This is a genomic window from Bradyrhizobium sp. 147, assembly GCF_023073935.1.
GTDB lineage: Bacteria > Pseudomonadota > Alphaproteobacteria > Rhizobiales > Xanthobacteraceae > Bradyrhizobium.
The window spans coordinates 54413-162314 of sequence record NZ_JADPKL010000140.1; the positions used below are offsets into that span (position 1 = coordinate 54413).

The window sequence follows — 107902 nt, forward strand, 5'->3', positions numbered from 1 at the left end:
CATCACCCACAGACTGGATGGTTATGTGGTCAATCGCGAAGGCGAGATGCCTCGTGCTGTCGCCGATGCGATGTTCGACGCAGCCTTGGGCTGCCACGGCGAAGTTGAGCGCATTCGCCGCCGCATGCTCCTGCGCCAGCATGAATATGAATTCGCCAAGAGGGTCATGAAGGCGCGCGAGCGGCGCTTCAAGCTCGCGCGGAAAGCTTAGATGAATATCATTCCTGATCCGCTGCTCCGGCTGGATGGCCGCGCTTGTCGTCTGCGCGGTTCTGGTTCGGACGTCGATGCGGCCCGCGCCATTGGGTTGGATGGCGCGGGCCGCGAGGCTTTGTCATGATTGATCAATCAGAGGAGGAGAACGCCGAGTACGACGATCTGCTCAAGCAGCTCGGCCGGACGGAGGAGCAGGATCAACGGATCGCCATCCACGAAGCTGGGCACGCCATTTGTGCGCGGGTGCTCGGTCACCCTGTTGGGGGCGTGACCGTCAATCCTGATCCCGTCCGTGGGTCTGAAGGCATGTGCTGGGGCGTTGGTCATGCCGAGGCATACGCAGCAGCTCGCGGCGATGCTTCAGACGTGCGGAAGGCAATCGCTCCCATGATGCCCGAGCCGGGCGAGGACCGCCGTTCGGTGGGGATGTGTTTGCCAGCGTATACGACCATTGCACCGAGCTACTGGCCGGGCGGGCCGCCGAGCTCGTGCTGTTGGGTGATGTTGACGGTCGGTCCGCTGTTGATGATCTGCGGCAAGCCCGTGAGCTGGCTCTTTTGATCTGCAAAAGCGACGAAGCAATTCAGACCTTCATCGCGCACTGCGAGATTGCTGCACGTGACTTGCTGATGCCCTACGGCGACATTCTGATGGTTGTTTCCACCGTCTTGAGGATCAAGCGCACGCTCAGCGGTACCGAGATCGACAAGATTATCCGCGACGTTGTGGCCGGCAACCCGACCTACATTGAGCGCCGCCGCCGTGAGGATTGGCGCAAGCGCGAGTTGTCTGCTGCGAGTTTCACCAAATGAAGAACGGACGCCAAGAGCTGTGAGGCGAGGCGTAGAAGAAAAGAAGCCCGCCGAGACCGGCGGGCGTAAGTCTTTCTACCACTTCTGACGACCAAACCAGTCGTTGAGTTCCTTTTTGGCTTGATCTTTCTGGTAGCCGTAACGCTGCTGGAGTTTACCTTCGAGCTGATCTTGCTTTCCATCGATGGTATCTAAGTCATCGTCGGTGAGTTTGCCCCACTGCTCCTTCACCTTGCCTTTGACCTGCTTCCAATTTCCTTCCACGCGGTTCCAGTCCATGTGGGCCTCCTTCTGTTCAGGGCTTCGCTCTAACGCGCAATCAAAGAAGGAGTTCGCCTGTTGTCGGTGCGGCGAAACATCCGACGACCCCGTCGCACAGTCGATGTGCTGGTCGAGCGTGAGACTGACTGACATGTTCCAGCGCATATTCGGACCAGCACTTTCTGAGCCATTGAAAGGCCGGAAAGCTGTCCGGGCGGTGCTATCGGGCGCAAGCTGTCCTAGTCCCGGTAGCGGCATAATTCATCGCCGTTTTCATATTCAAAGCAGACCTTGACCCGGCGACGCGGGCGATCATCGTCGCGGTATCGCCAGCGACGGTCCATATCCTCATCGTCGCGCTGCATTCTTGTGTTGCCGCCTGTGGTGCGATGATCCGTGTCTTCCATCATGCGTCCCATGTGCCGCTGACGCATGCGATCTACGTCCATGCGATCGTCATCCCGCTGCTGCGTCCTCCAGTCTCGCCTGATACGAGTGTCTTCGGCGCTTTTACGATCCTGCTCCCGCGCTTGTTCAGACTGCTGTGGTGTACGTTCTGGCTGGACAGGTGTAGTTTGCTGGAGAGGAGTAGTTTGGACTTCGTTCGATCCCGGCGCGGATTCCGGCTGTTGGGCAAAGGCGAAGCCGGAAACAAAACCAGAAGAAAGGAACATAAGGGTCGCTATTGCTGACACACGCATGGCTCATCCTCCGAGAGATTTCGGCTCAACTATGCGGCTGACGCTTTGTTGCTAATCAGATCAGGCGGACTTTCTCAGGTTGAGGTCTTCGCATTTTTTGGATGCAGCGGCCCGCCGGATAATGTCTGCTCAGCGAGGCAGGGCGGACCAGATTTGCTCATCTCGAGTTCTTCGCGGTTTGACCCACAACAGACCTCGTGGACCTTGCCTTGGTGCTGCCTCGGGCTCACAATGGGTACATTTACAACGGAGAGATTGCGATGAAGGGGCTTCTTGTCATCGTTGCGCTTGGCTTCGTTCTGTCGGGGACCGCTTTTGGGCAGCAGAAATCGCCTAAAAATGCGATTGTCGGGGCATGGTCCCTGGTGTCTGTCACGAGTGAAATGGATAATGGCGAAAAAGAAAAAGGAGAGCCGTTCGGCCCGACCCCAAAAGGCATGGTTATCTTCTCGAATGACGGCCACTTCTCTCTGTTCCAATCACGCGCTGAACTCCCAAAGATTGCCGCGAACGACCGCACCAAGGCTACGCCCGAAGAAGCTCAGAGCATCGTGGCGTCAAGCATTGCTTATTACGGCACTTACTCGATTGATGAGCAGAGCAAGGTGATGATCGTTAACCTTGCCGCCAGTACTTACGCGAACGTTGCAGCTATTCCTGATCAAAAGAGAACGATTACGCTGTTGTCATCTGACGAACTGAAGTTCGATAATCCCCGCACACCAAACGGCATGACGCTCCGGACCGCATGGAAACGCGCCGCAGCGCCTTAGCGGGCGATTTCCGGTGGCCAACGTCAGGTCGGCTCTTCGGGTAGGACCAGAAGCGGCAATTCTGAGCGATGACGGCAGAGGTTGACCCATCTGAGACATTAGGCGTTGGACCTGGAACAGTGTAGCGTTCCACGTGCGATCAAACGCTCAGTTCATATTAACCTGTGGGGGCACATGAGGACGTTTTCTTTCGCGGCAGTGGGCATCTTCGCCGGTATGATGCTCTCATCGGCTGCGACCGCAGCTGAGTTGAGGGTTCTGGGCGGCGGCGCCATGGCAGCGGTGTGGGTGGGTCTCAAGCCGAAGTTCGAGCACACCTCAGGCCACAAGCTTGATATCTTCTTCGGCACCACCCCAAACCTGATCAAGGAAGCGACCTCCGGCAAGCCGTTCGATGTCGGCGTCGTACCGGTCAGGTGATGAGGGACGCCGCCGCGCGATCACACTTCGCAGCCGGGCCAACGCTGGACATAGCTCGTGTCGGCCTCGGTGTCGCGGTTCGCGCCGGTGCGCCGAAGCCGGACATCTCCACGCCCGACGCGTTAAAGGCTGCCTTGCTCAAGGCGGAATCGGTCGCCTCAATTCCGGAAAGCGCAACTGGCTATTCAATCGCGAAGGTATTCGATCGCCTCGGCATCGCCGAGCGGATGAAAGCCAAGATGAAAGCGCAGCCGACGCCGGCACAGGTCGTCGCTGTGGTCGCCAAGGGCGAGGCTGAACTCGCGCTCTTCCTGATGAACGTCTTGACGGTGCCCGATCTCGACGTGGTTGGGCGGTTCCCTACTGACTTGCAGCAGGATGTGGTATTCACGGCCGCGCTCGGTGCGAGCACGAAGGAAGCCGCAGCCGCGAAGGCGTTCATCGACTACCTGAAAACGCCGGACGCCATATCGGTGATCAAGAGCAAAGGTATGACGCCGGGGTAAACGATCAGCTGCTGTTCGTGGAGGGCAACGACGTTCAATTGAGCTGCCACAGCGGATTGCTTAAGAAGAAGCGAACGGTGTCGCAGGTCGGCTGTTGGCCCGAAGAGCGCCTAGCTAAAGAAGCAAAGGAGCTGCGCATGGTGGCCGCATCGCTTCCGCCTGGTCCCACACGGGACGCGGTGCTGCGGAAGGCCCGGCAGGATGAAACTGCCATGCATATGACCGAGTGGCTTAATTCGCCCGGCCTCAAACCGCCGACTTAAGAATTGTTTTGTGCGAAAAAAGTTGGTGGAGAGATGCCGCAAGAGAGCGGAACAATGCCGCTTGAATGCGAGGTACGCACGAAGCGACTTCGATGAAGCTGCGTGGCTGGACCTATCTGACGACTGGACGAAGTTGGCTGAAGCCCTCGAACACGAGGACGATCCCAAGTGGACGCACTAAAGGGCCAACTGAGGCCGCCTCGCTGGATGTCGCCTGGTAGCCCGAAGGCGAAGTGGTTCAATCGGCCGTTGAGATCAGCTGTTAGTGGCAGATCGGACCTGCCGCTCCGCCTCCCGCTCCATCGCTGGATGGCTACGGTTTTTTACCTTTACCCAATGCTTGCTCCGCCCTGCTTGATAAGGGCGATCTCTTCTCTTTGACACCAGTCCAGCCCCTCAAGACCCATGTTGCCCGGCCCGAAACAGATCAGGCCCCAAGTCACCGCGCTCGAAGGGATTGACGAACACACCTTCAGGACGGCGCGCCAGCAGGCGCTCCAAGTTCGCCTTCCTCATCGACATAGGGAGTATGCGGAGGTCGTCGCCGCGATCGGCGAGAATATCAAGGCGCAGAAATGGACTTCATGATCGTGCTTGTGCGAGTGAAGTGCGTTGAAATCAGAGACGCCATGGGTGCCGAGAACGACCGCTTCGCCGTCGAGGACGAAGTGCTTCTGGCGGACCTTACGAGCGGCTTCCAAGGATCCATGGATAACGGCTGGCCCAATTGTAGCCTCCGCGCGTGATCAGGCGCACGCGGTCTCTATCGCGCTCCAAGCGGAGGCGGTAGCCATCGTATTTTACTTCATGAAGCCAATCGAGGCCGTTCGGGACCGCAATGCCCTTCGTCGGCAGGCAGAACTCAAAGGTATGAGGCATAGGGCGCAGATAAGCATCCGCCGACGAACTTCCATGGAGCAGCCTCAGTCGTCATTTCGGTCGTAGGCATCGTGATGATGGTAATGCTCGTGCACTTCGTCACCATGACGAAGTCACAACCAAGCGCATCCCCCGGAGGTGCCCGGCGGACCTCGCCGCTCGCAGTCGCAGTCGGGGATTTCGAGAGGAGATGTTCCAACAGAACTAGTTCCCTGGTCCTCACCTCCAGTTGGGCAAGCGCAGGGGCTGCATTCTTTCCTTCACAGATCAGTGCGGCGACTAGCTCAATCTGCTGGGCTGCTCGATGCGTGTGTCCCGGCTCACCCAATGGCCCAAAAAGAATGAATCAGTAGCTTAACATACAATGAAGGGGGCGGGGGACCTTCTAACCGCGACCCTAAGCCCGTTGCTGGACATTGGAACTCGTCTGAAATGGCGATGTTGTTCCATCATCATCGCCCGGGGGCATTCCGGTAGGCGTCGGTGGCTGAGAGACCAATCGCGCTCCCGCCTGCAAAAGGGGAAAGCAGCGTGCCATGAAGCAACCTGCCCACATTACGACCGCTGAAGAGCGCTTTGCCGACGAGGCGAAGCGATTGCGAGCACAAGCCGAAAAGCTACCGCCAGGGCATGAACGCGACGTCATCCTGCGAAAGGCCAGTTTGGACGAAGCAGCCTCCCACATGTTCGAGTGGCTGAATTCGACGGGCCCAAGACCGCCGACCTGAAACCGAGGACGCGAACGGGAGTTGAGCCATATGGATGACAAAGAGCTGCAAGCCCGCAGTGAACAGGCTCTCGTGGTTGTGACGTTCAGTACAGCAACACTGATCGCGTGCGTTACCTTGTTGGTTTCTCAATTGTAAGGCCGCCTCAGTTGGCGGTCTCTTTCTTGATTAGCCGCACATAGGTGCCGCTCTCGTGCAGTTCGAGCCAGCCGCCGCTCGACCGCCATCTTGATGCCGGCGCCGAACTCCGGGCCGCTGCTGCCGTGTTGGTACATGAAGGGCGCGTTGATCTTTTCGATAGGGATGCGGCCATCTTGGACGGGGTCGATGGTGGCGGCGAGTTCGACGAGCTTGCGGGCGGCAGTTTCAGGGGTTTCAGGGTCTGCGTAAGGACGCTTGTCGACATACTTCATGGGACTGTCGATATGCTGAGTCGCCCCAGTTGACTATGCCCAGCACGTTGCCGCCCAAGATGGTCGTCCACCACATGCCCTTCTATCCACACCCACGACACGCAGTGTGCCGCTCCGGGAGCCTCCCCAACAGATTGACAATTGGCGTTTCAGCCGCCGCCGCTCTTTCATAAGCGCATGGGTAGCAAGTCCCGAGAGAGGATCTATGGCGGTTCAGTCCGGGCATCGGCTGAGCGGGCGGCGGAGGCGCGCAAGGTAGCCGACCGGCTCGCCTGCGAAGCCTGGAACAAACGCGTGCTTGCCTTCCAGGGACCGGCCCAGCCATCCCCAGCGCTCGGTGACGCTCTCAACGCAGGCTTCACGTATCTGGAAGTGAAGTGCCTCGGCTGCGACACCCATCAGACCGTCGCGCTCGATGTCGTGCGGCGGCCGAAGACGACGCCGATCCACGATCTGGAGCGGTATATGCGATGTAAGGACTGTTCGGAGGTGCGCGGTTATCCGTACAAGCGGAGCCATCTGGTTGCGCTGCGGCCGACAAAGATTTCGGCGAGTGATCCGCCGTCGCATCGGTGGCCGGGGGAGCGGTAGGCGCTGCTGGAACCATCGGAGGTGCAGCACATTGAGCGGTTATATTAGAGGACCGCTCAATGAACGAAATCGCCGTCATCTTGATCTTACTCGTTGGCGGCTCTTCGCTCGCCTTGGCGCAGAGTGCGGGTGGATCGAGCAGCGGCGGCTCGGCGGCGAGTGGAACTGCGGCTGCCGGCTCTAAAGGCTATGCGGGCAGCACCTTATCAACCGGGCACACCATAAGCGGCACTGGAGGCTCCTCCGGTCCCAACCTCGGCAACGCGCTCAGCCACGCAGCGACCGGCGACGCGGATGCTTCGTCGGTTAGTCCGGCTCCAACTTCCCACGACAACGCGGTGGATACGCCCGCCGCCGAACGCGCCATAGAGAACTTGGGCAACACCGATATTGGCATTCTAAAGAAGAAGTAAGACCCATGCTGCAGGTCGGCCTCGGTGAGGACGTGGCCTTCCGGAACTCTTGCAGTCCGCAATTAGTTACAGAGCCGCCGACACGATGGAGCATGAGCGGTCGCGTGCGGGGTAGCACGTGACGGTTTCTTGATCGCGCCGGTCGGCAGCACTTGAACAGAGAGAGGCGACAATGAAGGCACCACTTCTTCTTGCTGGCGCATTGATCATCGGATGCGCCGCCCCAGCACTGGCCGATGAGTACTATGTCGTGCAAGGTCCGAGCCGCCAATGCACAGTTACCACCACACGCCCGGCGGACAAGGAGGTCGTAACTCAGATCGGTCCGATGGCGTTCAAGAGCCGCGTGGAAGCCGAAGACCGCATCAAGCAGACCAAAGTCTGCGAGGAAGGGACAGTTGGCAGTAGCAGCAGTACGACTGTCATCAAAGAGAAGTAAGTAAACGCTCGTTCCCGATCGAGTTTGGTGTCGAGAAAAGTCGCGCCCATTTTCTGTCGGCGCGACTTTTTGTGTTTTCCAGACAACTGACCCTTGGGTTCATTCCGGCGGCCTTTACCGAATTCCGCCACACCTACGTGAACAAAACCACTGCTTTGATCGAGCGCTCTCGGCCCGCACGTTCGATACCGGCGCATGTTCTTTTTGTTGGAGGCAAGAACAGCCCTGCTTCCGGTGTTCTCCCGAATTACCCGGTTGCTGTAGAAGCCAAGGTCCGCTTTGCCGGGGCGGCCATTTTATCCCGAACCCGATTTCGAACCGGCAAGGGGTCGCTGCGAGGCGGCCCCTTTCGTTTTACGCGCGCGGCGCCGTGTCACACATGGGTCCGGTATTCTTCCGGATGGGCGTGCCCCTCAAAAAGAATATCTTGTTAACCACTAGATATGACGCTGAAGCCGAATTGTTTCGCGTGGGCGTTGCAGCTATGTCCGCTGACTGGAAAGAGCAGCTTCAACAAATCATCGAACTGTCCCGTGACCGCATCCGGCGCTTAGAAGCCGGAGCGCCCGACGATGCGCCATCACTGCGCATTGACGCGACCCGCCAGATCGAAGCCGAAGAGAAGACCATCGCCCGGCTGCAACGAACGATTGATGCTCTGAACTGACGCGCCACCACGTCAGATGAATCGCGGCATGGCGGACGACATCCGCCGATCGGACATTGAAGGCCGGTGTGTGGGGCGCGCGGCAGGCGTGGCGCGGAGGTGCGGCCGGATTTTTCGACGATCAAGCGGCGGTGATGATCGGGCCAACGTGATGGGCCGGCCGCGCTCGGCCCCCAGAAGCAAGTCCTCCATCGACGCCTGCCACTCCGGAGCGCCGTGCACCACCTTGGGCAGCGTCATGATGTAGAGCGCAGCCAGTCCGGCCCTCCTCAGCCATGCGGACTCACTGGCACGGGTTCGGCAGAAGCCCCCGCAATTTCCGGGGATCAATCTTCCTGTCGCAACTTTCTTCGGTTGATATTTCGGTTTCCCATTGTGTCGAGCGATATTCCTGTATTACATCGCCTTTATCGATTAAGCGGGCGATCCCGGACTGAAGACCGTGCGCCCGATTGATCCGACAGGCGCCACGGAATGGCTTTGCTTGAGTGCCGTCGTTGTTCGCGCGAAGTACGGCGGCGACATCAACGGTTGGGTGCGCTCAATACTTTCGACGGCGGGCGTTCAGAACCCCACCGACCTTTACTGGCGTAATCTTCCCGACTATCGGAAGCGCATCGTTGTGAATGAACTCGTGCAGCATCCGATCCGTGGGTTTGTCCAAACTGCCAGCTGTCGCCCAAATCCGCAGGGTCTGGCCTTCCTCTTTCCCTCACGGTTGTGAGAGCTGGCGAACGCTCGCTTTGTTCGAGATCTGTTCCGAACCTCGGAGAACTACGGTAACCGACGTTGAATACAGGCGCGGCTAGTGAACGAGGCAAGAACGACCTAAGATGCCGCTCATTCCTGTTGATTTTTTTCGAGACGGCGGATCGGGACACAACGGGGGACACTTCAACCGTGGCGCATTGATTTATCTGTTGTTTTTGGCACCTGCGAAGCCCTGCGCAGTGGTTTTACGGCTTATGCCGCGCTCTCCTGGGAGCCGAATTCGTTCTGGCCTCCCTCGCCCTCGTGGAAGTCACCGACACCGCGCCGGTTGACGCCAATGCCGCATCCGCAAGAGCTTGACCGTAGCAACGACGGCCAGGACCACACGGTTTTGCCGTACGCGCGACTCGCCTGCGCCGCAGGGTTCGACGGCGTTGTGCACCTTGCCATCGACATGCTGGCGCGACGAACCTGACAGCGCCGTGGCGAAGCTCAAGGGCTCACGGAGAGCAATCCGCCCTGCCCTTGGCCTCTCGCGCCCGACGCTGCCGCGTCCACCGCAAGCCCGGCTCCGCGATCATCACGACACATGATCGCCCCTCTCGGATGAGCCGGGATGGGCGATACATACGTCATTTCCGAATTTCGGGTAAAGCGGAATATTTTTGCGCGAGGGGATTGACAGGCAGGCGACACATGAGACGGCCGGGAGAGCCGAGACCCGAAACAACAAAGGGGCGGTGCAAAGCACCGCCCCTTCTTCGCGCGTTCCAGAAGCTTGCCGCAGATTTGACCGATGGACGTGCCGATCGCACCCGCGGCCTATGGCGAAAACGATCGCTTAATATGGCTGGGAATAGTAGCGCGGACCGTAATAAGGACCGCCGCCGTAATAACCCGGGCCGCCGTAGTAAGGACCAGGGCCATAATAATAGCGGTTCTCATAGTATTCGCGGCGCTGGCTCTCGGCGATTGCTCCTCCGATCAGGCCTGCCGCCGCGCCCATGAAGGCGAGGCCCGCTGCGTTCGGGCCGCGCCGGTAATAGCGATGACGGCGAGCGGCGCTGAAATCGGTGGCGCCCGACACGGCCTGGCCAGCGACGTCTGCCCTGGCGGGCGGTGCCCCGGCCGAAGCGGCCACGGATGGCGAGGCGGAGACTGCGATCAGGGCGAGACTTGCGAACGCGGCGACGAGCGCGCTGCGGCCGGCTGCGGGAATCATGGGTCTAATGCTCATTTTGACCTTCCTCTGTTCTCGCCCAAAGAGCCATAAGCAAACGACACGTAACGCGCAAACCACTGAAATGGTTTCCTGATCGCGGCGATCTGCCACGCTTTGAACGATTGTAAACCGAACGACTACGTCCAGCTTGAACCATCCAACCTGAGCGGATAATGAACAGCCGCGCCGTTTTTCGGTCGCCGTAAGCGTTTGACGTGAACCAACGCATCAACCGACGCCGTCGGGATCGATGCCATCTAAGGGTTCAACGTGATCGACGCGTCCTTTTCCTCGAAAGAAATCAGATGATTGCGGTTCGCAAACTGCCGGCGCGCTATGCGCCGATCGTAATGCCCTTTGTGCTGTCCGTCCTCATGACGGCGGTGGTGTCGGTCATTTCGACGCTGCGGAGCCTCGGCGCAACGCCGGCGTTCCTGGCAACCTGGCCCGGCGCCTGGGCGCTGTCATGGCTCGTCGCGTTTCCGACGCTGCTCGTGGTGCTGCCACTGGTCCGCCGGATCGTAGCCTGCCTCGTCGCCTCGCCACCTCGACAAGGCCAATAGACTACGACAGCGCCCCCAAAACCCCGCGCGTCGCCTTGTCGATTTCCTCGACATAGCGGCGGCGGGCAAAGGTCTCGGTGAGGAAGCCGACCACCTTGCGGCTGTCGGTGGAATCAACCACCGCCAGCATCTCGGCTTCCGCCTCGTCGAACACCGCCATCGCCGACTTCACGTTCATTTCCGGGATCAGCACGATATCGGTCAGGCGCGCCAGCTCGACCACCTGGATGTCGTCGGCGATGGTGTCGAGGTCGTTGGAGAACAAGTCGGGCAGCATGACGAGGCCGACATATTCGTCGGCATTGTTGACGACGACGATTCCGGGCCGTGACCCCAGCGCGAATTCGCGGCGCACGGCCGCGATCGTCGTGGTCGACGGCACCTTGCCGACGTCGGAACGCATCAAGCGCTCGACGGTGAGGTTGCGCAGCCAGCCGACGTCGTTGGCGCTGCGGATGGTCTCGCCACGCAGATGCAGGCGCCAGGTCGAGAAAGAATGGCCGAACATGAAGCGGACGCAGATCGAGGTGACGATGCAGCCGGCCAGCACCACGGCGGTGACGTCGACATTGCGGGTCATCTCCAGCACCAGGAACGACATCGTCAAGGGACCGCCGACGATGGCGACGCCAAGCGTCGCCATGCCGGTCAGCATCGCGACCAGCGGATCGATCACGAAGTTCGGACTGATCAAGAGGAGCACCGCGGCAAAGAACTTGCCGATCAGGCTGCCGACGAACAGCGAGGCGAAGAACAGGCCGCCCCGGAAGCCCGAGGCGAGCGAGATCAGGCAGGCTGTCACCTTCAGGGCGATGATCAGTGCGATCAGGCCGATCGTCATGTCATGAAAGAGATCGAGCACCATGGCGCCGTGGCCGGCTGCGAGCACCTGCGGCGTGACAATCGCGAAGCCGCCGACGATGAGGCCGCCGATCACCGGACGCAGCCAGACCGGCATCCACGCGAACAGGCGCTCGAACGTCGGCGAGGAGCGCATCACGGCGATGCCGACGCCGCTGGTGACGAGCGCAAGTCCGATCAGGGCGAGGTACTGCTCGACGCCGACGGCGCTGACCTTCGGTATCTCCAGCGAGTACGGCGCGCCCCCCAGCCATTGCGCGGTCAGGGCGCCGGCGAGCGAGGCCGCCAGGATCGGAGCAGCGCTACCGACCGAATAGACGCCGACGATCAGCTCGCAGGCGTAGAAGGCGCCGGTGATCGGCGCGCCGAACGCCGCCGCGATTGCGGCGGCAGCGCCGCAACCGACCATCAGGCGCAGATCGTTGCGGCGGAGATTGAAGAACTTGCCGAGCAGCGAGGCGATGCCGGAGCCGATCTGGGTATAGCCGGCTTCGAGGCCGACCGAGGCGCCGCAGCCGTTGGAGATCAGAGTCTGGCTCGACACCACCAAGCTGTCCCGCATCGACAGATTACCGCCGCGCAGTGCGTTTGCCTCGATCGGGTCGACCGCATTCGAGATCTTCATGCGCCGCCGCGACCATTCCATAATGCCGAGCGCGAGCCCGCCGAGTGCAGGCGCGATCAGCGCCGCCCAGGGACTGACGCTCGCATTGGACGAGAGGCGGACATCGACGGGGATGCCGTAGATCACGACGTGCGCGATCTGGGCGATCTCGGCCATCAGCGTCACGATCGCGCCCGCGAGCGTGCCGATCACCAGCGCGAGCGGGATCAGGTAGAACTCGTTGCTGCGCAGCAGGGCACGCAGCCGAACCATGGTGCGGTTCGTCCCCTTGCGATCGACGAGATGTCTGATCCGCACGAACACTTTCTGCCCGCCCTATTCTTCCGACAGGCCGTAGCCTGCCATGCGCTGGCGGACCCGTTCGATCTCGGCGCTCGGCAGCAGCGGCGGTTGTCCGATCTGGAGACAGCCGTGATATTGCCGCGCAAGTGTCTCGACCTCGACGGCGAGCCACATCGCCTTGTCCAGCGTCTTGCCGATCGCGATCATGCCGTGATGGTCGAGCAGGCAGGCAAGCCGGCCCTCCAGCGCCCGCACCGCATGTTCGGACAGCTCCACGGTGCCGAAAGTGGCATAGGGCGCGCAGCGGATGCTGTCGCCACCGGCGGCCGCGATCATGTAGTGCACCGGCGGGATCTCCATGCCCATGATCGCCAGGATGGTGCAATAGGTCGGATGGGCGTGCACGACGGCGTTGACGTCGGGCCGGGACTTCAGGATGTCGCGATGGAAGCGCCACTCGCTGGACGGCTTCTGCCCAGGAGCATGCGAGCCGTCCATCGCCATGAACACGATCTGGTCCGGCGTCATAGCGTCATAGGGCACGCTGGTCGGGGTGACCAGAAGCCCGTCCACATGCCGGATGCTGATATTACCCGAGGTGCCCTGGTTGATACCGAGCGCATTCATGCGGCGGCAGGCGTCGATGATGGCCTGTCTCTTGGCGAGCTCGTCCGCTGTCATCGACATCTCGATTTCTTCTCGGCTTCTTGGCGGTTTGTCGGCGCTGGGCGTTTGCTAGACCGGAAGTACGTCAAAGCAATAAGGCAGCGCAAGAGAAAGCGACCCGGACCGGCCCATGTCTTGCCGGCACGGCCGCAACGTCTGGAAATACATCGCAAAATCAAAGAATTACCAGATTGTCGCAGCCTCGCCGAAAGCCCGGCTGGACTGCCGCAATCCCGTTGTCGCGAATGGAGCCGAGCGGCCTGCGAGCAGCATGCCGAGCATGCGCGAGCGCACGGCATCTCCGGTGCGCTCGAGGATGCGGGGGATCAGATGAGCGGAGGCGAAGCACAGCAGCAGAAGCAGGCCCGAGAGCACGACCACGATGATGATCGCGAGCTTCGCAGCATCACGAAGGCGGACAGGGAGATGTCAATCGCTGCCGTTTCTTCCGGCCTGGCTTCTTCAAGTGCCGCGCCATAACAAAAGTTAACCCGCGTGCTTTGTAAAACGATCGGGCAGCTCGATCGGACAGCAACCATTCTGCACGATTGCCGTTTCACTCAGCATCGACACACGAATAGAAGCAGCCGCGACAATTGCACGAGCACCGTTCCACAATTGACCCGCACGATCCCGTTGCCTGCAGTCACTGGGCGCTTCGATTAGGGACAAACGTCAGAGAGCTCAAGGCTGCCATTCATCAATTCGGTAGCGCTGCGGATGCGGTGGCCTATGGTCTTCAGCAATGGAGGCACAGCGCATCGCGTGGCCATTGGCAAGCCCGCAGCGGCGCGCCGCAGGTCGGTATTCTCTCCGATTCCATGGTCACGCGCGGCGAGCAACTCGCCTCGGTCGCCTTGATCTGCGTCAACGCCGTCGGGCTCGTCGCGGGCGCGGTGCCACGGATCCTTCCGGCAGCGCCTGAAGCAGACATCGATGCTTACCTCGACGGCCTCGACGGCATTTTCATCGGCGGCGGACAGACAAACGTCCATCCCTCCCGGTATGGGCAAATGGCCGACGAGGCGCGCGACGGTCCGTTCGATGAATTCCGCGACGAGATTGCGCTTCGCCTGATCCCGCGTGCATTGGCGCGGGGCATCCCCGCTCTTTTCATCTGCCGCGGAATGCAGGAGCTGAACGTTGCTCTCGGCGGCACGCTGGCAAAGGAGCCGGACGATATGCCCGAGGACCAGCGTCATGGCACGCCCGAGGCGGACAATGAGGATGCGCGCTATCGGTTGCGGCAGAAGGTGACGCTGCGTAAGGGTGGCGTCCTGCAGCAGATCTGTAGCGCAGAGGCCATTCCGGTGAATTCGCTGCATAGTTTCTTGATCGCCGATCTGGCCCCGGGCCTCGTCGCGGAAGCGGTGGCCGAGGACGGCTCGATCGAGGCCGTCAGCGTCAAGGGCGCGAGCGCGTTTGCGCTCGGCACACTCTTTCATCCGGACTATTGGGCCAGCACGGATCATGCCTCGGCCCGCATCCTCTCGGCGTTCGGAGACGCGGTTCGCAAGCATGCCAAGCCGCAAGGGGCAGCGTAGGCCATGCACCGTTACCGCTTCGGCATCGAGGAAGAGTATTTTCTGGTCAATCGGCAATCGGCGGCGCCTAGATCCGAGCTGCCCAAGCCCTATATGGCGGCGGCCCAGAAGCGCCTCGGCGAACGGCTGACCACCGAAATCCTGCAATCGCAGATCGAGGTGGCGACGCCGCCGCTGGCGTCTTCGGCCGATGCGATCGCCGAGCTCACGCGCTACCGCTCGGTTCTCGCCGAGGTCGGCAAGGACCACGGGGTCGGCATCATTGCCGCGGGGACGCATCCACTGGCTCAACCGCAGCAGCAGCGCATGACGCGCAAGCGCCGCTACAGCAAGGTCATCAGCGATCTCGGAATGGTCGGCCTCGGCAATCCTATCAGCGGCCTGCACGTTCACGTCGAGGTGCCTGAGCCGGACCAGCGCGTCGAGATCATGCACCGCCTGGTGCCGTTCCTGCCGCTGCTGCTGGCGCTCTCGACCTCGTCGCCGTTCTGGTGCGGCTGTCCAACGGGACTGCTGGGCTACCGCAATGCCGCAAACGACGCCCTGCCCCGGACCGGTTTCCCGGAGATGTTTCGCAACCTCGCCGAATACGAGACCTATGTGAAGACATTGGTCGACGCGGGCATCGTCCCCAATGCCACCTATGTCTGGTGGGCGCTGCGGCCGTCGCTTCAGCATCCGACCCTGGAGCTGCGCATCACCGACTGTTGCACGGCAATTGCAGACTCGGTAGCAATCGCAGCCCTGTTTCGCGCGCTGGTCCGGCGTGTCGTGCACCATCCCGATCTGAATGCCACCTATTCGCCTGTGCACCGCGCGCTGATCGAGGAAAACCGCTGGCGAGCCCAGCGCTATGGAACCGACGGCACATATATCGATCTGGCGTCCTTTGAGCCGATCTCATTCAGGAGCTGGCTCGAGGCGGTGATTGCCATGCTGGCGCCCGACATCGCGCATCTCGGCATCGAAAGCGATATCCAGCATTTGAAGATGATCCCGAAGCGCGGCACTTCGGCGCATCTTCAGCTCGAATACTTCCGTAGTTTGCGGAAATTCGGTCGCTCGCCGCGGGAGGCCATTGCCGACGTGACGAAATGGCTGCGGACTTCGACCGAGGCCGGCGACTTCACGGCGCGCGGCAGTGAGCCGAAGGGCACGCCGGTGCGGCAGCCTCTGGCGCATCTCGTCTGACATCCCCCGAGCGCGGCCGCATGGAACGACGTTTCGGCAGCCGACTTAGCTCAGCATGCCCGTAATGGAATGCCCGTAATGGACATCGGTGGAGACCAACTATGAGCGACAGCGGAGTTAGCATGCTGCTGGGTCACGCCTCGGCCCAGATGCTTTGGCTCTGGTTCATCGGCGCGTTCGTGCTCGGCGGCGTCCTCGTCTACGGAGTGATGAAGGCCGGCCGCCTGCGCCGCAGCGAGCGTGCGCGGCTCGATCGCGCGACCGAAGAGCGACAGCGCCAGGAAGACCCCTATAAGCGCCCGACCTGAGCGATCGCCACGAACCCCGGTTGCCAGTTTGGAACTTTCGTTCTCGAAAGGGTTTTGATCGCCTGAGGATTGAGGAAGGCGACGCCTTCCCGTGTCACCTCAAGAGGAGGACGTATGGCTAAACGAGCGAAGAAACGCACAACCAAGAAGACCGCGGCGCGGCGACCGCGTCAGGCGCCGAAGATGCTCAGCGACCTGTTCCTGGAGACGCTGAAGGACATCTATTTCGCCGAGAACAAGATCATCAAGACGCTGCCCAAAATGGCAAAGGCCGCAAACTCGAAGGAGCTTGCGGCGGCGTTCAACAAGCATCTGCGCGAGACCCAGGGCCAGGTCAAACGTCTCGACCAAGTCTTCAAAATGCTGGGCAAGCCGGCGCGCGGCAAGCCCTGCGAGGCCATCAACGGCATCGCGGACGAGGGCGCCGAAATCATGAAAGAGTTCAAGAACGCCCCCGCCCTCGATGCGGGCCTGCTCGCCTCGGCACAGGCGGTCGAACATTACGAAATCTCCCGCTACGGCACGCTGCGGACCTGGGCCGAGGAGCTCGGCATGCAGGATGCGGCAAGGCTGCTTCAGGAGACGTTGGACGAGGAAGAGGCGACCGACCGCGCGCTGACCGAGCTCGCCACCTCCGTGATCAACCTCGAAGCGGAAGAGGAGTACCGCGCAGCGGCCTGACGCTGTGCGTGGCCGATAACGGAACGCCGCGGTGCGAGCCGCGGCGTTTTCCTTTTCTGGATCGCAGGATCCGCATGGCACGTCCGCGCCGGCGGGCTGGAATTCTCGGGAACCAGCCCCATATGCAGCCTTTCCCATCGCCGAGTCCGCATCATGCAACCCAAAAATCCCCTCGACTGGATGCTGTCCGAAGCCCTGGACTCGTTGACCCGCGCCGAACGGCTGCGCCAGCAGTTCGGCCGCCAGGAAGCCTGCTGGGAGCCACCGATCGACGTGCTCGAAACCGAGCATGAGCTCCTGATCCTGGTCGCGCTTCCCGGCGTCAATCCGAGCAATGTCGAGACGGTGATCCATGAGGGCGTGCTCGTGATCTCCGGCCAGCGCACCCTTCCCCCGGAGCTTCGTAACGCCCGCATCCACCGGCTCGAGCTGCCGCAGGGCCGCTTCGAGCGGCGCATCGCGCTTCCCCTTGGCCGCTACGCCATCAGCCGCTTCGTGATGGACGGCTGCGTCGCGCTGCGCCTCGCCAAATCCTGAGATCGATCATGGCCCCCGAACAGATGAATACCCAGCAAAACGGTCCCGACGTGAAGATCCCCGAGGACGCACTGATCGTCATCCCCGTGCGCGAGATGGTGCTGTTTCCCGGCGCCATCGCGCCGGTTTCGATCGGCCGCGCAAAGTCCATCGCCGCCGCGCAGCAGGCGCTGCGCGAGCAGCGGCCGGTCGGCATCGTCCTGCAACGCAGCCCCGAGATCGACGAGCCCGGACCGGACGACCTCTACCGGGTTGCGACCATCGCCAATATCGTGCGCTACATCACCGCGCCCGACGGCAGCCACCACATCGTCTGCCAGGGCGTGCAGCGCGCCCGCATCCTCGACTTCTTGCCGGGCACACCTTTCCTGGCTGCTCGCATCCAGCAGATCCCGGAGCCGACCACGACCTCACCCGAGATCGAGGCGCGCGCGCTGAACCTGCAGCGCCAGGCCATCGAGGCGATCGAGCTGCTGCCGCAGGCGCCGCCCGAGCTGGCCGCGATGTTCCAGGGCACCAGCGCGCCCGGCGCGCTGGCGGACCTCGCGACCTCGTTCATGGACATCAAGCCGCAGGACAAGCAGGAGGTGCTGGAGACCATCGACCTCGCCTTGCGGGTCGAGAAGGTGTCGAAGCACCTCGCCGAGCGGCTGGAGGTGCTGCGCATCAGCAACGAGATCGGCCAGAAGACCCGGGCCAGCTTCGACGAGCGGCAGCGCGAGGCGATCCTGCGCGAGCAGATGGCGACCATCCAGCGCCAGCTCGGCGAAGGCGACGGCAAGCAGGCTGAGGTCGCCGAGCTGACGGCTGCCATCGCCAAGGCCAACATGCCGCCCGAGGCGGACGCGCACGCCAAGAAGGAGCTGCGTCGCTATGAGCGCATGCCGGAGGCCGCCGGCGAAGCCGGCATGGTCCGCACCTATCTTGACTGGCTGATCGAGCTGCCCTGGGCCCTGCCCTCGGAGAAGCCGATCGACATCAAGGAGGCCCGCCGCATCCTCGATGCCGATCATTTCGGCCTGGAGAAGATCAAGAGCCGGATCATCGAATATCTGGCGGTGCGCAAGCTCGCCCCGCAGGGCAAGGCGCCGATCCTGTGCTTCGTCGGCCCGCCTGGCGTCGGCAAGACCTCGCTCGGCCAATCCATCGCACGCGCGATGGATCGCCCCTTCGTGCGCGTCAGCTTAGGCGGCGTGCATGACGAGGCGGAGATCCGTGGCCACCGGCGCACCTATATCGGCGCGCTGCCCGGCAACATCATCCAGGGCATCAAGAAGGCGGGCGCCCGCAACTGCGTGATGATGCTCGACGAGATCGACAAGATGGGCCGCGGTGTGCAGGGCGATCCTTCCGCCGCCATGCTGGAGGTGCTCGACCCCGAGCAGAACGGGACGTTCCGGGACAATTACCTGGGCGTGCCCTTCGACCTGTCGCGCGTGGTGTTCATCGCGACCGCCAATATGCTGGATCAGATCCCGGGTCCGCTCCTGGACCGCATGGAGTTGATCAGCCTCGCCGGCTACACCGAGGACGAGAAGCTGGAAATCGCGCGGCGCTACCTGGTGCGGCGCCAGCTGGAGGCCAACGGCCTCTCGGCCGAACAGGCCGAGATCGAGCCGGAGGCGCTGAAGCTGATCGTCAAGGGCTACACCCGCGAGGCCGGCGTCCGTAACCTCGAGCGTGAGATCGGCAAGGTGTTCCGGCATGCCGCGGTGCAGATCGCCGATGGCACGGCCGCAAAGGTCGTGGTGGGCCCGAAGGACATCGCCATCGTGCTCGGCCAGCCGCGCTTCGAAGGCGAGATCGCGCTGCGCACCAGCGTTCCGGGCGTTGCCACCGGCCTTGCGTGGACGCCGGTCGGCGGCGACATCCTGTTCATCGAGGCGACGCGCGTGCCCGGAAAGGGCGGGCTGATCCTGACCGGTCAGCTCGGCGACGTCATGCGCGAGAGCGTGCAGGCTGCGCTGACGCTGGTGAAGAGCAAAGCCGCCCAGCTCAGCATCGATCCGCAGCTGTTCGAGAAGAGCGACATCCACGTTCACGTTCCCGCGGGCGCGACCCCGAAGGACGGACCGAGCGCGGGCGTTGCGATGTTCACGGCACTGACGTCCCTGCTCACCAATCGCACGGTGCGCAGCGACACCGCGATGACCGGCGAGATCTCGCTGCGCGGCCTGGTGCTGCCTGTCGGCGGCATCAAGGAGAAGGTGGTGGCGGCCGCCGCTGCCGGATTGAAGCGCGTGATGCTGCCAGCGCGCAACAAACGGGACTACGACGAGATCCCGAAGAGCGCGCGGGACAACCTCGAATTCATCTGGCTGGAGCGCGTGGACGAAGCCATCGCCGCGGCGCTCGAGCCGGCTGACGCCAAGGTCGAAGCTGCGGAGTAACGGTGATGAGCGGATTGCTGGAAAGAGCGAAGCGATCGCGGACAACGCAGCGGCTGCGCCAGCTGCTCGATCGCGCCATCGACCGGGTGCGCGATGCGCTTGCGGCGCCAGGACCGCGGCTCGAGCCGGTCCCGGTCCGGGTGAAGCGCCGCAAGGGTTGAGCCCTCCGTCTCAAGCCCTCGCGGCAGCCCCAAATAAAAGGCCCCCTCGGACTGAGGGGGCCTTTGCGTTGTCAGGCCACGGCGTCCTTGGCAGCCTTGACCGGGCGGGCGCGGACGATCTTCCGGGCCGGCTTGGCCTTGAACATCATCTCTTCACCCGTGAACGGGTTGGTACCCTTGCGCGCCTTGGTCGCGGGCTTCTTGATGACCACGAACTTGGCGAAGCCCGGCACCAGGAACAGGCCGTTCTTCTTGAGCTCCTTGTGACCGACGTCGGTCAGCGTCTCCATAACGCTCTTGACGTCACGCTTGGAAAGCTCGGTGGCGGTCGCAATCTTTTCGATCAGCTGCGATTTCGACATTTGGGTTGGCATCGTGTCTCCTCTGATTCGTTGCCGGTTGCATATTAGACCAACCGGCGAAGGCCTATAGCCTTCTGCACAGTTTTGTCGCGGTTTTTACGGGCTTTTTTGGCCCTCTGTGACAAAAAACCCTGCATTTTAGCTGCTTCCGGAGCGAAAGGAGCCTCAGGCAGCGGTTTTTGCCTTGTTTCAAAGGCCCGCAAGCCACCTTGCTAAAGCTGATTCGATGCTTTCGACAAGCGACGACCGGCCTCTTTGCCGGAGGCCGGTCGCGATTCACCCTGAAATATAAGGGCTAGACGCGCTCGATGATGACCGCCGGCGCCATGCCGCCGGCGGCGCACATAGTGACGAGACCGCGCTTGAGGTCGCGCCGTTCGAGCTCGTCGAGTACGGTGCCGATCAGGATCGAGCCGGTCGCGCCGATGGGATGGCCGAGCGCGATCGAGCCGCCATTGACGTTGACCTTGGCGCGATCGAGCCTGAGATCGCGGATGTATTTTTCCGCAACCACCGCAAAGGCCTCGTTGATCTCGAACAGGTCAATGTCATCGACGGTCAGCCCCGCCTTCGCCAGCACCTTGCGCGTCGCCGGGACCGGCGCGTTCAGCATCAGGGTCGGCGAGTCCCCCATGTTGGCCATCGCCACGACGCGGGCGCGCGGTTTGAGGCCATGTGCCTTGGCGTAGGCCGGCGAGGCCAGCAGGATTGCGGCGGCGCCGTCGACAACGCCGGACGAGTTGCCGGCGTGGTGCACGAAGTCGATTTCGAGCTCGGGATACTTTTGCAGGATCAAGCCGCGATAGGTCGTGCCCTTATCGTCGAGCGCATAGTCGGCGACGGCGGAGAACGCCGGTTTCAGGCTGCTCAGCCCCTCCATCGTGGTCTGCGGGCGCGGATATTCTTCATGGTCGAGCGCAAGGCTGCCGTCCTCGCGCTGGACGGGCACGAGGCTCTTCTTGAAGTGGCCGTTCGCGATCGCATGCGCTGCCCGTTTCTGGCTCTCCAGCCCGAGCGCGTCGACGTCCTGCCGCGTGATACCTTCCAGCGTCGCGATGGCATCGGCGCAGACGCCCTGATGCGACTGCGGGTGCCGCGCCCGCAGGCGAAGATTGCCGCTGTCCATCATCATCGGACCAGAGCCGCGCCGCCCCTCCATCGACATCATCTCGCAGCCGCCGGCGATGACGAGGTCTTCGGCGCCCGCCATGATCGAGCTGGCGGCCATGTTGACGCTGGTGATGCCGGAGCCGCAGAAGCGGTCGAGCGTCACCGCGCTCGCGCGCACGTCATAGCCGGCATCCAGCGCCGACATCCGCCCGAGATCACCGCCTTGCGTCGCGACCTGCGCGCTGCAGCCCCAGACGATGTCGTCGACATCGGCGGTATCGATGCCGGTGCGGTCGGCAAGCGCGCGCAGCACGGTTGCACCCAGTTGCTGCGGATGAATGCCCGAGAGTGCTCCCTTGCCGGCCTTGCCGATGCCCCGCGGGGTGCGGCAGGCATCGATGATGAGCGCGTCAACCATTGGCGTTGTCCTCTTGTTTATGGGTGTTGAGAGGCGTTGTGAATTAGGGGGCCAGGTGAGTCAATGCGTGGCGTGTGCACCCCTCCCCCGGATTTTCCGCTACGCGTAAAATCGGGCTAGGGGCATGCGATCTGAGCGATGGCGCGCGAAAGCCTCAGCGACGTCATGGACCTACACGGGAAGAAGGCGCTCACACACCCGCCGCGTTGTTCGCGATCACGTTGCGGTAGAAGCTGGCGCTGAGCTTTGGGGTGCGGACCTGGGTGTCGAAATTGACGTGATAGAGGCCGAAGCGCTTGTTCAACCCGTACACCCATTCGAAGTTGTCCATCAGGCTCCAGAGGAAGTAGCCGCGCACCGGCACACCCTCAGTGGTGGCGCGCTGGAGCTGGGCGAGATAGTTGCGCAGATACATGATGCGATCGGTGTCGTAGATCTTGCCGTCCGCCGTGACGACGTCATCGCTGGAGGTGCCGTTCTCGCTGATATAGATTGCGTCGGTCTTCCAGATCTTCGCAGCCAGCTTCGGGACCCAGTAGATCGTCTCGGGACCGACGCGCAGCCAGTCCGAGTTCATGTGCGGGAACGATTTCGGCATCGGCAGCGGCATGAAGCCGGCACCCTGGTCGGAAGCCACCACATAGTTCTGCGGGGCGTAGATGTTGAGGCCGAGGAAATCGACCGGCGAGGAGATGATCTTCAGCTCCGCATCGGTGTATTTCGGCGCGTTGGGCCCGGCGAATTTCAGGAAGGCGTCGGTATATTTGCCCGTCATGATGACGTTGAGATAGCCGGCATTCATCTCGCGCAGAGCGATTCCCGCGGCGCGGACGTTCTCCGGCGTGTCGATCGCGGGCGCGCAGGCGTCGATGTTCTCGGCCGGCCCTACGCGGGTGCCGCGGCGGCCATGGGCGCGCACGGCCTGCACGGCGAGCCCGTGCGCGAGCGCGCTGTTGTGCCTGATCTGGTTGACCTCGGCCTGCGGCAGCGTCAAGCCCGGCGCGTCGATGCCGATGCCGTAGCCAAAATAGACGAAGCGGCCGCTCTCGTTCAGCGTGAACACGTTCTTGACCCGGTCGGTCAGATGCTTGGCGACATAGGCCGCATAGTCGCCGAAGATCTTGCAGGTCTCGGTCGAGCGCCAGCCGCCAAAACGGTCCTGGAGCGATTGCGGCAGGTCCCAATGATAGAGTGTCAGCCACGGCTCGATGCCGTTCTTGAGGAGCTCGTCGATCAGGCGGTTGTAGAAGTCGAGCCCCTTCGGATTGGGCTTGCCGTCGCCGTCCGGAAACACCCGCGGCCAGGCCACCGAGAAACGATAGGCCTTGCAGCCGAGCTCCTTGATCAGCGCGACATCCTCCTTGTAGCGTTGATAATGCTCGTTGGCGCGGTCGCCATTGGTGCCGTCCTCAATCTTGCCGGGGATGCGGACAAACTTGTCCCAGATCGAGGCCCCTCGCCCATCCTCGTTGACCGCACCCTCGACCTGATAGGACGACGTCGCCGTGCCCCAGAGGAAGCCTGCGGGGAAGCCGTTTCCGCGCGGCGGCGATGCCGGCTTGACCTCGAGAGCTTCAAGGGGACTCGCAACTCCGGCTGCGGACAATCCCGCCAGCTTGGCAAACTGGCGACGCGAGACCTTGTCCGACATTGATGCTGCTCCGCTTCTTCGTTTCGGCCCGGCACAATGAACAGTTCCGGGCCGTTTGAGAAGCGCATGCGGGAGGACCCAGATCCGGCAAGCGTTGGTGACGCAGCAGGCACGATGCCGTCCATTTTCCTGCGTCGGATGAACACCTCTCGTGTTCAGGGCCGGCGATTTTAGGGCCTGGCTGTTCCGACTGAACCGACCACAATCTGCATCAGCCAGGCGATGCCGGCGTCTCTCATCGCTGCCTTGGTTGCGATGGCCCGGATCGTATCCGGTTTGCGCGCGAAAGGCAGCTCGACAAATACCAAGCCGAAGCGGCCGGCATGGTGCTCCACCAGTCGGCGCGGCAACGCTGCGATCAGATCAGACCCAGAAAGCTGGACAAGCGCCATCATGAAATTCGGGACCGTCAGGGCGATGCGGCGTTCGAGGCCACGCTTGGCCAACATCTCGTCGACGAAACCACGCGGTTCACCGCTGAGAGACACCAGCAGGTGCTGTGATTGCGAGAATGCAACACGGGGTGAAGCTCTTTCCAAAGGATGTCCCCTGCGCATGGCCAGCACGAACTCCTCGTCATAGAGCCTGCGCGCCTCGAAACGCGGTGATACCGCCGGCAGCGGCAGCATTGCGATATCGAGCTCGCGTGTTTCGAGCATGTCGAGACTTTGGTGCCAGGGCTCTCCGATCGCGCCGCCGCGCGGCGCAGGCATCAAGTGGATCAGCCCGATGTCAATGTGAGGTGCCGCAGTCGCGATCGAACGCAAGATCGGAACGGTTGTGGAGACCAGGACGGCGTCGGGGGCGCCAATCGTGAACCGACGGCTGCTTTTCACAGGGTCGAACGGCGCAGCCGACCCGATCAGCTGTTCGACGCGCGCGATGATCTCGGCCACCGGCTCCCCAAGCTCCAACGCCCGCGCCGTTGGAACGACGCCCTTCGGTGTCCGCAGGAACAGCGGATCGTTCAGCAGAAGACGGAGCCGGCCAAGCGCATGACTGACGGCCGACGGCGTCAGGCTCAGCCGAGCGGCTGCGCGCGCGACATGACGTTCTTCCAGAACGACGCGGAAGAGCACGAGCAGATTCAGATCAATCCTGGATAGATCAATTTTCTTCAGCATATTGCTGAAATCATATCGCTGGATTCATCAAGATCAAGGCCGCATGGATTGGGCTCGCTCGTCGTTCGATCAGGAGTCCTGAAATGACCAAGAGACCGCCCGGGCTGAACAAATCGCCAGGCTCGCCGGAGACGATGTCGCGGCGCTCGATGATGACCGCTACGGCTGCGCTTCCTCTGTCCGTTCAGCTTTCGGCCGATGCCGCCGGGAACGACGCGATAGCCAGCCTCATCGAACGCGCCCGCGAGAAGAATGCCGCCTTCATGCGTGGCGACATGGATCGCTGGTTCCAGCTTGTCCGCATTGCGCCGGATTTCACGCTGATGCAGCCCTTCGGCGGTCCTGCAAGTCGCGGATTCGACGCCAGCCCCAAGCGCTTGGCTGACCTATCGCGATACTTCAGGGAAGGCGAAACCGAACTCGAGGTTTTGCAAACCTATGCATCGAACGAGCTCGTCGTTCTCGTCATGGTCGAACACCAGCGGGCCGAGGTGGGCGGGTTGGCGGCTCAAGACTGGTCGCTGCGCGTGACTGAAGTCTACCGCAAGGATGGCACGGATTGGCAACTCGTGCATCGTCATGCGGATCCGCTGGTCCGAAGCATCACCTTGCAACAAGCGGCGATACTCGCCCGGGGTTGGAGGGAGGAAAAATGATTTTGCCTCGCCTCGCTGGAGCAGCCAACTGACTCAGGACGTCGCCGCATTCAGCGCGAAACGTCTCCCCCTGGTTGGTGAGCGCGGGGGATTCTGCGTCGCCATTCCCGAAGTTTGCAGGGCGTTAGGTGGCAAGGCTTCGACGAGCGGTTTCGTCGCGATGGCGCATGCGCTCAGCGCGAGCGCTTCGGCAACTTCGGCAGCTTGTCGGGATTGAACTCCGGCATCTGCCCGGCTCGTTCTCGTTCAGGTGCCGGTGGCTGCTGTTCGGTCAGGATGAGCGTGCCCTGGAGGATCATTCCCGGGACTTGTACGGCCGTCGCCGTGTAGCTCGCGATCTTGCCAGGGCAGCTTCCTTCGATGTGCAGCGTGAGCTCATCGTCGTTGCCGAAGACCGTTACACGGCCGTCGGTATGGCGCTTGGTCGATACGGTAGCGGTGAAGCGATCGCCATCGACGTGACAGGAGCCATGATACGTCATCAGGCTGTCGCGGCCCCAGATTTGTCCGTCTGCGACATGGACGATGCCGGTGCCCTGGTCCAGCGGCGTCTTGTACCAAGCCGCGTAGGTGCCGTCCTTCAGCATGGGAGCCATTTCCCCCTGGTATTCCCGAGGGGATAGTCCGCAGCATTAGTGCTAAGAAAGGGTTAATCGCGCGGCCCGTGCAAATCCGGTTGGTCCCTCCGCAGCTCGGCCTCGAGCTCCTCGATGATGCTGTGAAGCAGACATGCGGCGAGCGGATCTGTCACTTCCCGCTCCAGGCGCCGATAGCGCGCGATCTGGAACTCCTGCTCTCGCAACTGGTGCTCTGTCATCGGACGGGCCCTCCGACGAAACGACGCAGAACCGGCCGGGGAGTTTCGTTAAAATTTTCGGATCATTCGCGATGGTTTCTGCTTGGTTAAACATCAATACGGCGGCGATGAATTCAGGGTGGCGATCTTGTGCCGTCCGGCCGAAACCGGCGGCCGCTCTCGATTTCCAATCAAGCGATGTCACTTGGGAAGAGCAGACATGGAACGCCGACGCGCCGTCCGCTATGGACGAACAGGCGACATCAGAAGTTGCGAGTTAATTAGGAGAGTCAATCGGGCGGCGCCTCGAGCGCTCGCCCGTTCGCCTCGTTTCTCGCTACTTCTTTTTCACCGTCCCGAAATCCGGCTGCCAAGCGGCTTCCTTGCGGTTCGGCGCCGCAGCGATCACCTTGGCCTTTTCCTTCTTCGGCTTCTTGGCTTCGCGATTGCCGCGTTGCTGGCCCTTCGCCATGTCGCTCTCCTTTGGTGGTTTGAGTTCGTCGAGTTCGTTCGACTGCAGCACCCGTCCACGCGGAGTGCAGACCCTGACGTCCATGTAGCCTTCGCGCAGCAGTTTTCGCGCGAGCCGCAGCGCGACCGTTGCACTACCGCGGCCGAGATTGGAGCTGCCGTATTCGTTGGTTCCGCTGACCAGATATGGCACGCGGGTTGTCCTAGCCATTGAGGACGGCGGCTCCGCATACGAGAAGCAGCAAAAACAACGGAACGACCACCGGCGGCACGATCCATTCCGAGATGCGAACGCGCGACATCGAATGCTCCTGCGAGGCCTTCGGCGGGAGCACACGTGACCCTCAGTCACCGGTCGAAGCCGTTGAGATGTGCGGTGATGGTGGCGAGGCTACGCCCGCGCCGAGCCAATAGCGAGCGTTAAATGCCACGCGGGCGACGGCTCCGCCGCGACATCTTCATTTGCCGGCTGGTCACGATAGTGCTGGCTATTGCCATGCGAAGGGCGCATGGTCGCGACAGCCAGCATCGGTTGGGGCTTCACTTGCGAAAGGCAGGCGTGCATGACCATCCGCTCGCGGCGAGAAACCGTCAAGTTCAAGCATCCGTTCCGCATCCGCGGCATCGAGCGCACCTTACCGGCCGGCGCCTATGAGGTCGTCACAGACGAGGAGACGATCGAGGGCCTGACCTTCTCGGCCTATCGCCGCATTGCCACGATGATCACGGTGCCCGCCGAAGGCGCTTGCGGCGCCACGGAGATGCTGTCGATCGGCTCGATCGATCTTGCGAACGCACAAGCCGCGGACGCGAGCATCACCAATGACTGACCGGCCGGTCGATCTCGATAAGCATCGCGGCATGGCCGCGCAGAAGGCAACCGACCTGCGCCGTGCGTTGGCTGACGTCGAGGCGCATCTCCGCGAGCTGCGCGAGCGTGAAGCCGATCTCGAAAACCGCATGATGACGGTGCCAGCCGCGTCCTGGCCAGAGGCGGCAGTGAAGGCGCGCCATCTGCTCAACCTCTATGCTGCAAGTCTGCCTTCCGAGGATACGCGCCATCGCGCGCTAGTGGCAGCACTGTTCGACGATTTCGCCCGGCTGTCGGGCGAGGTCTGAGGCGAACGACGGCCGCCCCGCATTCTCGACATGCCGCAATCAGGTAACGGAGCAAGCCATGACATTGACCAGCGGCCGCTTTATTAGCCACGAATACGACCGAATGATCGTCCGGTTCTCGATGCATGACGGTGCCCGGGAGATTCCTTGCGCGATCTCGACTTCTGCGATGGACGACCTCGAGCGCGGCCCGCAAGTCAAACCCGAGCAGCGGGAGGCCCAGTTCAGCCGATTGCGGGATCGCATCGAAGCATGCGCGGCGAGCAAATATCGCGCGACGGAGTTCGAGGGCACGCCGCCAGGCATTGTGCTGCGAGGCATCGATTTCAGGTCATAAGCAACGACAGCACCGCGACCGGCCTTCTTGCGACGTCACAGGTGACGCCGCCATTATGTTATGAGACCGGACATGCCGTTGCTGCGGAATCTCCGGAACGAGGATTCTTTCTACTCCGCGCGCGCTTTGATCTCCGGCAGTGGCGCCTTGCGCTCGAACGGCTTCTTCTTGGGCGGCGCGGGCAGCAAGCCCTCCCTGATCGCCTGCTTGCGAGCGAGCTTGCGGGCCCGGCGGATGGCCTCGGATTTCTCGCGGGTCTTTCGCTCCGACGGCTTTTCGTAGGAACGCCGCTGTTTCATTTCCCGGAAGACGCCCTCGCGTTGCATCTTCTTCTTGAGAACGCGGAGCGCCTGGTCGACGTTGTTGTCTCTGACAAGTACGTGCAATTGATCATCCTCGCGGGGGCTGCGAATGCGACACGTCCTGCAGGGCAGCCAATTGCGCAGGAGCTTCATTGCGATTTTTGAGGATAGCGGCGGCGACATTCGTCGCGGCTTCGGACGAGCCGATCTGCTTGTCACGGCGATGCAGCTTGGTGACACCAACGTGACCACTGTCGTGCTGTGCTGTCAATCGCTAACGTCTTGCTTGCAGGCCGGCAGACACACACGAAGTGCTGCGATCGGAACACCCGAGGAGCCTCGCAGAAACAAATTGGCTTGCGTCCTTGCGAAATCGCGAATGTGATGTATATTGACCTTGTTCGATTAGCCGCTGTGCCTTGTTGAATGCGCCCGCGGGCTCCTTTTCCAAAGACATCGACGAAGTTGAAGATAACCGCGTGATTGTCGCGCGGAACGCGTTCGCGCGCTTTGGAGAAGAAAATGACGACAGGTACTGTGAAGTGGTTCAACGGCCAAAAGGGCTTCGGTTTCATTCAGCCGAACGATGGTAGCAACGATGTGTTCGTTCACATCAGCGCCGTCGAGCGCGCCGGTCTGGCGGGCCTCGGAGAAGGCCAAAAGGTCAATTTCGAGGTCAAGACCGACAAGATGCGAGGCAAAGTCAGCGCTGAGAACCTCTCGCTGGCTTGATATCGTGGCGCCGTTTCACGGATGTACTGAAACGGCCCCCCTGCCCGCTCGATCTTCGGATTGAGCGGGTTTTGTCGTTTGCCAGGCCGGGTGAGCAATGAGCGCCAAGAAATCGGCAGACCTGTCACCCGAAGGCATCGCGCGCCTAAATCGTAAGCAGCTGGCCGCCGAAGAGGGAGCGCGCGCATTGGCGGACGCCGAAAGACAGGCTATCGAAATTCGCAAGAACATGGCGCGGCTCCGCGAGGTGCGCGAGGCCAAGGAAGCGGCCGATGAAGCTGTTCGAATAGCTTTGCCGGCACCCAAGAAGCGTTCGAGGAAGCCGGCGCGATAGTCGCCTTCAACGCCATCGCCGAAACTTAAAGACGATCGCATGCCGGAAGTGCAGGTCGTGGCCTAGAATCACGCCAGAATCATCACTTTCCTTCTCGCTTCCGGCGCAAATCGGCAGATGTGCCGGCTCGCGACGGCATTCAACACGCGGAAGCAGGCCTTCAGCTATCTTCAGAAGCATCGAACGGAGTTCGAGCGCATGGCGCCGGGCGCGACATCGTTCTGTCAGGGCTTCGAGGGCTTTTGATCCCACGGGCGCTTGCCGTCCGCGTCACGATCCCAGGGCCGCGTTGTGGGTGCACTCTTTTCGGCCTCGGCCGCTTTCGCGCGGTCATGCTTAACCTGTTCGCGGTCGGTAAAGGGCGGGTTTTGAGTGGAGCTGACTTGAGCGAGGACCGGAACTGTGGTGACCAGCGCAATCATAAGGAATTTCATCATCCCCGTATCTAGCACCGATCTCGGAACGCGTCCGATTTAGTTTGTCCGCTCGCCGTTTTCAGGCTGCAGAGCTTGGCCTCTCTTCTCTTGGCTGTCGGCACAGCGCCGATATTCCTCCGCCAATTCCCGGAGAGCCGCAGTGCCGGTGCGAGTCCGCCTCAGGCCGTAGCGGAAAGCAGTGCATCGAGCACGCCTAGAACGTCACCCGCATGCCCGCATAGAACGCCCGCGGCCTTGCCGGGCTGAGCGAGCGCGGGTCAGTGAATTCTGCGCCGCCATTGGTGAAATTGGGCACGGCCTCGCGGTCGAAGAACTGTCCGTAGGTGGCGTAACGCTTGTCGAACACGTTGTCGATGCGCCCGTAGAGCTGGACGTTCTTTGCGACCTGATAGGAGGTGTGGAGGTTAAAGACCGTGTAGGACGGCAGCTTCGCGTATTGGTTGGACTCATCGCCGACCAGATACTGGCTGGAGACGAACAGCGCGTTGCCGCCGACCTTCCAGACGTCGGTCACGGCGTAATCGACGCCGACCTTGACGCGATGGCGCGGGACCGCGGGGATCTGGTTGCCGGGCAAGACCCGGATGGTCTCGGTGGCCGGATCGGCAAACGGGCTTTCCGAGCCGAGTTCGAGCGGGTCAAGGAAGCGCGCGTCGACGAAGGCGTAGCTCGCCTGGAACTGGAGCGTCGGAGACTTGATGTTGACTTCGGCTTCGAGCCCCTGCCGCCGCGTCCGGCCGACATTGGAAAAATAACCGAAGCCTGTGCGCCCGACGGCGGGTACCGCAAGGATGTCGTCATGATTGGTGGCGCGGAAGCCGCCGATCTTCCATCCGAGCGTGCCGATGTTCAGCTCCCTGGTGCCGCGCAGGCCCGCTTCCACGGTCTTCGACACAACCTGCTTCAGCGGCGGATCGGAGACGAGAAACGCTGCAATCAGGCAGGGACGGGCTGGATCGGAGCAGCCGAGCTCGAGCGGCGTCGGCACGCGGTTGGCCTCGGAATAGCCGGCATAGGCGGTCAGCTCGGGCGTGATCTTGTAGGTGCCGCCGATCACCGGGTTGAAGCGGGTGAAGGTGTGATCGCCGTTGAGCGCAGTGCCGAGCTGATCTTCCAGCGTGATGCGCGCCACGTTGAAGCGACCGCCGCCGGTGATGGCGAAGGCATCCGTGACGTTGACCGTGTCCATCGCGTAAAGGCCGTTATATTGGTTGACGGTCCGCAGCGAGACAGGACCGGCAACGGGATTTGGTAAGCCGGTCGGCCCCAGGAAGACACCGCTGCCGCTGACGGCGTAATTTTCTGCAATCGAGCCGATCTCGGCGGTGGCGTTGTAGCGCGTGACACCGGCGTCATAGGTTGCGCCCATCACGAAGCGATTGTCGTGCCCGAACAGCTGATCGGTGTTGGTGGCCTGTCCCGAAATGCCGAAGCTGCTCGAACGGATCGTGCCCCGGTCGATCTCGCCGAGGATCGTTCCCGGCGCAAACGGATTGGCAAGCTGCACGCCGTTCACGCCGTTTGCGGGCGTGGTGTCATCGCCGAAGCACAGCAGCGTCGGATCTGCACCGCACTCCTGCGCATCGGTCGGGTTTCCGTCGACGATCTTCTGCTCGTAGCGGCGCACATGCGCGGTGCCTTCGAGCGTCCAGGTCGGCGTCGCATCGACCTTTCCGGTCAAGTTGAGATAGCCAACGCGGTTCGAGGTGGTCTGCGGTGTGGTGTAGGTCGCGCCCCAATATTTTTCGAGCAGCTCGGCGGGAACAGTGGCGCTGGCGCCGAAATCGTTTTTGGCCACTCCCATGTTGGCGTGAAATTCGCTGTCGCCCGCCTTGTAGCCGACATCGCCGTAGAAGCGCCGCACGTCCGATCGGGAGAAGTTGCGGAAGCCGTTGTCGTGCAGGCCTTCGAGCGCGCCGAAGACGGCGTAATTCTTGTCGACCTGCTTGCCCCATTGCGCCGAGCCCTGGATGCGGCCGAACGAGCCCCCCATGACATCGAGCTCCGCACCCTGATAGGTGAAGCCGTCCTTCATTTGCAGGTTGATGGCACCGCCCAGCGCATTGAGACCGAAGGCGGGATTGTTGGTTACCAGCGTCACGGACCTGATCGCGGCGGTGGGGATCAGGTCCCAATTGACGGCGTCGGAGAAGGCTTCGTTGATGCGGACGCCGTTCTGGTACGCCGCAAGGCCTTGCGGCGTGCCGGTCACGGGCGAAGCGACGAAGCCGCGGAATTCGACGTCGGGCTGAAACGGATTGCCGGTGACTTCGCTGATGTTGACGCCGGCGATGTTGTCGCGCAGTGCGTCGGTCACGTTCAGCGAGCCGGTGCGCTTGATCTGGCTGGCATCAACAGCGTTGATCGCCGACGGGACCTTGTCGACATCAAGACCTCTGCCGGTGCCCGGCGCGGTCGGATAGACGTAAATGCGCGTCCTGGGGCTGGCGGACCCCGGCGTCCCGATGCGTGCGACCGGTCGCGACGGCGTCGTGCGCCTCGTCGCCGACGGTGGCGCGGTCACCTCGACCGGTGGCAGGTTCTGAACGTTGGTCTCCTCGTCCTGCGCGGCCGCGGCAGGGTGCGCGAACAACCCGGACACCAGCCCCGTCGAGATCGACGCCATCAATAAACGACGCTTGAACCAGAGACCCTTGCCCATCCCCGCCTTCCCATCCGTGACGACCGGCTGTTGTGATTTTCCGCCGTTCGGTCGAGATGAGTGTATTCGGCCGCAATGAGTGCGCCAGCCACAAAAGATCGGACGATATCCGCTCTCGTTTTCCCGATGAAATCGGGAATTTTTCCCGATCGTTTCGGGCGCGATCAGGCAGCCGCCATCGGAACCAGCGCCTCCACGGTCAAACCGTTCTCGCCAGAGACGACATTAAGGGTGCCGCCCAGCGCCAGGATCCGCTCGCGCATGCCGACGAGACCGAAGCCGAGCTTCTGACCCGGCTCCATGCCGCGGCCATTGTCGCTGACGCGTACCCGGGCGCAGACGCGGCCGTCGCGCCCCTGCTGCCCGGCCGGCTCGATGACGACGTTGACCGCGGTCGCGCCGGCATGGCGGAACACGTTGGTGAGCGCCTCTTGCACGATGCGGTAAATGGTGAGGTCGGCAGTCTCGCCGGTCGCGCCCAGCGCCGGCGAGATCGAGGTCTCGATGCTGACCTCGGGATGCGACTCCCGCCATAGCCGCGATAGCGATTCGAGCGCCTGGCGCAGGCCAAGCTCGGCGAGGCCGACGGGCCGGAGGCGCTCCAGCACGCGGCGGGTGAACTGCTGGAGCGCGTTGATCTGCTCCAGCAAGGCGCTGCCGTGCTTTCGCACCGCCTCTGCACTCGGCGCCCGCCCGTCCGCCAGCTTCGCCAGCGCGCTGGCATGCGCGCGCAGCGAGAACAGATACGGTCCGAACTCGTCATGCAGCTCGCGCGCGATCTCCTTGCGCTCGACGTCCTGGAGCGACACCGCACGCTCGGCAAGGCGCCGCTTGTCCTCGACCGCCTCACCCAGCGCTGCTGCGAGATGATTGAGCTTGCCGCAGATCGCGGCGAGTTCGGGCGCACCGCCTGGGGTGACCCGCGCGTCATAATGCCCTCCCTCGATCTCGGCCATCGTCTCGGCCAACGACTGGAGGGGCGCCAGAGCCCGGCCGACCACATTCATCATCACCAGGAACAGCACCACCGCGATGACCGAGCCGACCTCGAGCTGGGTCACGATGCTGTCCCAGATCTCGGCAATCTCGTCGTTCGGATGCGAGGTGATCACGAGCGAGCCGGGCTTGCCATGGATCGAGACGGGCACGCTGACCGCGGTCTGCTCGGGATGAACCAGGCTGACGAACCAAGCCGGCGGCCCGCGCGTATCGGCGTCGGCATCGGCGTGGGGCGGCGTCAGCGGATTTCCGCCGGCGTCATGGAGCGCGATGCTGACATGGCGCAGACGACTGAGATCGCGCGCAATCTGGTTCAGCCGGGCGTCCGGATCGGGCGCCTCGTTCAGGTCCGCCACAATCATCTCGATGAACTCGCGTGCGAGCCGGATCACGCTCTGGTCCTCGGCCTGCACGCGCGGCCCCGCCTCCGCGACCTGGCGGCCGATATTGACGGCCAGCCCTAGCGCCAGCAGCAGCGCCAGCAACAGGTTGATGCGCCCGCGCAAGGAAAGATTTTGCCACATTGGTATCGCTCGTGCCCCGCGAAGGTTCTGCCCCGCCTCTCCGATGACGTTGACAGAGGCGAAGCGGCGGATATCTAATCGGAAGCGTACAGCAATCCCGGCCGGGTTGCATGAGGCGACATGAGACGCGCGCGTCTTGCCTGGTCGGCCTCATGCGGCGCAGAACAGGCAGTTTCTATCAGGGAGAACGCGCTGTCGCGGGGAACGCCTATGCGCATTCTGATCGTCGACGATCATCCCATCGTCGCCTCCGGCTGCCGTGCCGTGCTGGCCGACGAGGGCGAGATCGAGATTTTGGAGGCTGCCGACGCCGAAGACGGCGAGTGCGTCTTCATCGTCGAACGCCCCGACCTCTGCATCATCGACATCAACCTGCCGACCGTGTCCGGCTTCGAGCTCGCGCGCCGCATCCTCGAGCGCGCGCCCCAGGCCCGCATCATCATGTTCAGCATGAACGACGATCCCGCCTTTGCCGCGCGCGCGATCGAATGCGGCGCCAAGGGCTACGTCTCCAAGACCGGCGACCCCGACGACCTCGTCGAGGCGATCCGCGCCGTCGGCGGCGGCGGCACGTACCTCCCGAGCGCGATCGCGCGCAGCATTGCCTTTGCGGGACCGGCGCTGGCGCAAAGCCCGCTGTCGAAGCTGAACGCACGCGAGATGGAGATCCTGCGGCTGCTCAGCGCCGGAAAAAGTCTGTCCGAGATCGCCTGGCTGGTGCAATCGTCCTACAAGACGGTGGCCAATACGTCCTCGATCATGCGCCAGAAGCTGGGCGTGAAGACCTCGGTCGAGCTGGTGCGGCTGGCGATCGACAGCGGCGTTGCCTGACATCGCCACAAATTTCGGTCACACAAGCGTTGCAATCTTGATGTGGCGAGATGCCACGGAGCTTTGGGCATGACGATTCAGACTGTCTCGACGAACAAATCCTATGGCGGCGTGCAGGGTGTCTATCGCCACGCGAGCCAGACGACCGAAACGGACATGACGTTCTCGGTCTATATTCCACCGCACGCGGACGGCGCCAAGCTGCCCGTGGTCTGGTATCTTTCCGGGCTCACCTGCACGCATGCCAATGTCACCGAAAAGGGCGAATTCCGCAAAGCCTGCGCCGAGCTCGGCCTGATCTTCGTCGCGCCCGATACCAGCCCGCGCGGGCCCGACGTGCCGGGTGATGCCAACAACGCCTATGATTTCGGCCTGGGCGCCGGCTTCTACGTCGACGCGACGCAAGAGCCGTTCTCCCGCAACTATCGCATGTGGAGCTACGTGACCGACGAGCTGCCGAAGCTGGTGGCGGCGAATTTTCCGGTCGACGCCAAGCGGCAATCGGTGATGGGCCATTCGATGGGCGGCCACGGTGCGCTGACGGTAGCCCTGCGCAATCCGCACCGATTTCGCGCGGCAAGCGCTTTCGCCCCGATCGTGGCGCCCTCGCTCGTGCCCTGGGGCATCAAGGCGCTGACCGGCTATCTCGGGCCGAACAAGGACGCCTGGCGCAGCCACGACACGGTGGCGCTGATCGAGGACGGCGCCAAGTTTTCGGGCTTCCTGGTCGATATCGGTGAAGCCGACAATTTCCTGAAAGAGCAGCTCAAGCCGGAGTTGTTCGAGGCCGCTTGCACCAAGGCGGGCATCCCGCTGACGCTGCGGCGCCAGGCGGGGTACGACCACAGCTATTATTTCATCTCGACCTTCATGAGCGATCATTTGCACTGGCACGCGGAGAGATTGACGGCGTGATCCTACTTACCCTCCCCTGGAGGGGCCCTGGAGGGGAGGGTAAGAGCCCCTACTCCGGTCTGCCGTAATTCGGCGCCAGCAGGCGGTTGCGGATCAGATAGCTCATCGTGCGCGTCCAGGCTTCGTCGCTGTTACCGCGCATGTCGGCGCTGGCGACCGCGATCGTGTTGCCGGTCTTCACGTCGCGCAGATAGATGTTCAGGTTGATGATCAGGTTCGAGACCTTCTGCACCAGGCCGGTGATCTCGAGATCGGCACCGAGCTGGCCGGCGAGCTTGAGGTCGCAGCCGCCGCAGGCCTGCAAGTTCGCGTGACGGGCGGCATCCCTGATTGGCCCGATGTCGAGCAGCTGGAACTTGCCTGAATCGGCCAGTTCCTTGCGCAGTTGCTCGCTGATGCGCTCCAGCCGCGCCTCTTCAAGCCGCGAGCCGTAGAACTCGCCAGGCAGGCTGGTGTCGATCAGCTCGAAATCGAACACCGCCAGTTTCGGCGCGTCGGCGAGCGCGACCGATCCCATCAACAACAATGCAGCGAGACATAGCAGCGCTCGCAGGATCGTGATTCCAGTCCCCGCGCGTGCGAGGACGAAATGCGGGGTTGCATGCCCTGACAAATTGGTCATGCTTTAGCAGAGACAATTCTCCACCGGCGGTCAAGCCGGAGAGATCGTCTGGAGGAAACATGATCCGATGGTTGGTCGGCCTGATCGGCTTGGGTGTCAGCGCGACGAGTGCGCTCGCCGCTGACCCTATTACGATCGGCGTCGGCTATCTCGGCGTCGCCGGCACCAGATCGACACTGTCGCTGGTCGAGCAGCCCGCGGAGAATGACGGCGTCGCCGGCGCCCGCCTCGCCATCGAGGACAACAACACCACCGGGAAATTTCTCAACCAGCGTTTTATGCTGGAGGAGCGCCGCATCAAGGAAGGTGAGGATCCGGTGCAGGCCGCTACCGCGCTCGCCGACAAGAACGGTTTGATCATCGCCGACCTGCCGGCCGATACGCTGCTGAAAGTCTCGGACGCCCTGCGCGCTCGGGGCACGCTGCTGTTCAACGTCGGCGCAGTCGACGAGCGGCTGCGCGAGGCCGATTGCCGCGCCAACGTCGTCCACACCGCGCCGACGCGCGCGATGCTGGCGGATGCGCTCGGCCAGTACCTGGTGTGGAAGCAGTGGAAGCGCTGGCTGCTCGTGGTCGGCTCGCATGACGAGGACAAGCTATTCGCCGACGCACTGCGTCGCACCGCGACCCGGTTCGGCGCCAAGATCGTGCAGGAGCGCACGTTTGAAGACAAAGGCGGCGCACGCCGGACCGACTCCGGCGTGACGCTGATCCAGCGCCAGATGCCGGTGTTCACGCAACAGGCGCCGACCTATGACGTGCTTGTTGTCGCCGACGAGAGCGAGGTGTTCGGCGCGTACCTGCCCTATCGCACCTGGGATCCGCGGCCCGTCGCGGGCTCGGCCGGTCTCGTGCCGCGCAGCTGGGACGCGGCGCAGGATCAATGGGGCGCAATCCAGATGCAGAACCGCTTCGTCAAGCTGAACTCGCGGCGCATGACCGCGCTCGACATGCAGGCCTGGACCGCGGTGCGCATGATCGGCGAAGCCACCTCGCGCACCAATTCCGGCGAGGTCAAGAAAGTCGCCGATTTCATCAAGGGCCCGGATTTCTCGGTCGCCGCCTTCAAGGGGACGCGGCTCACCCTGCGCGACTGGAATCTCCAGCTTCGCCAGCCGATCCTACTGGTCGACGGCCGCATGGTGGTGTCGGTCTCGCCGCAGGAGGGATTCCTGCACCAGTTCTCCGAACTCGACACGCTCGGCTACGACCGTCCGGAGAGCAAATGCAAGCTGAAGTGAGCAATTTGAGATGAGTTCGAGCCTCCACCGCGACGACGCTGCGCCCCCTCCCCCGCTTGCGGGGGAGGGTTGGGGAGAGGGTGTCTCAGTAAGGAAGACTCCCCAAGAGGAGCGCGCCATCTCCCGCATCGCATCTGTCGATGCGATACGACCTCCTCCGCAAGCGGGGGAGGTGAAGGCAGCCCGCGCACAACCTCAGCGCATCGAAGAGCAACGTCCCTTGCATACGCTGATGTTGCCCCTCTCGCTGTTTGCCGGACTAGCGCTTGCCACCGCACCCGCGCATGCGTTCCTCGCGTATGTCTCGAACGAGAAAAGCAACACGGTATCTGTGATCGACACCGACAGCTGGACCGTGACCAAGACCATCAAGGTCGGCCAGCGTCCGCGCGGCATCGATTTCACCCGTGACGGCAAGTTCGTGATGGTCGCGGTCGGCGACGACGACACCATCCAGGTGATCGACGCCAAGACGCAAAGCGTGGTGGACAGCCTGCCCTCCGGGCCCGACCCGGAATTGTTCGCTCAGGATGCCGCCGGGAAAATCCTCTACGTCGCCAACGAGAACGACAACACGGTGACCGTGATCGACCTCGAGAAGCGCGCCCGGCTCGGCGACATCCAGGTCGGCGTCGAGCCCGAGGGCATGACCATCAGCCCCGATGGCAAGACGCTGATCAACACGTCCGAGACGACCAACATGGCGCATTTCATCGACACATCGTCGCGCCAGATCGTCGCCAATGTGCTGGTCGATGCGCGGCCGCGCTTTGCCGAATTCAAGCATGACAGCTCGGAAGTGTGGGTCTCCTCCGAGATCGGCGGCACCGTCTCGATCATCGATCCCAACAAGCATGAGGTGATCGGCAAGGTCACCTTCGACATCCCGGGCTTGCGGAAAGAGGCGATCCAGCCGGTCGGCATCGGCATGACCAAGGACGACAAGACCGCCTTCATCGCGCTCGGCCCCGCCAACCGCATCGCTGTGGTCGACGTCGCGACCCGCAAGGTGCTGAAATATTTGCTGGTGGGGCAGCGGGTCTGGCACATGGCGTTCACGCCTGATGAAAAATACCTGCTCACCACCAACGGCGTGTCGAATGACGTCTCCGTCATCGACGTCGCCGCGCAAAAGGTGATCAAGACCATTCAGGTGGGCGAACTGCCCTGGGGCATCACGATCGCGCCATGACCAGCCCTGCCCCCATCGCCGAACCGCGTGAGACACCGAGGCTGGAATTGGCCGCAGTGCCGGCGCTATCGATCGACAGCGTCAGTCATTCTTACGGGCCGCGGCGGGCGCTGACCGACGTCTCCTTCAACGTACAGCCCGCGAGCTTCACGGCGCTGCTCGGCCTCAACGGTGCCGGCAAGAGCACGCTGTTCTCGCTGATCACGCGCCTGTTCGGCATCCAGGCTGGCCGTGTCGCCATCTTCGGTCACGACATCAGCAAAACTCCAGGCGAGGCGCTGCGGCTGCTTGGTGTCGTGTTCCAGCCGCGTACGCTCGATCTCGACCTTTCGCTGACGCAGAACCTGCTCTATCACGCCGCGCTCCACGGCATCAGCCGGCGTGAGGCGGCTTCACGCAGCGCCGAGCTGCTCGGGCGCATCGGGCTCTCCGAGCGCGCCGGCAGCAAGGTGCGCGATCTCTCGGGCGGGCAGATGCGGCGACTGGAGATCGCACGGGCATTGCTGCACCGGCCGCGGCTGCTGTTGCTGGACGAGCCGACCGTCGGCCTCGATGTCAAGGCGCGCGCCGACATCATCGGCCATGTCCGCCAGCTCGTGACCGAACAAGGCATCGGCGTGCTCTGGGCGACGCATCTGTTCGACGAGATCATGCCCAATGACGATCTCGTGGTGCTGCACCAGGGCAAGGTGCTGGCGCAGGGGCCGATGAGCCGCGTCGTCACGGAAGTCGGTGCGCAGGACGTCAACACCGCCTTCATGCGCCTGACCGGCGCGCAAACCATGCCGGGAGCCGGCGCATGAGCAGCATCACGACGGGCGAGGCGCCGCGCGGCTTCTCGTTCGCGGAGTACATGACCTGCCTCACCGGCATCGTCTGGCGCGAAGGCCTGCGCTTCCTGCATCAGCGCGAGCGCTTCGTCTCGGCGCTGGTGCGGCCATTGGTGTGGCTGTTCATCTTCGCCGCCGGCTTCCGTCAGGTGCTCGGCATCTCCATCATACCACCCTACGAGACCTACATCCTCTACGAGGTCTATATCGCGCCCGGCTTGATGGCGATGATCCAGCTCTTCAACGGCATGCAGTCCTCGCTGTCGATGGTCTATGACCGCGAGATGGGCAACATGCGCACGCTGCTGGTCAGCCCGCTGCCGCGCGGCTTCCTCTTGTTCTGCAAGCTGCTGGCAGGCACCGCGGTGTCGCTGCTCCAGGTCTATGCGTTCCTCTTGATCGCCTGGTTTTGGGACATCACGCCGCCACCCGCGGGCTATCTCACCGTGCTGCCGGCGCTGATCCTGTCCGGCCTGATGCTGGGCTCACTCGGCATGCTTATCTCCTCCGGCATCAAGCAGCTGGAAAACTTCGCCGGCGTAATGAATTTTGTTATCTTCCCGATGTTCTTCGCCTCTTCCGCGCTCTACCCGCTCTGGCGGGTCCAGGAGGGCAGCCCTTATCTGTATTACCTCTGCGAGGCCAATCCGTTCACTCATGCGGTCGAGCTGATACGATTTGCGCTATACGGGCAGCTCAACTGGATCTCGCTGGCGGTGGTCGCAATCTGCACAATCGTGTTCATGATCGGTGCGATTTTCGCCTATGATCCGTCGCGCGGGCTGGCGCGACGCGGGCCTGCAGGAGGCGAAGGATGAGGGTTCTGGTCCTGGCTGTCATGGCAATTGTGCTGTCGGGCACGGCCGCGCGCGCGGCCGATCCGCGCTATCCCGACTGGCCCTGCACCCAAGCCAAGGTGCCGGAGATTTCGCTCGCGGCCGTCTGGGCCGGCCCGCCGCTCGACGACGTGCAGAACAAATGGAAGGACGACGCCAAGATCAGCGCGCTGGTCGCAAAGCTGTCGGCGCGCAAGACGCCACTCGACGAGGCCGAGAAGTTGGTGAAGGAGTTTCTGGCCGCCTCCGCGTCGGACAAGACGGCGAACGCCAAGCTGCTGTTCGCCGGCCTGTTCGACACGCTTAACGCCCAGCGCTCCCAGGTGATGAACGGCCTCGAACGCGTCAGCCGCAAGCAGCGCGAGGCCGCCGACAAGATCCGCGAGGAAACGCTGGCGCTCCAGGCGCTCCAGGGCGTGACGCCCCGCGACGATGCCAAGATCGAGGCGCTCAGCAACGAACTGATCTGGAAGACCCGTATCTTCGAGGATCGTCACAAAGTGGTGCGATTCGTCTGCGAGGTTCCGACCACGATCGACCAGCGCCTGTTCGCGCTCGGGCGCGTGATCCAGCAGGAAATGGAATAGCGTCAGGCTGGCTGACAGCTCACCAAAGTTCCAGCGACATCACCGCGATCGTTAACCCTTCCGCCGCGCTATCTGGCGGAACCAAATCGCTCTAGGATGTCTTGGTCAATCCAGGACATCCAATCCAGGACATCGGGAGGCCTCGATGGGAACAACGAAATTCATCTTCGCGAGCGTTGCGGTCATCACCATGTTCGCATCCAGCGCCTTTGCCGACGATCTGACCGGAATGATCACGCGGATCGATCGGCTCAACGGCACGATCTCGATCCAGCAGACGCAGAAGGGCACGGTCGGCGCCAGCTCAGGCAGCGCCGGCGCGCTCCAGGAGTACAAGGCAAAGGACGCCGCGATGCTGGATGCCGTTCATGCCGGCGACCGGGTGACCTATACCGCCACCGAGACCAACGGCACGGGCACGCTGACGAAGTTGCAGAAGCAGTAGGTGCGATCTTCGCCTTCACTTCTCCAAGGTGCGACACAGGGTCATGGCCGGGCTTGTCCCGGCCATCCACGTCTAGCCACGCGGAACGAAGAACGTGGATGCCGCGGCGCCGCGCAGAAGCGGCTTCGCTTGGGCCGCGCAGGCGGGACAAGCGCCGGCATAATTGTCTTGCGTTACTGCTCCGGGCGCGGCTCCGGGTGCGCTTCCTCGGTGGGGAGTTTTGCGCCCTCCCAACCGTCGGTGCCGTCAGGGTACCAGGCGATGTTGGAGTAGCCATACGCCAGCGCGCGCTTGGCGGCGTTCCACGACATCCAGCAATCGGCCAGGCAATAGATCACGAGCAGCGCGGCCTTGTCGCCGCGCGAGGCACGCGCGAGGCCGCGCTGCAGGTAATCGTCCACGGCCGGCGGCAACGCGCCGTAGCCGGTGTCCGGCAGCCACAGGCTGCCCGGAATGTTCCTGCGCGGTGCATCTCGCCACACGGTGCCTGCGGGAAGGTTCTTCGGCTTCGGCGGCCGCGGCATCACGTCGACGAAGGCACCGCTTTTCGCCCGCCAGATCGCCTCGGCTTGCGCCGTCGTCAGCACGCGGGCGCCGGCGAGCGTCGCCGGCACAGGCGCGCGGTAATTGTCGATGCGGTAGCCTTCAGGCTCGAACGGCTCCTGCTGCTGCGCCAATGCCGGCCCTGTCAAAACAGTGGCGAGCAGCGCAACGGCAAGATGCCGTTTCATGGCGTCTTCTTGGCCGTCTCCGCGCCGAGCGGCCGATTGTTCTCGTCCAAAAGAGGTACGCCGAAGTCGAGCAGGATCTTGTTGATCTCGCCCTGGTTCTCCTGGATTAGCTTGTTGAGTTGGCGCTTCCAGTTCTGATCGGCCGGGCGCACGCCCATGCCGATGCGATAGACCAGCTTCGGCCCGGTGGTTTCTTTGACCAACGGCGTAACGTGAAGCGAAGCGCCGGCCTTTTTTGCATAATAGCCGGCCATCGGGCCCCACAGCACGCCGGCGTCGATCTTGCCGGCAGCGAGGTCGTCGATCATGGCCTGTGCCGAATTGTCAAAGCGGGTGTCGATCATCAGCGGATAGGACTTTGCATCGCCCATCAGACCGGCTATCGCCATGTTGGTCGCCGGCGGCGTGCCAGCGACGATGCCGACATGCTTGCCCTTCAGCCGCGCGTCCTCCAGGGTATCGACGTCCTCGAGTCCGCTACCGGCCTTGGCGACCAGCGCATAGGTCGTGCGGTAATAGGGATTGGTGCCCTGAACGAGGTCGTCGCCCTGCGGAAAGCCCATGATAACGTCGCAGCGATGCGCACCCAGCGTCATGCGCACGAAGCCGGTGGCCTGCGGGAAGAAGACGTAGTCGAGCTTCTTCTGGAGCTTGTCCGCCAAGAACTCGGCGAGCTTGTTCTCGAACCCTTCACCCTTCTCGTTCGAGAACGGCAAATTGCGCGGGTCGGCGCAGACGCGCAGCACCTTTGGATCGACCAATTCGAAGGAGAGGTCGCCGGTCTCGTTGGTCTGCGCGATCGCAGCATTGCCGAACGCGCAGGACGCCACCAGGATCCACAGTGAAAACAACCAGCGACGATGTCGTCCGGCCTCCGTCATCGCGCTTCCTCCTCGTCTTGTTTGAATGTTATCCATGCAACGCATGATGCGCCATGTTTTGCCAGCTTTGTGTTTGGTTTTGCCTTGCTGCAGCGCAACGCAGCAAACACTCTGAACTGAGGCGGAAAAGTGTCTCACATCGCTTCAACGATCGCAGTCCTGTTCCTGCTGGGGTCCGTCACGCTAGCACGCGCCGGGGCATCCGAATTGCCTGTGAGCGAAGTCGCGCCGGGAATCTTCGTACACTCCGGGACCATCGCCCTCATGACCCGCGAAAACGAGGGCGACATCGCCAACGTCGGCTTCATCGTGGGCGGTGATGCGGTGGCTGTGATCGATACCGGCGGGAGCTACCGCGAAGGCAAGGCGCTGCTGGCGGCCGTGCGGGCGAAGACGCCCAAGCCGATCCGCTACGTCATCAACACCCACGGCCATCCCGATCATGTTTTCGGCAATGCGGCCTTCGCCGATGGAAACACCATCTTCGTCGGCCATCACAAGCTTCCCCAGGCGCTCGCGACGCGCGGGCCTTTCTATCTCGACAATTTTCGCCGCATCATGGGCAATGAGCTGATCGATCCCGTGAACATCATTGCCCCTACCCTGCTCGTTTCGGACACGACGACGCTCGATCTCGGGTCGCGCCGGCTGACCCTGCGGGCCTGGCCGGCCGGGCACAGCGACAATGATCTGACTGTGTTCGATGAGACGACCAAAACCTTGTTCGCGGGCGATCTCGTCTTTCTCCGCCACATTCCGGTCGTGGACGGCAGCATCCGCGGCTGGCTAGACACTTTGAAGGAATTGCAGGCCATTGCGGCGCTGCGCGTCGTTCCTGGTCACGGCCCGGTGAGCGACTGGCCTGCCGCGCTGACCGATGAGCGACGCTACCTGTCAACGCTGCTGTCCGACGTCCGCGCACTGAACAAGAAGGGCGAGCCGATCCGAACCGCCGCCGACAAGGCCGCCGGGTCGGAACGGCCGCGCTGGGCGTTGTTCGAGGACTACAATGCCCGCAACGCAACCGCAGCATTTTCAGAAATTGAATGGGAGTAGCGGGCGCGCTACGATGGGCGAAACGCCCGCAGGACCATGACCATGTTGGGATGCACACGCCGCCTGACGTTGACCGCCGTACTGCTCGGCATCGCGTTCGCGATGCCGGTGCAGGCGGAAGAGGCCGACGACCCCTGGCCGGGCTTGGTGCAGGACATCTTCAGCAACCGTCCGATGAACGACGGCAGCACCGTCATCGGCATCGAAATGCCCTATCGCGCCGAGGATGCGGCCATCGTGCCGGTCACGCTGCGCAGCAAGCTGTCGCCCGGCGATGCGCGGCGCATCCGTTCGATCACGCTGGTGATTGACCGCAATCCCGCTCCGATGGCAGCGAAGTTCGAACTCGGACCGGATGCCAATGTGACGGAGATCTCGACGCGCGTGCGCGTCAACAATTACACCGACGTGCATGCGGTCGCCGAGCTCAGCGATGGCCAGCTCTATGTCTCCAAGGTCTATGTCAAGGCTTCTGGCGGTTGCTCTGCGCCGGCGGCAAAGAACGTCGAGGAGGCCAAGAACCGCCTCGGCCAGATGCGCTATCGGCAATTCGCGCGCGAGGACGCGCCGGCGAGCCGCGTCCGCGAGGCGCAGATCATGATCGGCCATCCCAACAATTCCGGCCTGCAAATGGACCAGGTCACGCAGCTCTATATCCCGGCCTTCTTCATCAACCAGCTCAAGCTGACGCAGGACGACAGCCCGGTGCTGTCGATGGAAGGCGGCATCTCGATCTCGGAAGATCCCAATCTGCGCTTCACCTACGTCTCCAACGGCGCCAAGCGCTTTCGCGCGGAGGCGAAGGACACGGATGGGCACGTGTTCCGCAATGAGTGGGACGTGGAGAAGCCGGGGACGTAAGGCGAGGAGCACCCTCCGCTGGAGGGGGCCGGAACGAGCGTAGCTCGCCCGTGGGTCGGCTCACATGGAGCGCAGCGGAATGTGAGACGGGGTGGGGGTGACGGTCTCTCCGCACCCAACAGTGCCCGAATGGAGAGATCACCCCCCGTTCGCGCTGCGCGCGATCGACCCTCCGCTTCCATCGCCGCACAACTCAAAAGCACCTCACCTCGGCTTCGGCCTGCGCGCGCCGGAGATCATTCACCGCCGAGTTCGCCTGCTCCGAGGTGCGGAACTGGACGCCGAGATTGCCGCGGACCTGGGACATGCTGAGCGCGGTTTCCGCGGTGACGTAGCGCTCATAGGGCACGATCGAGGCGACCACGTCGATCGAGCACGAACATTGCTCGATCGCAGACCGCGTCTCGCCATTGGCTTTCATGCAGCCGTAGACGTACTCCGCGCGCGCCGATGTCGGATAATCATTGGCGTCCTCGGCCTGCGCCGCGCACGCGGTCACTGCCAATACGGTCAATGCGGCGACAATCGGTCGTAGCTGTCCCGCCAGTTTCATACGCATCCTCCCGCTGGTTGCGACCAAAGCTATGCTATGCGTATTGTCCTGAAAAGCACTCCGTCAGAGGAAACGGCTCACAAGGTGATGAGAGCACGTGGTGTGATAAGAGCACTCGGTCGAACATTGGTGCTCGCAGTGACGCTGGCGTCGACGCTGGCCGTACCCGGCCGCGCCGCCGAGACCATCCGCCTTGCGGTGCAGAAAACCGGAACATTCTCCTGGGAGCTGGCCGCGATCCGCGCGAACGGTCTGGACAAGGAGGCCGACCTCTCGCTCGAGGTCACCGAGCTCGCGAGCACGGAAGCGGGCAAGATCGCGATGCGCGCAGGTGGCGCCGATATCATCCTGTCGGACTGGCTATGGGTGTCGCGCGAGCGCGCGCTCGGCGCCAAGCTCACTTTCTATCCCTATTCCAGCGCGCTTGGCGCGGTGATGGTGCCGGCGGCTTCTCCGATCAAGACGCTCGCCGACCTCAGGGGACGCAAGCTCGCGATCGCCGGCGGAGCGATCGACAAGAGCTGGCTGCTGCTCCAGGCCCGCATGAGGCAGGATGGCATCGACCTGAAGTCTGCGGCGACCATCGTCTATGGCGCACCACCCCTGATCGCGGCCAAGGCGCTCGACGGCGAGATGGATGCGAGCCTCAATTTCTGGAATTTCTGCGCGCAGCTCGAGGCCAAGGGCTTTCGCCGCCTCGCCGGCATCGAGGACATCCTGCCAAAACTCGGTGCCAAGGGCCCGGTCGCCGCGGTCGGCTATGTCTTCGACGAGAGCTGGGCGGCAAGCCATCGTGACGCCATCGCGCGCTTCATCGCAATGACCCGAAAGGCCAAAGAGCTGCTGGTGACCTCGGACGCGGCCTGGGACAAGGTCGCGCCGCTCACCGGCACTGCCGATCCGGTCCTGCTCAAGACCTATCGCGACCGCTATCGCGACGGCATCCCGCGCCGGAGCATTGCCGACGAGGAGGCGGATGCGCGCGTGCTCTACCGCGTGCTCGCCGAGATCGGTGGCCGCGATCTCGTCGGGCCGGCGGCCGAGCTCGATCCCGGCACCTTCTATCACGCAGTCCCCGGAGACTGAGGTGCTGCGTCTTGTCTCGTCTGTCCTGTTCCTCGCAATCTGGTGGATCGCCGCGCTGTTCGTCGGCGGCGCAAAGCTGCCCTCCCCGCCTGCCGTGCTCGAGGTGATGATCGCGGAAGCCGCGAGCGGCGCGTTGTTCCTGCATCTCGGCGTCACGCTGGCCCGCGTCACACTCGCCTTCGTGCTGGCAATGTCGCTCGGCAGCGCCATCGGCTATCTGATGGGACGAGTGAAGCTTGCCGACCGGCTCGGCGATCCCTGGCTGATCCTGCTACTCAATTTGCCGGCCTTGGTCGTGATTGTGCTGGCCTATATCTGGGCTGGCCTGACTGAAGCCGCCGCGATCGCAGCGATCGCCATCAACAAGCTGCCGACCGCCATCGTCACCTTGCGCGAGGGCACCCGCGCGCTCGACCGCTCGCTCGACGAGATGGCGAGCGTGTTCGCGATGCCGCGCTGGCGCGCCTTCCGCCACGTCGTGCTGCCGCAACTCGCGCCCTATATCGCAGCCTCCGCGCGCTCCGGATTGTCTCTGGTATGGAAGATCGTGCTGGTCGCCGAGCTTTTGGGCCGCCCGAACGGCGTCGGCTTCGAGATCGGCGTCGCTTTCCAGCTATTCGACACGCCGCGGCTGCTCGCCTATTCGCTGACCTTCGCCGCCGTCGTACTCGTCATCGAAACCTTGCTGGTGCAGCCGTTCGAAGCCCGCGCAACACGGTGGCGGCCCCGTGCGGCTTGAGGTCGAGATCACAGGCAAGACGTTCAGGAGTGCCGCGGGCGGGACGCACGAGGTGCTGGCGCCCGTCAAATTCGCGCTTCAATCCGGCGAGGTCGGCGTGCTGATCGGCCCCTCCGGCTGCGGCAAGAGCACGATGCTGCGCATCATCCTCGGGCTCGATCATGAATTTCAGGGGCGCATCGCGCGGCCGCCGAAGGCGCGGATCGGCATGGTGTTCCAGGAGCCGCGGCTGCTGCCGTGGCGCTCGGTCGAGCAGAACGTGCGCTTGGCTGCGCCCGGTGTGACCGAGGCCAAACTATCTGAGCTTTTCAGGATCCTGGAGCTTCAGGCGCATCGCGACCATTTCCCCGGCGAGTTGTCGCTGGGCCTTGCCCGGCGCGTGGCGCTGGCCCGCGCCTTCGCGGTCGAGCCCGATCTGCTGGTGCTCGACGAGCCACTCGCCTCGCTCGACGACGCGCTCGCCGGCCGCCTGCGCGACGAGATCGCAACGCTGGTGGCGAGCCGTCCGGTGATGACGCTGCTCGTCACCCATAGCATCGACGATGCGATCCGGCTCGGCGACCGACTGCTCTTCCTGTCGCCCAGGCCGGCGCGCATCGTGCAGGAGGTGCCGATCGCGATCCCGCGAGCGGAGCGCAGCGAAACCGATCTCGGCAGGATCAAGGCCGAGCTCGCGGCGCTGCAGCTTGAATCGAAATGAACACTCGTGGTCAACTGGGGCCAAACAAGACCGTCGAGGGAGGTTTCACGGTGCGACGTCAGCTGATTGCGATCGGCATCCTGTTGGTCGCGATGCCGGGCGCGGCGCTCGCGCAGACCAAAGGCAAGGGCATCCGGCTCTGGAATCTCACAACGGAGACGATCTCCGGCTTCCAGCTCGCTCCGGCCGGCAGGACCGACTGGGGTCCGAACCAATGCTTGAACGACAAGGACAAGGAGGTCGACCACGACGAGCGGCTGCGCATTACCGGCGTCGAGCCGGGCCGCTATGATGCCAAGGTCAGCTATGCCAATTCACGGCAGTGCATCGTCCGCGACATCGAGATCAGGGCGGATGCGGTGTTCTCGATCGCCGACAAGGACCTGAAGGACTGCACCAAATAGCGAGGCCGGCTTACGCCTTGTCGTTCGGGTGCGGATATTCGCAGCGCCATCGCACCGCATGCCACTTCGGATGCTCGCCGACCCATTGCGCGATATAGGGCGGCGCGGCCATCGCGCATTGCCGTGGCGACCCGGAATAGTTGAACACCAGATGCTGCTCCTCGCAGGTCGCGGGCGAGAGCACCGCACAGACAGTCACCACCAGGTCAATCGGGTTCATGCCGGGATCCTCTCGCAAAGGGGCGATGGAGACTAGCACGAAAGGTTACGTGCAAAGGAGCGGGAAGTTTCAATCCGGCGTGAGAGAAAATGGAGCTCTTTTCCCGTCTCCGGGCGGGCAGAGGGGAACATGGGTGCGTTAAAAGTTAACCCCGAACACAACCCTCGCCTGGTGACGCTCGAAATTGACGAGGTCGAGATTGGCGGATGATCCAGCCGGACGTCCCCAGGCCTGCATGCTCCAGCTCAAGGTCAGCCGCGTGCGCTCGGAGAGCTGAAAATAGGCGGTGGGGCCGACGAACAGGGCGTGGCCCGAAAACTCGCCGAGGCCGATGCCGTCGTATTGCCGGAAATAACGCATCTCCCCGCCGAGCAGCACATTGGGCCGCACGCGCACCATGCCGGCAACCGCCGCCCCGATCGTCGAGCTCTTCTCGGACAGTCCCGCCATCTCGAAGCGCGCCCATTCCGGCTGATAGATCAGATTGAGCGCGGCGATGGCGAAGTTCGGAACGAGCTCGCGGTCGAACGCAAGCGTGAAATCGGTGCCGTACGTCCGTCCCTTCGCGCCGCTGGTCTCGTCGATGCGGTCGCCATGGAGCTCGGCGGCGACAGTCAGGCCGAACGGCGCGTGCGCGCGGTCGAGCAGACGATAACGCAGATCGAGCGAGGCGCCCTGGAAGTTGAACTGGCGGCGATCGTCGATGTCGGGGGCGCCGGTGATGTCGTGCAAGCTGGCGGTACCGCCGACCTCGATACGCAAGTTCGGCAGCGGCACCACCTCGATCTCGACCTCCTGCGCGAGCGCGCGATAGGTCCCACCGCCCTTACCAAATCGTCCCGTCGTCTCGCTCTGGAATTCGCGCTCGCCGACGCTGCCGACATCGGTGCCGATCATGAAGCCGAAGATATGCTCGGTATCAAAGCCTTCTTCGGCGCTGACGCATACAGGTAGAAGCGCGACTGTGCAGGCAGCTATGGTCCAGAAGGGATTGGCTCTCGCGCGCATTCCTGACACTACCACGGCTTCGACGGCGTTTACCATCGAAGCCGCGGCAGGTCGTCAGTCTTACTTGCGCGAAGCGCAGGCGTACATGTTGATTTCCATGCCGACCGGCACTTCCACGATCTTCGGAGCTTTCCAAGCCATTCGGGGTCTCCCAAGGTATTGAGCGCGACATCGCGCGGGGCAAAACCTAGGGCTGGGTCCCCTGTAGTTCAAGCGCCGATTCGAAGGCCGCACGCGTCTGTGTCGATTCTTCGCGGCGGCATTTCGCTCTCGGGCAAAGCCAGTTCTCTCTTGGTCAATTACAGATCTTGGGGACATCGCCCTGCCCGAGAAACCGCGCCTCGAATCGACACCGCGTCGTCAGCAGTCCTTACCTGCCGTTTGCGTGTTAGGCTTAGCACCTTCCGCCTGCTCCGCCGCAGTTGGTTGGCTCTGCATCTGCCGCTGCGCATCTTCGGACGAAGCAGCTGCGCCGCTGCTGGCACGATTCATCGTGCTGGTCGGCGGATGCTGCCCCGTTTCGCTGGACGAACTCTGCGACTGCGTCGAGCCCACGGTGACTGGACCGGAACCGGCATCCTTGTCAGTGCTGGCGCTGCCGGTGTTGCACGGGCCGGCCATGGCGACGCCGGCGCTCAACGCCAGGATCGCGCACGCAGCAAAAACGGAATGTTTCGTGTTCATCTGCTTCTCCTCTTCTCCCGCCGCGCTTCCCCGGCGCGGAGCAGGACATCGCGAAGAGAACAGGCCGAATAGCCCGATGTTCCGGGCTTCCGATCGGAATTAAGCTCCTGCCGGGGCGGACCTCAGCGCAGCAGCCGCAGCAGCGCGCGGCCGGCCCGCGTGTTCAGCTCTTTTGCATCGAGCGTCCCGTCCTTGTCCGGATTGGCCGCATTGAAGCGCTGCTCCACCACGGACAGGTATTCGTCGAGCGTAAGCGTCCCATCGCGATCAGGATCGGCGGCGGCGAGCTCTTTCGCCGACAACCGTCCCCGCAACTCGCGAGCGTCGAGCGTGCCGTCGTGGTCGGGGTCGAGCTTGGCGAACAATGCGCTGGCCGCCTTCTTCACCTCGGCGAGATCGAGCGTTCCGTCATTATCGGTATCGAACATCTTGACCGCGTTGCCGGATGCCGCGAGGGCCGGACCGGACAGCAATGCAATCGTGAGCGCAAGCGCGACTGAGCGACGTGACATCATCGAAACCTCCTGAGAACCTCGATTCGGGCGGGACCGAAATGAGATAAGTCCACAAATGTGACCCGGTTCAAGCCGGAAATTGCAACCTGCGCGCGCCACGAGTCGCGGAAGCGGGCCGCGCCGACCCGGCCCACTTGCGGTCCAGCGCTTCGCGTCGCGGAATTTTTCCAGCGCCTGCGCACAAGTGGGTGCTGGGCTGTCAGGTCTCCGTCAGGTCACCGGCATCCGGCGCCAGCATATCGGCGCCGGACTTGCGACTTTCGTATTGACGCGTTTTGTATTCGGGCGGAGTGTTGCTCCTGCAGCGTCAAAAGGCGCGCACATTGGGAGGAACGGATGAAACGCTTTGCGATGGCCGCGAGCCTCGTCATGCTTGCATCGACTTGTGCAAGCGCACAGACCACCGAGCAACTGGTCAAGGGCGCGACCGATACATCGAATGTTCTCAATTACGGGATGGGCTACAATCTGCAGCGTTTCTCGACGCTGAACCAGATCAATAAGGACACCGTCAAGAACCTCGTCCCGGTCTGGAACTACTCTTTCAACGATGATCGCAGCGAGGAATCGCAGCCGCTGGTGTACCAGGGCGTGATCTACGTGACCTCGCACAACGCGACCATGGCGGTGGACGCCAAGACCGGCAAGCAGATCTGGAAAACCAAGGTCGAGTATCCCGCCGAGACGCCGCGCATCGTCTGCTGCGGCATCATCAATCGCGGCGCCGCGCTCTACGACGGCAAAGTATACCGCACCACCCTCGACGCCAACGTGATCGCGCTGGACGCCAAGACCGGCAAGGAGTTGTGGCGGCAGAAGGCCGCCGACATCAAGGAAGGCTATTCGATGACGGTGGCTCCGCTGGTCGCCGACGGCGTCGTCATCACCGGCATCTCGGGCGCCGAATTCGGCACGCGCGGCTTCATCGACGGCTGGGATCCGGCGACAGGCAAGCATCTCTGGCGCACCCATTCGATCCCTTCCCCTGACGAGCCCGGCGGCGACACTTGGAAGGGCGACACCTGGAAGCTCGGCGGCGGCTCGACCTGGATCACCGGGTCCTACGATCCCGAGCTGAACACCGTCTATTGGGGCATCGGCAATCCCGGCCCGTTCAATTCGGCGGTCCGCCCCGGCGACAATCTCTACACCTGCTCCGTGCTGGCGATGGATCCCAAGACCGGCAAGATCAAGTGGCACTACCAGTTCTCGCCGAACAATCCGTTCGACTATGACAGCGTGGCCGAGATGGTGCTCGCCGACATGAACGTCGAGGGCAAGCCGACCAAGGTGCTGATGGACGCCAACCGCAACGGCTTCTTCTACGTGCTCGACCGCACCAACGGCAAGCTGCTCGCGGCCAACCCCTACGTGAAGGTCAATTGGGCCACCGGAATCGACATGAAGACCGGACGTCCGATCGAGACCGACATTTCGAAGGACGCGCGCGAGGGCAAGAAGGTCACCGTCTATCCATCGATCCTCGGCGGCAAGAACTGGGAGCCGATGTCGTTCAATCCGCAGACCGGCCTGGCTTATGCCAACACGCTCGCCTTCGGCGGCAGGTACAAGACCGAGCCCGTCACCTTCAAGCAGGGTGAATGGTATCTCGGCATGGATCTGACCGATCTCTGGGAGTACGGAGACGGCCCGCGCGGCCATCTCAAGGCGATCGATCCCCTGACCGGCAAGGCGAAGTGGGAGGCACCTGTCGACATCCCGCGCTTCTCCGGCGTGCTATCGACCGCAGGCGGCGTCGTGTTCACGGGCGCGCTGACCGGCGAGTTCGAGGCCTTCGACGCCGACACCGGCAAGAAGCTCTGGCAGTTCCAGACCGGCTCCGGCATCGAGGGGCAGCCGGTGACCTGGCAGCAGGATGGGGTGCAGTATGTCGCAGTGACAAGCGGCTATGGCGGCGTCTACTCGCTGTTTTCCGGCGACGAACGACTGGCGCAAATTCCGCCGGGCGGCTCGCTGTGGGTTTTTGCGGTCAAGCAATAACCACGACACGATGCTGAAGCAGATATCTCACAAGACGGCGGCGATGTTCGCCGCCGTCGCGGTGTTGACGGTCGCGCTTGCGGCGACCGTTCGCGCCGCGGACGATGCAACCGGCAATCCGCTGCAGGCGCAGATCGACCATGGCAAGTCGACGTATGCCGAAAAATGCTCGCACTGCCACGGCCCGAACTTGATGAACTCCGGCACCATTACGCCGGACCTGCGCGCCATTCCCGACGACAAGACGCGCTTCGTCACCACGGTGAAGAATGGCAAGAACAACAAGATGCCGCCCTGGGGCGACATCCTCAGCGACGACCAGATCGGCGACCTCTGGGCCTTCATTTCGAGCCGGAGGAAGCCATGAGGCGTAGGCTCGCCGCGTGGAGCGTTGCCGCGATCCTCGCCGCGGCGCCTACGGTCGCGCGCGCGGCGGAGGATCCGCTGAAGGTCTGTCTCGACGAAGACCGGCCGCCGCTCTCGGTGCATCAAAAGGGCAAGCCCGATGCGGGCTTCGACGTGCTGCTGGCGCAGGCGATCGCGGAACGGCTGGGACGGCCACTGACGATCCAATGGTTCGAGAGCAAGCTCGATGAGGATTCCAGCCCACAGCTCGAGGCCAATGCGCTGCTCTCGGACGGGCGCTGCGCACTGGTCGGCGGCTACGCACTGACGCAGGACTCGCTCGTCAAGCCCGGTATGAAGACGGCGCGTCTGCCGGATTTCGCCGGCGCCACGCGTGACGACCGGCGCCGCCGCGTCGCGATCGGCGTGCTCGCGCCGAGCCGGCCCTACCTCTATTCGCCGATGACGGTGGTGCTCGGGCCGAAGGCGAAGGGCCGCAAGATCGGCGACATTGGCGATCTTGCCGGCCTTCGCCTCGTGATCGAAAGCGGCTCGCTCGGCGATGCCATCCTGATGACCTTCGACAAGGGGCGCCTGATCGACAACATCACCCATCTCGTGCCCGGCCGCGACGACCTGCTCGGCGCGCTCCAGCGTGGCGATCATGATGCGACGCTGATCGACCTTGCGCGCTTCGACGCCCATCGGGCCGCGCACCCCGATACGGCGCTCACCGCATCCGGCTACTATTATCCGATCGGCGTCAATCGCGGCTATGTCGGGCTTGCCGGCAATCCCGCGCTGATCGAGGCCGTCAACACGGCGCTTGGCCAGCTTGCTGCCGAAGGCAAGATCGCCGAATTCGGCAAGCAGGCCGGCCTCACCTATCTGCCGCCGCGCGAGCCTGCGATCCTCGGCGATGTCTGGATGAAGATCATTCAGCGGTGATTGCCCGTCATTCCGGGCGTCCGAACGGCGGGCCCGCAATCCATCTCTCGGCAGTGCAGCCCGATGGATGCCAGGCCGGCGAGCCGCGCTCGCATCCAGGAACGACTGGTGATGCGACCAATGCGCCAATCTGTCTCGGCTGTCGCGGATGGCAGAGACGACCCGATGCAGTACCCTCGATGAAAATGCTGGAGGGAATCATGTCCGCAAAGCTCGATCGCCGCCACTTCGTCGCCGCCGGCGCCAGCGCATTCGCGATGCCTTTCGTCTCGCGCGGCGCCTCGGCGCAAGCTGCATGGCCGTCGCGGCAGATTCGCATGATTTGCAGCTATCCCGCCGGCGGACAGACCGACCTGCTGGCGCGCGCCTACGGCGAATTCATCGCCAAGCAGATCGGCAAGACCGTCGTCATCGAGAACAAGCCCGGCGCCTCCGGCGCAATCGGCACGGCGGAGGTCGCCCGCGCCGAGCCCGACGGCCACACCGTGCTATGCTCGATCTCGACCACCTACATCATGAACCGGGTGGTGATGAAGAATCCCGGCTACGACATGGACAGGGATCTGACCCTCGTCAGCGTGATTCCCGGCGCCGGCCTGTTGCTGGTCGCGAACCCCAAAACCGGCGTCAAGACGCTGGAGGATTTCGTCGCCTTCGCGCGCAAGAGCGGCAAGGTGAATTTCGGCACCTACAGCGCGGGATCGGCCCCGCACATGACCATCAACGAGCTCAACAAGCAATACGGTCTCTCCATCGAGCCGGTGCACTACCGCGGCGAAGCCCCGATGTGGACCGGCATGCTGGAAGGCACGCTCGATGCCGCGATGGGCAGCTATACGGCGGCGCAATCGGTCCTGCAAAGCGACCGCGGCACCGTGTTCGCTGTGCATTCGAAGAAGGTCGACGCGATCCCGACCGTGAAGACGCTCCCCGAACAAGGCGCGACGTCGAAATTCTTTACCGTGAGCGGCTTCACCGGCTGGGCGGTGCCGAAGGCGACACCGCAGCCGGTCGTCGACCGGCTAGCCGAGCTCTGCGTCGCGGCCAACAACGATCCGAAGGTGAAGGAGGTTCTCGCGACCTTCGTGCTCGAACCGGCCCTCGGATTCAAGGAAACCAATGCGCTGTATCAGCGCGAATTGCCGGTCTGGATCGAGAGCGCAACGTCGCTCGGCCTCGAGCCGGCCTGAATCGGAGGCAAGGCGCGGTCGCGCTCACGGCGCTGGCGTCCGACCAAAGCCTAGCTAGTGTCGGAAATGCACTTTCGCGTATGATTGTGCGGCGCCAGCTCGCCGGCGCCAACGAGAAGGGCCGATCCCATGACACCGGATGGCGTCGCCGTAGCTGTCATGATCATCCTGCTCTTTCCGATGGGCTATTTCACGTTGGCTTCGCCCGCCTTCCTGCTGGTGAAGCTGGATATTGCGCCCGTCGCCCAGCTGCTGCGCGGAATGTTCAATGCCCACTTTCTGGTGATGCGTGTTGCCGGAATCATCGGAACGATAGCTGTCCTGCTCGACGGTCGCCTGATCGCCGCGGCGGGCGTTGGTCTGCTTGCAGCCTTGGCGATGTGGGGACGTCGCTGGTTCCTGCAACGCATGGACGACCAGCTCAGCGCGACGGAAGCCGGCGATACCGAGGCCCCGCGTCGGCTGCGCCAACTGCATTGGAGCGGAATGCTGGCGAACGCGGTGCTGCTTACCGTTCTCTTGGCCAGCATTCCTATATCGCCGTGTCGGCTTGACAGACGTCGCATCACGGCCGGCACAACATTGCCGGCGACGGGGCCGCAGCGCGCCTAATGCTCGCCCGAACTCGCGGTGCCCTGCTGCGCCTTGTGGATGGAGGACGGCACCACTCCAAAGTATTTCCGGAACACGCGGCTGAAATGCGATGAGCTGGAGAAGCCCCAGGAGAACGCAACGTCTGTGATGGTCTTGCCGGCGTGGGCCTCGAGTTCCTGACGGCAGTTCTGCAGGCGGGCCTGCCAGATGTAGTCGCTCACCGTGGTGCCGCGCTCGGAGAACAGCATGTGCAGATAGCGCTTGGAGCAGCCGAGCTCGGCCGAGATCTGGTCGATGCACAGATCCGGATCGCGCAAGTGCTCGCGGATGAAGAACTGAGCGCGCACATACATCGCCTCGGGCCCGACACGGTCCAACATCGTGTCGGCCTCGCGCAGCGGTAGCAGCAGGAGGTCGATCAGTGAATCTGCAACGCCGACCGCGCTGTTCGCCGACAGCTTTGCCGCCTCGTCGAAAGTCGCGTGAACGAAATCATGGGCGATCCGCCCCGTCCCGGTCTTCGCCGACAATTTGCACGCCGGCATCCGCTGCGAGGGAAAGCCGCGGTCGCGCAGCAGTGCCTTGGGCACAATCACCACGTCGTGGCGCGTGAAGGCCGGGCTGATGATCGAATGCGGGCAGGAGACGTCGTAGGCGATGATGTCGCCCGGGTTGATTTCGATGTGGCGGCCTTCTTGCTCGAAATAAGACACGCCGTAGGTCTGGAAGTGGATCTTGATGTAGGGGTGTTCATTGGCCTTGGCACGCGCCAGCGTGTGCGCGATGCGATGCTGGCTCACCTCGATCTGACAGAGCTTCAGGCGCGAGACGGTGGTGTAGTCGATGCGACCTTCAAGCGAGGACGCCTCCAGCGGATCGACGTCGAAATGGCCGCACAGGCTCGTCAGACCATCGATCCAGCTCTGGATCTGCCGCTTCGGCGTGAGCCCGGTCGTCGAGAGCGTGTGAATGGTGTCGGACATTGATCCAGCCACTGGTTTGATCCGGAGATTCGACGCGAATCGCGACCAGCGCTGCGGAGCCCTCAGCCGTGATTGCGTAACGTTTACCTCAAACTTGGGCGGTCTATTGGAACTGCACCTCCGTTCCATTGCCACCTTTGAAACTTAATCCTCCGCCTTAGTTGCAGCGCCGTCAAGGGGAACCTAGGCGCAGACCGCGGCGCGGGCCCGCGCGGAAACCGCTGAATTCGCTACTGCAAAATCAAAATCTTCGCGCCCGTGCGCTGTCGAGCAAACCGGCTTCTCTCTTGGGCAAGTTTCCCGTTGATGAAGTCGTTAGGGATTGCGGCAGGAACAACAAGAACGGGCCGCTCCTGCACGCGGACCCGTGGCTCTCATCAGGAGGAGGAAACAGCACAGCATCGTTTCTGGTCTCGATCGTGACCGCCCTGCACGAGCGGACGCCGGACGAAAAGCCCGGTGATTGAGCAATGCTTCGGAAACAATAAACGACCAACGGAGGAATTAACTATGCGCAAGGTGCTACTGGCGACCTATCTTGGCTCCGCGGCGGCTCTCGCCGTCGGCAGCGCCTCAGCCAATGACGAGCTGATCAAGATGTCGCAGAACCCGAAAGACTGGGTGATGCCCGCGGGCGACTATGCCAATACCCGCTATTCCAAGCTGAACCAGATCAACGCACAGAACGTCGGCAAGCTCCAGGTGGCCTGGACCTTCTCGACGGGCGTGCTGCGTGGCCACGAAGGCGGGCCGCTGATCATCGGCAACATGATGTACGTCCACACCCCGTTCCCGAACAAGGTCTACGCCATTGACCTTTCAAACGAGAACAAGATCGTCTGGAAGTACGAGCCGAAGCAGGATCCGAACGTCATCCCGGTGATGTGCTGCGACACCGTCAATCGCGGCCTGTCTTACGGCGACGGCAAGATCATCCTGCATCAGGCCGACACCAATCTCGTCGCGCTCGACGCCAAGACCGGCCAGGTGGCTTGGTCGGCGACCAACGGCAATCCTGCGAAGGGCGAGACCGGCACATCGGCCGCGCTGGTGGTCAAGGACAAGGTCCTGGTCGGCATCTCCGGCGGCGAGTTCGGCGTGCAGTGCCACGTCACCGCCTACGATCTCAAGAGCGGCAAGCAGGTCTGGCGCGCCTATTCCGAAGGTCCGGATGACCAGATCAAGTTCGATCCGGCCAAGACGACATCGCTGGGCAAGCCGGTCGGACCGGACTCCAGCTTGAAGACCTGGCAAGGCGATCAGTGGAAGATCGGCGGCGGCTGCACCTGGGGCTGGATCTCCTACGATCCCGCTCTGAACATGGTCTATTACGGGTCGGGCAACCCCTCGACCTGGAATCCGAAGCAGCGTCCGGGCGACAACAAATGGTCCATGACCATTTTCGCGCGCGACGCGGACACCGGAATGGCCAAGTGGGTCTATCAGATGACGCCCCACGACGAGTGGGACTATGACGGCGTCAACGAGATGATCCTCACGGATCAGCAGATCAATGGCCAGCCTCGCAAGCTCCTGACCCATTTCGACCGCAACGGTCTCGCCTACACCATGGACCGAGAGAACGGCGAACTGCTGGTCGCCGAAAAGTACGATCCGAAGGTGAACTGGACCTCCGGCGTCGACATGAACAAGAGCTCGCCGACCTATGGCCGCCCGAAGGTGCTCGACGCAGCTTCGACCGACAAGGCGGGCGAGGACGTCAACGTGAAGGGCATCTGCCCGGCCGCGCTCGGCACCAAGGACGAGCAGCCGGCAGCTTACTCGCCCGACACGCAGCTGTTCTACGTTCCGACCAACCACGTCTGCATGGATTACGAACCGTTCAAGGTGAGCTACACCGCGGGCCAGCCCTATGTGGGTGCGACGCTCTCGATGTATCCGCCGCAGGGTGAAAGCCACATGGGCAACTTCATCGCCTGGGACGGCAAGACCGGCAAGATCGTCTGGTCGAACAAGGAGCAGTTCTCGGTCTGGTCGGGCGCACTCGCAACCGCCGGCGGCGTGGTGTTCTACGGCACGCTCGAAGGCTACCTGAAGGCGGTCGATGCCAAGACCGGCAAGGAGCTCTACAAGTTCAAGACTCCCTCCGGCATCATCGGCAACGTCACCACCTATGAGAACAATGGCAAGCAGTACGTTGCCGTGCTCTCCGGCGTGGGTGGCTGGGCCGGCATCGGCCTGGCGGCAGGTCTGACCGATCCGACCGCCGGTCTCGGCGCCGTCGGTGGCTACGCGGCTCTCAGCAACTACACGGCGCTCGGCGGCACGCTGACCGTGTTCGCGCTGCCGAACTAGGCCCGCTCAGCATCGCTCCGGCGCGTGGATCGACTCCACGCGCCGGCTCGTCTCCACCGAACGCCTCGAGGACAATCTCTTGCGTAAAATCTGCTCTGTCATTGCTGTGATGATCTTCGTTGCGTCCGGAGGAGCTGCGGTCGCGGAAGGTCCGGGCGACCCGACCGCGGTGAAGAAGGAAGACGACGGGAAGTGGCTCGATAAAGAAGGAAACCCCACCTACAAGATTTCAGCCGACGGCACCGTGGACTGGTTCACCTATTCCGGATACCGCCGCTATCATTCAGACTGCCACGTGTGCCACGGGCCGGACGGGATGGGATCCACCTACGCACCGGCGCTGAAGGATTCCGTCAAGTCGATGAGCTATGGCGACTTTCTCGGCGTGATCGCCTCCGGCCGCAAGAACATCTCGACGGCGCAGGAGAACGTCATGCCGGCCTTCGGCGACAACCCGAACGTCGCTTGCTACATGGACGATCTCTACGTCTATCTGCGCGCCCGCTCCACCGAAGCATGGGGCCGCCAGCGTCCCGCCAAGAAGGAAGAGAAAACGGACGCCTACACCAAGGCGGAAGATGCCTGCATGGGCAAGAAATGAACGTTGCCAGGATTGCCAAGACCACTTCCTGGCGTCCTACGAGGATTTGAGGAGTTTACGATGAAGACACGTGCCGCCGTCGCTTTCGAAGCCAAGAAGCCGCTCGAGATCGTCGAGGTCGACCTGGAGGGACCAAAGGCCGGCGAAGTCCTGGTCGAGATCAAGGCCACCGGCATCTGCCATACCGACGCCTACACACTCGACGGCTTCGACAGCGAAGGAATCTTCCCGTCGATCCTGGGCCATGAGGGCGCCGGCATCATCCGCGAGATCGGTCCCGGCGTGACCTCGGTGAAGCCGGGCGACCACGTCATCCCGCTCTACACGCCGGAATGCCGGCAGTGCAAAAGCTGCCTCAGCCAGAAGACCAATCTCTGCACCGCGATCCGCGCGACGCAGGGCAAGGGCGTGATGCCCGACGGCACCAGCCGCTTCTCCTACAAGGGCAAGCCGATCTACCATTACATGGGCTGCTCGACCTTCTCAAACTTCACCGTGCTGCCCGAGATCGCCGTCGCCAAGATTCGCGAGGACGCGCCGTTCGACAAGAGCTGCTACATCGGCTGCGGTGTGACGACCGGCGTCGGTGCCGTCGTCAACACTGCGAAGGTCGAGCCGGGCGCCAACGTGGTCGTGTTCGGCCTCGGCGGTATCGGCCTCAACGTGATCCAGGGCGCCAAGATGGCCGGCGCCGACAAGATCATCGGTGTCGACATCAACGATTCCAAGGAAGATTGGGGCCGCCGCTTCGGCATGACCCACTTCGTCAACCCGAAGAAGGTCACCGGCGACATCGTCCAGCACCTCGTCGGTCTCACCGACGGCGGCGCCGACTACACCTTCGACTGCACCGGCAACACCACGGTGATGCGCCAGGCACTGGAAGCCTGCCATCGCGGCTGGGGTACCTCGATCATCATCGGCGTCGCCGAAGCGGGCAAGGAGATTGCCACCCGCCCGTTCCAGCTCGTCACGGGGCGCAACTGGCGCGGCACCGCTTTCGGCGGCGCGCGCGGCCGCACCGACGTGCCGAAGATCGTCGACTGGTACATGAACGGAAAAATCCAGATCGACCCAATGATCACCCACACGCTCAAGCTCGAAGAGATCAACAAAGGTTTTGACCTCATGCATGAGGGCAAATCCATCCGTTCCGTCGTCGTGTTCTAGCTCACAGCCATCACCCAGGAGGATCGACCCATGACTGTTGCACTCCATCCATTGATCGACAACGGCATCAAGCAAGGCAGCGGCAACTTCGCCGGCGGCACGCTGGTCTGCAAATGCAAGGACCAGCCGGTGAAGGTCGGCATCAAGGGCGACGTCGCGCACAACCACGCCTGTGGCTGCACCAAGTGCTGGAAGCCGCAGGGCGCGACCTTCTCGGTCGTCGCCGTGGTGCCGCGCCAGAACGTCACCGTGCTCGAGAACGGCGACAAGCTCCAGATCGTCGATCCCTCCGCGGTGATCCAGCGCTATGCCTGCAAGGCCTGCGGCACCCACATGTACGGCCGGATCGAGAACAAGGGCCATCCGTTCTACGGCCTGGACTTCATCCATCCCGAGCTGTTCCAGGAGGAGGGCGCACAGGCGCCGCAATTCGCCGCCTTCGTCTCCTCGGTGATCGAATCGGGCGTGAAGCCGGAGCAGATGGCGGGCATCCGTTCGCGGCTGAAGGAGATCGGACTGGAGCCCTATGACTGCCTGTCGCCGGCACTGATGGACGCGATCGCGACCCACGTGGCGAAAGCCAAAGCCGCCTAAGCAAGGCGCCTGAGCAGGGCCGCCGCGCCTTCGCCCAGACTTCTGTCGGTTCGCTGGCGTCCACCAACGCCAGCGGGCCGGCCGGTCCCGTTCCGGGACCATCACGGCGATCCCGCCGCTTTTCTGCACCACGCGTATGTGAGGGCCATCAGCTCCTCAGTCCTGGTCTCTGAATGACTGCGCAGGGCCGCCGGCTTCTGTTTGAAGTTCGCGGTACTTGCGTTTCTCCCTCCCTCGACTGAGGCACCCTGCTTCGTCCGTACAGTCTTCTGGCGGACGAAGCTTTTTTTGGTTGCGCCCGTTTCGCAAGCGCGCGGCATCAAGCCGCGCCCTGCTTTTGACAAACCGTCGATGCAATCTTTTCCCGGTGAGAACACTCGGCTGTGAACGCCGAGCCGGCGCGACCTCTGCTACGATCGCGTCGTCACGATGCCGCGCGAAATGCAAGCAATTAAGAACAAAACGGGAGGTATCGAGCACATCCGGAACATTGCGATTCGTATTCCTGCCGCCCGCTGGGATCTGCCCGTGCGGGATGACGGGCCGGGATGCGGCGCCACGACGCAACCGGCATTGCGCTCCGGCGGCGTCAATGGGTTTTGAATTGAACATGCTTATGAAGAGCGAGGGACGATCATGATCAAGGTGAAGATCAACGGGCAGGAACAGAGCTGGGACGGCGACCCGGATCTCCCGCTACTCTGGTTCCTGCGTGACGAAGCCGGACTGACCGGCACCAAATACGGCTGCGGCCAGGCCCTGTGCGGCGCGTGCACCGTCATCGTCGACAAGGAGGCCGTCCGCGCCTGCATCACGTCGATCAACGACGTCGCCGGACGCGAGGTCACGACGATCGAGGGACTGCACACTAACGGCGATCACCCGGTGCAGAAGGCCTGGCGCCAGCTCAACGTGCCCCAATGCGGCTTCTGCCAGGCCGGCCAGATTATGCAGGCCGCGGCACTGTTGATGGACAACCCAAAACCCTCGCACGACCAGATCCGCGAGGCGATGTCCGGCAACATCTGCCGCTGCGGCTGCTACCAGCGCATCGAGAACGCCGTCCATCTCGCATCGACGGGAGTGTGACATGAATTTCATCGACAATCCCCGCAAGCTTCGCGGCTTCGAAAAGCACGTCAGGGTCGAAAAAGTCTCGCGCCGCAGCATTCTGAAGGGCCTCGGCGTCACCGGCGGCTTCGTGCTTGCCGCCCCCGTGATGTCGCGCCAGGCCTTCGCCTATGAAACCGGTGCCGGAAAGATGCCGCATGGCGTCGTGGTCGATCCGCGCGTGTTCGTTTCGGTCGCGCCGGACGGCATCGTCACCATCGTCGGGCACCGTTCGGAAATGGGCACTGGCGTGCGCACCAGCCTGCCGCTGATCGTGGCCGAGGAGATGGAAGCCGATTGGACCAGGGTCAAGGTGCAGCAGGCCCATGGCGACGAGGTCAAGTACGGCAACCAGGACACCGACGGCTCGCGCAGCACGCGGCATTATTTGATCCCGATGCGTCAGATCGGCGCCTCCGCCCGCACCATGCTGGAGCAGGCCGCGGCGAAGCGCTGGGGCGTACCGGCGACCGAGGTGAAGGCCGTCAATCACGAGATTGTCCACAGCGCCAGCGGCCGCAAGCTCGGCTTCGGCGAGCTCGCCGCCGATGCCGCCAAGGAGTCGGTGCCGAGCATCGAAGGCCTCAAGCTGAAGGACCCCAAGGATTTCCGCTATCTCGGCAAGGGTCAGATCGGCATCGTCGATCTCCACGACATCACCACCGGCAAGGCAGTTTATGGTGCCGACGTGCGGCTGCCCGGCATGAAATATGCCGTGATCGCCCGCCCGCCGGTGACCGGCGGCAAGCTGGTCTCGTTCGATCCCGACGCGGCGCTGAAGGTCCCCGGCGTCGAAAAGGTGATGCAGGTGCGCGGCTGGCCGTGGCCGTCGAAGTTCCAGCCGCTCGGCGGCGTCGCCGTGATCGCGCGCAACACCGGCGCCGCGATCAAGGGCCGCGACGCGCTCAAGCTCGTGTGGGACGACGGTCCCAACGGCAAATACGACTCCGTCGCCTACCGCAAGGAGCTCGAGGAGGCGTCGCGCAAGCCCGGCCTCGTCCTGCGCAAGGAGGGCGATGCGGACGCCGCCTTGAAGAGCGCCGACAAGGTCATTGTCGGCGAGTACTACATCCCCCATCTCGCCCATGTGGCCATGGAGCCGCCGGTGGCGGTCGCCGACGTCAAGGGCGACAAGGCGGAGATCTGGGCGCCGGTGCAGAGCCCCGGCGGCACCCGCGAGGACGTCGCCAAGACGCTCGAGATTCCCGAGCAGAACGTGACGGTCAATGTCACGCTGCTCGGCGGCGGGTTCGGACGCAAGTCGAAATGCGACTTTGCGCTCGAGGCCGCGCTGCTCTCCAAGGAGCTCGGTGCACCGGTCAAGGTGCAGTGGACGCGCGAGGATGACATCCATAACGGCTTCCTGCACACCGTCTCGGTCGAGCGGATCGAGGCCGGCCTCGACAAGAGTGGCAAGGTGATCGCCTGGCGCCATCGCAGCGTGGCACCCAGCATCGCCTCGACCTTTGCCGCCGGCACCGTGCACCAGGCGCCGTTCGAAATCGGCATGGGCCTTGTCGACATGCCATTCGAGATCGCCAACATCTCCTGCGAAAACCCGGAGGCGGCCGCGCATACCCGCATCGGCTGGTTCCGCTCGGTCTCGAACATCCCGCGTGCCTTCGCGGTGCAATCGATGGTCGGCGAGATCGCGCAGGCGACCGGCCGCGACCAGAAGGAGACCCTTCTCGCGCTGATTGGCAGCCCGCGCATCGTAAAGCCCGAGGTGAAAGACCTTTGGAACTATGGCGAGCCCCAGGACAGCTACCCGATCGACACTGCGCGCCTGCGCAAGGTGGTCGAGCTGGTCGCCGAGAAGGGCGAATGGGGCCGTCAGGTCCCGAAGGGCCACGGCCTGGGCATCGCCGCGCACCGCAGCTTCGTCAGCTACATCGCGACGATCGTCGAGGTCGCGGTCGACGACAAGGGCAAGCTGACGGTGCCAAGGGTGGACACGGCGATCGATTGCGGCACCTATGTCAACCCCGAGCGCATCGCCTCGCAGATCGAGGGCGCAGCGATCATGGGGCTGAGCCTTGCCAAATATGGCGAGATCACCTTCAAGGACGGCAAGGTCCAGCAGAAGAACTTTGACGACTTCCAACTCGTCAGGATCGACGAAGCTCCCGCAGTGACCAACGTCCACATCGTGCCGCCCGGACCCGACACGCCGCCCAGCGGCGTCGGCGAACCCGGCGTTCCGCCGTTCGCGCCGGCGCTGATCAATGCGATTTTCGCCGCGACGGGAAAACGTATCCGCTCGCTTCCGATCGGCAAGCAATTGGAGGCCTAGCGGGGAACGCAATACGGCTCACACCGTTGCCATCGATCTGACAGGAGCAGATCGATGACCAATATCTCAAAGGCGCTCGCAGTCTCGCTGTCGGGCGCCTTTCTTTTGACGAGCGCCGGCGCATTCGCCCAGAGCAGCACCAGCCCGCCGACAACAGCGACGCGCCCCACCACACCGGACCAGAACTCGCTTCCCAACGCCAACGCCCCGCCCGCCTCGACCACCCAGACCACGGGGCAACACAATCCTGATCCGAAGGTTCGGGAGATGAACCAGAAGGAGAAGGACAAGGTCGAGCGCGAGGGGAAGTAGTTATCTGACGGCTGCGCATGGATCCCTTTGCGGAGAGGGCAGCGACGCTGGCCATCACGATCTCGCTTGGATGAGCGGTTTGTCTCCACGCCAATCTCACGATGAGTGCGCGTGAATAGAACCCCTCATCCGGCGCGCGCAATGCGCGCGCCACCTTTTCCCACAAGGGGAGAAGGAAGATGCAAAAATGCGGCGGACGTTGCCGTCCGCCGCATTCGCCACCCCCCTGCTGCTCCGCTTTTTCGATCCGCCCGCGGAGCTATTTCTTGAGCGCGAACACCCAGATCACGCCGCCCTGCGGCACGTTGGCTTCGATGCCGATGTTGTTGGTCGCAAGCGCATCCTGGATGCGCTGAGCGTCCACGCCCCATCCGGACTGGATCGCGATGTACTGCGTGCCGTCGATCTCATAGGAGACCGGCATGCCCATGATGCCGGAGTTGGTCTTCTGCTCCCACAACAATTCGCCGGTTTTGGCGTGGAAGGCGCGGAAGTTACGGTCGTTTGTGCCGCCGACGAAGACGAGATCGCCTGCGGTCGCCGTCACCGAGCCGAACAGCTGCGACTTCGGGAAGTTGTGCTGCCACACCTTCTTGCCCGTCGCGGGATCCCAGGCCTGGAGCTCGCCGAAATGATCCGCGCCGGGCTTCGTCTTGAGGCCGATATCCTCCGGCTTGGTGCCGAGCCAGAGCTCGCCAGGCTTCAGCGCGACCTTCTCGCCGGTGAACCCGCCGCAGAAATTCTCGTTGGCAGGCACATAGACGAGGCCGGTCTTCTGGCTATAGGCCGCGGACGGCCAATCCTTGCCGCCCCACAGTGAGGGGCAGAACTCCACGCGCTTGCCGATCACCGGCTTGTGCGCGGGATCTACGATCGGCTTGCCGCTCTCGGGTTCGATGCCCTTCCAGACATCGGTGGAGACGAACGGCCAGCCGGCGACGTAGTTGATCTTGGTCGGCGTGCGCTCGAGCACCCAGAAGATCGCGTCGCGTCCCGGATGGACCAGGCTCTTGATGTTGCGGCCATCGCGCTGCAGGTCGATCAGCATTGGCGCCTCGACCTCGTCCCAATCCCAGGAATCGTTCTGGTGGTACTGGTGATAGGTTTTGATCTTGCCGGTGTTGGGATCGAGCGCGAGCACCGAGGAGGTGTAGAGATTGTCGCCGGGATGGGTTTCGCCAGGCCATGGCGCGGCATTGCCCACACCCCAGTAGATCGTCTTGGTCTCCTTGTCGTAATTGCCGGTCATCCAGGCCGAGCCGCCGCCGTTTTTCCAGTCGTCGCCCTGCCAAGTGTCGTGACCGGGCTCGCCTTCGCCGGGAATGGTGTAGGTCCGCCACAGCTCCTTGCCGTCCTTGGCATCGTAGGCAGCGACATAGCCGCGCACACCGAACTCGCCGCCGGAGCCGCCGACGATGACCTTGCCTTCGACGATCAGCGGCATCAGGGTCATGTACTGGCCCTTCTTGTAATCCTGCACCTTGGTGTCCCACACCACCTTGCCGGTCTTGGCGTCGAGCGCGACGACGTGGTCGTCGGTGGTGGCGAGATAGAGCTTGTCCTCCCATAGGCCGACGCCGCGGCTGGTCGGATGCAGCTGGAATAAATCGTCGGGGAGTTGCCGCTTGTAGCGCCAATATTCATCGCCGGTCTTCGCGTTCAGCGCGATCACCTGGCCCATCGGGGTCGCCACGAACATCACGCCGTTGTTGACGATCGGCGGCGCCTCGTGGCCTTCGACCACGCCCGTAGCGAAGGTCCAGACCGGCGTGAGGTTTTTCACATTCGAGGCGTTGATCTGGTCAAGCGGGCTGTAGCCGTGCCCGTCATAGGTGCGCCGGTAGAGCATCCAGTTGCCGGGTTCAGGATTTTCCAGCCGTTGCGCGGTGACTGGAGAATAATTCTCGATCGGGCCTGATACAGCGGCGGTCGAGGCAAGACACGTGAAGGCGACGAAGCCGGACAGTAACCATTGCTTCCTGGTCATGGACGTTCCCCTTTTCAGCCATTTGAATTCTTGTTGTGAATTCTTGTCGTTCGTCCCGTCGTCCGCCCATCGGCGGATGCGGCCTCTCCTGACGCGGGCACGGCCCGCACTGTCCGTCATCCCGGCTGCGCGCCTCCTACCTTTCCGATGAAATTCCCGGAGACACTGAGCGAACCGTCAACGAGCGCCAGCGGCAGCGCCGCAAGCCGTCGCGGTGCCGGCCCGAACACGACCTGCGCGCCCTCGCGGGGATCGAATTCGGAGTTGTGACACATGCACTTGAACACCTCCTTGTCGCCGGCATCGCTCTTCACCCAGGCGGTGACGGGACAGCCCGCATGCGAGCAGATGGCCGAATAGGCGATGATGCCGTCGACGGCACGCGCACGAGTCTTCTCGTCGAACTCGGCGGGATCGAGCTTGATGATCAGGATCTCGTTGAGGCGCGAGGCGCTCCGCACCACCGACGTGTTGGGATCCTTCGGCCAGGCATGGACCGGGGGCCCGCCGGCCGGCACATCGGCCGCAGTGATGAGTTTTCCCTCCTTGTCGCCTTCGGAGAAAACGAGCACATCGCCCTTCTGGGGCCGCTCGTCCGAGCCAGGTGGATCTTCACCTGCGCGCGCCGCTTGGGAACAGCCGAGACACGCGGTGGTCGCGAGCGCGGCAAGCAGCAGCGTTCGCCGCGTTTGCTCGATGCCCGCGTCGGCTTCAGGTTCCGCAATGGGTTTGGAGGGTGAGGAATGGGCGGTGGACGGTGCGCGCGACATGTCTATTAGCAGGCGCTGGAACTCTGCCAAAAACAAGGCAAAGAATTGGCACTGCAGTGCATCAATATGGCTTTACTCGCTTTGATTGCGCGATCATCAGCCCATTCAAAGGGATTTTCGCGATTTCAACGTCACACCGCGCGATCTGCATGATGATTTTGCAGATCAGACCAATGATGCTGGAATTGGTGCACCGCGCTCTTCGTTGCGGAGCGCAAACGCGGAGCAGATCGCTCTAGGACCGGAGCACGTGGCGCGGCGATGCGATACGCCCTGCGACCGTCGCCGACGCAATTTCGAAACTGTCGGCGATGCGCCGCGCCTTGTCTATGAAGAGCGCGGCCGCCGCCGGCGGGCAGATCTCGCGCGCAGTCTGTTCGAACAGGTCGAGCCAACGGTCGAAGTGGTCGCCACTCAGGCTCAGCGGCAGATGCGCCCGCATCGGCGAACCACGATAGCGGCCGCTCATCAGAACGACCGATGACCAGAAATCGGTGAGCTTGGCGAGATGCTCGTCCCAGTTCTGGACGATCGCAAAAACCGGACCGAGCAGTGCGTCCTCGCGCACCCGTCCATAGAAACGGGTGACGAGTTCCCCAATCATCTCCTCGGTGATCCCGGTGCGCTCGATCGCATCCTCGGTCAGCAGGTTCCGCCGCGCAGCCGCCGCGTCGCGCTCGGCCTTCAGTCGATCCGACATGTCCTTCGTTGTCCGTTCCGTTGTTCCCGCGAGCCCCCGTTCGACATTGTCGGGCCAATTGCGCGGCGTCTTTGTCGCAGCGCAAATTGCGGGATCTAGCGGCGGACGCTGAACGCCCGCCGCTGATGCCTTCATCAGGCGCTATAGGTGTAGAAGCCCTGCCCGGTCTTGCGGCCGAGATGACCGGCATCGACCATCTCTTTCAGCAGCGGGGCTGGCCGATATTTAGGGTCGTTGAAGCCTTTGTAAAAGACCTCCATCACCGAAAGCATGGTGTCGAGGCCGACGAGATCGGCCAGCGCTAGCGGCCCGATCGGATGGTTGCAGCCAAGCTTCATGCCGGCGTCGATCTCTTCCGCCGTCGCGATCCCTTCCTGAAGCGCGAAGATCGCCTCGTTGATCATCGGACAGAGGATGCGGTTGACGGCGAAGCCCGGGCTGTTCTTCGCCGTGATCGCCACCTTGCCGACCCGCCTGGCGAAATCGAGCGCCTTGGCGTGGGTGTCGTCGGAAGTCTGCAAGCCGCGGATCAGCTCCAGCAGGGCCATCACCGGCACCGGGTTGAAGAAGTGCATGCCGATGAAGCGGTCAGGGCGGTCGGTCGCGGCGGCGAGCTTGGTGATCGAGATCGAGGAGGTGTTGGTCGCAACCAGCGTGCGCGGCGACAGCGTCGCGCAGAGATCCTTCAGTATCTTGACCTTGAGCTCCTCGTTCTCGGTCGCCGCCTCGATGACGAGGTCGCAATCCGACAGCTTCGACCGGTCCGTGGTGCCGGTGATGCGCTTGAGCGTCGCCTCGCGATCGGCCGCCGACATCTTCTCCTTCTTGACCAGCCGCTCGAGGCTGCCCCCGACGGTCGAAAGTCCGCGGTTCACCGCAGCATCAGAAATATCGACCATCACGACCGAGAGCCCGGCCGCCGCGCAGACCTGCGCGATGCCGTTCCCCATGGTGCCTGCCCCGATGATGCCAACGGTTTGGATCATTGCGTCGTGTCCTTCATGCTTGGGCGGCGCCAGGACGGCTCAGCCCCGTTGTTTCTGCATCAGGGTCTAGCACCCCCACCGGGCGCGTGCGACCTGATCGTGCCACTCCTTAAAGCATCCATCGCCGGAATAAAGTCGCCTACCGCTGAATGCTGCGACCGACCGTCAATTCGAGACTGGGTAGACCCCCTACGCTCTCGATTGACAGCCGTCCATTATTTCCATAATCGTTGAAATATGGAAACGAACGATGCCGTCGCGGCGCTCGCCGCGCTTGCACAGGACAACCGTCTCGAGGTCTTCCGCCTGCTGGTGCAAGCCGGGCCCGACGGCATGACTGCCGGCGCTGTCGCCGAAACTTTGGATCTCGCCCCCAACACACTGACTTTCCATTTCGACCGGCTGCGGACGGCCGGACTCGTGACCGTCCGGCGCGAGGGACGCTCGATGATCTACGCGGCGCGCTTTGAGACCATGAACGCGCTCCTCGGTTTTCTGACCGATAACTGCTGCGGCGGCGTGTCGTGCGCTCCGGCCACGCCTTCGAAATCCGCGCGAAAGCACAGCAGAGTGCCAGCCTGAAAGGACCGACCATGAAGCGCCTGCATGTTCACGTGTCCGTCGAAAATCTCTCTCACTCGATCGGATTCTACTCCGCCTTGTTCGCTAGCGAGCCCTCGGTCGTGAAATCCGACTATGCCAAATGGATGCTGGACGATCCCCGGGTGAATTTTGCGATCTCGACGCGCGGACGCGCGGCCGGCCTTGACCATCTCGGCATCCAGGTCGAGACCAGTGAGGAACTCCAGGAAGTCTATACGCGGCTGCGCCAGGCCAGCGGCAACGTGGTCGAGCAAGGACAGACCACCTGCTGCTATGCCAAGTCGGAAAAATCCTGGATTGACGATCCGGCCGGCATCGCCTGGGAAACCTTCTACACCAGGGGCGAGAGCACCGATTACGGCGACGGCAGCGGCGAGAACCGGGCGCGGGTCGCTCACAAGAAGCGGGAGCAGCAATCGGCCTGCTGCGCGCCGCAGGCAGCGCCCACAGCCTCGCAGGCGTGCTGCTGAGCACGAGGACTCCCCATGGATGCGATCATCTATCACAATCCCGATTGTGGCACCTCGCGCAACACGCTGGCGATGATCCGGTACGCCGGCATCGAGCCGCACGTGATCGAATATCTGAAGACGCCGCCATCGCGCGCGCTGTTGCAGCAGCTCATCGCGCGCATGGGGATTTCGGTGCGCGAGGCCGTTCGCGAGAAGGCGGCGCCCTATGCGGAGCTCGAGCTCGATAACGCGGCGCTGACTGACGACGAGCTGCTCGACGCGATGATGGCGCATCCAATCCTGATCAACAGGCCGATCGTGGTGACGCCGAACGGCGTCAGGCTCTGCCGTCCCTCCGAACGGGTGGTCGATCTGTTGCCGGCGCAACAGGGCGAATTCGTCAAGGAAGACGGCGAGCGCGTCAGGCTCGATCGCGGCGCCTGATGTCGGGCCTGCGACAGCGCGCCTTCGCCGAAACGCTTGGGACAGCGTTCCTGCTTGCCGCCGTCGTCGGCTCGGGGATCATGGCGCAAAAGCTCGCCGCCGGAAACGTCGCGCTGGCACTGCTGTGCAATACGATTGCCACGGGCGCAATCCTCGTCGTGCTGATCCTGATGCTCGCTCCGATCTCGGGTGCGCATTTCAATCCAGCGGTGACGCTGGCACTAGCTTGGCGCGGCGAAACGTCATGGAGGGACGCCGCGATCTATCTTGTCGCTCAGATCACCGGTGGCATCGCCGGGGTTGAGATCGCACACCTTATGTTCGAGCTTGCAGTCCTCCAGCATTCGCTCACGGAACGCGCCGGCGCCGGACAATGGCTGGCCGAGGCCGTGGCGACCTTCGGTCTGCTGTCGACGATCCTTGGCGTCCGGTATCGGACACCCGCCGCGGTTCCTTATGCCGTCGGCCTTTATATTACTTCGGCTTACTGGTTCACGTCATCCACGTCGTTCGCTAATCCCGCGGTCACCATCGCCCGCGCGCTGTCTCATACGTTCGCGGGTATTGCCCCGCGGGACGTGCCAGCTTTCATCGCCGCTCAATTCGTAGGGGCAGTTCTTGCCGTTGTGGTGGCGCGCTGGCTTTGGAGCCCAGCCTCTGTAAAGCCGAACGCCGCCGAGATCACATCGGGAACGCCTGCATAACGCGGCATTTGACGGTTATTTTGCGCTAAATCGCCTGTCCAAATCATCTCGCCCGAGTATTCTGTCGGACTCGCAGAGACCAATCCCGTGATTCGATTGCGCGATATCGACGATCCCGAGGCATCCTCCCCGGCGCAACAGCGTCCGGCCGGATGAACGAGTTCGCGCAATCCATTGTTGCCGCCTTCACGCTGATCGGCGAAGTGGACGCCGAACTGCTCGGCATCGTCGCCTTGTCGATTCGTGTCAGCCTGACCGCCAGCATCGTCGCGTTGCTGATCGGTGCCCCATTCGGGGCCCTGCTTGCGATCACGCGCTTCCGCGGACGTCAGGTCATCATCATTCTGACCAATGCCTTGCTCGGTCTTCCGCCGGTCGTGGTCGGGCTCGCGCTCTACCTCCTGCTGTCGCGGTCCGGCCCGTTTGGGCCCGCCGGCTTGCTGTTCACGCCAACTGCCATGGTGATTGCGCAGACGCTGCTCGCGACGCCGATCGTGGTGGCACTGGTGCACCGGCCGGCCAGCCTGCTGTGGGCGGAGTATGGCGATCTGGCGCGGATCGACGGACTGTCGGCGCTGCGCAGCATGGCACTCCTGTTCGCGCTGGGACGGACCTCGCTGCTGACGGCCTTTCTCGCGGCCTTCGGCCGCGCCATCGCTGAAGTCGGCGCCATCATCATCGTCGGCGGCAATATCCGGGGCTTCACCCGCACGATGACAACGGCGATCGCGCTGGAGACCAGCAAGGGCGACCTGCCGCTGGCACTGGGGCTCGGACTGATCCTGCTCGCGCTCAGCGTCGCGGTGTCAACCATCGCGTTCCTGCTAGTGGGACGCGTTGGGGAAAAATAGCTGCTCGCCGCCCACCTTGTAGCCTGCGATCGCGTCCTGCCCCTTGGATGAGATGAGCCAGTCTATGAAGGCCTGCCCGTCCTTCACCTTGACGTTCGGATGCAAGGCCGGATTCACCAGCATAACGCCATACTGGTTGAACAGCCGCTTGTCGCCCTCGGTCAGGATGGCGAGCTCACCCCGGTTCTTGAACGAGAGCCAGGTGCCGCGGTCCGAGACAAGATAGGCATTCGACGACGACGCCATGTTCAGCGCTGGTCCCATGCCCTGGCCGATCTCCCGATACCAGCCGTCCTTGGCCGCACTGAGATCGACGCCTGCCTCCTCCCATAGCCTCAGCTCGGCCGCGTGCGTGCCGGACTTGTCACCGCGCGAGATGAACGGCGCCTTCGCCGCCGCGATCTTGCGCAGCGCATCAGTGACGTCCTTGCTGCCGGCGATCTGCGCCGGATCGCTCTTGGGACCGACGATGACGAAGTCGTTGTACATGACGTCGAAGCGCTTCACGCCCTGCCCCTCGGACATGAACTTGTCTTCGGCAACCCTGTCATGAACGAACACCACATCGGCGTCGCCGCGCCGCCCGATGTCCAGCGCCTGGCCGGTGCCGACGGCAACGACCTTCACGTCGATCCCGGAAGCCTTCGAGAACAATGGCAGCAAATAGCCAAACAGCCCCGACTGCTCCGTCGACGTCGTCGAGGCCACGGTGATTGTGCGATCCTGCGCCAACGCGATGGTGGACCAGAGCAGAAGCGCTCCGATCGCGGCGATCTTCCTCATACGTATCCTCGAACAAGCAACGGGCTTCCTGAATAGCCACGAACGGACGAGACGGGAACCGTCAAATTTGGGTGCAACGCGAATTGATCCGAGGCGGACGCCGACAGGCCATCGTCCAGGAACGTCGCCAGCATCGGCATGTTGTCTTCGAGGTGAAAGGCAAGGAGACTGCGATGAAGAAGATCATTTTGGCATCCGCGTGCGTCATGGCGCTGGCGACCGGGGGCGCATTCGCGCAGACACAACCCGCTCCAGGCGCATCCGGCCAAGGCGACGTCGGTCCCTCGTCGCGGGGGCCCGCGACCAAGGGCATGACGACGGGCCGTTCGTCGAACATGCAGAACGAGGCCAGCGACAGCAAGGGCACCCAACAGCCATCCGCAGGAGGCACCAATACGAATAACATGGGCAGCCAAGCCGGTGGCGGCGCTGGCTCCGGTGGCGCTGGCTCCGGCGGCGGTGCAGGCTCCGGCTCCGGGCGATAGCCGCGAGAGGACGTTACAGCTTCGCCTAGCCTGAAGATTCCCCGGGAGTTCGCTGCTACGCCGCGCCCCGGCTGATGCCGATCGTAGCTATGCCAATGACCGCTCGCGCTGTTCAGTGAAATCAGCGATAGCGCAGGCTTTGAGATACCGCCGACAATCACAATTACAAAAGCACGGGCGGTTTCCGCCTCGTGTGTGAGCGCACCGATGTTCTGCAATTGGTCCCGTCTCGATTGACATCGGTGCGAGGGCCGGGGCAGTTTTTTACATTGCTGGCGAATCAGCGATAGCCTCACGCCGGGTACCTCTTGGATAACTCCAGTGCTTTCGAGACTGATATCGTTGCTGCGCCGCCTCCCTGCGGTGAATTGGGCGTTCACCCGGCTTCGGCCCCCGCCGCACAGCCGCAGCGTTGACGTTGCACCGAGTGCCGTAGATGGCCCAGCCGCCCTCATCGACGTTGCGGAAGCCGCTCCGGCTCGCGTCACCGACGTCAGCGCGGAGCCTTTGCATGACAATTCCGACCTCGCGGTCACGGCTCCGGTAGCCGAGAATGACACGGCTGTCTCTGTCGATGCGGAGAGCCCCTCGACCGAAATGCGCGTGGAAGACGCTTCAACTCCGGAGACACTGATAGGAGCCGAGGCGGCCTCGACATACCCGGCCGTCGAGGACGTTTCTGCTTCATCGCCCGACGTGGAGCACGATCCGGTTTTGGTTCCTGATCTCGTCATCGTCAGCGAGACGGGCTCTGAAGTGCCGGCGGCGGTTGAAGCCGTCGCAGCGAAGGTCTCGCTTTCGTCTGGAGAGGTCGAGACCCCTCTCACCAGCGACAAATCCTCGCCCAGCGCTTCCGCGGCCGTCGCCAATCAAATTCCCGCCGTTGTCGTCGATACCATCAGCGTTGCTGCGGACGTGCCTGAAACCAGCTCCGGCAGCGCCCCATATGGCAGCGCCGAGATCGCGCCCGCCACCGCAAATGATGCGCCGCTCGCCAAAGCCGTCGCTACGGGTGTTCCCTCTGCCTATTCGCTCGGCGCCATCACGAATATCGAGCCGGCTCCCGCTGTCGTGTCTGCTTCTCCGGAGATTCGCAGCACACGGAAAGTTCGCGCTAGACCCACAGAGCCGACCGATCGTGCCGCGCTGATCCGGCAGCGCTGGGCCGAGACCGGGATCAGGATGTGGAATCCGCGCCTGCACGGCACCGGCGATGCCACGCTCAACATCCAGGGCAGTGTCGGACTGCTGCCACCCGCGACCGGCGAGACGATGCCGCGCTACGACAAGCTGGAATTCAAGATGCTGGGCGGGCAAATCGTCTGCGAGGGCGTCATCGTCGAGGCGCCTGCGCATGCAAGCCAGCGCAGCTTCACCCGGCTCGCAGAGCCCGGGAAACACGACCGGGTCCGCGAGCCGGTGCGGGAGCGCCAGGCCGCTCTCGCCTGATCCTTTCTTCTGCGGCCACTGGCGATGTGCTAGGTTGATGTCCCAACATGGGAGATCGCATATGCGCGCAAGGTCATTGTCTGTGGTCCTGCTCGCCGCCTTCTGCATTGGGCAGCCCGCTCTCGCGGCCGGGAAATGGCCGCGTCACGCGGCTGCTCCCGTCGCCGATCCGGCCACACTCTACAAGGCCGATCGGCTCTCGTCCTCGCGCAGCGAGACGATCCTCAACACGCCCGGCCAGACCACCGTGCTGACGCGGCAGGTCCTTGACGACATGAACGCGACGAGCCTCCGGGGCGCCATGCGCGCGACCGCCGGGGTGACGATCGGGCGCTAGGCTCTTGTGGCCTTCGGCCGGCCTGGCGCTATTGCCGCGCGGCAGATCAAATTTTCCAGACACGAAGCAGTTGCCCGCAACGCCGATCGCGACGTAACTTGCGCACCGGTCGAGCACACGATTTCCGCGCCCGATCGAGACGACAAGAAAACTAATGGGAGGCAGACTATGAAGAAGCTCGCGGCCGCGCTGTGCGCGCTGGCATTGTTCGCAACTGACGCGCAGGCGCAGACCATCAAGGATTTCCTGGCCGCGGTCATGCAGAAGTGGACAGCCCCATTCGAGCCGTTCCAGCTCATCGGCAACATCTACTATGTCGGGACCGAAGGCATTGCCGTCTACGTCATCAAGACCCCGCAGGGCCTGATCCTGATGGACACGGCGATGCCCCAGTCCACCGGCATGATCAAGGACAACATCGCCAAACTCGGCTTCAAGGTTTCAGACATCAAATACATCCTCAACACGCATGCGCATCTCGACCACACCGGCGGTTTTGCCGAGATCAAGAAGGAAACCGGCGCGCAGCTCGTGGCCGGTGAGCGCGACAAGCCGCTGCTCGAAGGCGGCTACTATCCCGGCGACGAGAAGAACCAGGACCTCGCCTTCCCTGCGGTGAAGGTTGACCGCACGGTGAAGGAAGGCGACAAGGTCACACTGGGCGACGTCACGCTGACGGCGCATGCAACGCCCGGCCATTCGCCGGGCTGCACGAGCTGGGAGATGAGTGTCAAGGACGGCAAGGAGGACCGCGAGGTGCTGTTCTTCTGCAGCGGCACGGTCGCGCTGAATAGGCTGGTCGGTCAACCGACCTATCCCGGGATCGTCGATGATTATCGCGCGACATTCGCCAAGGCCAAGGCGATGAAGATCGACGTGCTGCTCGGGCCGCATCCGGAGGTCTACGGCATGCAGGCCAAGCGGGCGCAGATGAAGGACGGCGCGCCGAACCCGTTCGTCAGGCCGGGGGAGCTGGCGACCTACATCACCGGCCTGTCCGAGGATTTCGACAAGCAGCTGGCCAAACAGACCGCGGCACTGGAGAAGAAATAGCGGCCGTCTAGCATTGCCTTCGCCTCATCCGGCACGGCGTTCGGCGAAGCAGAGACGGAGCCGCAGCCAAGGTCGCGATCTGATCGCACTAGGCCAGGCTCGGCAGATCGAGGCCGTTGGCGTGAGCGCAGTCGATCGCGGTCTCATAGCCTGCATCGGCATGGCGCATCACGCCGCTGGCGGGATCGTTCCAGAGCACGCGCTCGATCCGCTTCGCGGCTTCCGGCGTGCCGTCGGCCACGATCACCATGCCGGCATGTTGCGAATAGCCGATGCCGACGCCGCCGCCGTGATGCAGCGAGACCCAGGTCGCACCGCTGGCGCAATTGAGCAACGCGTTGAGCAAGGGCCAATCCGACACCGCGTCCGACCCGTCCTTCATCGCCTCGGTTTCGCGGTTCGGGCTTGCCACCGAACCGCTGTCGAGGTGATCGCGGCCGATCACGATCGGCGCTTTCAATTCGCCGCGCGCCACCATCTCGTTGAAGGCAAGGCCCAGACGATGGCGATCGCCAAGGCCGACCCAGCAGATCCGCGCCGGCAGGCCCTGGAACTTGATGCGCGCCTTCGCCATGTCGAGCCAATTGTGCAGATGCTTGTCGTCAGGCATCAGCGCCTTGACCTTGGCATCCGTCTTGAAGATGTCCTCGGGATCGCCCGAGAGTGCGGCCCAGCGGAACGGCCCGACGCCGCGGCAGAACAGGGGACGGATATAGGCGGGAACGAAGCCCGGGAAATCAAAGGCATTCTTCAGGCCCATGTCCTGCGCCATCTGGCGGATGTTATTGCCGTAGTCGAGCGTCGGAATGCCCTGTGCGTGGAAATCCAGCATGGCCTTGACGTGCTCGACCATCGACGTCTTCGAGGCACGCTCGACCGACTTCGGATCGGACGCGCGCTTCGCCTCCCACTCGGCCAGCGTCCAGCCTTTCGGCAAGTATCCATTGATCGGGTCGTGCGCGCTGGTCTGATCGGTGACGATGTCGGGCTTGACACCGCGGCGCACCAGTTCCGGGAAGATCTCGGCGGCATTCCCGAGCAGGCCGACCGAGACCGCCTTCTTAGTGTTTCCCGCCTCTTCGATGATCGCAAGCGCTTCGTCGAGCGTTGCGGCCTGCCGATCGAGATAGCCGGTGCGCAGCCGCATGTCGATGCGGCTGGGCTGGCATTCGACCGCGAGCATCGAGGCGCCGGCCATGGTTGCGGCCAGCGGCTGCGCGCCGCCCATGCCACCAAGGCCGGCGGTGACAATCCATTTACCAGCGAGGCTGCCGCCATAGTGGCGACGGCCGACCTCGACAAAGGTTTCGTAGGTGCCCTGCACGATGCCCTGGCTGCCAATATAAATCCAGGAGCCCGCGGTCATCTGGCCGTACATCATCAAGCCCTTCCGATCGAGCTCGTTAAAATGATCGAGCGTCGCCCAGTGCGGCACGATGTTGGAGTTCGCGATCAGCACGCGCGGTGCGTCGGCATGGGTACGGAAGACACCGACCGGTTTTCCGGACTGGATTAGCAAGGTCTGGTCGTTTTCAAGCTTGCGCAAGGCCGCCGTGATCCGATCAAAACTCTCCCAGTCGCGCGCGGCTCTGCCAATGCCGCCATAGACGACGAGCTCGCTCGGCCGCTCCGCCACGTCGGGATCGAGATTGTTCATCAGCATGCGCAAGGGCGCTTCCGTCAGCCAGCTCTTGGCGCTGATGTCGCTGCCGCGCGGCGCGCGGATGGTGCGGTCGTTGTCCAGTCGGCGGTTCATGCGGACCTCTTAATCAAGTCTCGGAAACGGATCGGATGGAAGTGCGGCAATCGCGTTGGCCGGCAACGCGTCGGCCTCGATCAGTGCAGCTGCCTTGGCGAGATCGCCGGCCATGTAGCGGTCGGCACCGAGTGCGGGCACTTGCTCACGAAGCGTGGCAATGACGGCAGCGAGCGGCGCGCTGGTCGCATGCGGCGCACGAAGCGTGATGCCTTGGGCGGCGACCAGAAGCTCGATGCCGAGAATGGCGGCGAGATTGTCGGCCATGTCGGACAGGCGCCGCGCGGCATGTGCGGCCATCGAGACGTGATCTTCCTGGTTGGCGCTGGTCGGGGTCGAGTCGATCGAGCAGGCGAGCGCCCGCTGTTTATTTTCGGCATAGAGCGCGGCCGCCGTGACCTCGGCGATCATGAAGCCGGAATTGACGCCGGGGTCGGGCGTCAGGAACGGCGGCAGGCCGAAATTGAGTGCAGGATCGACCAGCGTCGCGATGCGCCGCTCGCTGATCGCGCCGATCTCCGACAGCGCGAGCGCAATCGCATCGGCGGCAAAGGCCACCGGCTCGGCGTGAAAATTACCGCCGGAGACGATCTCGCCCGTCTCGACCAGCACCAGCGGATTGTCGGTGACGGCGTTGGCCTCGATCATCAGCGTGCGCGCCGCCTGCGTGATCAGGTCTAGTGCTGCGCCCGCGACCTGCGGCTGACAGCGCAGGCAATAGGGGTCCTGCACGCGCTCGTCGCCTTCGAGATGCGACAGGCGGATGTCGCTGCCGTCGAGCAGCGCCGTCAGCGTCGCCGCCGCGGCGATCTGCCCGGCGTGGCCGCGCAGCGCCTGGATTTCAGGGCGGAACGGCGCCGTCGAGGCCATCGCCGCATCGACGGACAGCGCCCCCGTGACGAGCGCGGCGCGAGCGAGGCGAAATGCGCGCAGCACGCCCGAGATGGCGTAGGCGGTCGAGAACTGCGTCCCGTTGATCAGCGCGAGCCCTTCCTTAGGCCCGAGCGTCAGCGGCGCGAGTCCGGCGGCCTTCAGCGCTTCGGCGCCAGATACAATTTTCCCGTCAACGATCGCCTGCCCTTCGCCGATCATCACGGCCGTCATATGCGCAAGCGGTGCAAGATCGCCGGATGCGCCCACGGAGCCCTGCTGCGGCACCAGCGGATAGACACCTCGCGCCAACATGTCCTGCAGCTGCTCGATCAGCTCGCGACGGACGCCGGAGGCGCCGCGGGCGAGCGAGACGATCTTCAGCGCCATCATCAGCCGCACGATCGATTCGGGTGTCGCCGGGCCGACTCCGCAGCAATGCGAGACGATCAGGTTGCGCTGGAGCACCGCGGTCTGATCCGGCGGAATGCGCTTCGACGCAAGCTTCCCGAAGCCGGTGTTGATGCCGTAGACGGGGACATCCGCGCGCGCGGCTCTTGCGACGATCTCCGCCGCTGCTTCGACGCGCGCCCAAAACGAGGGATCGAGCACGACGGGCGCACCATCGAGCACACACCCGAGATCGTCGAGACGGACCATCCCCGGTCTGACGACGATCGCTGCGTCCCGCTCCGTCACTGGCCCCTCCATATCCGCCCGTGCAGCGGATTGAAGCCGATCCGGTAGACAAGCTCGGCCGGCCGCTCGATGTCCCAGATCGCGAGGTCGCACCATTTGCCGGCCTCTAACGTACCGCTCTCATCCAGCACGCCCAGCGCCCGCGCACCTTCGCGCGTCACGCCGGCGAGGCATTCGGCCACTGTCATCCGGAACAGGGTCGCCCCCATGTTCATCGCGAGCAGCAGCGAGGTCAGCGGTGAGCTGCCGGGATTACAGTCGGTCGCCAGCGCCATGTGGACGCCAAGCTTGCGAAACGTCTCGACCGGCGGCTTTTGCGTCTCGCGGATGAAGTAGAAGGCACCGGGCAGCAGCACGGCTACCGTTCCGGCCTTGGCCATCGCGACGGCGCCGGCTTCATCGGTGTGCTCGAGATGATCGGCCGAGAGCGCGGAGAATTTCGCGGCAAGCGCAGCACCGCCGAGATTCGAGAGCTGGTCGGCATGGAGCTTGACCGGCAGTCCAAGTTCCCGCGCTGTCTCGAACACCCGCGCGGTCTGCCCGGCGGAGAACGCGATGCCTTCCATGAAGGCATCGACGGCATCGGCAAGTCCCGCCTTTGCGATCGCGGGCAGCATCTCATGGCACACGAGATCGATGTAACGATCCTTGTTGTCCTCCGCCTCCGGCGGCAGTGCATGCGCGCCGAGGAAGGAGGTGCGGATCGCGACCGGCCGCCGACCACAGAGGCTGCGCGCGGCGGCAAGCTGACGCATCTCAGTCTCGGTATCGAGACCATAGCCGGACTTGATCTCGACCGTGGTTGCGCCCTCGGCGATCAAGGCGTCAAGCCGCGGCAGCGCGCCTACGACGAGCTCGGCCTCGCTCGCCTGCCGCGTCGCAGCCACCGTCGAGACGATGCCACCGCCGGCGCGCGCGATCTCCTCGTAGCTCGCCCCCTTCAGGCGCAGCTCGAACTCGTGCGCGCGGTTGCCCCCATAGACCAGATGGGTGTGGCAATCGACGAGACCGGGCGTGATCCAGCGTCCCGCGCAATCGATCTTTTCCACCGCATCGGCATCCGCCGGAAAATCGGTCTGCGCGCCCGCATAGACGATACGGCCGCCGCGCGCGGCGATGACGCCCCGCTCGATCTCGCCAAGGTCAGGACGGTCAGCCCGCATCGTGGCGAGCCGGGCATTGTGCCAGATCCGGTCGAAGCGCTCTGCCATGCAACGGCCCCTTCGTGGGATGCTTGACTTATATGTCTAGACATATAATCGTGGGGCGGTTCTGTCCAGCCGGCGTGTAATCATGACCCGACTGCATTTCGCCTCCGCGCTCTTGCCCTCGGGCTGGGCCAATGACGTGCAGGTGGTCGTCACCGCCGGCACGATCGCGGCGGTGACGCCGAATGTGGCGCCGGCAGCCGGGGACGAGCGCCACGCAATCGCGCTTCCGGGATTGGCGAGCCTGCACAGCCACGCGTTCCAGCGCGGCATGGCGGGTCTCGCCGAGCTGCGCGGCGACAGCACCGACACTTTCTGGACCTGGCGCGAGACGATGTATCGCTTCGCGCTGGCGATGACGCCAGATGACGTGACCGCCGTCGCGACGCTGCTCTATGTCGAAATGCTGGAGCAAGGTTTCACCCGCGTCGGCGAATTCCACTATCTCCATCATGATCGAGACGGCTCGCCTTATGCTGACGTCGGCGAGATGGCCGCGCGCATCGCACAGGCTGCCGAAGCTTCAAGCATTGCGCTGACGCTGTTGCCGAGTTTTTATGCGCACGGCTCCTTCGGAGGCGCACCGCCGCATGCAGGCCAACGCCGCTTCATCTGCTCGGTCGATCAGTTCGCCGCGCTAATGGCCGCCTCGCGCAAGGCGATCAGCGGGTTGCCGGGCGCGAATATCGGCATCGCGCCGCATAGTCTGCGCGCGGTGGCGCCTGACGAGCTCAAGTCGATCATTCCGCTTGCCGATGGCGGGCCGGTGCACATTCACGCCGCCGAACAGGTGAAGGAAGTCGAGGATTGCCTCGCATGGTCGGGACGGCGACCTGTGCAATGGTTGCTGGAGCACGCGCCGGTCGATCAAAGCTGGTGCCTCATCCACGCCACCCACACGACGAATGAGGAAGTCACCGCATTCGCCAAGTCCGGCGCGGTCGCGGGTCTCTGCCCGATCACCGAAGCAAGCCTCGGCGACGGCATCTTTCCGGCACGCGAATTCCTCGATGCCGGCGGCGCGTTCGGTGTGGGCACCGATTCCAACGTGATGATCGGCGTCGCCGACGAGTTACGCCAGCTCGAATATGGCCAGCGCCTCAAGCATCGCCAGCGTAACGTGCTCTCCAGCGGCGCCGGGCGCTCGACCGGACGCACGCTGTTTGATCATGCGCTCGCGGGCGGCGCACAGGCGATGGGGCAGACGACCGTCGGCCTCGCGTCAGGAGCGCGCGCTGACATCGTCACGCTCGACACGGCACATCCGTCACTGGCGGGACGCGCACGCGACGCCGTCATCGACGGCTGGATCTTTGCGGCTGGCAGCGGCGCGGTCGATTGCGTCTGGGTCGGCGGCGACAAAGTGGTTGAGGGCGGCCGGCACAAGCTGCGCCAAGCCGCACGCGAGCGCTTCAACGCCTCGGTCCGGAGGCTCGTCGCATGAGCCTAGCAACCGATGCGGCCGACAAGCCGACGCTCTACAAGCGAATCCGCGCCGATATCGAAAAGTGCATTTTGACCGGCGAATGGCCGCCCGGGCATCGCATCCCCTTCGAGCACGAGCTGGTCGCGCGCTACGGCTGCTCGCGCATGACGGTGAACAAGGCCTTGTCGGAGCTGGCGCAAGCCGACCTGATCGAACGGCGGCGGCGCGCCGGATCCTTCGTGCGCCGGCCGCAGCATCAGTCTGCCGTGCTCAAGATCGCCGACATCCGTGCCGAGATCATCTGGCTCGGCCGCAGCTACGGCTACGAGCTGATTGGCCGCAAGCTGCGCACGGCGACCGCCGCTGACCGCGCCCGCCTGGGCGTCAAGAAGTCCGGCAAGGTGGTCGCGATCGCCTGCCGGCATAGCGCCGACAATGTGCCGTTCGCCGTCGAGGACAGGCTGATCGACCTTGCGTCTGTGCCGAACGCTGCGACCGCGGATTTCTCGCGCGAGCCGCCAGGCTCGTGGCTGCTCCACCATGTCCCGTGGACGGAGGCCGAGCATACCATCAGCGCCATTGTTGCGGATGATCGCGCGGCGAAGGCGCTCGACATCGCGGTTGGCGCGCCTTGCCTCGTGATCGACCGCTATACCTGGCGCAGCGCGCGCACGATCACCGCGGTGCGCCTGCTCTATCCGGGTGACTCTCACCGCCTTGTCGCCCGATTCAAGGGAGGCTGAGAGAATAATGGCGGCACAATTCGTGCAATGCTTCGGGCAGCGGTCCAAATGGACAGACAAGGATCAACAGGACGTTCAATCCATCGATCGGCAGGAGGACGACAATCATGCGTAGTTTGAAAGTATTTGTGACAATCATTGCCCTCGCGGTCTCCACTCCGGTGCTCGCCGACGACGTCAAGGTCGGCATCGGTATCTCCGGATGGACGGGCTTTGCGCCGCTGACGCTGGCGAAGGAAGCCGGCATCTTCAAGAAGAACGGCCTGGACGTCACCATCAAGAAAATCCCGCAGAAAGACCGTCACCTCGCGATCGCCTCCGGCGACGTCCAGTGTGCGGCAACGACCGTCGAGACCTGGATCTCCTGGAACGCCAACGGGGTTGCCACCAAGCAGATCTTCCAGCTCGACAAGAGCTACGGCGCCGACGGCATGGCCGTCCGCAACGACCTGGCCTCGATCAAGGACCTGAAGGGCAAGACCGTCGCGGCCTCCGCGCCCGGCACCTCGCCGTATTTCGCGCTGGCCTGGATGCTCAAGAAAAATGGCCTGTCGGTGAAGGACGTCACCGTCGTCAATCTCGAGCCGGCTGCGGCTGCGCAGGCCTTCGTCTCCGGCCAGAACGATGCCGCGATGACCTATGAACCCTATCTTTCGACCGTGCGCGCCGCGCCGGACAAGGGCAAGATCATCGCGACCACGCTCGACTACCCGATGGTCATGGACACTTTTGGCTGCACGCCGAAGTTCCTGACGGAGAACCCCAAGGCCGCCAAGGCGCTCGCCGACAGCTATTTCGAGGCGCTCGACATGATCGCCAAGGATCAGGCCAAGGCCTACGAGATCATGGGCGCCGATGTGAAGCAGACCGGCGAGCAGTTCGGCAATTCGGCGAAATATCTGCGCTGGCAGGACAAGGCCGCGAACCAGAAGTTCTTCGCCGGCGATTTCCTGACTTTCAACAAGGAGGCCGCCGACCTCCTGCTCGAAATCGGCATCATCAAGGCCGCCCCGAAGGTCGAGGATCTCTTCGACGCGAGCTTCATCAAGTAAAGCTCTGCAAGTTGCCGGTTCCGCTGAAGCGCGGGACCGGCGCATGATCGGCTATTCGGATAGACAGTTTGATGCGTCCCCTGGATCCCGTGACATCGAAGCAGCGCATGGCGTACGGCTTTGCGTTCTTCGTGCTGTTCGTTGCCCTCTGGTCGTGGGCAACGCTCGGCGGCCATGTGTCGAAGACCTTCCTCGCCAACCCGCTGACCATGGTGCAGGAAGGTTATGACCTGCTGGCCAAGCAGGGCTTCGTCTACGACATCGGCATGACGATCTGGCGCGTCGTCGGCGGCTTCGCTCTCGCCGCGATCATCGCGGTGCCGCTTGGCGTGCTCATGGGCGCCTACAAGCCGGTCGAAGCGTTCCTCGAACCGTTCGTCTCCTTTGCGCGCTACTTGCCTGCCTCCGCATTCATTCCGCTCCTGATCCTGTGGGCCGGCATCGGCGAGTTGCAGAAGCTGCTCGTCATCTTCATCGGCTCGGTGTTCCAGGTCATCCTGATGGTCGCCGTGACCGTCGGCGCGACGCGCCGTGACCTGGTCGAGGCGGCCTATACACTCGGGGCCAGCGACCGCGGCATCATCCGCCGCGTGCTGCTGCCTTCCTCCGCCCCTGAAATTGCGGAGATCCTGCGGCTGGTGCTGGGCTGGGCCTGGACCTACGTCATCGTCGCCGAGTTGATCGGCTCGTCCTCCGGCATCGGCCACATGATCACCGACAGTCAGGCGCTGCTCAACACCGGCCAGATCATCTTCGGCATCATCGTGATCGGATTGATTGGCTTGATCTCGGACTTCCTGTTCAAGGCGTTCAATGCCTGGCTGTTCCCATGGAAGCTCGCATGACGACGCTCAAGATCGAACAGGTTTCGCGCATCTTCCCGGCACGCCACGGCAACGCGCCGACCAAGGCGCTGGAGCCCACCGATCTCATCATAGGCAACAACGACTTCGTCACCATCCTCGGCCCCTCCGGCTGCGGCAAGTCCACGCTGCTGCGCATCGTTGCGGGCCTGGATCGCCCGACCAGCGGGCGCGTCACGCTCGATGGGCGCGAGGTGACCGGCCCCGGCGCGGATCGCGGCATGGTGTTCCAGTCCTACACGTTGTTCCCCTGGCTGACCGTGCGCGAGAACATCGCCTTCGGCCTGCGCGAGCGCGGCGTGCGCGAGGCGGAGCGCAAGCGGATCGCCGATGCCTTCATCCGCCAGGTCGGACTATCCGGCTTCGAGAACCACTGGCCGAAGCAACTCTCCGGCGGCATGCAGCAGCGCACCGCGATCGCCCGCGCGCTCGCCAACGACCCGAAAATCCTGTTGCTCGACGAGCCGTTCGGCGCGCTGGACAACCAGACCCGCGCCTTGATGCAGGAAATGCTGCTGGCGATCTGGGAGCGCGACCAGAAAACGGTGCTGTTCGTGACCCACGATATCGAGGAGGCGATCTTCCTCGGTAGCCGCGTCGTCGTCATGAGCGCGCGCCCGGGCCGGATCAAGGCCGAGATCCATGTGGACCTGCCGCATCCGCGCTCCTACAAGATCAAGACCACGCCGGAATTCGTCCAGCTCAAGGAGCGGCTGGTCGAGGAGATTCGCAGCGAGGCGCTGAAGGTTGCCGAACATGCCTGACACTCCGCCCTGCGCCGACGGGAAGCGCGTCCTCGCCGACCTCAACGCACTGCGCGCCATCGGCGCCTACAAGACCGGCGTGCACAAGCCGACCTTCTCCGAGGCGCACAAGTTTTCGCTGGACTGGCTGATCCGGAAGCTGCCCGACGCCGGCCTCTCCGCTGCCATCGACGGCATCGGCAACGTCTTGGGTACCAGCGCGAAGCCGGGACCGAAGCTGCTGGCGGGATCGCATCTGGAGAGCCAGAACTACGCCGGCTGGCTCGACGGTCCGCTCGGCGTCGTCTATGCGCTCGAGGCGGCACGCGTCCTGAACGCCGATCCCTCGTTCGAAGGCGCGGTCGAGGTTGCCGCCTGGTGCGATGAGGAAGGACATTTTGGGCATTTCCTCGGCTCACGCTCCTATGTCGGTCAGGTGACCGAGGCCGACATCGATGCTGCCCGCGACCGCACCAGCGGCCGCACCATGCGCGACGCACTCACCGACATGGGGCTCGCAGGACGTCCGCGCATCACCGCGCCGCCGGGACGACACGTCGGATATATCGAGGCACATATCGAACAGGGCGACACGCTCGAAAGCGGCGGCCTCGCGATCGGCGTCGTGACCTCCATCGTCGGCATCTGGCAATACCGGATCAACTTCGTCGGCGAGCAGAACCACGCCGGCACCACGCGCATGGCCGTGCGAAAGGATGCGGGGCTGGCGCTGGCCAAATTCTGCGTCGCGATCGACGAGCGTTTCCCTGATGCCTGCGGCCCGCGCACGGTGTGGACCACCGGTCGCATCACGCTCGATCCCGGTGCACCCAGCATCATTCCTGGCGGCGCGGAAATGCTGTTCCAGATCCGCGACGACGACCCGGCGGTCATCGCGCGGCTGGAGCGGTTGCTGCGGACCATGACGGACGAGGTCAATGCGAAGGGCCCCTGCACCGTCACGGTGGAGAAACTGCGCACCGGCGCGCCGGCCATGATGAACGCCGGCTTTCAGGATGCGATCGAAGCCGCAAGCAAGGCCCTGGCCGGCGGGCGGTCGGTTCGCATGCCCAGCGGCGCCGGGCACGATGCGCAGATGCTGGCAACGATCATGCCCGCGGGGATGCTGTTCGTACCGTCCATCGGCGGCATCAGCCACCACTGGACCGAGAACACCGCCGATGCCGACATCGTCACCGGCGCGCAAGTGTTCGTCGATGCCTGCCGCCGCATCCTCGGCGGCTAGACGAGATTCTGCCCGCGAAAGCGGAGAATCCACTACGCCACGGCCTCTCGATTGATCCACAACGGTCTCGGAGTACTGGATCGCCAGGTCAAGGCCGCGCGAAGACAGCGCGTGTGGTCGCACACACGCCTTCGCATCCTCGCGGCGCGTTTCGCCCGAGCTTTGCTTCGTCGCTCCACCCTCTCAAGCCAAGAGGGCGCAGGGAAGGCCGGGTGCTGACCTGGCACCCACGGTCCGCTGTGCGAAAGGCACACGCAGAAGAACTGCACAGCGGCATACAGGTGAAGCCCAACACACGGCCTTCCCTGCGCAGTGGTTTGACGGCTTATGCCGCGCTCTCCCGGGAGCCGAGTTCGTTCTGGCCTCCCTCGCCTTCGTGGAAGTCGCGGACACCGCGCCGGTTGGCGCCAATGCCGCATCCGCAAGAGCTTGACCGTAGCAACGACGGCCAGGACCACACGGTTTTGCCGTACGCGCGGCTCGCCTGCGCCACAGGGTTCGACGGCGTTGTGCACCTTGCCATCGACATGCTGGCGCGACGAACCTGACAGCGCCGTCCGTCTGCGCGAAGCTTAAGGGCTCACGGAGAGCAATCCGCCCTGCCCCTGACTTTTCGCGCCCGACGCTGCCGCGTCCACCGCAAGCCCGCTCCACGATCATCACGACACATGATCGCCCCTCTCGGATGAGCCGGGATGGCCGATACATACGTTATTTCCGAATTTCGGTAAAGGAGAATATTTTTCCGCTTAGGGCTTGACACACATGTGGAAACGGTCGGGTGTTTTGCCTGACGGACCCGCGCCGGCCTGGCTACGTCTGTTTACATCCATCCACATTTCACCAGCCGGGCGTCTAGTCCCGCCTCGCCCAGCCGATGCGCGGGGCCATGGGCACCTTCCCCTGCGCGCCGGCGCCAGCTTGCATTTTTCACAAGCTGCCTGCGACAATTCGTGCACCGTTCGGACATAATGGTGCGGCAATCCTGGGGCTTGTCGGCCGCCCGCCCATGCTCCCCCGGAGTTCCCATGCTTTCTGCCGACCGGCCGGCAACACGCCTTGCGACCCGGCTCGCCTTCCTCGTCGCGGGCTTTGGCATCGCGTGCTGGGCACCGCTGGTGCCGTTCGCGAAGACGCGCCTCGGCGTCGATGACGGCATGCTCGGATTGCTGCTGCTCAGCCTCGGCATCGGCTCGGTCCTCGCCATGCTTCTGACCGGCGTGCTGAGTGCGCGCTACGGCAGCAGACCGATCATCATCGCCGGCGGGCTCAGTCTCGCCCTGGTGCTGCCGCTGCTTGCGATCGCGAGCTCGCCCGCAGCGCTGGCGCTGGCGCTCTTTGCCTTCGGGGCCGCGCTCGGCTCGATCGACGTCGCCATGAACATCCATGCGGTGGAGGTGGAGCGCGCCGCGGCCCGTCCGCTGATGTCCGGCTTCCACGCGCTGTTCAGCATCGGCGGTTTCGCCGGCTCTGCGCTGATGACGGCACTGCTCTCGCTGCAATTCGGCGCGCTCACCTGCGCGCTGGTCTGCTCTATCCTGATGCTGATCGCGATGTTGGTGATGTGGCCGCGCCTGCTCCGCTCAGCGCAGGTGCAGGGGGGACCTCTGTTCGTGCTGCCGCACGGATCGGTGCTCCTGCTCGCGCTGCTTGGCGCCATCACTTTCCTGGTCGAAGGCGCGATGCTCGATTGGGGCGCTCTGCTCGTCATCGGCGCGGGTCTCGTCTCGGAGGCGCAAGGCGGCGCCGGCTATATGGTGTTCTCGATCGCGATGACCGTGGGGCGGCTCGGCGGCGACGCCGTCGTCGCACGCATCGGAGACCGCGCCACGCTGTTGTGGGGAAGCCTCATCGCCATCGCGGGCTTCGTGGTCCTGCTCACGGCTCCCGTGGCGGCGGTTGCCATAGCCGGCTTCCTGCTCATCGGCCTCGGCGCATCGAATCTGGTGCCCGTGCTGTTCCGCGGGGCGGCCAAGCAGAAAGCCATGCCCACGGGCCTCGCCGTCGCGGCGATCACGACTGCCGGCTATGCCGGCGTGCTCCTCGGTCCCGCCGGCGTGGGCTTCGTTGCTCGCGCCAGTGGGCTGCCAACGGCGTTCTGGCTGTTGGCCGCGCTGATGGGTCTCGTCACGCTGTCGGCAGGCATCGTCACGAAAGAGCAGCACCGGACAGCGCGCGCCCGGGCGTGAGCGGCCGATGCTGGACGAGCGGTCACGGATTACGCTCGCGCTCCATCCGGGCTTCGACGAATACCCTACACCGGATCGAACGCCCGGATCGGTGGCAGATTGCCCGTGAACTTTTCCACCTCGATCGCTGTCAACTGTCCCGTGCAACCCTGCGCCAGGGACGAGGTGCCGATGTCGCGGGTGAGCACGTTCGGATTGCCGTGCACGCAGAGCGGCGCGTCGTCCTCGGGATCCATCGGGTCATACCACGCGCCGGTCGGCAGTTGCACCACGCCGGGCGCGATGCCGTCGGTGACGTGGACTGCGGCAAGGCAGGCGCCGCGGTCGTTGAACAGGCGGATGATATCGCCATCCCTGATGCCGCGCGCTTCAGCGTCACGCGGATTCATGCGCGCGACCTCGCGGCCGCGATGTTTAGCGGCCAGCGAATGTCCGCCGAAATCGAGCTGGCTATGCAGGCGCGTCACCGGCTGGTTGGCGACGAGGAAGCACGGCGCATTGGGCTTCGGTGTGTCGGTCTTCTCCAGCCACACCGGATGACCAGGACAATCCGCATCACCATGGCCTGCGATCTTCGCCGAGAAGATCTCGATGCGGCCGCTCGGCGTCGGCAACGCGTGACCTGTGGGATCCTCACGGAAGCGGCGCAGCCTGCCGCCGTCATCGGGCTGCTGCGGCACGATCAGGCTGCCGCGTTGCCAAAATTCATCGAAGCTCGGCGCCTCCAGGCCACGCTTGGCCAGCGAGGCGCGGGTCGGCTCATACAGATGCTCGAGCCACTGCCGCGAGCTGCGGCCTTCAGTGAAAGGTTCGCGCGCACCGAGACGCTCGGCGAGATCGGCGAAGATCTCGTAGTCGTCGCGCGAAAGGCCAAACGGCTCGGCGATGCGGTGCATAGCGGCCATGAGGGGATCGTTGGTGGAATAGCCGATGTCCTCGCGCTCAAGCGTCATGGTTGCGGGCAGCACGATGTCGGCATGCCGGGCCGTCGCGGTCCAGCCGAGCTCGTGCACGACCAGCGTGTCCACTTGCGCAAACGCCTTGCGCAGACGGTTGATGTCCTGGTGGTGATGGAAGGGATTGCCGCCTGCCCAGTAGACGAGGCGGACGTCCGGATAGGTGCGCGTCTCGCCATTGTAGCGGTAGGTAGCGCCCGGGTGGAGCAGCATGTCTGCGATGCGCGCGACCGGAATGAAATCGGCAACGCCGTTGCGGCCCTGCCCCAGCGTCGGCCCCGGCACGTCGTTGACGCGGCGGCCGTAATAGCCGATCGCACCTAACGAATAGGCATAGCCACCGCCGGACAAACCGATCTGGCCGAGCGCTGCCGCCAGCACCAGCCCCATCCACACTGGCTGCTCGCCATGTTCGGCGCGCTGCAGCGAATGCGATACGGTGATGAGTGCGCGCTTTCCGGCGAGCCGGCGCGCCAGCGCACGGATATGGTCGGCGTCGACGCCGCAGATCGGGGCGGCCCATTCGGCGTGCTTCGCTTGCCCATCGCTTTCGCCGGTGAGATAGCGCAGGAAGATCGGCCACCCCTCCGTATAGCGATCGAGGAAGGCCTGATCGTGCAAGCCTTCGCTCACCAGCGTGTGGACGATGCCGAGCATCAGCGCGGTGTCGGTGCCGGGCACGCAGCTCAGCCATTCGGCGCCGGCTTCGACCGGAAGGTCGTCGCGCAGCGGGCTGACCAGGACGAACTCGCAGCCGCGCCGGCGCGCCGCTGCCATGGCGCCGCGCTCGACATGCTTGCTGATCGAGCCGCCGGCGACCATAGAATTCTTCAGCGCCATGCCGCCGAAGGCCAGCACGATCTCGGTGTCAGCCGCGATCTGCTCCCAGGTGACGTTGCGCTTGGTGATATCCTCGTATCCCGCCAGGATCTGCGGCAGCAGCACCGAGGACGCGCCGGAAGAATAGGTGTTGACCGAACGCACATAGCCGCCCAACGCGATGTTGAGGAAGCGATGCACCTGGCTCTGGGCGTGATGAAAGCGGCCCGCGCTCGACCAACCATAGGAGCCGCCGAACACGGCGCCCGGACCGTGCGTGTCGCGGACGCGCGCCAGCTCGTCGCCGAGCAGATCGAGCGCCTTCTCCCAGCTCACGGTAACAAATTCGTCGCGGCCGCGGCGATCGTCCGGGCCGGGACCGCGCTCGAGCCAGCCGCGGCGGATCGCCGGCCGGGCGATGCGGGCCTGATGGCGCAGTGCGCCCGGGAAATTGTCGATGATACCGTTCGGATCGGGATCCCCCGCATAGGCCCTCACCTCGAGTCCGGCCTTGCCTTGGCGCGCGGAAAACACGCCCCAATGCGAAGTATGCGGCTTGAAGCCGTCGGACAGGTCGAGGCCGGGGTCGGGGAAGCCAATCGTGTCGTCCATTAGATCGTCCTTGTTCCGATACGTGGTGGCAGTATAGCGATCCGCATCCCGATGTCATCGAGATCCGGGCTGATGCAAACGCCGGGCTCCCGTGTGTGAAAAGCAAGGCGTCGAGCGGAGCACGAGCGCGGTACGGGGCTCGTGTTGGTCGTGGACATGTGCGATATGCGTCCCTCCCCTCAAGCCACAACGGTCTCATCATGATCAAGCGCGTCTCGCCTTACGAAGGTCTGCTGCACGAAGTGGTCGAGCACAATGGCGTGCTTTACATCGATGGAATCGTTCCCGAGGACACGAGCCTCGATATGTCGGGCCAGGCAAACGACGTCCTCCGGCAACTGGCGCAGCTGCTGAAGACCCTCGGATCCGATCTGGCCAACATCTTGCAGGTGACCATTTACATGACCGACCTGAAGGAGAAGGCCGAGTTCAATGCGGCCTGGAAGGCGCACTTTGCAGAAGCTCATCTGCCGGCGCGCGCCGCAATTGGCGTCGCCGATCTCGGCCCGGGCGTCAAGCTCGAGATGACCGCCATCGCTGCGCGGCAATAGTGGTGCAGGCCGATCCGCTGTGCGGATTCGCGTCGCGGCCTGCGTGGCGGTCGCAAAGCGCCGCTTCCCTCAGGGGATTCTGCGCTCGAAGGATACTGATGTAGATCTCTTGCATTAGAATGGCTGCGGGCGTTGGGACCTGTGTTGTTTGACTGGGATGATCTCAAGTACCTGACGGCGATGGCCTGTCGCGGCCAGCACGCTCGCGCCCGCAGAATTTCATAACGGCTGCAATACGCTCCCTGCATCACATCTCCCAAGGCTCGGAGCGTTCTTTGGCTTCATGGCGCCGGCGGGCCGCTAACGCCGCCGTGGCTAGGACCTCCGGCTCCAGCGTTTCGCCCGAACGGCGTGAAAGCGCGCGTTCGTCTGCGGCTTGATGAACAGGGCCGCGACGCTCGGATGATGCTTGCGGATTTCACTCTCGAGCGAGATCACGCATTGCTCGATATCGTCGGCGCGCTTCTCGTCGGCGAACTCGACGCTGAGGGCGGCGACGATCTCGTCGGGGGATAGTTGTACTGTCAGGAGCCCGTTGGCTTGTAGCACACCCGGCGAGCGCCGCGCGATCTCGAGGATCGATCGCGCAAGCTCAGGGTGCGCCGGCTCGCCGATCAATAGACTCTTGCTCTCGCGGGCGAGCCCGACGGACGTGATCCCCAGGAGAATCCCGATCAGGATCGAGCCGACGCCGTCCCACACCGGCTGCGCCAGCCATACCGCCGCCGCCGTTGCCGCGGCCGCAATGACGATGCCGACCAGCGCCGCACTGTCCTCGAGCAGCACCATGAAGGCGGGCGGGTCCTTGCTGCGGACAAAGGCCTGATAGTAGCCAAACCGCGCCGCGTCCGAGCGGAAACGGCGCAGTGCGACCAGCCACGAGGCGCCCTCGAACAGGAACGACAGCCCGAGCACGATGAAACTGACGATGGGATCCTCGATCGGATCAGGCGCGACGACATGCACGACGCCCTGATAGAGCGAGACGCCCGAACCGAGCGCAAAGATCAGCAGGGCGACGATGAAGCTCCAGAAATACAATTCGCGCCCATAGCCGAGCGGATGGGATTCGTCCGCTGGACGGCTGGCGCGACGATAGCCGTAGAGCAGCAGGACCTCATTGGAGGTATCGACCACGGAGTGCACGGCCTCGCTGGTCATCGCCGAGCTTCCCGTCCATATGGCGGCGCCGATCTTGGTGACCGCGACGAGCAAATTGCCGGCAAGCGCGGCATAGACGGCGGTCTTCGATGATGATGCAGCGGCCATGTTCACCAACGCCAGTCCTCCTCTGCAGTCGTCGGCCCCGCCGGTTACGCAAAGGTCAGCGCTTTCGCCGGCACAGCGGAGGGAACCAGACGCCGTTTACGGCGAGCCGCGAGAGTTGGTGCACTCACGCGCTACGATTTTGCCGTGCCCGGCTCGGCCATCTTCCGATGCTGCTTGGCCAGCATCTCGTTCGGCGTGATGTTGGCGACCGTCGTCTGGATCTTGTTCTTCAACCCGGTGACGATATCGGCCTCACCCCGCAGCATTGCATCGAAGCCGGCCTTGGCTACGTCGTAGGCGCCATCCTTCTGCTCGGTGCCGACCTTGGTGTCCATCATTTCGGCCCGGCGGAAGAATTCGGTGTCGGTGGCGCCAGGCATCAGGCAAGTGACGGTGACGCCGCTATCGCGCAGCTCTTCGCGCAGAGCGAAGGAGAACGAGTCGAGAAAAGCCTTGGAGGCGTTGTACACCGCCTGGAAGCTGCCGGGCGTGAAGCCGGCGACCGAGCCCGTGATGAGAATGCGCCCGGAGTTGCGGCGCAGCATCGCATTGCCGACCCGGTGGATCAGGTCAAGCGTGCCGGTGATGTTGGTGTCGACGACGCGCCTGATGCGCTGGAAATCCTGATCGAGGAAGGCCCGGCCGAGGCCGATGCCGGCATTCGCCAGCAGCGCGTCGACCGGCCGGTCGGCAATCGCGGCGCAGAGCTTATCGATACCTTCAGTGGTGGCGAGATCGGTCTCGACCGGCTCCACGCTACCGCCGAGCCTACGCAGGTCGACGGCCACCCGCTCGATCGCGGGCTCGTCCGCGGCGATGACGAGATTGAAACCTGCCTGGGCGCAGCACCTGGCGAGTTCCAGGCCAATACCGGTTGAGGCGCCGGTGACGACGGCGAGTTGATTGGCGGGCATAGGGCATATCCTTGCGGATTGGGATGATGACGCCCAATCGCCCGACCGGCCACCCTGTTCCAATTTCCGCCCCCGGCTCGTGCAGTGCGAGGAATTTGCGCGTCGCATAGCAACCATCGTTCATTCCTGGACTTAGATGCCACGTGATTGATGGCGGAGGACGGAGATGAAGGCGCTGGTATGGCATGGCAAGGAGGACATCCGGTGCGACAGCGTCACCGACCCGGAGATCCAGGACCCGCGGGACGCCATCATCAAGGTCACGAGTTGCGCCATCTGTGGTTCGGACCTGCACCTCTTCCACAATTTCATCCCAGGCATGCTGCCCGGTGACATCATGGGCCATGAGACCATGGGTGAAGTGGTCGAGGTCGGCTCCGGCGTCGACGGCAAGCTGAAGAAAGGCGACCGCATCGTCGTGCCGTTCACCATCATTTGCGGCGAATGCGACCAGTGCAAGCGCGGCAATTTCTCCGTCTGCGAGACCACCAACCGCAAGCGTCATCTGGCCGAGAAGGTGTTCGGTCATTCCTGCGCCGGCCTGTTCGGCTACACGCATCTGACCGGCGGCTATCCCGGCGGGCAGGCGGAGTATCTGCGTGTGCCCTATGCCGATGCCACGCACATCAAAGTTCCCGCCGGCATCCCCGACGAGCAGCTGTTGTTCCTCAGCGACATCTTCCCGACCGGCTGGCAGGCCGCGGTGCAGTGCGACATCGAGCCGACCGACACTGTCGCGATCTGGGGCTGCGGCCCGGTCGGGCAGATGGCGATCCGCAGCGCCATCCTGCTCGGCGCCAACCAGGTGATTGCGATCGATTGCCTGCCCGAGCGGCTCAGCATGGCGGAAGCCGGCGGCGCCACCACGATCAATTTCGAGACCGAGAGCGTGGTTGAACGGCTGAACGAACTCACCGACGGCAAGGGACCGGAGAAGTGCATCGATTGCGCCGGCATGGAGGCGCATGTGATGGCCTCGCAACCGGACACGCTGCTCGACCGCGCCAAGCAGATGGTGATGCTGGAGAGCGACCGGCCCCACGTGTTGCGCGAGATGATCTATGTCTGCCGTCCCGGCGGCATCATCTCGGTCGCGGGCGTCTATAGCGGCTTCTCTGACAAGATGCCGATGGGCGCATTCATGAACAAGGGGCTGACGATGCGGACCGGCCAGACCCACGTCAACCGCTGGACCGACGACCTGCTCCGCCGCATCGAGGAAGGCGAGATCGATCCGTCCTTCGTCATCACCCATACCGTGCCGCTCAGCCAAGGGCCCGAGATGTACCAGGTGTTTCGCGACAAGCGGGACTCCTGCGTCAAGGTCGTGCTGAAGCCCTGAGGAAGTCCGCCATGTTTCACTTCTCCAACATCGTCCGCACCAAGGGTGATCCGAAAATCCTCGAGGGCGGGCCGAGCCTGAAGCGACCCGAAGACCAGCTCGCCCGCGCGCTCGGCTGGTTCAGTATCGGTCTCGGCGCCGTGGAATTCCTTGCGCCAAGGCGCATCACCGCGACGCTGGGCATGGAAGGCCATGAGACGCTGGTCCGCGCTTTCGGCGTGCGGGAGATCCTTGCCGGGATCATGTCACTGTCCGTGGACAAGAACGCCGGCCTCTGGGCCCGCGTCGGCGGCGACGGCCTCGATGCCGCCGCGCTGCTCTCCGGACTGACATCCGACAATCCCAAAAAAGGCAATATCGCGCTGGCGCTCCTGATGGTCGGGGGCATCGCCATGCTCGACTATCGCGCCGCGCAGGACACCAGGCCGCGGCGGCCGCCGCGCGAAGCGAGGCGCAAGCTCTATCCGAACCGCAGCGGCTTCCCCAAGGGGCTGGAAAACGCCAGAAGCGGCGCGAAGCAGATCGCTGCGCCCCCCATGCCCGAGCGATCCTGAGCTCGCGCGAGAGACACACTGTCAAACTGTCACGAGGTGAATCGAGGCAATGACCGAATCCCGTGACGAACGCGCGTGGTGGCAATCCGCAGTCGTCTATGAAATCGCGCCGATCTCGTTCCAGGATTCCAATGGCGACGGCAAAGGCGACCTCGCCGGCTTGATGTCGCGGCTCGACTACCTGAAATGGCTCGGCGTCGATGCGGTGTGGCTCACGCCGATCTACCGCAGTCCTTTTCGCGACCTCGGCTATGATATCTCCGATTATTGTTCAATCGACCCGAGTTTCGGCACGCTCGACGCGTTCGATCGCCTCCTCAGTGCCCTGCACGCGGAAGGCATCCGGATCATTCTCGACCTCGTCCCCAATCACACCGCCGACGACCACGCCTGGTTCGTCGAGAGCAGCAGTTCGCGCCACAGCGCGAAATCCGATTGGTACATCTGGGCCGATCCGGCCGAGAATGGCGGGCCGCCGAACAATTGGCTCAGTCGTTTCGGCGGCAGCGCCTGGGAATGGTGTGAGGCGCGGCGGCAGTATTATTACCATTCCTTCCTGGTCGAGCAGCCCGACCTGAACTGGCGCAATCCGGACGTGAGAGCAGCGATTGCCGACGTCATGCGCTTCTGGCTCGACCGCGGCGTCGACGGCTTTCGCGTCGATGCCAGCGCCGTGCTGATCAAGGACGATCTCTTGCGCGACAATCCACCGAACCCGAAAGCCAAGGACAAGCCGCCGCCGCAACGCCATACGCCCGTATTTACCGACGACCGGCCGGAGACGATGTCGTGCATCGAATTCATCCGGGAGGTGATCGATGCCTATCCGGACCGGGTGTTGTGCGGCGAAGTTCAGGGCAAGACCGACCGGATCGGGCACTTCTACGGCAACGATCGACCTCGCCTGCACCTGCCGCTGAATTTTGCGCTGCTGGACTCGCAATGGGACGCGCTGTCGCTCCAGGCGACCATCGACGCCTATCTCAACGCCATCCCCAAGGGCGCTTGGCCGGTGTGGGTGATCGGCGGGCATGACAAGCAGCGGATCGCCAGCAAGATCGGTGCGGCGCAGATGCGCGTGCTCGCGATGCTCTTGATGACCCTGCGTGGAACGCCATTCTTCTTCATGGGCGACGAGATCGGCCGCAAGCGCGTTCCCATTCCGGCCGATTGCGTTCACGATCCCTTTGAGAAGCTCGTGCCGGGCTATGGACTTTGCCGCGACCCCGAGCGCGCGCCGATGCGCTGGGATGACGGCGAGAGCGGCGGATTCACCACCGGCAGCCCGTGGCTGCCGCTGGGGCCTGGCGATGCGCCAAACGTGGCGCAACAGAGACGGGACGAGCGCTCCATCCTGGCGCTGTTTCGCGCGCTGATCGCGCTACGGCGCGAGCATGCCTGTCTGCGCGAAGGCAGCCAGGCGCCGCTGCGCTCGCAAAACGACGTGCTCGCCTTCAAACGCCTGGCGGGCCCAAGCGAAGTGCTGGTCGCGCTCAACATGGCCGCCGAGCCGCGAAGATGGCACTGGCAGGGCCGCGGGCGCCTGCTGATGTCGACCGACCTGGACCGGCCGCGCGAACCATTGCCGGATGCATCGATCCTGCTTCGGGGCAATGAAGGCGTGATCATCGAACTCGCGCGGCGATGATCGGAGGAACCATCGGCGCGCCGAGGAGTCTGATCAACGCCTCCGGCATCTTCCCCCATGCTGCCGGACGCATTTTGGACGAAACCGCTAGCCCCGGCGCTCATTCCCCCCTTTGGGGGCCGGGGCGGCGGCGTGAGCTTGGAGGCTGCAATGGGCAAGGTGGAGGGTCTTAAGCAGCGGATCGCCGGCAAGGCGAAACAGGCTGTCGGCGAGATCGTCGGGGATCAGGAGCTCCATGAGGACGGCAAGGCCGAGGCGGAGCGCGGCCGCGACGAACAGGACAAACCGAGCGAGCTCAATCCGCTGAAGAAGCTCCATCAGCTGACGTGAACGCGCCATCTGAGCCGGCGCTTTCCGTCAGCAGGAGGCGACGTCGCTCGCGCTGGACCGCGGCCATCGCGCTCGGCCTCATCAGCAGCACCTTCTCGACCATCGTCAGCCAGCTCTTCGCCGCGCGGATCGGCCGCGATGCAGCGGTCGACTGGATGATTGTCGCCACCATTCCGGCGCGCGACTGGGCGATCAGCGCCGATCCCTCATGGAGTGCGGTCGCCACCGGCATCGCGTTCCATCAATGGGCGGACTTTTCCTGGGCGGTCGTCTTCTTCGGCGTGCTGGGACGCTGGACGGCGGACTTGCGGCCGCTGACGATCCTGCTGCTCGCGCTGCCCTGGGCGGTGTTTTCCTCGGGCATGGAATGGTTCGTGCTGGTACCGCTTTTTCCGTTCTGGCAACCCCTGTTCACACTGCAGCAGCCCTACTGGATCGGGCTTCTCGTGCACGGCTCGTCGGCCGTGATGTATCCCCTGTTCGCGCGGCTGCGCTGGACCCACGGCAATACGCCCGCCCGCGATCTGCGCTTCACCAATGCCTGGATCACCGGCGCCCTGATCGTGATCGCCCTGCTCGGGACGATCGCTTTTTTCGGCCGCCATGGCTACGAGCTGCCGTGGATGGGACGCGACAGGGATGTCGACCAGGCCTATATCCGGCACATGACCACACACCACGCGCAAGGCATCGAGCTTGCGCGGATCGCAGCCGAGCGCGCGCAAGACCCGCATTTGCAGAAGCTCGCCATGCTGATGATCGCAAGCCAGGCCGGCGAGAAAACAATCTTCGAGAACTGGTGGCTGAGCTGGTTCGACACGGAGATGCCGGACTGCACCGCGCAGGAGCGCTCCGCCATGCCGGGCTTTCTGACGCCGGCCGAGATGCGTCAGGTCAGGATCGCCGCGCCGGAGGCGTTCGCCCGCCTGTTTGTCGAGATGATGACGTTGCATCATCGGGGTGCGGTGAAGATGGCGGACCAGATGTGGCACAGCCGTGGCGATCCGCGCCTGCGCATCATGGCTCATGCCCTCCGCCATGAGCAGCAAGGTGAGATCGCGCTGATGCAAGGCGTGAGCGGCGTCGCCGCGGTGGCGACGGCCTTTCGCAACATGTTCGGCGACAACGTCAATTGAGCGCGAGCAAGCTTGGCTCGCATCGATGCGGCAGGCCAGGAAGTCTCTTTGCGGCAAGACCGTCTTCAAGACTCATCAGACGCACTCGTGGGAGTGCGCTGCTCGATCCAGAAAAAGCCGAGTCGCTCGCCCCGGCTTCACGCCACCTTCAGCGCGGCCCCGCTGTCAGCGTCGAGAAATCCCGTAAGCCTGCCCCTGATCAGTCGCTCGGCATCCGCCATGATGCGGTCGACCAGCTCCTTCACGGTTGGAATGTCGCGGATGAGCCCCACGACCATGCCGCAGCTCCAGGCGCCCGCGTCCATATCGCCCTCGATCATCACCTTGGGATAGACGCCCGCCACCTGATCATGGATGTCGTCGATCTTGAGGCTCTTGCCTTTCTCCCGCTCGACCCCGAGCAGCTGCTCGACGCCCTTGTTGTTCAGGACCCGCTCGGTGTTGCGGAGCGCCCGCATGACCAGCCTTGTATCGAGCTCCGACGCCCGGACCAAGGCATTCTTGACGTTCTCGTGCACCGGCGCCTCCTTGGTGGCGATGAAGCGCGTGCCCATGTTCATGCCGGCGGCGCCCATTGCCAGCGCCGCAACCAGGCTGCGCGCGTCCGCCATACCGCCGGAGGCAACAAACGGGATGTTCAGTTCCTCGGCCGCACGCGGCAACAGGATCATGTTGGGCATGTCGTCTTCGCCCGGATGGCCGCCGCATTCGAAGCCATCGACGCTGACGGCGTCGCAGCCGATCTGCTCGGCCTTCAACGAATGCCGGACCGAGGTGCATTTATGGATCACCTTGATGTCGCCCGCGTTCAAGGCCGGCATGTACTGTTCGGGGCTGCGTCCGGCGGTTTCGACGATCTTGACGCCGCCTTCCCTGATCGCAGCGATGTATTCCGGATAGGGCGGCGCGCTGAAGGTGGGCAGGAAAGTCAGGTTCACCCCGAATGGCTTATCCGTCATGTCGCGGCAGCGCGCGATCTCCTTGGCCAGCAGTTCCGGCGTTCGCTGCGTCAGACCGGTGATGATTCCGAGCCCGCCGGCATTCGACACCGCAGCGGCGAGCTCGGCGAAGCCGACATAGTGCATCCCACCCTGGATGATCGGATGTTCGATGCCGAACAGTTCAGTGATCGCTGTCTTCACGAATGACCTCCCCGCGTTTCCGCTCAGTGAATGATTTCGAACAGTCCCGCCGCGCCCATGCCGCCGCCGATGCACATGGTCACCACGCCGTACTTCGCCTTGCGCCGCCGGCCCTCGAGAAGGAGGTGGCCGGTAAGCCGCGCTCCGGTCATGCCGTAGGGATGACCGATCGCGATCGATCCGCCGTTGACGTTGAGCTTGTCCGGGTCGATGCCGAGCTTGTCGCGGCAATAAATCACCTGCACCGCGTAGGCCTCGTTCAGCTCCCAAAGATCGATGTCGTCGATCTTGAGGTCATGCCGCTTGAGCAAGCGCGGGATCGCGACGACAGGGCCGACGCCCATCTCGTCGGGTTCGACGCCAGCGGCGACGAAGCCGCGGAAGATGCCGAGCGGCTTGAGGCCCTTCCTGGCCGCGATCCTGTCGCTCATGATAACGCAGGCCGAAGCACCGTCCGAAAGCTGGCTGGCGTTGCCCGCGCTGATCGTCTTGCCTTCGAACACCGGCTTGATCCTGGACAGGCCCTCGGCCGTGGTCTCGGGGCGTGGGCCTTCGTCCTTTGTCAGCGTCACCTCCTCGTAGGTGACCTCCTTGGTGTCCTTGTCGACAAGCGCCATCCTGGTCGTGAATGGCACGATCTCGTCGTTGAAGCGGCCGGCCTGCAAAGCAGCGCCGACGCGCCGTTGGCATTCGAGACTGTATTCATCCTGCTTGTCGCGGCCGATCTTGTAGCGCTCGGCGACGATCTCGGCGGTCTCGAGCATCGACATGTACATTTCGGGTTTCATCGCCATCAGCTCATCGTCGACGGCGTGGAACTTGTTCATGTGCTCGTTCTGCACGAGACTGATCGACTCGATGCCGCCGCCGATCGCGACTTCGACGCCATCGAGCATGACCGACCGCGCTGCAACTGCGATGGCCTGCAGCCCCGACGCACATTGGCGGTCGATGGTGGTGCCGGCGACGGTGACCGGCAGGCCAGCGCGGATCGCGCCCTTCCGGGCGACGTTCATCACCATGGTGCCTTGCTGCATCGCGCAGCCCATCACCACGTCCTCGACTTCGCCGGGCGCAATGCCGGCGCGCTTCACTGCTTCGGCCATCACATGCCCGGCCATGGTGGGGCCGTCCGTGTTGTTGAGCGCGCCGCGATAGGCTTTGCCGACGGCGGTCCGAGCCGTGGAAACGATGACTGCTTCAGTCGTCATGCTGGCCTCTCTGTTTACGCGGCTGTGTCCAGCTGCGCGTAGCGCAGCACGTGGAACGCGGGATCGCCGAACTGGATGTTGATGGAGGAGATTCGCTTGAAATAATGTCCGACGTTGAGCTCGTCGGTCATTCCCATGCCGCCATGAAGCTGTACCGCCTGCTCGGCGACGTACTTGCCGGCATAGCCGATCTTCGACTTGGCGCCCGAGGCGAGCCGCGAGAGTCCCACATCGCCCGCGGCGAGGCTGAGGTTGAGATGTTGCATCAGGGAGAGCGCCTCCTGATGCGCGATGAACATGTCGACCATGCGATGCTGCAGCACCTGGAAGGAGCCGATGGTGGCGCCGAACTGCTTGCGGGTCTTGGAATATTCCAGTGTGGCGGAATTCAGTTCGCCAATCGCACCGACGCCTTCCGCGCAGAGCGCGCCGATCGCGCGATCGCGGCAGGCCTCCAGCGCGGCAACGCCCTCGCCTTCCGGTCCGAGCAATTGCGCACGAGCCTCGCGCAGGCTGATCTCGGCGGCGCGGCGACCGTCGATGGTCTTGAAGCTCTGAAGATCGACGCCGGCGGCGCGGCGATCGACCACCAACAGGCTGACGCCGCCACGGTCACGGTCATCGCCGGAGGTCCGGGCCGAGACGATCAGATCGTCGGCCCACGGCGCGGCGATCACCATGGTCTTCGCGCCGCTCAGGATGTAGTCATTGCCCTCGCGCCGCGCTCTCGTCGTGACATTGCCAAGATCGAAGCGCGATTCCTTCTCCGTCCAGGCCAGAGCCCAGGCCTTTGTGCCGTCGATAATGCCGGGGATGAAGGCTTGCTTCTGCTCCGGCGTGCCAATCTGCTCGATCAGGCCGCCGGCCAGCACCACCGTTTCGACGAAAGGCTCGATGACGAGGTGCCGGCCGAACTCATGCATGATGATCATGGTCGACAAAGGACCACCGCCGAGACCGCCGACCTCCTCGGAGAACGGCGCCGCCAGCAACCCGAGCTCCGCGAAGGCCTCCCAATGCTTCCGGCTGAAGCCTTGCTCGCTCGCCACGATCTTGCGGCGCGTGTCGAAATCGTATTGATCGCGCAGCAAACGCTGGACGCTGGATCGCAGCATGTCCTGCTCTTCCGTGAACTGGATGTCCATCCGATCCTCCCGATGCGCCGCGTCTAAAGACCGAGCACTGCTTTGGCGATGATGTTTCGCTGGATCTCGTTCGATCCGCCGTAGATGCTGAGCTTGCGCGCGTTCAGATATTTCTCCGACGCGGTATGAGCGTACTCCGGGCCCGGCATGAAGTGGTTGGCGCTGACCGGATGCTCGCGGATCGCAAGGCCGTAATTGCCAATCGCGCGATGAGTGAGTTCGGTGATGCTCTGGAATATCTCGGTGCCGCGGATCTTGAACAGCGACGCCGCCGGCCCCGGGTCGATGCCCCGCGCCATCTGGCCGACGACGCGCAGTTCGGTCGCCTCCAGAGCCAGGACATCGAGCTCGATGCGGGCGATGTCCCGCAGAAACTCGAGATGTGCCGGATCGTGCGCTGGTATCTCGGCCTTCACGATCTGCTTCAGCTTCCCGATGTAGCGGGTCGACCGGCCGATGCCCGCCATGCTGGTCCGCTCATTGCCGAGCAGGAACTTGGCGTAAGTCCAGCCTTTGTTCTCCTCGCCGACCAGGTTCTCCACCGGCACGCGGACGTTCTCGAGGAAGACGTCGTTGACCTCGTGGCTGCCGTCGATCGTGATGATCGGCCGCACGGTGACGCCGGGCGACTTCATGTCGATCAGCAGGAAGGAGATGCCGGATTGCGGCTTCGCGTTCGGGTCGGTCCGCACCAGGCAGAAAATCCAGTCGGCGTGCTGCGCCAGCGTGGTCCAGGTCTTGTGGCCGTTGACGATGTAGTGATCGCCGTCGCGCACCGCCTTGGTCCTGACGGTTGCAAGGTCCGAGCCGGAGCCCGGCTCCGAATAGCCCTGGCACCACCAATCGTCGCCGGAGAGAATCCGCGGCAGGAAGCGCTTCTTCTGCGCCTCGTTGCCGAACGTGTAGATCACCGGCCCGACCATGGTCACGCTGAACGCGAGCGGCGGCAGCGTTCCGGCCCGGGAGGTCTCCTGCTCGAAGATGAAGCGTTGCCTGATCGACCAGCCCGGACCGCCATACTCCTTGGGCCATAACGGCGCGATCCAGCCCTTATTGTAGAGAATGCGATGCCAGAGCAGCGACTGCTCCTTGGTCAAATCGGTCTCAGGATTCGGAACGCGCATTTCCGCCGGATAATTCTCTGCGATGAAGGCGCGCACCTCATCGCGAAAGGCAGCATCCTCGCTGGAAAGGTTGAGCTCCATCGCAGCTGTCTCCGCTACCACTTCTCACCGAAGGGGCGGATCTCCAGCTCGAAGGTCCAGGCGCTGCGCGGCTGCTGATACAGCAGCCAATAGGATTCCGCGACCGACGACGGCGGCATCAAGAGATCGGGATTGTCGAGGGCGTCCGGACCGAGCGCCTCGACCCGCCGCTGCCGCACCCATTCGGTGTCGACCCCGGAGTCGATGATGAGATGCGCAACGTGAATGTTCTTCGGCCCCAGTTCGCGCGCCGCGGCCTGGGCAACGGCCCGCAGACCGAACTTGGCACTGGCGAAGGCGGCATAGCCGATGCCGCCGCGCAGGCTCGCCGTGGCACCGGTAAAGAAGATGTTGCCCTTGCCGCGAGGCAGCATCAGCCGCGCGGCTTCGCGGCCGGCGAGAAAGCCGGAATAGCAGGCCATCTCCCAGACCTTGCGGAAGACGCGCTCGGTCGTTTCCAGGATGGGGAACTTGACGTTGGCCCCGATGTTGAAAATGCAGACCTCGAGCGGCGCATGCTTGTCGGCGTCTCCCAGGAAGGAAATGATCTCCTCCTCCTTGCGCGCGTCGAGCGAACGCGCGTGGATTTCGCCGCCCGCCGCCTCTATCTCCTTGACGAGCGGATCAAGCTTGGCGCCGTTGCGGCGCCCGGCAAACACTGTGAAGCCCTCCGAGGCAAACTTCTTTGCGATCTCGCTGCCGATATAGTCGCCGGCACCAATCACGGCCACGGTTGCGTTTCTCTTCTGCAAGGGTCGTCTCCCGGATTAGGTTAGATCTGTTGAAGCTGCTCTGCCGGTGCCGGAGCATCCAGCATGATGCGCTGTCCGCGCACCGTGATCACCCGGTCGCCGGCGATATCGACCGCGCCTAAAAAACCGCGCCACTGCCAACCTCCCGAACCATGGGCCCGGTTCTTTTCGAGACCTATTCGAATTGGAGTTAACGTTCTTTTTTAGAACTCGTCAATTGCTAAATTGCCGTCTGGCGATTTCGCGCCGGAACGGCAGAGTAGCTGTCGCTTTGCGTTGGACTGACAGAACGTCGTTTACAACGTTACTGCGAACGGCTACTTGTAAGTATCAAATAAGAACTTATAGGGAGAAGCGATCATGATTGAGGGTCCCGGCGTGGCGATCCTGGTGGGCGCGGGCGATGCGATCGGTGCCGCCGTCGCCCGGCGCTTTGCCAAAGGCGGCTACACAGTCTGCATCTGTCGGCGTGACGCAACCAAATCCCAAGGGCTCGTGGACGAACTGACGGCTGACGGCCATCGCATCCATGCCTTCAGCGTCGATGCGCGGCAGGAAACCGAGGTCCAGAAGCTCTTTTCCGACATCGAAGAGAAGATCGGAGCCATCGAGGTCTGCCTTTTCAATGCCGGATCGAACGTCAACAAGCCTCTCGTGGAGACCTCCGAAAAGCTGTTTTTCAAGGCCTGGGAGCTGGCCTGCTACGCCGGATTTCTCGTCGGGCGCGAGGCCGCGCGCGTCATGCTGCCGCGCGGGCGCGGCACCATTTTCTTTACCGGTGCGACGGCCAGCATTCGCGGCGGCCAGGGGTTTGCCGCGTTTTCGTCCGCGAAGTTCGGACTTCGCGCGGTGGCCCAGGCCATGGCGCGCGAGCTTGGGCCGAAGAACATCCACGTCGTCCATCTCATCATCGACGCCGGCGTCGACAGCGAAGCCATCCACCAGCGCATGAAAGCGGCGAAGGGGATCGAGGCGAGCGAGATCCCGCCGGACAGCCTGACAAAGACCTCCTCTATCGCAGAAGCCTATTGGTTCACGCACCAGCAGAGCCGCGACGGCTGGACCCATGAACTCGATCTTCGCCCGTCGGTGGAGAAGTGGTGATGAGTACGATACCCGACCTCACCCTGTGGGGTGCCGGAACAAGCCGCACCATTCGTGCACATTGGGCAATGCACGAACTTGGCTTGTCCTACAAGGTCAAGCCGATCGGACCACGGACAGGCGAAACCAAGACCGCTGAATACACCCGGCTCAATCCCCGCCAGAAGATTCCGCTGTTGCAGGATGGTGACTTCTGCATCGGTGAAAGCGCCGCGATCGTCGCGTACCTGTCGCGCATGTATTCCACGCCGGAGGGCTCGCTGATTCCGGAAGCCACCCGCGACTATGCCGCGTGGCTCGAATGGTGCTTCTTTGTCGTGGCCGAGCTCGATTCGACGAGCCTCTATGTCATGCGCCGCCACCGGGCGGATGCGCTCGGACACATCTATGGCGTCGCCCCCGAGGTCGTCGCCCAAGCCGGCCAATATTTCCGACAACAATTGCGGCATGTGGAGGTCGCGCTGATGGACGGGCGCCAGTTCCTGATGGGGGACCAGTTCACCAGCGCCGACCTCCTGCTCGCGACGTGCCTCGATTGGGCCATCGCTTATGGGGTCGACATTTGCGACAATGCGCACCCATACCTTGAGCGCATTCACGGGCGGGACGCGTATTGCAGAGCCCAGGCGGCGAATGTTCCCGTGGCGCCAATTACGCCGGTATCGGCAACCGTTTGAGAGCAATCCCCGGTGCGCGCTTCCGTCTATACGGCCGCGCGCACGCTGCGCTCGGCGATCATCTTGTCGATGGCACGGTCGTCGTAGCCCAGATCGCGCAGTACCTCGCGCGAATGCTCGCCGACCCGGGGGGCCGGCCCGCCGATCGCGGCCTGGTTGACCTCGAAGCGGGCTGCCGGCCTCGGCTGGCGCACCCGGCCGACCTTCGGCTGATCGAATTCGGCGATGATGCCGCGGGCGAGGACCTGTTCGTTGTGGATGATCTCGGCCCGACGCAGGATCGGCGCGCAAGGCACATCCGCTGCGTCGAGGCGTTCCAGCCATTCGGCTGTCGTATTTTGGCTGATGTATTCCGCCATCTTGTTGATCCGCGCGGTGGCATTGACCGAGCGCGCCGCTGGCGTCGCAAAGCGGGGATCCGTGGCGAGCTCGGGGTCGCCGGAGGCACGGCAAAAGCCCTGCCATTCGGAATCGGAGATGGTGCCGGCGGTGATGTAGCCGTCGCTGGTCTTGAACACCAGGTCCGGCCGATCATTCGGATCGGCGGCGATTGCCTCGGCGCCGAGCACGGTGTACTGCATCATGCCTTCCGGCCAGAGATAGGAGATCATCGCATCAAGCATCGCCACTTGGATGTGGTCGCCCTGCCCCGTCTTCTCACGGGCATAGAGCGCAGCCGCCACGGCTTGCGCGGTGAACACCGCGGTGGTCTTGTCGCAGACGATGGTGCGGATCATCTGCGGGCGGTTCGTGACGGGCTGCGACTGGATGTCGGCGAAGCCGGACAAGCCCTGAATGATGGGATCATAGACCCGTTTCTTCACGTAGGGGCCGCTATCACCGACGCCGCTGATCGACACGTAGATCAGGCGCGGATGGCGCTG

124 protein-coding genes (2 of these 124 cut by a window edge) are annotated in these 107902 nt (G+C 63.6%); 78 read left to right on the forward strand and 46 right to left on the reverse strand.

Translation table 11 applies throughout. From position 1 onward, the window contains the following. The 4 genes in view from IVA87_RS32480 to IVA87_RS32490 are tightly spaced (each overlapping or abutting the next) and all read left to right on the forward strand, a layout consistent with a single transcriptional unit that may run on beyond the window. Positions 1-211: the 3' portion of a hypothetical protein gene (locus IVA87_RS32480; RefSeq protein WP_247337132.1), read on the forward strand. It extends 41 nt beyond the left edge of the window; only the last 211 of its 252 coding nucleotides appear in the window; the start codon falls outside the window, past its left edge; it ends in the stop codon at positions 209-211. Then, positions 212-340: a hypothetical protein gene (locus IVA87_RS35210; RefSeq protein ID WP_256464614.1), complete on the forward strand. Its 129-nt coding sequence runs from the start codon at positions 212-214 to the stop codon at positions 338-340. Beyond that, positions 337-777: a hypothetical protein gene (locus IVA87_RS32485; RefSeq protein WP_247337135.1), complete on the forward strand. Its 441-nt coding sequence runs from the start codon at positions 337-339 to the stop codon at positions 775-777. Before IVA87_RS35210 ends, IVA87_RS32485 begins: the two co-directional genes overlap by 4 nt. After that, entirely contained in the window at positions 774-1028 is a 255-nt protein-coding gene (locus IVA87_RS32490) for a hypothetical protein (RefSeq protein WP_247337140.1), read from the forward strand. Before IVA87_RS32485 ends, IVA87_RS32490 begins: the two co-directional genes overlap by 4 nt. Before the next feature lie 75 nt (positions 1029-1103). On the opposite strand, the gene IVA87_RS32495 is transcribed toward IVA87_RS32490, so the two are convergent. Beyond that, complete coding sequence (locus tag IVA87_RS32495; protein ID WP_158670498.1) at positions 1104-1307, reverse strand: CsbD family protein; 204 nt, start codon at positions 1305-1307, stop codon at positions 1104-1106. Positions 1308-1528: 221 nt separating this feature from the next. Then, entirely contained in the window at positions 1529-1990 is a 462-nt protein-coding gene (locus tag IVA87_RS32500) for a hypothetical protein (protein ID WP_247337143.1), read from the reverse strand. A gap of 260 nt (positions 1991-2250) precedes the next feature. Here IVA87_RS32500 and IVA87_RS32505 point away from each other — a divergent pair, with 260 nt between their 5' ends. The 5 genes from IVA87_RS32505 to IVA87_RS32530 all read left to right on the forward strand — a co-directional run bounded on the left by IVA87_RS32505 (position 2251) and on the right by IVA87_RS32530 (position 5559). Beyond that, complete coding sequence (locus tag IVA87_RS32505; protein ID WP_247337146.1) at positions 2251-2763, forward strand: lipocalin-like domain-containing protein; 513 nt, start codon at positions 2251-2253, stop codon at positions 2761-2763. Between the two features lie 174 nt (positions 2764-2937). Beyond that, on the forward strand, positions 2938-3183 hold the full coding sequence (locus IVA87_RS32510) for a substrate-binding domain-containing protein (protein ID WP_247337150.1): 246 nt from the start codon (positions 2938-2940) through the stop codon (positions 3181-3183). Continuing rightward, the gene (locus tag IVA87_RS32515) at positions 3183-3689 is read left to right on the forward strand and encodes a substrate-binding domain-containing protein (protein ID WP_247337153.1); all 507 of its coding nucleotides are present in this window, start codon (positions 3183-3185) and stop codon (positions 3687-3689) included. Before IVA87_RS32510 ends, IVA87_RS32515 begins: the two co-directional genes overlap by 1 nt. Before the next feature lie 77 nt (positions 3690-3766). After that, positions 3767-3952 (forward strand): hypothetical protein, encoded by a 186-nt coding sequence (locus IVA87_RS32520; RefSeq protein ID WP_247337324.1) that lies wholly within the window; start codon positions 3767-3769, stop codon positions 3950-3952. 1415 nt (positions 3953-5367) lie between these two features. Continuing rightward, entirely contained in the window at positions 5368-5559 is a 192-nt protein-coding gene (locus tag IVA87_RS32530) for a hypothetical protein (protein ID WP_247301950.1), read from the forward strand. 128 nt (positions 5560-5687) lie between these two features. Here IVA87_RS32530 and IVA87_RS32535 read toward each other — a convergent pair whose 3' ends face one another. After that, entirely contained in the window at positions 5688-5972 is a 285-nt protein-coding gene (locus IVA87_RS32535) for a hypothetical protein (RefSeq protein WP_346015898.1), read from the reverse strand. 177 nt (positions 5973-6149) lie between these two features. On the opposite strand from IVA87_RS32535, the gene IVA87_RS32540 reads away from it, so the two are divergent. The 5 genes from IVA87_RS32540 to IVA87_RS32560 all read left to right on the forward strand — a co-directional run bounded on the left by IVA87_RS32540 (position 6150) and on the right by IVA87_RS32560 (position 8806). Beyond that, a complete protein-coding gene (locus IVA87_RS32540) occupies positions 6150-6563 on the forward strand; it encodes a hypothetical protein (protein WP_247302296.1) in 414 nt (137 codons plus the stop codon). 59 nt (positions 6564-6622) lie between these two features. Beyond that, on the forward strand, positions 6623-6976 hold the full coding sequence (locus IVA87_RS32545; RefSeq protein ID WP_247301955.1) for a hypothetical protein: 354 nt from the start codon (positions 6623-6625) through the stop codon (positions 6974-6976). Between the two features lie 172 nt (positions 6977-7148). Continuing rightward, positions 7149-7415, forward strand: coding sequence for a hypothetical protein (locus tag IVA87_RS32550; RefSeq protein ID WP_247301957.1), 267 nt, complete (start codon positions 7149-7151; stop codon positions 7413-7415). 379 nt (positions 7416-7794) lie between these two features. Further along, positions 7795-8082: a hypothetical protein gene (locus IVA87_RS32555; RefSeq protein WP_247301960.1), complete on the forward strand. Its 288-nt coding sequence runs from the start codon at positions 7795-7797 to the stop codon at positions 8080-8082. A gap of 484 nt (positions 8083-8566) precedes the next feature. After that, positions 8567-8806 (forward strand): hypothetical protein, encoded by a 240-nt coding sequence (locus tag IVA87_RS32560; protein WP_247301963.1) that lies wholly within the window; start codon positions 8567-8569, stop codon positions 8804-8806. 828 nt (positions 8807-9634) lie between these two features. On the opposite strand, the gene IVA87_RS32565 is transcribed toward IVA87_RS32560, so the two are convergent. Then, entirely contained in the window at positions 9635-10030 is a 396-nt protein-coding gene (locus IVA87_RS32565) for a hypothetical protein (RefSeq protein WP_247301965.1), read from the reverse strand. 290 nt (positions 10031-10320) lie between these two features. On the opposite strand from IVA87_RS32565, the gene IVA87_RS32570 reads away from it, so the two are divergent. Next, positions 10321-10578: a DUF2798 domain-containing protein gene (locus IVA87_RS32570; RefSeq protein WP_247280534.1), complete on the forward strand. Its 258-nt coding sequence runs from the start codon at positions 10321-10323 to the stop codon at positions 10576-10578. Position 10579: 1 nt separating this feature from the next. Here IVA87_RS32570 and IVA87_RS32575 read toward each other — a convergent pair whose 3' ends face one another. From IVA87_RS32575 to IVA87_RS32585, 3 genes are all read right to left on the reverse strand, one after another. Beyond that, positions 10580-12367 (reverse strand): chloride channel protein, encoded by a 1788-nt coding sequence (locus tag IVA87_RS32575; RefSeq protein ID WP_247337156.1) that lies wholly within the window; start codon positions 12365-12367, stop codon positions 10580-10582. 12 nt (positions 12368-12379) lie between these two features. Beyond that, complete coding sequence (locus IVA87_RS32580) at positions 12380-13033, reverse strand: L-fuculose-phosphate aldolase (RefSeq protein WP_247301971.1); 654 nt, start codon at positions 13031-13033, stop codon at positions 12380-12382. 162 nt (positions 13034-13195) lie between these two features. Continuing rightward, positions 13196-13393, reverse strand: coding sequence for a hypothetical protein (locus IVA87_RS32585; protein WP_247301974.1), 198 nt, complete (start codon positions 13391-13393; stop codon positions 13196-13198). A 344-nt stretch (positions 13394-13737) separates the two neighbouring features. Between IVA87_RS32585 and IVA87_RS32590 the strand changes: the two genes are divergently transcribed. The 7 genes from IVA87_RS32590 to IVA87_RS32620 all read left to right on the forward strand — a co-directional run bounded on the left by IVA87_RS32590 (position 13738) and on the right by IVA87_RS32620 (position 19824). Then, positions 13738-14556: a gamma-glutamyl-gamma-aminobutyrate hydrolase family protein gene (locus IVA87_RS32590; RefSeq protein WP_247280531.1), complete on the forward strand. Its 819-nt coding sequence runs from the start codon at positions 13738-13740 to the stop codon at positions 14554-14556. A gap of 3 nt (positions 14557-14559) precedes the next feature. Continuing rightward, positions 14560-15747: a carboxylate-amine ligase gene (locus IVA87_RS32595; protein ID WP_247301977.1), complete on the forward strand. Its 1188-nt coding sequence runs from the start codon at positions 14560-14562 to the stop codon at positions 15745-15747. A 101-nt stretch (positions 15748-15848) separates the two neighbouring features. Further along, positions 15849-16055, forward strand: a complete 207-nt coding sequence (locus IVA87_RS32600) for a hypothetical protein (protein ID WP_247280529.1) — start codon at positions 15849-15851, stop codon at positions 16053-16055. A gap of 114 nt (positions 16056-16169) precedes the next feature. Next, positions 16170-16736, forward strand: a complete 567-nt coding sequence (locus IVA87_RS32605; protein ID WP_247280528.1) for a ferritin-like domain-containing protein — start codon at positions 16170-16172, stop codon at positions 16734-16736. Between the two features lie 153 nt (positions 16737-16889). Next, complete coding sequence (locus IVA87_RS32610) at positions 16890-17273, forward strand: Hsp20/alpha crystallin family protein (RefSeq protein WP_247337160.1); 384 nt, start codon at positions 16890-16892, stop codon at positions 17271-17273. An 8-nt stretch (positions 17274-17281) separates the two neighbouring features. Next, entirely contained in the window at positions 17282-19663 is a 2382-nt protein-coding gene (gene lon, locus IVA87_RS32615; protein WP_247337163.1) for an endopeptidase La, read from the forward strand. A 5-nt stretch (positions 19664-19668) separates the two neighbouring features. Next, positions 19669-19824: a hypothetical protein gene (locus IVA87_RS32620; protein ID WP_247302000.1), complete on the forward strand. Its 156-nt coding sequence runs from the start codon at positions 19669-19671 to the stop codon at positions 19822-19824. A 71-nt stretch (positions 19825-19895) separates the two neighbouring features. Here the strand turns inward: IVA87_RS32620 and IVA87_RS32625 are convergent, their stop codons facing one another. The 4 genes from IVA87_RS32625 to IVA87_RS32640 all read right to left on the reverse strand — a co-directional run bounded on the left by IVA87_RS32625 (position 19896) and on the right by IVA87_RS32640 (position 24489). Further along, positions 19896-20198, reverse strand: a complete 303-nt coding sequence (locus IVA87_RS32625) for an HU family DNA-binding protein (RefSeq protein ID WP_084805933.1) — start codon at positions 20196-20198, stop codon at positions 19896-19898. Positions 20199-20481: 283 nt separating this feature from the next. Then, on the reverse strand, positions 20482-21714 hold the full coding sequence (locus IVA87_RS32630) for an acetyl-CoA C-acetyltransferase (protein WP_247337166.1): 1233 nt from the start codon (positions 21712-21714) through the stop codon (positions 20482-20484). A gap of 190 nt (positions 21715-21904) precedes the next feature. Continuing rightward, positions 21905-23365 carry a GH1 family beta-glucosidase gene (locus tag IVA87_RS32635; RefSeq protein WP_247337169.1) on the reverse strand — a complete coding sequence of 487 codons (1461 nt, stop codon included), beginning with the start codon at positions 23363-23365 and terminating at the stop codon, positions 21905-21907. Between the two features lie 170 nt (positions 23366-23535). Continuing rightward, positions 23536-24489, reverse strand: coding sequence for a LysR family transcriptional regulator (locus IVA87_RS32640; RefSeq protein ID WP_247337175.1), 954 nt, complete (start codon positions 24487-24489; stop codon positions 23536-23538). Between the two features lie 83 nt (positions 24490-24572). Between IVA87_RS32640 and IVA87_RS32645 the strand changes: the two genes are divergently transcribed. Beyond that, positions 24573-25145, forward strand: a complete 573-nt coding sequence (locus tag IVA87_RS32645; protein WP_247337178.1) for a nuclear transport factor 2 family protein — start codon at positions 24573-24575, stop codon at positions 25143-25145. Positions 25146-25318: 173 nt separating this feature from the next. On the opposite strand, the gene IVA87_RS32650 is transcribed toward IVA87_RS32645, so the two are convergent. From IVA87_RS32650 to IVA87_RS32660, 3 genes are all read right to left on the reverse strand, one after another. Further along, positions 25319-25732: a hypothetical protein gene (locus IVA87_RS32650; protein WP_247302014.1), complete on the reverse strand. Its 414-nt coding sequence runs from the start codon at positions 25730-25732 to the stop codon at positions 25319-25321. 62 nt (positions 25733-25794) lie between these two features. Then, positions 25795-25962 carry a hypothetical protein gene (locus tag IVA87_RS32655; RefSeq protein WP_247302016.1) on the reverse strand — a complete coding sequence of 56 codons (168 nt, stop codon included), beginning with the start codon at positions 25960-25962 and terminating at the stop codon, positions 25795-25797. A 316-nt stretch (positions 25963-26278) separates the two neighbouring features. Beyond that, the gene (locus IVA87_RS32660) at positions 26279-26623 is read right to left on the reverse strand and encodes a hypothetical protein (RefSeq protein WP_247337181.1); all 345 of its coding nucleotides are present in this window, start codon (positions 26621-26623) and stop codon (positions 26279-26281) included. Positions 26624-26975: 352 nt separating this feature from the next. Between IVA87_RS32660 and IVA87_RS32665 the strand changes: the two genes are divergently transcribed. Genes IVA87_RS32665 through IVA87_RS32675 form a run of 3 tightly spaced genes read left to right on the forward strand, consistent with a single transcriptional unit; the run spans position 26976 to position 27868 of the window. Beyond that, a complete protein-coding gene (locus IVA87_RS32665) occupies positions 26976-27242 on the forward strand; it encodes a hypothetical protein (protein ID WP_247280519.1) in 267 nt (88 codons plus the stop codon). After that, positions 27235-27531: a hypothetical protein gene (locus IVA87_RS32670; RefSeq protein WP_247302020.1), complete on the forward strand. Its 297-nt coding sequence runs from the start codon at positions 27235-27237 to the stop codon at positions 27529-27531. Before IVA87_RS32665 ends, IVA87_RS32670 begins: the two co-directional genes overlap by 8 nt. 58 nt (positions 27532-27589) lie before the next feature. Next, positions 27590-27868 (forward strand): DUF1488 domain-containing protein, encoded by a 279-nt coding sequence (locus tag IVA87_RS32675; RefSeq protein WP_247302023.1) that lies wholly within the window; start codon positions 27590-27592, stop codon positions 27866-27868. A gap of 110 nt (positions 27869-27978) precedes the next feature. On the opposite strand, the gene rpsU is transcribed toward IVA87_RS32675, so the two are convergent. Then, a complete protein-coding gene (rpsU, locus tag IVA87_RS32680) occupies positions 27979-28254 on the reverse strand; it encodes a 30S ribosomal protein S21 (protein WP_247280516.1) in 276 nt (91 codons plus the stop codon). A 4-nt stretch (positions 28255-28258) separates the two neighbouring features. Beyond that, positions 28259-28441 carry a hypothetical protein gene (locus IVA87_RS32685; RefSeq protein ID WP_247337185.1) on the reverse strand — a complete coding sequence of 61 codons (183 nt, stop codon included), beginning with the start codon at positions 28439-28441 and terminating at the stop codon, positions 28259-28261. Positions 28442-28692: 251 nt separating this feature from the next. Between IVA87_RS32685 and IVA87_RS32690 the strand changes: the two genes are divergently transcribed. Both IVA87_RS32690 and IVA87_RS32695 read left to right on the forward strand, forming a co-directional pair. Continuing rightward, complete coding sequence (locus IVA87_RS32690) at positions 28693-28902, forward strand: cold-shock protein (protein WP_247280515.1); 210 nt, start codon at positions 28693-28695, stop codon at positions 28900-28902. 97 nt (positions 28903-28999) lie between these two features. Next, positions 29000-29236: a transcriptional regulator gene (locus IVA87_RS32695; protein ID WP_247302033.1), complete on the forward strand. Its 237-nt coding sequence runs from the start codon at positions 29000-29002 to the stop codon at positions 29234-29236. 224 nt (positions 29237-29460) lie between these two features. On the opposite strand, the gene IVA87_RS32700 is transcribed toward IVA87_RS32695, so the two are convergent. The 3 genes from IVA87_RS32700 to IVA87_RS32710 form a co-directional block, all read right to left on the reverse strand. Beyond that, the gene (locus tag IVA87_RS32700) at positions 29461-29673 is read right to left on the reverse strand and encodes a hypothetical protein (protein WP_247302037.1); all 213 of its coding nucleotides are present in this window, start codon (positions 29671-29673) and stop codon (positions 29461-29463) included. Positions 29674-29866: 193 nt separating this feature from the next. Further along, a complete protein-coding gene (locus IVA87_RS32705) occupies positions 29867-32335 on the reverse strand; it encodes a TonB-dependent receptor (protein ID WP_247337190.1) in 2469 nt (822 codons plus the stop codon). A gap of 164 nt (positions 32336-32499) precedes the next feature. Beyond that, complete coding sequence (locus IVA87_RS32710; protein WP_247337193.1) at positions 32500-33858, reverse strand: histidine kinase; 1359 nt, start codon at positions 33856-33858, stop codon at positions 32500-32502. 210 nt (positions 33859-34068) lie between these two features. Between IVA87_RS32710 and IVA87_RS32715 the strand changes: the two genes are divergently transcribed. Together IVA87_RS32715 and fghA are read left to right on the forward strand one after the other, a co-directional pair. Next, positions 34069-34689, forward strand: a complete 621-nt coding sequence (locus IVA87_RS32715; RefSeq protein ID WP_247337196.1) for a response regulator transcription factor — start codon at positions 34069-34071, stop codon at positions 34687-34689. 69 nt (positions 34690-34758) lie between these two features. Then, positions 34759-35604 carry an S-formylglutathione hydrolase gene (gene fghA, locus IVA87_RS32720; protein ID WP_247337199.1) on the forward strand — a complete coding sequence of 282 codons (846 nt, stop codon included), beginning with the start codon at positions 34759-34761 and terminating at the stop codon, positions 35602-35604. A 49-nt stretch (positions 35605-35653) separates the two neighbouring features. On the opposite strand, the gene IVA87_RS32725 is transcribed toward fghA, so the two are convergent. Further along, positions 35654-36226 (reverse strand): DUF3280 domain-containing protein, encoded by a 573-nt coding sequence (locus IVA87_RS32725; RefSeq protein ID WP_247337202.1) that lies wholly within the window; start codon positions 36224-36226, stop codon positions 35654-35656. A gap of 59 nt (positions 36227-36285) precedes the next feature. Between IVA87_RS32725 and IVA87_RS32730 the strand changes: the two genes are divergently transcribed. The 6 genes from IVA87_RS32730 (at position 36286) to IVA87_RS32755 (ending at position 41357) form a co-directional block, all read left to right on the forward strand. Continuing rightward, positions 36286-37467 (forward strand): ABC transporter substrate-binding protein, encoded by a 1182-nt coding sequence (locus IVA87_RS32730; RefSeq protein WP_247337205.1) that lies wholly within the window; start codon positions 36286-36288, stop codon positions 37465-37467. 232 nt (positions 37468-37699) lie between these two features. Next, on the forward strand, positions 37700-38659 hold the full coding sequence (locus tag IVA87_RS32735) for a YVTN family beta-propeller repeat protein (RefSeq protein WP_247337208.1): 960 nt from the start codon (positions 37700-37702) through the stop codon (positions 38657-38659). After that, complete coding sequence (locus tag IVA87_RS32740) at positions 38656-39462, forward strand: ABC transporter ATP-binding protein (protein ID WP_247337213.1); 807 nt, start codon at positions 38656-38658, stop codon at positions 39460-39462. Before IVA87_RS32735 ends, IVA87_RS32740 begins: the two co-directional genes overlap by 4 nt. Further along, positions 39459-40307, forward strand: a complete 849-nt coding sequence (locus IVA87_RS32745) for an ABC transporter permease (RefSeq protein ID WP_247337217.1) — start codon at positions 39459-39461, stop codon at positions 40305-40307. The genes IVA87_RS32740 and IVA87_RS32745 overlap by 4 nt, the downstream gene beginning before the upstream one ends. Further along, a complete protein-coding gene (locus IVA87_RS32750; RefSeq protein ID WP_247337220.1) occupies positions 40304-40912 on the forward strand; it encodes a hypothetical protein in 609 nt (202 codons plus the stop codon). Before IVA87_RS32745 ends, IVA87_RS32750 begins: the two co-directional genes overlap by 4 nt. Positions 40913-41057: 145 nt before the next feature. Next, entirely contained in the window at positions 41058-41357 is a 300-nt protein-coding gene (locus tag IVA87_RS32755; RefSeq protein ID WP_247280501.1) for a copper-binding protein, read from the forward strand. Positions 41358-41530: 173 nt separating this feature from the next. Here the strand turns inward: IVA87_RS32755 and IVA87_RS32760 are convergent, their stop codons facing one another. Then, positions 41531-42088, reverse strand: coding sequence for a PQQ-dependent catabolism-associated CXXCW motif protein (locus IVA87_RS32760; protein WP_247337227.1), 558 nt, complete (start codon positions 42086-42088; stop codon positions 41531-41533). Beyond that, positions 42085-42969 carry a substrate-binding domain-containing protein gene (locus IVA87_RS32765; RefSeq protein WP_247337230.1) on the reverse strand — a complete coding sequence of 295 codons (885 nt, stop codon included), beginning with the start codon at positions 42967-42969 and terminating at the stop codon, positions 42085-42087. The genes IVA87_RS32760 and IVA87_RS32765 overlap by 4 nt, the downstream gene beginning before the upstream one ends. A gap of 129 nt (positions 42970-43098) precedes the next feature. Between IVA87_RS32765 and IVA87_RS32770 the strand changes: the two genes are divergently transcribed. Both IVA87_RS32770 and IVA87_RS32775 read left to right on the forward strand, forming a co-directional pair. Beyond that, entirely contained in the window at positions 43099-44025 is a 927-nt protein-coding gene (locus IVA87_RS32770) for a quinoprotein relay system zinc metallohydrolase 2 (RefSeq protein ID WP_247337233.1), read from the forward strand. Between the two features lie 42 nt (positions 44026-44067). Further along, positions 44068-44886, forward strand: coding sequence for a quinoprotein dehydrogenase-associated SoxYZ-like carrier (locus IVA87_RS32775; RefSeq protein ID WP_247337236.1), 819 nt, complete (start codon positions 44068-44070; stop codon positions 44884-44886). Between the two features lie 193 nt (positions 44887-45079). On the opposite strand, the gene IVA87_RS32780 is transcribed toward IVA87_RS32775, so the two are convergent. After that, on the reverse strand, positions 45080-45439 hold the full coding sequence (locus IVA87_RS32780; RefSeq protein ID WP_247337240.1) for a hypothetical protein: 360 nt from the start codon (positions 45437-45439) through the stop codon (positions 45080-45082). 87 nt (positions 45440-45526) lie between these two features. Between IVA87_RS32780 and IVA87_RS32785 the strand changes: the two genes are divergently transcribed. The 4 genes from IVA87_RS32785 to IVA87_RS32800 are packed head-to-tail and all read left to right on the forward strand — an operon-like array spanning position 45527 to position 48368. Next, entirely contained in the window at positions 45527-46525 is a 999-nt protein-coding gene (locus IVA87_RS32785) for an ABC transporter substrate-binding protein (RefSeq protein ID WP_247302083.1), read from the forward strand. A 1-nt stretch (position 46526) separates the two neighbouring features. Further along, on the forward strand, positions 46527-47264 hold the full coding sequence (locus IVA87_RS32790; protein ID WP_247280494.1) for an ABC transporter permease subunit: 738 nt from the start codon (positions 46527-46529) through the stop codon (positions 47262-47264). Further along, complete coding sequence (locus IVA87_RS32795) at positions 47254-47964, forward strand: ABC transporter ATP-binding protein (protein WP_247280493.1); 711 nt, start codon at positions 47254-47256, stop codon at positions 47962-47964. The genes IVA87_RS32790 and IVA87_RS32795 overlap by 11 nt, the downstream gene beginning before the upstream one ends. 50 nt (positions 47965-48014) lie before the next feature. Next, positions 48015-48368 (forward strand): hypothetical protein, encoded by a 354-nt coding sequence (locus IVA87_RS32800; protein ID WP_247302089.1) that lies wholly within the window; start codon positions 48015-48017, stop codon positions 48366-48368. Positions 48369-48378: 10 nt separating this feature from the next. Here IVA87_RS32800 and IVA87_RS32805 read toward each other — a convergent pair whose 3' ends face one another. From IVA87_RS32805 to IVA87_RS32825, 5 genes are all read right to left on the reverse strand, one after another. Then, a complete protein-coding gene (locus tag IVA87_RS32805) occupies positions 48379-48588 on the reverse strand; it encodes a hypothetical protein (RefSeq protein ID WP_130211758.1) in 210 nt (69 codons plus the stop codon). A 138-nt stretch (positions 48589-48726) separates the two neighbouring features. Beyond that, on the reverse strand, positions 48727-49632 hold the full coding sequence (locus IVA87_RS32810; RefSeq protein WP_346658389.1) for a hypothetical protein: 906 nt from the start codon (positions 49630-49632) through the stop codon (positions 48727-48729). Between the two features lie 24 nt (positions 49633-49656). Beyond that, positions 49657-49737 (reverse strand): pyrroloquinoline quinone precursor peptide PqqA, encoded by an 81-nt coding sequence (gene pqqA / locus IVA87_RS32815; protein ID WP_008562446.1) that lies wholly within the window; start codon positions 49735-49737, stop codon positions 49657-49659. A 219-nt stretch (positions 49738-49956) separates the two neighbouring features. After that, positions 49957-50280, reverse strand: a complete 324-nt coding sequence (locus IVA87_RS32820; protein WP_247337247.1) for a hypothetical protein — start codon at positions 50278-50280, stop codon at positions 49957-49959. 122 nt (positions 50281-50402) lie between these two features. Next, a complete protein-coding gene (locus IVA87_RS32825) occupies positions 50403-50795 on the reverse strand; it encodes a calcium-binding protein (protein WP_247337249.1) in 393 nt (130 codons plus the stop codon). Positions 50796-51131: 336 nt separating this feature from the next. On the opposite strand from IVA87_RS32825, the gene IVA87_RS32830 reads away from it, so the two are divergent. The 5 genes from IVA87_RS32830 (at position 51132) to IVA87_RS32850 (ending at position 55891) form a co-directional block, all read left to right on the forward strand. After that, entirely contained in the window at positions 51132-52796 is a 1665-nt protein-coding gene (locus IVA87_RS32830; protein ID WP_247337251.1) for a methanol/ethanol family PQQ-dependent dehydrogenase, read from the forward strand. 10 nt (positions 52797-52806) lie between these two features. Next, complete coding sequence (locus IVA87_RS32835) at positions 52807-53163, forward strand: cytochrome c (RefSeq protein WP_247337253.1); 357 nt, start codon at positions 52807-52809, stop codon at positions 53161-53163. Continuing rightward, complete coding sequence (locus IVA87_RS32840) at positions 53160-54089, forward strand: transporter substrate-binding domain-containing protein (protein WP_247337255.1); 930 nt, start codon at positions 53160-53162, stop codon at positions 54087-54089. The genes IVA87_RS32835 and IVA87_RS32840 overlap by 4 nt, the downstream gene beginning before the upstream one ends. A 200-nt stretch (positions 54090-54289) precedes the next feature. Further along, complete coding sequence (locus IVA87_RS32845) at positions 54290-55279, forward strand: tripartite tricarboxylate transporter substrate binding protein (protein ID WP_247337257.1); 990 nt, start codon at positions 54290-54292, stop codon at positions 55277-55279. 129 nt (positions 55280-55408) lie between these two features. After that, positions 55409-55891 (forward strand): hypothetical protein, encoded by a 483-nt coding sequence (locus tag IVA87_RS32850; RefSeq protein WP_247337259.1) that lies wholly within the window; start codon positions 55409-55411, stop codon positions 55889-55891. On the opposite strand, the gene IVA87_RS32855 is transcribed toward IVA87_RS32850, so the two are convergent. After that, on the reverse strand, positions 55888-56856 hold the full coding sequence (locus IVA87_RS32855; RefSeq protein ID WP_247280483.1) for a helix-turn-helix domain-containing protein: 969 nt from the start codon (positions 56854-56856) through the stop codon (positions 55888-55890). The two genes, IVA87_RS32850 and IVA87_RS32855, sit on opposite strands and share 4 nt — an antisense overlap. A 510-nt stretch (positions 56857-57366) precedes the next feature. On the opposite strand from IVA87_RS32855, the gene xoxF5 reads away from it, so the two are divergent. From xoxF5 to IVA87_RS32890, 7 genes are all read left to right on the forward strand, one after another. Further along, a complete protein-coding gene (gene xoxF5 / locus IVA87_RS32860) occupies positions 57367-59172 on the forward strand; it encodes a lanthanide-dependent methanol dehydrogenase XoxF5 (RefSeq protein WP_247337260.1) in 1806 nt (601 codons plus the stop codon). 109 nt (positions 59173-59281) lie between these two features. Next, positions 59282-59773 (forward strand): c-type cytochrome, methanol metabolism-related, encoded by a 492-nt coding sequence (locus IVA87_RS32865; protein ID WP_247337326.1) that lies wholly within the window; start codon positions 59282-59284, stop codon positions 59771-59773. 60 nt (positions 59774-59833) lie between these two features. Further along, positions 59834-60943, forward strand: coding sequence for an S-(hydroxymethyl)glutathione dehydrogenase/class III alcohol dehydrogenase (locus tag IVA87_RS32870; protein ID WP_247280481.1), 1110 nt, complete (start codon positions 59834-59836; stop codon positions 60941-60943). 30 nt (positions 60944-60973) lie between these two features. Then, a complete protein-coding gene (gfa, locus tag IVA87_RS32875; RefSeq protein ID WP_247337264.1) occupies positions 60974-61537 on the forward strand; it encodes an S-(hydroxymethyl)glutathione synthase in 564 nt (187 codons plus the stop codon). A 636-nt stretch (positions 61538-62173) separates the two neighbouring features. Then, positions 62174-62626: a (2Fe-2S)-binding protein gene (locus IVA87_RS32880; protein WP_247302116.1), complete on the forward strand. Its 453-nt coding sequence runs from the start codon at positions 62174-62176 to the stop codon at positions 62624-62626. A gap of 1 nt (position 62627) precedes the next feature. Next, positions 62628-64940 carry a molybdopterin cofactor-binding domain-containing protein gene (locus IVA87_RS32885; protein WP_247337266.1) on the forward strand — a complete coding sequence of 771 codons (2313 nt, stop codon included), beginning with the start codon at positions 62628-62630 and terminating at the stop codon, positions 64938-64940. A 54-nt stretch (positions 64941-64994) separates the two neighbouring features. Next, positions 64995-65252, forward strand: a complete 258-nt coding sequence (locus IVA87_RS32890; RefSeq protein WP_247280477.1) for a hypothetical protein — start codon at positions 64995-64997, stop codon at positions 65250-65252. Positions 65253-65511: 259 nt separating this feature from the next. Here the strand turns inward: IVA87_RS32890 and IVA87_RS32895 are convergent, their stop codons facing one another. The 4 genes from IVA87_RS32895 to IVA87_RS32910 all read right to left on the reverse strand — a co-directional run bounded on the left by IVA87_RS32895 (position 65512) and on the right by IVA87_RS32910 (position 69695). Then, complete coding sequence (locus IVA87_RS32895; RefSeq protein WP_247280476.1) at positions 65512-67239, reverse strand: methanol/ethanol family PQQ-dependent dehydrogenase; 1728 nt, start codon at positions 67237-67239, stop codon at positions 65512-65514. Positions 67240-67355: 116 nt separating this feature from the next. After that, complete coding sequence (locus tag IVA87_RS32900; protein WP_247302121.1) at positions 67356-68009, reverse strand: Rieske (2Fe-2S) protein; 654 nt, start codon at positions 68007-68009, stop codon at positions 67356-67358. Positions 68010-68244: 235 nt separating this feature from the next. Then, positions 68245-68709, reverse strand: a complete 465-nt coding sequence (locus tag IVA87_RS32905) for a group III truncated hemoglobin (protein ID WP_247337268.1) — start codon at positions 68707-68709, stop codon at positions 68245-68247. Positions 68710-68843: 134 nt separating this feature from the next. Then, entirely contained in the window at positions 68844-69695 is an 852-nt protein-coding gene (locus tag IVA87_RS32910; RefSeq protein ID WP_247302122.1) for a 3-hydroxybutyryl-CoA dehydrogenase, read from the reverse strand. A 237-nt stretch (positions 69696-69932) separates the two neighbouring features. Between IVA87_RS32910 and IVA87_RS32915 the strand changes: the two genes are divergently transcribed. The 5 genes from IVA87_RS32915 (at position 69933) to IVA87_RS32935 (ending at position 72749) form a co-directional block, all read left to right on the forward strand. Beyond that, positions 69933-70277: a helix-turn-helix transcriptional regulator gene (locus IVA87_RS32915; protein ID WP_247302124.1), complete on the forward strand. Its 345-nt coding sequence runs from the start codon at positions 69933-69935 to the stop codon at positions 70275-70277. 11 nt (positions 70278-70288) lie between these two features. Continuing rightward, complete coding sequence (locus IVA87_RS32920; protein WP_247302126.1) at positions 70289-70768, forward strand: ArsI/CadI family heavy metal resistance metalloenzyme; 480 nt, start codon at positions 70289-70291, stop codon at positions 70766-70768. Positions 70769-70783: 15 nt separating this feature from the next. After that, positions 70784-71194, forward strand: coding sequence for an arsenate reductase (glutaredoxin) (arsC, locus tag IVA87_RS32925; protein WP_247337270.1), 411 nt, complete (start codon positions 70784-70786; stop codon positions 71192-71194). Continuing rightward, positions 71194-71898, forward strand: coding sequence for an MIP/aquaporin family protein (locus tag IVA87_RS32930; RefSeq protein ID WP_247302131.1), 705 nt, complete (start codon positions 71194-71196; stop codon positions 71896-71898). The genes arsC and IVA87_RS32930 overlap by 1 nt, the downstream gene beginning before the upstream one ends. Before the next feature lie 152 nt (positions 71899-72050). Next, on the forward strand, positions 72051-72749 hold the full coding sequence (locus IVA87_RS32935) for an ABC transporter permease (protein ID WP_247302134.1): 699 nt from the start codon (positions 72051-72053) through the stop codon (positions 72747-72749). Here IVA87_RS32935 and IVA87_RS32940 read toward each other — a convergent pair. Then, the gene (locus tag IVA87_RS32940; protein ID WP_247302137.1) at positions 72723-73532 is read right to left on the reverse strand and encodes a substrate-binding domain-containing protein; all 810 of its coding nucleotides are present in this window, start codon (positions 73530-73532) and stop codon (positions 72723-72725) included. The genes IVA87_RS32935 and IVA87_RS32940 overlap by 27 nt on opposite strands. A gap of 173 nt (positions 73533-73705) precedes the next feature. Between IVA87_RS32940 and IVA87_RS32945 the strand changes: the two genes are divergently transcribed. From IVA87_RS32945 to blaBJP, 4 genes are all read left to right on the forward strand, one after another. Beyond that, entirely contained in the window at positions 73706-74017 is a 312-nt protein-coding gene (locus tag IVA87_RS32945) for a hypothetical protein (protein WP_247337272.1), read from the forward strand. A 603-nt stretch (positions 74018-74620) separates the two neighbouring features. Continuing rightward, the gene (locus IVA87_RS32950; RefSeq protein WP_346658390.1) at positions 74621-75466 is read left to right on the forward strand and encodes a hypothetical protein; all 846 of its coding nucleotides are present in this window, start codon (positions 74621-74623) and stop codon (positions 75464-75466) included. A 61-nt stretch (positions 75467-75527) separates the two neighbouring features. Further along, on the forward strand, positions 75528-75803 hold the full coding sequence (locus IVA87_RS32955; protein WP_247302148.1) for a Plug domain-containing protein: 276 nt from the start codon (positions 75528-75530) through the stop codon (positions 75801-75803). A gap of 168 nt (positions 75804-75971) precedes the next feature. Continuing rightward, on the forward strand, positions 75972-76856 hold the full coding sequence (gene blaBJP, locus IVA87_RS32960; RefSeq protein WP_247302150.1) for a BJP family subclass B3 metallo-beta-lactamase: 885 nt from the start codon (positions 75972-75974) through the stop codon (positions 76854-76856). Positions 76857-76944: 88 nt separating this feature from the next. Here the strand turns inward: blaBJP and hutU are convergent, their stop codons facing one another. From hutU to hutI, 3 genes are read right to left on the reverse strand one after another with little or no spacing between them, the layout of a single operon-like run. Beyond that, the gene (gene hutU / locus IVA87_RS32965; protein ID WP_247302153.1) at positions 76945-78612 is read right to left on the reverse strand and encodes a urocanate hydratase; all 1668 of its coding nucleotides are present in this window, start codon (positions 78610-78612) and stop codon (positions 76945-76947) included. Between the two features lie 9 nt (positions 78613-78621). After that, the gene (gene hutH, locus IVA87_RS32970) at positions 78622-80181 is read right to left on the reverse strand and encodes a histidine ammonia-lyase (RefSeq protein ID WP_247302156.1); all 1560 of its coding nucleotides are present in this window, start codon (positions 80179-80181) and stop codon (positions 78622-78624) included. Beyond that, on the reverse strand, positions 80178-81392 hold the full coding sequence (hutI, locus tag IVA87_RS32975; RefSeq protein ID WP_247302158.1) for an imidazolonepropionase: 1215 nt from the start codon (positions 81390-81392) through the stop codon (positions 80178-80180). Before hutI ends, hutH begins: the two co-directional genes overlap by 4 nt. A gap of 82 nt (positions 81393-81474) precedes the next feature. Here hutI and IVA87_RS32980 point away from each other — a divergent pair, with 82 nt between their 5' ends. From IVA87_RS32980 to IVA87_RS33010, 7 genes are all read left to right on the forward strand, one after another. Continuing rightward, positions 81475-82833, forward strand: coding sequence for a formimidoylglutamate deiminase (locus IVA87_RS32980; RefSeq protein ID WP_247337275.1), 1359 nt, complete (start codon positions 81475-81477; stop codon positions 82831-82833). Beyond that, positions 82830-83558, forward strand: a complete 729-nt coding sequence (gene hutC / locus IVA87_RS32985; RefSeq protein ID WP_247337278.1) for a histidine utilization repressor — start codon at positions 82830-82832, stop codon at positions 83556-83558. The genes IVA87_RS32980 and hutC overlap by 4 nt, the downstream gene beginning before the upstream one ends. A gap of 107 nt (positions 83559-83665) precedes the next feature. Next, positions 83666-84610, forward strand: coding sequence for an ABC transporter substrate-binding protein (locus tag IVA87_RS32990; RefSeq protein ID WP_247337280.1), 945 nt, complete (start codon positions 83666-83668; stop codon positions 84608-84610). A 71-nt stretch (positions 84611-84681) separates the two neighbouring features. Then, positions 84682-85455 (forward strand): ABC transporter permease, encoded by a 774-nt coding sequence (locus tag IVA87_RS32995; protein ID WP_247302300.1) that lies wholly within the window; start codon positions 84682-84684, stop codon positions 85453-85455. Beyond that, the gene (locus IVA87_RS33000; RefSeq protein WP_247302184.1) at positions 85452-86237 is read left to right on the forward strand and encodes an ABC transporter ATP-binding protein; all 786 of its coding nucleotides are present in this window, start codon (positions 85452-85454) and stop codon (positions 86235-86237) included. Before IVA87_RS32995 ends, IVA87_RS33000 begins: the two co-directional genes overlap by 4 nt. Continuing rightward, on the forward strand, positions 86230-87462 hold the full coding sequence (locus IVA87_RS33005) for a Zn-dependent hydrolase (RefSeq protein WP_247302186.1): 1233 nt from the start codon (positions 86230-86232) through the stop codon (positions 87460-87462). Before IVA87_RS33000 ends, IVA87_RS33005 begins: the two co-directional genes overlap by 8 nt. A gap of 1028 nt (positions 87463-88490) precedes the next feature. After that, complete coding sequence (locus tag IVA87_RS33010; RefSeq protein ID WP_247302189.1) at positions 88491-89651, forward strand: MFS transporter; 1161 nt, start codon at positions 88491-88493, stop codon at positions 89649-89651. 65 nt (positions 89652-89716) lie between these two features. On the opposite strand, the gene IVA87_RS33015 is transcribed toward IVA87_RS33010, so the two are convergent. Next, positions 89717-92038, reverse strand: coding sequence for a molybdopterin guanine dinucleotide-containing S/N-oxide reductase (locus tag IVA87_RS33015; protein WP_247337282.1), 2322 nt, complete (start codon positions 92036-92038; stop codon positions 89717-89719). A gap of 200 nt (positions 92039-92238) precedes the next feature. Here IVA87_RS33015 and IVA87_RS33020 point away from each other — a divergent pair, with 200 nt between their 5' ends. Further along, positions 92239-92589 carry a RidA family protein gene (locus tag IVA87_RS33020; protein ID WP_247302196.1) on the forward strand — a complete coding sequence of 117 codons (351 nt, stop codon included), beginning with the start codon at positions 92239-92241 and terminating at the stop codon, positions 92587-92589. Positions 92590-92904: 315 nt separating this feature from the next. Here IVA87_RS33020 and IVA87_RS33025 read toward each other — a convergent pair whose 3' ends face one another. Both IVA87_RS33025 and IVA87_RS33030 read right to left on the reverse strand, forming a co-directional pair. After that, positions 92905-93858, reverse strand: coding sequence for a cation diffusion facilitator family transporter (locus IVA87_RS33025; RefSeq protein ID WP_247280456.1), 954 nt, complete (start codon positions 93856-93858; stop codon positions 92905-92907). 131 nt (positions 93859-93989) lie between these two features. Continuing rightward, a complete protein-coding gene (locus IVA87_RS33030; RefSeq protein ID WP_247302199.1) occupies positions 93990-94772 on the reverse strand; it encodes an SDR family NAD(P)-dependent oxidoreductase in 783 nt (260 codons plus the stop codon). Positions 94773-94938: 166 nt separating this feature from the next. Between IVA87_RS33030 and IVA87_RS33035 the strand changes: the two genes are divergently transcribed. From IVA87_RS33035 to IVA87_RS35455, 5 genes are all read left to right on the forward strand, one after another. Continuing rightward, a complete protein-coding gene (locus IVA87_RS33035; protein WP_247302202.1) occupies positions 94939-96114 on the forward strand; it encodes a zinc-dependent alcohol dehydrogenase in 1176 nt (391 codons plus the stop codon). Positions 96115-96125: 11 nt separating this feature from the next. Further along, positions 96126-96668 (forward strand): hypothetical protein, encoded by a 543-nt coding sequence (locus IVA87_RS33040; protein ID WP_247302204.1) that lies wholly within the window; start codon positions 96126-96128, stop codon positions 96666-96668. Between the two features lie 49 nt (positions 96669-96717). Then, the gene (locus IVA87_RS33045) at positions 96718-98316 is read left to right on the forward strand and encodes an alpha-amylase family glycosyl hydrolase (RefSeq protein ID WP_247302207.1); all 1599 of its coding nucleotides are present in this window, start codon (positions 96718-96720) and stop codon (positions 98314-98316) included. A 150-nt stretch (positions 98317-98466) separates the two neighbouring features. Then, a complete protein-coding gene (locus tag IVA87_RS33050; RefSeq protein ID WP_247337284.1) occupies positions 98467-98646 on the forward strand; it encodes a CsbD family protein in 180 nt (59 codons plus the stop codon). Beyond that, complete coding sequence (locus tag IVA87_RS35455) at positions 98643-99782, forward strand: DUF305 domain-containing protein (RefSeq protein WP_247337286.1); 1140 nt, start codon at positions 98643-98645, stop codon at positions 99780-99782. Before IVA87_RS33050 ends, IVA87_RS35455 begins: the two co-directional genes overlap by 4 nt. A 137-nt stretch (positions 99783-99919) precedes the next feature. Here IVA87_RS35455 and IVA87_RS33060 read toward each other — a convergent pair whose 3' ends face one another. The 5 genes from IVA87_RS33060 to IVA87_RS33080 are packed head-to-tail and all read right to left on the reverse strand — an operon-like array spanning position 99920 to position 105237. Further along, on the reverse strand, positions 99920-100924 hold the full coding sequence (locus tag IVA87_RS33060) for a nitronate monooxygenase family protein (RefSeq protein WP_247302214.1): 1005 nt from the start codon (positions 100922-100924) through the stop codon (positions 99920-99922). A gap of 23 nt (positions 100925-100947) precedes the next feature. Beyond that, entirely contained in the window at positions 100948-102135 is a 1188-nt protein-coding gene (locus IVA87_RS33065) for an acetyl-CoA C-acyltransferase (protein WP_247302216.1), read from the reverse strand. A 14-nt stretch (positions 102136-102149) separates the two neighbouring features. Next, the gene (locus IVA87_RS33070) at positions 102150-103280 is read right to left on the reverse strand and encodes an acyl-CoA dehydrogenase family protein (RefSeq protein WP_247302218.1); all 1131 of its coding nucleotides are present in this window, start codon (positions 103278-103280) and stop codon (positions 102150-102152) included. A 23-nt stretch (positions 103281-103303) separates the two neighbouring features. After that, positions 103304-104485 carry an acyl-CoA dehydrogenase family protein gene (locus IVA87_RS33075; protein ID WP_247302219.1) on the reverse strand — a complete coding sequence of 394 codons (1182 nt, stop codon included), beginning with the start codon at positions 104483-104485 and terminating at the stop codon, positions 103304-103306. A gap of 14 nt (positions 104486-104499) precedes the next feature. Next, complete coding sequence (locus IVA87_RS33080; RefSeq protein ID WP_247302222.1) at positions 104500-105237, reverse strand: SDR family oxidoreductase; 738 nt, start codon at positions 105235-105237, stop codon at positions 104500-104502. 360 nt (positions 105238-105597) lie between these two features. On the opposite strand from IVA87_RS33080, the gene IVA87_RS33085 reads away from it, so the two are divergent. After that, positions 105598-106341 (forward strand): SDR family NAD(P)-dependent oxidoreductase, encoded by a 744-nt coding sequence (locus IVA87_RS33085; protein WP_247302224.1) that lies wholly within the window; start codon positions 105598-105600, stop codon positions 106339-106341. Next, positions 106341-107018 carry a glutathione S-transferase family protein gene (locus tag IVA87_RS33090; protein ID WP_247337288.1) on the forward strand — a complete coding sequence of 226 codons (678 nt, stop codon included), beginning with the start codon at positions 106341-106343 and terminating at the stop codon, positions 107016-107018. Before IVA87_RS33085 ends, IVA87_RS33090 begins: the two co-directional genes overlap by 1 nt. A 26-nt stretch (positions 107019-107044) precedes the next feature. Here the strand turns inward: IVA87_RS33090 and IVA87_RS33095 are convergent, their stop codons facing one another. Further along, on the reverse strand, positions 107045-107902 hold the 3' portion of the coding sequence (locus tag IVA87_RS33095) for a CoA transferase (protein ID WP_247302226.1). 342 nt of this gene lie beyond the right edge of the window; only the last 858 of its 1200 coding nucleotides appear in the window; its start codon lies off the right edge, out of view; the stop codon is at positions 107045-107047.

What these genes read in the sequence shown, in the direction of transcription:
- IVA87_RS35210 (WP_256464614.1), top strand. Translation starts at nt 212, where the DNA reads ATGAATATCATTCCTGATCCGCTGCTCCGGCTGGATGGCCGCGCTTGT.
- IVA87_RS32485 (WP_247337135.1), top strand. Translation starts at nt 337, where the DNA reads ATGATTGATCAATCAGAGGAGGAGAACGCCGAGTACGACGATCTGCTC.
- IVA87_RS32495 (WP_158670498.1), bottom strand. Translation starts at nt 1,307, where the DNA reads ATGGACTGGAACCGCGTGGAAGGAAATTGGAAGCAGGTCAAAGGCAAG.
- IVA87_RS32500 (WP_247337143.1), bottom strand. Translation starts at nt 1,990, where the DNA reads ATGCGTGTGTCAGCAATAGCGACCCTTATGTTCCTTTCTTCTGGTTTT.
- IVA87_RS32505 (WP_247337146.1), top strand. Translation starts at nt 2,251, where the DNA reads ATGAAGGGGCTTCTTGTCATCGTTGCGCTTGGCTTCGTTCTGTCGGGG.
- IVA87_RS32510 (WP_247337150.1), top strand. Translation starts at nt 2,938, where the DNA reads ATGAGGACGTTTTCTTTCGCGGCAGTGGGCATCTTCGCCGGTATGATG.
- IVA87_RS32515 (WP_247337153.1), top strand. Translation starts at nt 3,183, where the DNA reads ATGAGGGACGCCGCCGCGCGATCACACTTCGCAGCCGGGCCAACGCTG.
- IVA87_RS32530 (WP_247301950.1), top strand. Translation starts at nt 5,368, where the DNA reads ATGAAGCAACCTGCCCACATTACGACCGCTGAAGAGCGCTTTGCCGAC.
- IVA87_RS32535 (WP_346015898.1), bottom strand. Translation starts at nt 5,972, where the DNA reads ATGAAGTATGTCGACAAGCGTCCTTACGCAGACCCTGAAACCCCTGAA.
- IVA87_RS32540 (WP_247302296.1), top strand. Translation starts at nt 6,150, where the DNA reads ATGGGTAGCAAGTCCCGAGAGAGGATCTATGGCGGTTCAGTCCGGGCA.
- IVA87_RS32545 (WP_247301955.1), top strand. Translation starts at nt 6,623, where the DNA reads ATGAACGAAATCGCCGTCATCTTGATCTTACTCGTTGGCGGCTCTTCG.
- IVA87_RS32550 (WP_247301957.1), top strand. Translation starts at nt 7,149, where the DNA reads ATGAAGGCACCACTTCTTCTTGCTGGCGCATTGATCATCGGATGCGCC.
- IVA87_RS32555 (WP_247301960.1), top strand. Translation starts at nt 7,795, where the DNA reads ATGGGTCCGGTATTCTTCCGGATGGGCGTGCCCCTCAAAAAGAATATC.
- IVA87_RS32565 (WP_247301965.1), bottom strand. Translation starts at nt 10,030, where the DNA reads ATGAGCATTAGACCCATGATTCCCGCAGCCGGCCGCAGCGCGCTCGTC.
- IVA87_RS32570 (WP_247280534.1), top strand. Translation starts at nt 10,321, where the DNA reads ATGATTGCGGTTCGCAAACTGCCGGCGCGCTATGCGCCGATCGTAATG.
- IVA87_RS32580 (WP_247301971.1), bottom strand. Translation starts at nt 13,033, where the DNA reads ATGTCGATGACAGCGGACGAGCTCGCCAAGAGACAGGCCATCATCGAC.
- IVA87_RS32595 (WP_247301977.1), top strand. Translation starts at nt 14,560, where the DNA reads ATGCACCGTTACCGCTTCGGCATCGAGGAAGAGTATTTTCTGGTCAAT.
- IVA87_RS32600 (WP_247280529.1), top strand. Translation starts at nt 15,849, where the DNA reads ATGAGCGACAGCGGAGTTAGCATGCTGCTGGGTCACGCCTCGGCCCAG.
- IVA87_RS32605 (WP_247280528.1), top strand. Translation starts at nt 16,170, where the DNA reads ATGGCTAAACGAGCGAAGAAACGCACAACCAAGAAGACCGCGGCGCGG.
- IVA87_RS32610 (WP_247337160.1), top strand. Translation starts at nt 16,890, where the DNA reads ATGCAACCCAAAAATCCCCTCGACTGGATGCTGTCCGAAGCCCTGGAC.
- lon (WP_247337163.1), top strand. Translation starts at nt 17,282, where the DNA reads ATGGCCCCCGAACAGATGAATACCCAGCAAAACGGTCCCGACGTGAAG.
- IVA87_RS32620 (WP_247302000.1), top strand. Translation starts at nt 19,669, where the DNA reads ATGAGCGGATTGCTGGAAAGAGCGAAGCGATCGCGGACAACGCAGCGG.
- IVA87_RS32625 (WP_084805933.1), bottom strand. Translation starts at nt 20,198, where the DNA reads ATGCCAACCCAAATGTCGAAATCGCAGCTGATCGAAAAGATTGCGACC.
- IVA87_RS32630 (WP_247337166.1), bottom strand. Translation starts at nt 21,714, where the DNA reads ATGGTTGACGCGCTCATCATCGATGCCTGCCGCACCCCGCGGGGCATC.
- IVA87_RS32635 (WP_247337169.1), bottom strand. Translation starts at nt 23,365, where the DNA reads ATGTCGGACAAGGTCTCGCGTCGCCAGTTTGCCAAGCTGGCGGGATTG.
- IVA87_RS32640 (WP_247337175.1), bottom strand. Translation starts at nt 24,489, where the DNA reads ATGCTGAAGAAAATTGATCTATCCAGGATTGATCTGAATCTGCTCGTG.
- IVA87_RS32645 (WP_247337178.1), top strand. Translation starts at nt 24,573, where the DNA reads ATGACCAAGAGACCGCCCGGGCTGAACAAATCGCCAGGCTCGCCGGAG.
- IVA87_RS32650 (WP_247302014.1), bottom strand. Translation starts at nt 25,732, where the DNA reads ATGCTGAAGGACGGCACCTACGCGGCTTGGTACAAGACGCCGCTGGAC.
- IVA87_RS32655 (WP_247302016.1), bottom strand. Translation starts at nt 25,962, where the DNA reads ATGACAGAGCACCAGTTGCGAGAGCAGGAGTTCCAGATCGCGCGCTAT.
- IVA87_RS32660 (WP_247337181.1), bottom strand. Translation starts at nt 26,623, where the DNA reads ATGGCTAGGACAACCCGCGTGCCATATCTGGTCAGCGGAACCAACGAA.
- IVA87_RS32665 (WP_247280519.1), top strand. Translation starts at nt 26,976, where the DNA reads ATGACCATCCGCTCGCGGCGAGAAACCGTCAAGTTCAAGCATCCGTTC.
- IVA87_RS32670 (WP_247302020.1), top strand. Translation starts at nt 27,235, where the DNA reads ATGACTGACCGGCCGGTCGATCTCGATAAGCATCGCGGCATGGCCGCG.
- IVA87_RS32675 (WP_247302023.1), top strand. Translation starts at nt 27,590, where the DNA reads ATGACATTGACCAGCGGCCGCTTTATTAGCCACGAATACGACCGAATG.
- IVA87_RS32690 (WP_247280515.1), top strand. Translation starts at nt 28,693, where the DNA reads ATGACGACAGGTACTGTGAAGTGGTTCAACGGCCAAAAGGGCTTCGGT.
- IVA87_RS32695 (WP_247302033.1), top strand. Translation starts at nt 29,000, where the DNA reads ATGAGCGCCAAGAAATCGGCAGACCTGTCACCCGAAGGCATCGCGCGC.
- IVA87_RS32700 (WP_247302037.1), bottom strand. Translation starts at nt 29,673, where the DNA reads ATGATGAAATTCCTTATGATTGCGCTGGTCACCACAGTTCCGGTCCTC.
- IVA87_RS32705 (WP_247337190.1), bottom strand. Translation starts at nt 32,335, where the DNA reads ATGGGCAAGGGTCTCTGGTTCAAGCGTCGTTTATTGATGGCGTCGATC.
- IVA87_RS32710 (WP_247337193.1), bottom strand. Translation starts at nt 33,858, where the DNA reads ATGTGGCAAAATCTTTCCTTGCGCGGGCGCATCAACCTGTTGCTGGCG.
- IVA87_RS32715 (WP_247337196.1), top strand. Translation starts at nt 34,069, where the DNA reads ATGCGCATTCTGATCGTCGACGATCATCCCATCGTCGCCTCCGGCTGC.
- fghA (WP_247337199.1), top strand. Translation starts at nt 34,759, where the DNA reads ATGACGATTCAGACTGTCTCGACGAACAAATCCTATGGCGGCGTGCAG.
- IVA87_RS32725 (WP_247337202.1), bottom strand. Translation starts at nt 36,226, where the DNA reads ATGACCAATTTGTCAGGGCATGCAACCCCGCATTTCGTCCTCGCACGC.
- IVA87_RS32730 (WP_247337205.1), top strand. Translation starts at nt 36,286, where the DNA reads ATGATCCGATGGTTGGTCGGCCTGATCGGCTTGGGTGTCAGCGCGACG.
- IVA87_RS32735 (WP_247337208.1), top strand. Translation starts at nt 37,700, where the DNA reads ATGTTGCCCCTCTCGCTGTTTGCCGGACTAGCGCTTGCCACCGCACCC.
- IVA87_RS32740 (WP_247337213.1), top strand. Translation starts at nt 38,656, where the DNA reads ATGACCAGCCCTGCCCCCATCGCCGAACCGCGTGAGACACCGAGGCTG.
- IVA87_RS32745 (WP_247337217.1), top strand. Translation starts at nt 39,459, where the DNA reads ATGAGCAGCATCACGACGGGCGAGGCGCCGCGCGGCTTCTCGTTCGCG.
- IVA87_RS32750 (WP_247337220.1), top strand. Translation starts at nt 40,304, where the DNA reads ATGAGGGTTCTGGTCCTGGCTGTCATGGCAATTGTGCTGTCGGGCACG.
- IVA87_RS32755 (WP_247280501.1), top strand. Translation starts at nt 41,058, where the DNA reads ATGGGAACAACGAAATTCATCTTCGCGAGCGTTGCGGTCATCACCATG.
- IVA87_RS32760 (WP_247337227.1), bottom strand. Translation starts at nt 42,088, where the DNA reads ATGAAACGGCATCTTGCCGTTGCGCTGCTCGCCACTGTTTTGACAGGG.
- IVA87_RS32765 (WP_247337230.1), bottom strand. Translation starts at nt 42,969, where the DNA reads ATGACGGAGGCCGGACGACATCGTCGCTGGTTGTTTTCACTGTGGATC.
- IVA87_RS32775 (WP_247337236.1), top strand. Translation starts at nt 44,068, where the DNA reads ATGTTGGGATGCACACGCCGCCTGACGTTGACCGCCGTACTGCTCGGC.
- IVA87_RS32780 (WP_247337240.1), bottom strand. Translation starts at nt 45,439, where the DNA reads ATGAAACTGGCGGGACAGCTACGACCGATTGTCGCCGCATTGACCGTA.
- IVA87_RS32785 (WP_247302083.1), top strand. Translation starts at nt 45,527, where the DNA reads ATGAGAGCACGTGGTGTGATAAGAGCACTCGGTCGAACATTGGTGCTC.
- IVA87_RS32805 (WP_130211758.1), bottom strand. Translation starts at nt 48,588, where the DNA reads ATGAACCCGATTGACCTGGTGGTGACTGTCTGTGCGGTGCTCTCGCCC.
- IVA87_RS32810 (WP_346658389.1), bottom strand. Translation starts at nt 49,632, where the DNA reads ATGGTAAACGCCGTCGAAGCCGTGGTAGTGTCAGGAATGCGCGCGAGA.
- pqqA (WP_008562446.1), bottom strand. Translation starts at nt 49,737, where the DNA reads ATGGCTTGGAAAGCTCCGAAGATCGTGGAAGTGCCGGTCGGCATGGAA.
- IVA87_RS32820 (WP_247337247.1), bottom strand. Translation starts at nt 50,280, where the DNA reads ATGAACACGAAACATTCCGTTTTTGCTGCGTGCGCGATCCTGGCGTTG.
- IVA87_RS32825 (WP_247337249.1), bottom strand. Translation starts at nt 50,795, where the DNA reads ATGATGTCACGTCGCTCAGTCGCGCTTGCGCTCACGATTGCATTGCTG.
- IVA87_RS32830 (WP_247337251.1), top strand. Translation starts at nt 51,132, where the DNA reads ATGAAACGCTTTGCGATGGCCGCGAGCCTCGTCATGCTTGCATCGACT.
- IVA87_RS32835 (WP_247337253.1), top strand. Translation starts at nt 52,807, where the DNA reads ATGCTGAAGCAGATATCTCACAAGACGGCGGCGATGTTCGCCGCCGTC.
- IVA87_RS32840 (WP_247337255.1), top strand. Translation starts at nt 53,160, where the DNA reads ATGAGGCGTAGGCTCGCCGCGTGGAGCGTTGCCGCGATCCTCGCCGCG.
- IVA87_RS32845 (WP_247337257.1), top strand. Translation starts at nt 54,290, where the DNA reads ATGTCCGCAAAGCTCGATCGCCGCCACTTCGTCGCCGCCGGCGCCAGC.
- IVA87_RS32850 (WP_247337259.1), top strand. Translation starts at nt 55,409, where the DNA reads ATGACACCGGATGGCGTCGCCGTAGCTGTCATGATCATCCTGCTCTTT.
- IVA87_RS32855 (WP_247280483.1), bottom strand. Translation starts at nt 56,856, where the DNA reads ATGTCCGACACCATTCACACGCTCTCGACGACCGGGCTCACGCCGAAG.
- xoxF5 (WP_247337260.1), top strand. Translation starts at nt 57,367, where the DNA reads ATGCGCAAGGTGCTACTGGCGACCTATCTTGGCTCCGCGGCGGCTCTC.
- IVA87_RS32865 (WP_247337326.1), top strand. Translation starts at nt 59,282, where the DNA reads ATGATCTTCGTTGCGTCCGGAGGAGCTGCGGTCGCGGAAGGTCCGGGC.
- IVA87_RS32870 (WP_247280481.1), top strand. Translation starts at nt 59,834, where the DNA reads ATGAAGACACGTGCCGCCGTCGCTTTCGAAGCCAAGAAGCCGCTCGAG.
- gfa (WP_247337264.1), top strand. Translation starts at nt 60,974, where the DNA reads ATGACTGTTGCACTCCATCCATTGATCGACAACGGCATCAAGCAAGGC.
- IVA87_RS32880 (WP_247302116.1), top strand. Translation starts at nt 62,174, where the DNA reads ATGATCAAGGTGAAGATCAACGGGCAGGAACAGAGCTGGGACGGCGAC.
- IVA87_RS32885 (WP_247337266.1), top strand. Translation starts at nt 62,628, where the DNA reads ATGAATTTCATCGACAATCCCCGCAAGCTTCGCGGCTTCGAAAAGCAC.
- IVA87_RS32890 (WP_247280477.1), top strand. Translation starts at nt 64,995, where the DNA reads ATGACCAATATCTCAAAGGCGCTCGCAGTCTCGCTGTCGGGCGCCTTT.
- IVA87_RS32895 (WP_247280476.1), bottom strand. Translation starts at nt 67,239, where the DNA reads ATGACCAGGAAGCAATGGTTACTGTCCGGCTTCGTCGCCTTCACGTGT.
- IVA87_RS32900 (WP_247302121.1), bottom strand. Translation starts at nt 68,009, where the DNA reads ATGTCGCGCGCACCGTCCACCGCCCATTCCTCACCCTCCAAACCCATT.
- IVA87_RS32905 (WP_247337268.1), bottom strand. Translation starts at nt 68,709, where the DNA reads ATGTCGGATCGACTGAAGGCCGAGCGCGACGCGGCGGCTGCGCGGCGG.
- IVA87_RS32910 (WP_247302122.1), bottom strand. Translation starts at nt 69,695, where the DNA reads ATGATCCAAACCGTTGGCATCATCGGGGCAGGCACCATGGGGAACGGC.
- IVA87_RS32915 (WP_247302124.1), top strand. Translation starts at nt 69,933, where the DNA reads ATGGAAACGAACGATGCCGTCGCGGCGCTCGCCGCGCTTGCACAGGAC.
- IVA87_RS32920 (WP_247302126.1), top strand. Translation starts at nt 70,289, where the DNA reads ATGAAGCGCCTGCATGTTCACGTGTCCGTCGAAAATCTCTCTCACTCG.
- arsC (WP_247337270.1), top strand. Translation starts at nt 70,784, where the DNA reads ATGGATGCGATCATCTATCACAATCCCGATTGTGGCACCTCGCGCAAC.
- IVA87_RS32930 (WP_247302131.1), top strand. Translation starts at nt 71,194, where the DNA reads ATGTCGGGCCTGCGACAGCGCGCCTTCGCCGAAACGCTTGGGACAGCG.
- IVA87_RS32935 (WP_247302134.1), top strand. Translation starts at nt 72,051, where the DNA reads ATGAACGAGTTCGCGCAATCCATTGTTGCCGCCTTCACGCTGATCGGC.
- IVA87_RS32940 (WP_247302137.1), bottom strand. Translation starts at nt 73,532, where the DNA reads ATGAGGAAGATCGCCGCGATCGGAGCGCTTCTGCTCTGGTCCACCATC.
- IVA87_RS32945 (WP_247337272.1), top strand. Translation starts at nt 73,706, where the DNA reads ATGAAGAAGATCATTTTGGCATCCGCGTGCGTCATGGCGCTGGCGACC.
- IVA87_RS32955 (WP_247302148.1), top strand. Translation starts at nt 75,528, where the DNA reads ATGCGCGCAAGGTCATTGTCTGTGGTCCTGCTCGCCGCCTTCTGCATT.
- blaBJP (WP_247302150.1), top strand. Translation starts at nt 75,972, where the DNA reads ATGAAGAAGCTCGCGGCCGCGCTGTGCGCGCTGGCATTGTTCGCAACT.
- hutU (WP_247302153.1), bottom strand. Translation starts at nt 78,612, where the DNA reads ATGAACCGCCGACTGGACAACGACCGCACCATCCGCGCGCCGCGCGGC.
- hutI (WP_247302158.1), bottom strand. Translation starts at nt 81,392, where the DNA reads ATGGCAGAGCGCTTCGACCGGATCTGGCACAATGCCCGGCTCGCCACG.
- IVA87_RS32980 (WP_247337275.1), top strand. Translation starts at nt 81,475, where the DNA reads ATGACCCGACTGCATTTCGCCTCCGCGCTCTTGCCCTCGGGCTGGGCC.
- hutC (WP_247337278.1), top strand. Translation starts at nt 82,830, where the DNA reads ATGAGCCTAGCAACCGATGCGGCCGACAAGCCGACGCTCTACAAGCGA.
- IVA87_RS32990 (WP_247337280.1), top strand. Translation starts at nt 83,666, where the DNA reads ATGCGTAGTTTGAAAGTATTTGTGACAATCATTGCCCTCGCGGTCTCC.
- IVA87_RS32995 (WP_247302300.1), top strand. Translation starts at nt 84,682, where the DNA reads ATGCGTCCCCTGGATCCCGTGACATCGAAGCAGCGCATGGCGTACGGC.
- IVA87_RS33000 (WP_247302184.1), top strand. Translation starts at nt 85,452, where the DNA reads ATGACGACGCTCAAGATCGAACAGGTTTCGCGCATCTTCCCGGCACGC.
- IVA87_RS33005 (WP_247302186.1), top strand. Translation starts at nt 86,230, where the DNA reads ATGCCTGACACTCCGCCCTGCGCCGACGGGAAGCGCGTCCTCGCCGAC.
- IVA87_RS33010 (WP_247302189.1), top strand. Translation starts at nt 88,491, where the DNA reads ATGCTTTCTGCCGACCGGCCGGCAACACGCCTTGCGACCCGGCTCGCC.
- IVA87_RS33015 (WP_247337282.1), bottom strand. Translation starts at nt 92,038, where the DNA reads ATGGACGACACGATTGGCTTCCCCGACCCCGGCCTCGACCTGTCCGAC.
- IVA87_RS33020 (WP_247302196.1), top strand. Translation starts at nt 92,239, where the DNA reads ATGATCAAGCGCGTCTCGCCTTACGAAGGTCTGCTGCACGAAGTGGTC.
- IVA87_RS33025 (WP_247280456.1), bottom strand. Translation starts at nt 93,858, where the DNA reads ATGGCCGCTGCATCATCATCGAAGACCGCCGTCTATGCCGCGCTTGCC.
- IVA87_RS33030 (WP_247302199.1), bottom strand. Translation starts at nt 94,772, where the DNA reads ATGCCCGCCAATCAACTCGCCGTCGTCACCGGCGCCTCAACCGGTATT.
- IVA87_RS33035 (WP_247302202.1), top strand. Translation starts at nt 94,939, where the DNA reads ATGAAGGCGCTGGTATGGCATGGCAAGGAGGACATCCGGTGCGACAGC.
- IVA87_RS33040 (WP_247302204.1), top strand. Translation starts at nt 96,126, where the DNA reads ATGTTTCACTTCTCCAACATCGTCCGCACCAAGGGTGATCCGAAAATC.
- IVA87_RS33045 (WP_247302207.1), top strand. Translation starts at nt 96,718, where the DNA reads ATGACCGAATCCCGTGACGAACGCGCGTGGTGGCAATCCGCAGTCGTC.
- IVA87_RS33050 (WP_247337284.1), top strand. Translation starts at nt 98,467, where the DNA reads ATGGGCAAGGTGGAGGGTCTTAAGCAGCGGATCGCCGGCAAGGCGAAA.
- IVA87_RS33065 (WP_247302216.1), bottom strand. Translation starts at nt 102,135, where the DNA reads ATGACGACTGAAGCAGTCATCGTTTCCACGGCTCGGACCGCCGTCGGC.
- IVA87_RS33070 (WP_247302218.1), bottom strand. Translation starts at nt 103,280, where the DNA reads ATGGACATCCAGTTCACGGAAGAGCAGGACATGCTGCGATCCAGCGTC.
- IVA87_RS33075 (WP_247302219.1), bottom strand. Translation starts at nt 104,485, where the DNA reads ATGGAGCTCAACCTTTCCAGCGAGGATGCTGCCTTTCGCGATGAGGTG.
- IVA87_RS33085 (WP_247302224.1), top strand. Translation starts at nt 105,598, where the DNA reads ATGATTGAGGGTCCCGGCGTGGCGATCCTGGTGGGCGCGGGCGATGCG.
- IVA87_RS33090 (WP_247337288.1), top strand. Translation starts at nt 106,341, where the DNA reads ATGAGTACGATACCCGACCTCACCCTGTGGGGTGCCGGAACAAGCCGC.